Below are 115,343 nucleotides of genomic sequence, written 5' to 3'. Positions count from 1 at the left end.
CCGACACCTAACGCGAAGACCTGTCCCATGACTGAGGCACCTGCGATCAGCCCAATATTGCGCGACAGGTTAAGCAGACCAGAGACCGTACCGCGCTGATTATCAGGAACATCGGCAAGAGTCGCGGTGTTATTTGCAGCCTGAAAGAGCTGATAGCCTGGCGTCAGGATAATAACGGAAAGGATATATCCTGTGACGCCGAGCAGAGGAGGCAAGATCGCCAGCATCAAGGTGCCAGTAACTACGAGGGAGAGTCCGGCGGTGAGCGCGCGTCCAAACCCCCAGGTATCGACCAGTCGGCCTGATGGAATTCCGCAGAAAATCGCAATAGCAGGGCCAATGGCCATAACAACCCCCACCAGCGTTTCTTTCAAGCCCAGACCCGGACCAAGATAGTAAGGGCCGACGATTAACGTCGTCATCATGACGGAGGTGACGGCCGCATTGATAGTGAGATTCGACAAAAGCGTAGGGTTCCGAATGAGTGATACGCTTTCTGCGAGAATCTTTTTCTTAACCGATGCGATTGGCAACAGGGTGAAAGCCAGAAACAGGACGATCGCCACCAGCGGGATCTGCACCCAGAATAGGCTACGCCATCCCGTTGTCGTAAGAAGAAATCCCCCGACAGAAGGGCCGAGTGCAGTACCCAGTGCGGACACCGTTCCCAGTACCCCCATCGCACGCCCGACATGTTTCTCACCGGCAGTTTGCCTCAGCAGCGCCATGCCGAGCGTCATCAGGAAGGCCGCGCCGATCCCCTGAAGTGCTCTTGCCCCGATGAGTTGCCACAGATGGGGCGCAATGGCACACAGCAGTGACGCGACAGCAAAGAGCACAAGGCCTGCAATGAAAACGGGCTTCAGCCCATAACGATCGCCAAGGCGGCCTGCGATGACAACCGAGATCGCCATGGCCGCAAGATAGGCGATGACAACGGCCTGTACCTGTGAGAATGGCGCAGAAAACACGGCCGTCAGTGTCGGAAGGGCAATATTGGCGATACTTGTTCCCAGTGAAGCAGACAGTATCGACAGTGCCAGTGTGATAGTGATCCCTGTGTTGCTCTTCTCCGGCTCGTCCGAACGATTAATTACCATTTTTTATCCTTGTCAGAATGTGGGTTCCAGAGGATGCTACAAAGTAAAGTCGACTTGAGGTCAAGTATGAAATTTCTGGATATTGGCGACGTCTCGGAAAAGAGCGGGATCAAGCCTTCAGCGTTGCGCTATTACGAAGAGATTGGGCTGATTGCTTCGGTATCCCGGCACGGGCTCCGGCGGCAGTTTTCTGAAGATGTACTGCTGCAACTCAGACTGATTACGATGGGAAAATCGGCAGGGTTCTCACTTCAGGAAATCGCTGGCATGTTTAACAAAAATGGGATGCCAGATTTGCCTCGCACCGCGCTTCATCAGAAGGCTGACGAAATCGATCGGCAGATCGATGAACTACGAGTATTGCGTGACACGCTGCGGCATGTTGCCGACTGTTCTGCGCCATCGCATATGGAATGCCCAACTTTCAGGAAACTCGTTGAAGTCACGCACCGAAGGGGCCAGACGCGTGAAAAGACGAGCAGCGCAGTCACTCGAAAAGTGCCGCAGAGTAAGACAAATAAAGTTTGATACTCCGTCTTTGGCATGCCGCACCACTTTTATGCAACCGGTTTCTTATTTCTGTTCACGCTTTCTTTTTTCCTCTAGAATTTCTGCCGTTCGGGTCGCGCTGAATCAAATCAACATCAGGCGAACCCTCGACGATCGTCAATAAAGAATCATCATCGATAAAGGATAAGTGCCATGAGTGAAAGATTTCCGCACGGCTTTATGTGGGGCGGTGCCACCGCAGCTAATCAGGTCGAAGGGGCCTACAATGTTGACGGCAAAGGGCTGTCGATTGTGGATGCCATCCCCGGTGGCAAAGCGCGTTTAAACATTGTGGCTTCCGATGCGTTTGATTTCACTCTGGATGAGCAGCGCTACACCTATCCAAACCATAAAGGCATCGATCACTACCATCGCTTCCGCGAAGACATTGAGCTGTTTGCCGAAATGGGCTTCAAATGCTATCGCTTCTCCATCGCCTGGACGCGCATCTATCCGAATGGTGTTGAGCAACAGCCTAACGAGGCGGGGCTAAATCATTATGAGCAGGTCATTGATACCTGTATTGCCCACGGCATTGAGCCTGTCATTACTCTCTCTCACTATGAGATGCCGCTGCATCTTGCTACCACCTTTGGCGGCTGGAAAAACCGTGAGTTAATCGGCCACTTCGAGCGGTTTGCCCGCACGGTGCTGGAGCGCTTCGGCCACAAAGTGAAGTACTGGATGACCTTTAACGAGATCAATAGCGCTGCCCATTTCCCGATCATGAGTCAGGGGTTGACGGTGCAAACTGGCGCGCTGGAACCGCAGGCCAAATTCCAAGCGTGGCATAACCAGTTTGTCGCCAGCAGTCTGGCGGTGAAAATTGCGCATGAGACGAATCCGCAGATCCAGATCGGTTGTATGATTCTGTTTGCCACGAATTATGCTTATGACTGTAACCCCATCAACCAGTTGGCGGCGCTAAAAGAGACGCAGTCATTTAACTTCTACTGTGCGGACGTGCAAGCGGGCGGTAAATATCCCTACTACGCGAAAAGCCTATGGCAGTCGCTGGGGGTCACGCTGGATATTCAACCGGGCGATTTGGAGTTGATTAAACAGCACACCGTCGATTACATCGGCTTTAGCTACTACATGTCTTCCACCACTTATAAAACTGACCCAGATGCGGCGGCGGCTCACGGCAACCTGCTGGGCGGTGCGCGTAATCCGTTCCTGGAAGCCAGCGAATGGGGATGGGAAATCGACCCGGTGGGGCTGCGAATTGCGCTCAATCAGCTGTACGACCGCTACGAAAAGCCGCTGTTTATCGTCGAAAACGGGCTGGGGGCGGTGGACAAGCCGGATGAACGTCACTATATCGCCGATGATTACCGCATCAACTATTTGCGCCAGCATATCGAGGCAATGGCAGGCGCGATTGCTGACGGCGTTGAACTTATGGGATACACCCCATGGGGCTGTATCGATCTGGTCAGCATGTCTACTGGCGAGATGAGTAAACGCTACGGCTTTATCTATGTCGATCTGGATGACACGATTTCCGGCAGCGGCAACCGCTATAAGAAGAAATCGTTCCACTGGTATCAGAAAGTCATTGCCACTAATGGCAGCGATATCCGCTAAATAAAACGTTCCCGATGCGGAGTGAATAGGCATCGGGAATGTTTTTCACTTGGGTAACTCAAGCCGCATCGTGTTCAGATCTTACAATCTGGTACAGTCTTAAAAATTACAGGTATAATTCCACACATTATTCAATTGGTTTAGATACGAAGATGACAAAACTCACCTTACAAGAGCAGATGCTAAAAGCTGGATTAGTGACCAGCAAAAAAATGGCTAAAGTCCAGAGAACAGCTAAAAAGTCACGCGTTCAGGCTCGTGAGGCAAGAGAGGCTGTGGAAGAAAATAAAAAAGCACAACTTGAGCGTGATAAACAGCTAAGCGAACAACAAAAACAAGCCACTTTATCTAAAGAATATAAAGCTCAGGTGAAGCAGCTCATTGAAATGAATAGAATCATCCTTTCCAAAGGCGATATTGGTTTTAACTTCACCGATCAGAATTTAATTAAAAAAATCCTGGTGGATAAGCTAACTCAAGCTCAACTGATTAGCGGCCGTCTTGCGATTGCTCGCTTGGTTGTTGATAGCACTGGTGAGAGTGAATACGCCATTATTCCCGCGATCGTAGCCGATAAAATCGCGCAGCGAGATGCGAGCAGTATTGTATTAAACAGTGCGCTGAGTCAGGAAGAGCAGGATGAAGAAGATCCGTATGCTGATTTTAAAGTGCCTGATGATTTGATGTGGTAATTAACGTTTTGCATATGCTTACGCATGAAAAGCCCTGAAGGGCTTTTCATTACGATGTTATGTTCAGTCAGTTCTTGAAAAATGCAGTGTTATTCTAGACCGTTGCCAACACTTTTCCTGCCAGCCTGACTGGATTATGTCCTTTCGTTTACCCGTTTTATCGTATCTACACGAGTGCTTTTTTGCTGTTCTGGTTATCTGCCATTCGGCGAAACGTTAACGTTGAGAAGAATGCAGGCGTGTACGATGATTGCCGCTAGCACTCTGATGATGGGTAAATCAAATCAGGAGAACGCAAGATGTCTGATCATCCTAAAATTGCTCTTATTGGGCCGGGTGCTATCGGTACCACCATCTCCGCAGCATTGCATGAAGTTGATCGAACGCCAGTCCTTTGCGGACGCACCGCGCACCCGCAGTTAATTTTGCGTCACGATGATGGTGAAATTGTGGTGCCGGGTCCGGTATTGAACAATCCGGCGACTATTAGCCGTCCGTTCGATCTGGTATTTGTCGCGGTGAAAACCACTCAGGTAGCTGATAGTGCAAACTGGTTGGCCGTGCTGTGCGATGAAAATACCGTAGTATGTGCTCTGCAAAATGGTGTCGAGCAGAAAACCCAGTTGGAACCTTTTGTCAACGGCGCAAAGGTGCTGCCTTCGGTAGTTTGGTTCCCGGCACAGCGCGAGCCGGATGCCTCAGTCTGGTTGCGTGCTAAACCGCGCCTCACTCTGCCGGATGTGCCGCAGGCAAAACGGGTAGCCGATGTGCTCAATGGCACACGCTGTGCGGTTGAACTGTCAACCGATTTTACCTCCATTGCATGGCGTAAACTGCTGCAGAATGCGGTCGCTGGTCTGATGGTCCTTGCTAATCGCCGCGCTGGGATGTTTTCACGTGGGGATATAACTGAATTGTCACTAGCTTATCTGCGTGAGTGTCTGACGGTGGCGCGTGCGGAAGGCGCAGTACTGAACGATGACGTTCCGCAGGAAATCGTTGACGGTTTTCATCATGCCCCTGCGGATTTAGGCACCTCCATTCTCGCCGACCGCCAGGCAAACCGCCCACTGGAGTGGGATATTCGCAACGGCGTGGTACAGCGTTATGGTCACTTACATAATATTTCTACGCCCATCAGTGACGTGTTAGTGCCGCTGCTGGCGGCAGGGAGTGAGGGGCCGGGTTGACGCTGTTAACTGCAAGGGAGGGGGGTAAGACAGAATCGCCGCAGGTTTGAGCGATATACGGTTCCTTCGCAATCCCGCTCCTGCAGCCCGTTCACGACTGACCGCCGTGTTTCACTTCGTGTCACTTATGCGTTCATCTGGCCGACCCTCGCGTACCAGAAATTTATCGTCCAGACTTAAACCAAAGACGTAGTCTGCGCAGGCATTGTGCTTTACACTGCGCGCTGCAAAAACTGAGTAGATAAACGATTAAGTAGGCGGTAATGGCGATGAACGGAACGATCACAACCTGGTTTAAAGATAAAGGTTTTGGCTTTATCAAAGATGAAAACGGTGATAACCGTTATTTTCATGTGATTAAGGTCGCCAACCCTGATCTGATTAAGAAAGATGCGGCGGTCACTTTCGAACCCACCACGAATAACAAGGGGTTGTCAGCGTATGCTGTGAAAGTTGTACCGGAAAGCAAATACATCTATATCGCGGGCGAGCGCCTTAAGCTCACGTCGATCAAGTCTTATCTGGTTTACAGTGAAGAAGTGCCTGCCGATACCCGTATTGACAAAGAAAATACGGTACTGTCTGTGGGGGTACTGATGAGCAGTATCAGGCCGAAATCAGCCGCTAAGCCTGATGAAATGCGCTCGCTGAAAAAATTGGCAATCACCACCTTTCAGGGAACGACGTTAATCTTCTCGGAAGATGAGATAGACGTGGATGCCACGGTGAAACTGCTCAAGGTCTAAAATAATTCGGACTGACTCTATGTCGAAATCCTATGCTGCACATAAGCAGGGTTTCGGCATCGCTAACTGACCTCAGTGCGCCGTGATACACGGCTCTTTCACAAACGCCACCAGCAACTCTGGGAACGACTTATGAATAATGAAGTATCACTTAAATATTATGACATCGCGGATGAGTATTCGACGGAATCAGCAGAGCCGGTGAGCGAGTCAGAACGTGAATCCGTGGCACGCTATTTCCAACTGCTGATCACCCGTTTGATGAATAACGAGGAAATCAGTGAGGATGCTCAGAAAGAGATAGCTAGCGAAGCGGGTATCGACGAGCGACGTATCGATGAGATCGCTACGTTCCTGAATCAATGGGGCAATGAGTAACTTCTTTTAAAGCCATTTGGAACGGATTCACGTTAGCGCTGTTCTGCCTGAGTTCCGCTTTTACCCTACAGCCAGAATCTGCGAAAAAATCCCGCTTAAGTTTCCTCAAGCGGGATTTCTAAATTTGGGTTCCTTGCTGGGATTATGTTTGCCAGCAACCATATTCTATCTATATCGCCGACTGGCTCGTTTGTGGCTGTAACTGATAAATCCATGCCGTCATCTGTTGGCCTTCTGCCGTGGTAACAAGAACCTCAACGCGATCGTAGCCCTCTTCAAATTTATCCAGCATTGGCCAATGTACTTCAAGGTTATCGGATAAAAACAGGTAACCGCTGACATGTGGCCCGTTATCATCCAGTACGATCCCAGGGAAACCCGCAGCAGCGCCCCAGCCACTCTCATGAAATGTGCCTGTCACGTAACCGGGCAACCATTCTCCGCCAATCCTTTCCAGAATATATGCATTAACGTGACCCAGACGCAGTGTACCGTAGACAAATAAGCGTTCCATTTTCCTTCGTCAATAAAGCAATAAATACCCACAGAGTGAAGAATAATGTTCAAGTTAGGATTTAATAAAACGGTTCGCAACAGGTTTTTCATGATTGGAGTATTAAGCGTAAATCACTCCCCAACATAAGTCGTCACCGAGGATGAAGGGCCCATATGCTGACCTGCATGCACCGGTTCACGACAACAGCGTAGTAACCTCTGTATCGTGGCATCAAAGGATAATTAGGTAATGAAGATGGTTTTTTAGATAGGTGTTAAATGAACGAACTTGATGAAACAAAAACAGAATAGCAAAAATCCCGCTTAAGTTCCCTTAAGCGGGATTTTCTAAATTTGGCTCCTCTGACTGGACTCGAACCAGTGACATACGGATTAACAGTCCGCCGTTCTACCGACTGAACTACAGAGGAATCGGTTAAGTGCGGTGGATAATAGCGGGAGCGTTTCGGGTTGTCAAAGACTGTTATGGTTCAGTGCGTTTGATTGCCGAACTAATAACCAACATATTGAAATTATTGCTCAAGTTGAGCGCTGAAAAGCAATGAGATGTGCTGATTGACAGGCAGCTCTGCACCCTAAAATAGCAGGAATTGCTTTAAGATGGTGCAGATTGGTATTGGCGCGAGGGCTGGTTCCCCATATAACATCGGGACGTTGGTTAGCAGAATCATTGCTTTTCCTTATTTTACCTGTGGCTTATCAATGAGGTATCACTTTTTCTTAGGTATAGGGGCATAATATGGCGCGCTTTTTGCTACCTCTTTAGGGTAACTACTCAGGAGGCAGACATGAATCTTAGACGGCTCAAGTATTTTGTGAAAATCGTTGATATCGGTAGCCTGACACAGGCTGCTGAGTTGCTGCATATTGCACAACCGGCGCTGAGCCAGCAGGTCGCGACGCTGGAGAGTGAACTCGAAAAACAGCTGCTGGTACGGAGTCGACGTGGTGTTACGCCTACCGAGGCAGGGAAAATTCTTTATTCTCATGCACAGACGATATTGTCACAGTGCGAACAGGCAAAGGATGCGGTGAGTGGCGCACGGCAATCAATGAGTGCGTAAGCGTTAGTCATAGAGCCAGCCATTTCCCGATGGCTGGCTATCAATCCAGTTTTCTTGCTAGGTATTCTGTGGAATTGCATGTCTTTTTTGTGATTCTTATCACAATACCCATTGTGATATCGAATTTCTTCCAAACAATGACGTTGCTCTTAAAAATAAAATGGTTTTTTAGTTTTTTTACTTATTTGGTTTATTTATCTGCAGTTCCATTTTATTGCCGCAATGTGAATATGATTTCCTTAAAATGGTAATAGACACTAGCGGTCAGGCCATTCACAGTGTTACATTAATCTTCGTTATGTTTTCTCTAATCCTGTGCACCAAAGAACAGGTGTTGCCTTATGGGTGTATGACGGTTATTTTTTTGATTAAGGAGTTCAAATGAATAATATCCTCTCTCATCTTTTAATAAAGCTGGCAGAAAAAGAAGTTGGAGAAAAAGCGCTTAACGCGAAGATTGAATCGTTAGAGATGCTGATTTCCGTTATTGTTTCAACATTTGATGATAGTAAAATCAATGAGTTAAATAAAAAAATTGAAGGTGTGGTTGCTGATGCTTCGCAGAGGAAGGATGATCATAATCACTTAGCTTTCGAACTATTGGCAAAAAACATCAATCGAATCACAACCGTTTCATTACGGGAATAACTTTCTTATATATCAATGGTGACGACATTAATTGATCGCATATTAATTTCCCCACATCAATTGAGAATTGTTTATATCCAATAATAGAGAATACTTGTGCTATGCGTGACTTTGCTGAAAAAAATTGAAGGCGCCGACGTTGTCCGCGCCTTTCTTGCATTTATACGCTTTACTTCACGTCAACAGCCTGCTTTTTTCGACGAATAAACTGATAAGCAATAGCCAGAACAATAAACCACAGCGGCGTAACAATAAGCGCTTGGCGTGTATCTGGCTGTAATGTTAACAGTACAATAACAAAAGCGAAAAAGGCTAGGCATACCCAGCACATAACAATACCCAATGGCATTTTATATGATGACGCTGCATGTAGCTGAGGGCGTTTTTTACGGTATATCAGGTAAGAGCACAGGATGATGCTCCAAATGAACATGAATAAAATCGCGGAGACGGTGGTCACCAGTGTAAAGACGGTCATCACGTTCGGAATCAGGTAGATCAGCACTACGCCCGAGAGTAAACATATACAAGAAAACATCAGCCCGGTCGAAGGAACCGCGCGTTTAGAGAGCATGCCGAAGCTCTTCGGTGCATCACCTTGTTTAGCGAGGCCAAAGAGCATGCGACTGGTTGAGAACACGCCGCTATTGGCTGAGGATGCCGCAGACGTCAATACGACGAAGTTGATCATACTGGCGGCGGCAGGTAAGCCAACAAGGACGAACATTTCTACGAAAGGACTACGATCCGCAGTAATTGCCCCCCACGGAGTCACGGACATAATCATGATTAACGCAAAAACATAAAACATGATAATGCGAATCGGGATGGCGTTAATTGCACGTGGCAGCACGACTTTCGGATTTTTAGTTTCAGCAGCGGTTGTACCAACCAGTTCGATACCGACAAATGCGAATACGGCTATCTGGAACCCAGCAAAGAAACCACTTATCCCTTTAGGGAACATGCCGCCATCATTCCAAAGGTTGTTAAAAGAGGCGACGTTTCCTGATGGGGAGGAGAACTGCATCATGACCAGTGCGACACCAACCACAATTAACGCAACGATAGCGACAATTTTTATCATTGCGAACCAGAATTCCATCTCACCAAACAGTTTTACGGTTGCCAGATTTAGCGTTAGTAATAGCAGAACGCAAAGCAGGGAAGAGACCCACTGCGATAAATCGGGAAACCAGAACTGAGAGTAGGCACTAATCGCTACAACATCGGCAATTCCGGTTACGACCCAGCAGAACCAATAAGTCCAGCCGGTAAAGAATCCCGCCCATGGCCCGAGTAGATCAGCAGCGAAATCGCTGAATGACTTATAGTTGAGATTGGAGAGTAATAATTCTCCCATTGCGCGCATGACAAAAAACAGCATAAAACCAATGATCATATAAACGAAGATGATCGAAGGGCCAGCCATGCTGATTGTTTTGCCCGAGCCCATGAAGAGCCCAGTACCGATTGCTCCGCCAATGGCGATGAGCTGAATATGACGATTAGTCAGATTCCGTTGCAGTCCCTCTCCCTGTTCAGGGGCAAGGTCTGCGGTTTCTTTTGATTGTTCGACCATGTCAGTACACTTTCCTGTTTCTGTCTGTGATGTTTTTTTATGAGCTCTTTGGCGGCTCTCGTTTGCGAAAAATCTAAACGAATAAGATAGCGCAACCGCAGTACTTATTACAGCGGATGTCTGAGATAGCCAGGCATTAAAAAGGGCAGATAATGATGTAAGGTGATGCTGTATGTTTTTCGCCCTAAAATGAAGGAGAGATAAAACGATGAAAGGCATAGATATATAGGCCGAGCAGGTTAACAAAATTGCCAACTGCTAACAATGCTGTTATCGCGTGTAAAAAATTAATATGAAGTATTTGACAGGTGCGCTCTGGAGGAGAATAATCCCCCCGTTGGGTCGTTAGCTCAGTTGGTAGAGCAGTTGACTCTTAATCAATTGGTCGCAGGTTCGAACCCTGCACGACCCACCAACAATTTCAAAGAGTTATAGTTTTATTTTAGACTTGTTGTAATTATGTTTTCTTTAGTGTGTTTTTTATTAAAATATATCCATTCGTTAATATCATTGTATTTTTTTATTAATTCCACATTCCTTTTCTATTTATTTCATTTCATATTTATCTCGATTTCCTCGTTGAATAACTACGATAATCTCTGACGTGTCTTTTATTCATATGGCATCTAACGTTGAGTGAAAATATAACGTGGTTTTTAATATCGCTTAAAGATGCTGCATTGCGTAACGAGAATGTGTCCCATGCATCCCGAAGAGTGGTGAGAAAGTGCTATGCTTAACAAACGGAATAGTCGACAGATCGTATGATGATGTTGCGAGTTGCATGCACAGGGTTGTGTCCACATCCACTAGGGGCGGCGTTTAGAGGTAGCGGAAGTTTCCTGGTTAGCCATAAGCAAGTTTCTGCTTGATTTCGGAGGTTTATGTGGGATTCGAAAAATTACTGGCTGTCATAGAAAAAAGTCACCAGGATCCAAAATCGGTTATCTCATTGTCTGAACTAAGCCAGGCAATCCATGAGATAATTTGTACCGAAAGTTCAAAAGAGTACAAAATAAATGAGTGCTTTACTGAGTTGAGGGAGCTGGTTGATGAAAGAAAAGCACTTTCCAGGAAGCAGTTCCTGGATAAAGCATTGGTGACGGAATTAACGCAATATAAAAAGAAAGAAGAGGCGCTACTTTTGAAACTCATGAGTATTGGAAATAAATAGACGAGAGTCTCTATTTTTTAAATCATAACGATAATGTTAAATATCACTACACCGCCAGATCAAATTACCGAGATGGCGGTGTAGCAATTAGTGCTATTTGCGGTAGCTAGTTTTGATTTGTTTAATCGTGTTATCAAAAACGGCCGCTTGCTCTGTATCTTCCAATTGAGCAATGTATCTTTCCATATTGATGATAACTTTACCGGCGTCTGCCTGGCCGATTGCTTTTAATAACAGCGTAACCATAGCCTTCAGGCAGGTGACCTCATGGGCCAGTGTTTCAGCGGATGCGGCAGTAGAAAAATCTGCGTTGCTCATGTTTTCTCCTCAACAAGAAAAAGATGTTTTCTTTCGCCTGCTGCGGGCGTCACCGCTGGCACGACAGGCAAAACCAGATAGGCGGGAGTATACCATAAAGCATATTATGGATTGATATTATTCGTGGATAACGCCATTTTAGTGACTGTTTTTTATGCATTTAATTTATTAATATAGCGTCTATATTTTGGGCGTCTTTTTGTGGCAAAGGCTATAGATGTGTTTTGTTTAATACATATGATGTTCGCTATGGACGTTTTTCCCTGAATATATTATTTGTATAATACAATTGCAGGCGATGATGAAATTCCTAACAACACTTCGCTTACAATAGTGACTTTTTATTGACATTTAAGATGAGTGTCCAATTGCATGCCATTTGATTGGCGTTGTTTTTCATACATTTTATGCCGTAGAACTGTTTATACCGCGCGGCGTATTTGAAATGTTAAGAGTGTGATCAACATACACCCTCAGGTTAACGATATATTGTTATGATCGGGAAATGCGCTTTATTCCTTCTCGGTATATTTTAAAATACATATTCATATAAATCTGTGTTCATTATTTTTTGAAACCAACGTAGTATCACCTGCAAGCAATTTTTCATGTAAGTGTTACTCCCTTTTTTGGAGAATTATTCTTTGATTAGCGTTTTTCTTGTTGATGACCATGAACTGGTGCGGGCAGGGATACGACGCATTCTTGACGATATCAAAGGTCTAAAAGTGGTTGGTGAGGCATGTTGTGGAGAAGATGCTGTCAAATGGTGCCGAAGCAATGATGTTGATGTTGTTCTGATGGACATGAGTATGCCGGGCATCGGTGGCCTTGAAGCAACGCGTAAAATCTTGCGGTTTACTCCAGATATAAAAGTCATCATGCTTACGATTTATACGGAAAATCCATTACCCGCTAAAGTGATGCAGGCGGGTGCTGCAGGATATGTCAGTAAAGCCGCTGCCCCTCAGGAAGTGATCTCCGCCATTCGAGCAGTACATGCAGGTAAACGGTATATTGCTTCTGATATTGCTCAGCAGATGGCATTAAGCCAGTTGGAACCGCAGACGGATGCGCCGCTTGAGTGTTTGTCTGAACGCGAATTACAGATTATGCTAATGATAACGAAAGGGCAGAAAGTGACTGAAATCTCAGATCAGCTCAATCTTAGTCCTAAAACAGTGAACAGCTATCGTTACCGCATGTTCAGCAAGCTGAATATCAACGGTGATGTAGAACTGACGCATCTGGCTATCAAGCATGGACTTTTTACCGCGGAGACATTGTTAAGTAGTGAGTGAGAGTTTCGATGCTTCGGCATTTTTAAAAACGGTAACGAGCCAGCCTGGGGTCTACCGTATGTACGATGCCGGCAATACGGTCATCTATGTTGGTAAGGCAAAAGACTTAAAAAAACGACTTGCCAGCTATTTCCGCAGTCATGTTGCCAGCCGTAAAACCGAGGCGCTAGTCAAAAGCATCAAGCATATTGATGTCACGATCACGCATACAGAAACTGAAGCCTTACTGCTAGAACACAATTATATTAAGCTGTATCAGCCGCGTTATAACGTCTTGTTACGCGACGATAAATCCTATCCCATGATCTTCCTGAGTGGTGATGCTCATCCACGCTTGACGGTTCACCGTGGCGCTAAGCATGCGAAGGGTGAATACTTTGGCCCATTTCCTAACGGAAATGCCGTGCGCGAAACGCTAATATTGCTGCAAAAACTGTTTCCGATACGCCAGTGTGAAAATAGCGTATATCGCAACCGCTCTCGCCCTTGTTTGCAATATCAAATTGGTCGCTGCCTTGGGCCTTGCGTGAGCGGTTTGGTTAGCGAAGAGGATTATCAGCAGCAGGTTGAGTATGTTCGCCTGTTCTTGTCTGGCAAAGATCAGCAAGTATTGAATCAACTTATCTCGCGGATGGAGTCGGCCAGTCGTGACCTGCGTTTTGAAGATGCCGGACGAATACGCGATCAGATCCAAGCGGTTCGGCGGGTGACGGAAAAACAATTTGTTTCCGGTGACGGAGACGATTTGGACGTCATTAGCGTTGCTTTTGATGCTGGTATGGCCTGTGTGTATGTCCTTTTTATCCGACAGGGAAAAGTGCTTGGCAGCCGGAGCTATTTCCCCAAAGTGCCTGGTGGTACGGAATTGGGCGAGGTCGTGCAAACTTTTGTCGGTCAATTCTATTTACAAGGAAGCTTGGGCCGAACGCTTCCTACAGAAATTCTGCTTGATTTTACCTTACCTGATAAAGACTTGCTGACGGAATCCCTAACGGCGGTGGCGGGGAGAAAAGTACAGATTCAGACGAAACCCCGTGGCGATCGTGCTCGTTATCTCAAATTGGCGCGAACGAATGCTGCCACAGCACTCGTTACGAAATTGTCTCAGCAATCCACCATTCATCAGCGTTTGGCTGCATTAGCCAACGTATTGCAGTTGCCAGAAATCCACCGAATGGAGTGTTTTGACATCAGTCATACTATGGGGGAACAGACTGTGGCATCCTGCGTGGTATTTGATGCTAACGGCCCGTTACGTTCGGAATATCGTCGCTATAATATCAGTGGCATTACGCCTGGTGATGATTATGCTGCTATGGCGCAAGTCCTCCAGCGTCGATATGGTAAAGCGTTAGATGACAGTAAAATACCGGATGTCATTGTGATCGATGGTGGGAAAGGGCAGCTCGGTCAGGCTCAAGCCGTGTTTGACTCCTTGCAAGTATCGTGGGATAAAAATAAGCCTCTGCTGCTTGGTGTTGCGAAAGGCAGCGATCGTAAAGCCGGGCTGGAAACGCTGTTTTTTGAGGCGACCGGTGAGGGCATGGCCTTGCCAGCTGATTCTCCGGCGTTGCACGTTATCCAGCATATTCGCGATGATTCGCATGACCACGCGATTGGCGGGCATCGCAAGAAGAGAGCAAAAGTAAAAAATACCAGTACGCTGGAGCTTATTGAAGGTGTCGGTCCTAAGCGTCGCCAAACCCTGTTAAAATACATGGGAGGGTTACAGCCTTTGATGAATGCCAGCATTGAGGAGATTGCAAATGTTCCAGGAATTTCGCATGCATTGGCAGAAAAAATCTTCCATGCATTGAAACACTAGGGACAATGTAGCAACATACTCCTAGTATCCACTCCAGCCAGATAGTTACCTAAGCGCTATGCAATTTAATATACCGACGTTGCTTACCCTGTTTCGTGTTGCTCTTATTCCGTTTTTCGTGCTGGCGTTTTATCTTCCATTCGTCTGGGCACCGCTGCTTTGCGCGCTGATCTTCGTGTTTGCTGCCGTAACGGATTGGTTTGATGGTTTCCTTGCCCGCCGCTGGAAGCAAACCACGCGTTTTGGTGCCTTCCTCGATCCTGTTGCGGATAAAGTGATGGTGGCTGTCGCTCTGGTGTTAGTTGCGGAATATTATCATTCCTGGTGGATTACGTTGCCCGCAGCAACGATGATCGCACGGGAAATCATTATTTCAGCATTGCGCGAGTGGATGGCTGAAATTGGCAAGAGAAGCAGCGTTGCCGTGTCGTGGATAGGGAAGGTTAAAACCACGGCCCAGATGATGGCGCTTTTTGCTTTGTTATGGCGGCCAGAACGCATTGTTGAAGGTATTGGCGTTGTGGCGTTGTACATCGCGGCTGTGCTGACTTTCTGGTCCATGTTTCAATATTTGAATGCCGCGCGCCACGATTTGCTTGAACCTTGATCGAAGCGCCGTAAAAACCAGCAAACGAATGCAGTTGCTTGATAATTCTGTTGACTCATCGCGTCAGGTCAGTAGAATGCACCGCATCAACAGCAACGCTGGTTTGTAAGAAGTTAGATAAATCAGTAAGTTCTGTGTTGCGGGAATAGCTCAGTTGGTAGAGCACGACCTTGCCAAGGTCGGGGTCGCGAGTTCGAGTCTCGTTTCCCGCTCCAATTTAAAGCATCGGCATTTGCGGATGTTGGTTAGTAAGACCTGAATATTTTGGCGCGTTAACAAAGCGGTTATGTAGCGGATTGCAAATCCGTCTAGTCCGGTTCGACTCCGGAACGCGCCTCCAATATTTATGCCCGGGTGGTGAAATCGGTAGACACAAGGGATTTAAAATCCCTCGGCGTTCGCGCTGTGCGGGTTCAAGTCCCGCCCCGGGCACCATTGATTTAGGCTAATAAAAACAATTAGTTATATAATATTATACGCCACCGCAAGGTGGTTTTTTTGTGCCTGAAAGTCCCTTTCCTAATATTCTTCCTAATATAGTTTTTGTGTCAGTGCTAGATATGCACTATTTTGACTTTTATTCTGACCATCAGCCACTAGAACGAACAGCATTTTACAGTTGTATCTGTCTGTCACTGCCGATGGTCAAATGTCCTGATATTGTCTGTTTCTCTGCGAATAACCCTAAATCTAAAAGATCTTTCGCCATCTTAAGAACGTCTATTTTTGAATTCGTGCCTGCTCGACGGCCAGTCGTTCTACTGCTCTCGCGCGGAGTGTAGCCAGCTGTTTGAGTAGCCCTTCTGCATCCACCATGGGGTGCGGTTGGTTGGGTTGACGTACTTTCAGCTGATTTTGTATTTCAATTTGGCCGTTACTAAAAGGATGGGCGGTGAGATGGACTGTAATCGGGTGCTTAGCGTCTTCCACCATCTCTTTGATACGGTCGATACTTCGGATGTAGGCCTCAACCTGTTGCGGACCGTCGATAGCATTTAACCCTAACCCGCCAATAGTCATCGCGTGATAGGTGTTATTTCCTTCTTTGACATCAAATACATAAGATGTGGTTCCCCAAGTGTGGCCAGGGGTAATGTAGGCGTAAAATGTGGTATCACCCACCGACAAGGCACTGCCGTCTTTGACCAAAATATCAGTGGTGGCTGGGTCAGGCATTGTCCATGCGTTAGGTTTCCCCTGTGTTTTGTTTGCATCCGCTTGCGCTTCCTTCCATCCTTTCTCAGACATGACAAAACGTGCGTTGGTGAACGACTTGAGTTTAGATACGCCGCCTACATGATCAAAATGTCCGTGTGTTAGCAGTACCATTTTGATATCTGCTGGCTCGACGCCGATTTTTTTAATGTTATCGATAAGTTGATCTGTAAATTCCCCATACAGCGTATCTATGAGCACTGGGCCTTCGCTGGTTTTGATGAGCCAGGCCGAGACCCAACAAATGCCGACATAATAAACATTATCAAAGGCCTGGTAAGGTTCGACAGTCTGAGCCTTTGCATCATTCAGCCAACTCCCAAGTTCGGCAGGCATTTTCCCGCTGTTTCCAAATTGGTTGAAAAGTTGGTTGATCGTTGAGGATGGGCCGCACCCTGTCAGTGAGGTGGTAGCGGGACTGTTTGTTTTTGTACCTTTTGTTTCTGTGCCTTGTGAGGGAAATGTGTGAGCCGTAGCAGCCGTGCTGATTAAAAGTAAGAAAGCGGCCAAGGGCGTAAGACGTTGGTTTTTCATTCTTTATCTCTTGTCTGGATAGTAAAACTCGGACTATAGTTGCAAAAATAGGATGAATAAATACGAAGTAATGCAAACTAACGTTGCATATTTCGAACAATATGAGGGCTTATGGATCGCTTTGTTGCCATGCAGGTATTTGTTGATGTGGTTGAGTTAGGGAGTCTCACTGCCGCAGCGAACAAACTGGATATCTCACGGGCCATGGCTACGCGCTATATCGCATCATTGGAGAAATCATTTGGTGTCCGGTTATTGCATCGTTCCAGTCGCAGTTTGGGGCTGACCAGTGCTGGGAGCGAGATTTTGTCGTATTGCCGACAAATTTTAGCTCTGAATGATGATATTAGTGCGGCCCTTGAGAGTAAGAGCCAGGAGCCTAACGGCCTGATTCGGGTTGCAAGCAGTATCTCATTTGGTCAATCCTATCTGGCCGATGCGATGAGGCGCTATGCTTCCCAATATCCCAAAGTTGCTGTCGAAATGGTGTTGAAGGATGCATCAATGAATCTGGTGGAACAGCGGATTGATCTGGCTATTCATGTGGGTGACAAGCTCGATCCGAGTGTGATTTCACGCCAGCTGACCCGATGTGCTTCTGTCGTTTGTGCCACGCCCGATTATTTGGCACGTAATGGAATGCCCCAGCGGCCAGACGATCTCAGGCAGCACAACTGCTTGTACCACACGCGTTTTGGCAATGTCTGGCGTTTTCAGAGTCCATCGGCTAACGGTGAGAATCTGGCGATGGATGAAGTCGATGTCACGGGTAACTTTGCTGCGAATGATAGTATGGTGCTTTTGCATACCGCGCTTGCGGGCGGGGGAATCGTTCATTTACCCGCTTTTACGACAGCTCCTTATCTTCGCACCGGCGCACTGGTTCGCATTTTGGCGGACTATTTATTACCGGAGCTGGGCGTCTATGCGTTATACAGTTCACGTAAATATTTACCGACCAGTACACGAACCTTACTGGATTTTTTGCTTAATGATTTAGCAAACGACAACGTTGATGACGCTAAGAGGCCATCTGTGTCTCGATCACTGACGGCCTGATATATGGCGTTAGAATAGGCACTGATGGGCTACAGGCCTATATTCAAAGCTTTAGTTGAGAGGTTGGAAAACGGGGTTGAAGATGAAATGGCAGATTGGTGTGGTAGAAAACCACTCTTTTAACCGCCGTTAAGAGACGGCGATAAATAGCCAAACGGCTGTTACTGAATTTTTATCTATTTGTTTTTTCGACATAAAAACTTATCTTTTATCACGCCATCAAAGAAACGGCCTTTAGAGACGACAGCGTCAGAAATAAACTTTTTGTAGATGGATTCAGGCACGCCAACATATTGATAGATATCTTTGTTATGAAACGCTATCTCGAGGGTGTGTGTTTGTGGGTCATACCCAATGGAATCAATTCGTGACGATGAAACCTGCAGTCGCTGCAATGCGTGTTCCTCCCTTGTGTAAAATAAGTTCAAAGTATAAAAAATTTACTGCATGACGCCTTGTCGGCGATCATGCTTATTTATGGTTCATCGCGGGTTAGCGTGAAAAAATAGAAAACGGCAGTCAGCATGTTTAGGTGTGTATTCGCCAAAACACATCTTAATCTCCAGACTGCTGCTGCCATGAATGCTAACCTGACTTCACGCTTCTGGAAAGCGTTTGATGTTGAGTCCCACACCAAAATTGCCCCATGTACACGCGTAATCATGCTCCAGCCAGTGAGTCAGTGGCGATGGGCATGAATATCGCGCTCGTTTGGTATACAAATAACGATGTTGCCTCGTGAGCGGCTTCGCGTAATTCTGAGCCAAATGAGACAATTCTGCGGCGAGTGCGATACACTTCGACCATCTTATCAATAGGGTACGTTAGCGAATTATTTGGCGTGAGCATTAAACGAGTAGCAGCCTGCCTAGCCATTTTTTCTATGATGATGCTGTTTATTGCCCCCTTGATTTCAAAATCACTGGTGCAGCTATCGGCCTGTCAGGTATCCGCCCATCACATGCCTGCTGCGTCTCAGCATCACCATGGCGTAGATGATCATGAGACATGTCATCGCGGCAGTACGCCGCATAATCTGATGATGTCCAGCGTCGGTCTTTCGCCGATGGAGGACATTGCCTGCGGATACTGCCAGCTTCTTGTGCATTTACCGTTCATTCTTTCGGTCATATTGCCATTGCTCTGGTTGCTATTATCCGCACACCGGCCGACGTATTCCCCTAATTTTGTTTGCCCAACGTTATTCCGACCCTATTGCCCACAGCGTGCCCGTGCGCCTCCCGCGACGGTTTCTTTGCTTTGAATCCTTTTAATTAACGACATCCGTCGGCGTACTTCCTATGGTCGGGCGATCCCTCCATAGGCGTTCTGCCGCATGTTGTTATGGCATAAGAAACCGTAAGGCAACACAATGAAAAAAATTGAATTTGTATACACGCCCGCCGCTTCTCTGGTGCTGGTGGCGCTATCCTCTTTACCCGTGATGGCCCAAAGCGATCACGATCATTCCGCTTCTCACGCTATGCTGAATGATGATGCCGTGATGGTGGTGACTGCCCCCGATACTTCTCCTCTTACGCTGGTGACCTCGCCGAAAACCCCGCGACAGCCTGTCCCGGCCAGCGATGGCTCGGATTATCTGAAAACCATTCCCGGGTTCTCGCAAATACGCAACGGTGGAACGAATGGCGATCCCGTTTTCCGGGGCATGTTTGGATCGAGGCTGCGTATTCTTTCCAATAATGGTGAGATGTTGGGCGCTTGTCCGTCACGTATGGATGCACCGAGCTCGTACATCTCGCCCGAAAGTTATGACCTGTTAACCTTTACTAAAGGGCCGCAGACCGTACTTTGGGGGGCGGGAAACTCAGCGGGAACCGTGCGATTTGAGCGGACGCCGCCGCGTTTTGATAAGCCGGGAATACAGGGCAATGCCAGTGTGCTGGCGGCGTCAAACGATCGTCATGATGAAAATGCTGATGTCAGCTTCGGGAGTGAAGAGGGCTATGTTCGACTCATTGGTAATAAATCACAGTCGGGCGATTACAAAGAGGGTGATGGAAAACGCGTGGCATCAAAGTGGGATAAATGGAATGCGGATGTGGCGCTCGGCTGGACGCCAGACAGCGACACACTGTTGGAGCTGACCGCAGGCAAAGGGGATGGAGAAGCGCGCTACGCTGGGCGTGGCATGGATGGTTCGCAATTTAAGCGTGAGAGTTTGGGCCTGCGTGCCGAGAAATCCAATATAGGGAACGTATTCGATAAGCTTGAGGCGAGTGTGTATTACAACTATGCCGATCACGTTATGGATAATTACACGCTGCGCTCACCGGGTGGTATGGGGATGATGAGCATGCCAATGGCCAGTCAACTGGATAGAAAAACGGTTGGCGGACGGATGATGGCAACGTGGATATGGTCCGATTATGAGCTGAAAAGCGGGGCGGACATGCAGACGAATACGCATCGCCGTTGGAGAAATGATGGCTGGAAGAAAGATGCGCAATTTAACACCTATGGTGTCTTCAGCGAACTTACCTGGCAGGCCTCAGGGCAGAGTAAGGTCATAGGGGGAACGCGTATTGATAAAACCAAGGTCGAGAATGACACGGGCACTGGCGTGAGCGAACGGCACGATACGTTACCAGCAGGTTTTATCCGCGTGGAGCATACGCTGGCCGATAGCCCAGTAATGCTGTACGCAGGCGTTGGCTACACCGAGCGCTTTCCTGATTATTGGGAGCTTTTCTCACCAACCTATGGGCCGGGCAGAACGCAGAGTGCGTTCGATCATGTTAAAACCGAGAAAACAACCCAGCTTGATATTGGCGCGCAGTACAGCGGCGAACGTCTGAGCAGTTGGGTCTCTGCCTATGTGGGACGGGTTAATGACTTTATCCTGTTCCGCTATGATCCGATGAATGCCAGGATCAGCGAGGCGGATAATGTTAATGCGACCATCGTGGGAGGCGAAACGGGATTCAGCTATAAATTAACGGATAGCTGGAAAACGGACGCCAGCCTGGCGTATTCCTGGGCGAAGAATACAGATGACCATCGGCCGCTGCCGCAAATTCCTCCGCTGGAAGCGCGCTTGGGATTATCGTGGGAAAAAGGTAACTGGAGTAGCACGGGTTTGCTGCGCCTGGTGAGTCAGCAAAATAGGGTGGCGATTAGCGAAGGTAACGTTGTCGGAAAAGACTTTGATAATAGCCCCGGCTTTGCGATTTTCTCGGCTAATGCGGCGTATCGTGTTAACCAATACGTCAAACTGAGTACGGGTGTCGATAACTTGTTTAACACCACTTACAGTGAACATCTCAACCTTGCAGGTAATAGCAGTTTCGGTTATTCAGCCAACACATCCGTAAACGAGCTGGGTAGAACCTACTGGGCGAAGGTGAATGTTACCTTCTAATTTAACGTTGTAACGTATGGATAAACCGCACTGTGGCCATTTTTTGACGGATTACAGTGCGGTTCTGGGAGTGATACGCTGCGTGAAACTCGCACTTTCATTTTATCTGCGAAGATTAGTCTCAATTATTTCGATGAAGGCTGACAAATCCCGAGTGCTGAACTATTTTCATAAGTAATTATCACGTTACGGAGGTTGATATGGGATTTTGGCGCATTGTACTGACTATTCTTCTGCCACCGTTGGGCGTGTTATTGGGAAAAGGGATTGGTGGGGCGTTCATTCTGAATATTATTCTGACGCTGTTGGGTTATTTTCCCGGTTTGGTGCATGCGTTTTGGGTGCAGACAAAAGACGATGGAATTTAATGGCTGAAAAAGCTGAACGACGGTCATGACGAAATAATGGGGAGGCAACATGCCTCCCCATTATATTTTGCGAACGTGCGGGACAGGCAATTAATAATAACCAATCAGTTTCCACCACACTAAGCCGACGATAAAAATCAGGGCGACGTTAAACGTGACGATGCAGAAATTGATTTTATAGAAACGGTGACGTTCAAAATATCCCTGAGCAAAGTAGATAGGGCCAGGGCCTCCGCCGTATTCGGTATTTCCCCACATCAGGTTGCTAAAAATCCCAAAACAGATGGCGACCATCATAGGCGGCGCGCCTGCGGCTATGGCGGTGGCGGCGAAGGGCGCATAAAGCGCAGCGACGTGCCCAGAGGCGGTAGCAAATAGATAATGCACGTAGATATAGAGGATGCCGAGGATAACGAAGGTTTCCATCGCGCCGAAACCCTGGATGGAATTCCCTAGCTTAACGGTCATCCACTTAATAAAACCAAGGTCAGACAACCCTGCTGCGAGGCTGATAATGACGCTGAACCAGATGACTGTATCCCAGGCTGCGCGATCGCTGAGGACGTCTTTCCACTGGACGGCCTGAGTGACGAACAGATAGGCAACTAACGCCAGCCCGACGGACGTGGCAGAGAAACCGGTGATCAGGCTGGTGCCCCAGCCGAGCAGCGCGAGTACAAAGCCAAACGCCACTTTTTTCTCTGCCGATTTCATATTCCCCAATTCCGCCAGTGATCGGCGTCCCATCTCCTTCGCTTCTGGTGTTTTTTTCAATTCCGGGTTCAAAATTTTATAAACCAGCAGCGGCATGAGACAGAAGCAGCACATTGCTGGTACGACAGCCGCAATAAACCAGCCGCCCCAGGTAATATCCACGCCTAATGAGGTTTTTGCCAGACTGCCAACGAGCGGGTTGGCCGCCATGCCAGTGAGGAAAATTGCGCCAGTGATCGGCGTAAACTGAAAGCAGACCATGATCAGAAAATCCCCGATCTTTTTACCGCTAACGCCGGGTGTTGAGCCTAATACTTCATTAATTGAACGTGCGATGGGAAAGATAATTCCGCCCGAACGCGCGGTGACGGATGGCATAGCGGGTGCCATGATTAGGTCGGATACGCCCAGTGAATAAGCGATCCCCAGGCTGCTTCCGCCGAATAGTGACAGCATTTTGTAGGCGATGCGTTTTCCCAACCCAGATGTGACAAAGCCCAGAGAGAGGATATAGGCACAAAAGATGAGCCAGACGGTGCCGCTGGAAAAACCGGCCAGCGCTTTAGCTTCTGTTAATGTTCCCGTGAAAATGGTGATGCAAAGGACAAGCAGCATAATCGCGCCCGACGGCAGAGGCTGCGTCAATATTGCTGCGATAGTGGCGGCAAAAATCGCGAACATATGCCATGCCTGTGGCGTAAGGCCATCAGGAACCGGAGAAAACCAGATAATCAGGCCCAGCAGGAGAGGAATAATAACTGCGACTATTTTTTTCTTGGTGGATGATTCGGATGACATAGCGTCTCCTTAATCGTGCAATCAATGGTTATCCGCTATCGTTCCCGGCAAAAGAGAGCCTGCCCAGACGCGTTATTATCTTGCGTCTGGGGAATATCGATCTCAGTCTGAGAATTAGGGAGATACTGGATAATTACCGGTGATGACTACTTTCTTTCCATTTTATTTACTACCTGGTCAACCATTTCAGGGGCGCTCCCCAAATAATTGACGGGGTTGGTCAGGTCTTCGATTAATTTGGGATCGAGGCGGCTTGCGACGCTTGGCATAGCATTGAGAACATCGGCCAGCGTGCCGCCTTTCTCATTTACGATACGGCAGGCATCGTAGACGATGTCATGCGCTTCCTGACGACCAATATACGGTGCCAGCCCCATCATCACGGCTTCTGCCACAATCAGGCCATTGGTCATATTGAGATTTTTCAGCATCATCTTCTCATCAACAATGAGGCCGTTTAGCATGAACTTGGCTTGATGAAGTGCGCCCGCAGAGAGAATGAAGCTTTCTGGGATGGCGATCCACTCCGCATGCCAGGGGCCTGTGGCGCGTTCCAGATCTTGCACCATCGCATCCAGCATTAACCCAGCCTGTTGGCGAACGCCCTTGGAACAGGCCAGCATCAGTTCGCTGGAAATGGGGTTGCGCTTTTGCGGCATGGTGCTGCTGGCTCCGCGGCCTTTGACAAACGGTTCATACAGTTCGCCGAATTCGTTGGAGGCCATCAGCATGACGTCATAGCCAATTTTCCCTAACGAACCGGTGATGACCGCCAGCAGGTTGACGGCTTCTGCAAACCCATCACGAGCCACATGCCACGTTGAGGTCGGTACGCCCAATCCAAGCTCTGCCATCAGCGCTTTTTGCACCGCGAGTCCTTTGTCACCCAATGAGGCCAATGTCCCTGCGGCCCCCGCGAACTCGCCTACCAGCACGCGAGGGCGCAGTTGTGCAAGGCGCTCGGCATGGCGATCGAACATATCCAACCAGATGGCGGCTTTGTAGCCGAATGTAATCGGTAGTGCCTGTTGTAAATGAGTACGCCCAGCCATTGGCGTATTGCGGTAACGCACGGCCAGTCCAGCCAAAATAGAACGCAGCGCCTCGATATCTGCGTCAATTAACGCGAATGCATCACGGATTTGCAGCACTACAGCGGTATCCATAATGTCTTGGGTCGTTGCGCCCCAGTGGACATAACCGCCAGATTGGCCGGCTTGCTTGGAAATCTGGTGTACCAGCGGCAGGATAGGGTAGCCCACAATTTCTGTTTCGTGGCGCAGTAGCTCAAAATCGAGCGTGTCGGCGTTACAGCTGGCAGTGATTTCTGCGGCAGCCTTTTCTGGAATCACACCACAACGCGCCTGCGCATTGGCCAGTGCGATCTCTACTTCTACATATTTACGGATGAGTTCCCGGTCATCGAAGATCGCCCGCATTTCCGGGGTACCAAATGAATCACGGAATAGAACTGAATCAAGCACATTCGAAGCCATAACGCCTCCTGAAGCGGATGTATTGGTGATAAGATGCAGACCATATCCGCGATAAGATGAAGCGTGTTTACCTTGATGAGCGGCATGGACTGTGAAGTTAAATATCCGTACATGTTTAAATGTCCGGACATGTTGTATTTATAACATCATGTCCGGACAAGTTAGGGAAGCAGTGAAATGTCATTTTGTGATGCAGGGCATCAATATTGATTAAGAGCGTGAGCCGATGAAAGAACCCTTGTATAAGCGCATTGCCCGTGAACTCAGCCAGAATATAACGCTAGGCCAGTACCCAACTGGCTCGTTGATTCCCTCCGAGCTGGAGCTCTGTGAGCTGTATCAGGTTAGCCGCCATACCGTCAGGGAGGCGCTGCGCGATCTAACAGAGGCGGGTTTGCTATCCCGTCGCAAGGGCGTGGGTTCCGTTGTTGTCGATAATGATGAAAAGCGGGAGCGCAACCATCCTCTGGCCAGCCTTGAGGATCTGTTCGTGTTGGCTAAAACCAACCTGCGCGTAGTGAAGAAGATTGATGAAATCGTAGCGGATGTTGAGCTGGCACAGATTATCGGTGGCAAGCCGGGCGATCGCTGGCTGCATATTGCCAGTATTCGTGAAGACAGCCAGAAAAAGGACTCCCCGATATGCTGGACTGATAGCTACGTTAGCCCGGATTATGCCAAGGTCAAAAGTCTGGTACGCAGCGATCCGTTTGCTTTGATTAGCGATTTAATTGAAAAACATTATGGCGTGCAGGGGGAAGAAGTGCGTCAGACGATTTCTGCCGTTGGCGTTCCGGCCAAAATAGCGAAAACGCTGGGCGTTGACGTCGGCTACCCGGCATTAAAAATCGTACGTCATTATCTTGACCGCTCTGGAAACGTCTTTGAAACCACGGTATCGATCCATCCGGCAGACCGATATACCTGCTCCATTACGCTGAAACGCCAAACGGGCAACCGAACGTAATCCGCTTAATACCTTATGCTCGCTTCCTGTCTACATGTGCCTGCATGCGTAATGCAGGCTCCACGCTTGTTGCTACTGCGAGCGCACTACCTGATTGCGTCCCTGCTGTTTGGCTTGATAAAGCGCGATATCGGCGCGGTTTATCAGCATACTGAGCGTTTCTCCGGCCCGATATTCAGCAACGCCGCAGCTGACCGTTACCTGAATAATCCCTTCACGATAGGGAAGGTGCGCTATTTCAATACTCTGGCGTAGCGCTTCGGCGCGCTGTTGTGCGGCGTTGATATCGCAATCGTCGAGCAGAATGACAAATTCTTCACCTCCCCAACGGCAGGATTGATCGCTGGAGCGAGTATTGGTCGACAAGATGGCGGAGACTTCTTGTAAAACCAGATCTCCGACGTTGTGACCATACCTGTCATTGATTTTCTTGAAGTGGTCAATATCAATGAGAAGAATGGAGAGCGACTTGTGCTGTAAGGCATTTCTCGTACCGAGCCGATGGAATAAGTAATCAAATGCCTGTCGGTTCATGAGGCCGGTTAATTTGTCGGTCGTGGCCATTTGTTCCAAACGGCGCTGATATCCACCAATGGTCAACCACAGTAGAAATAAGAAGAGAATGCTGACAAACGTGCTGATACCAAGATTTTTTAGCAGCGTGTCGAATAGCCGCTTTTCACTGGGATGGCTGGTTTGTTCTACCATCAAATACCAACCGAATTCAGGAATTAACCGAGTGTTAAGGAAAACATGATCCTCGTTTGATTGGTATTCATACGCACCGCCGGGAACGGTCAGGATCGTTGTGGCAATAGTGCCCAATCCCTGCTGTTGCTGAATCTTGAGGGGGCGGTTATACGTTTCTCCATGTAAGGTAATATTACCTTCTTTATCAATGAAATAGATTTTTCGGTTATAGCGTTGCTCATATTTCTCAATAAGGAGTTTAACGCGTTCAACTGGAATACCTACGCCGGTAATGCCGATAAAGTTGCCTTCATAGTCCACGACTTTGTGATTGATAAAAATATCAAGACGCGTGTGATTCTCAGGGTCGAACGAGATATCGATGGCATAAGGCATCTCGTCTGATAGCGTGCGGTGTTGGAAATACCACTGATCGTCTTGTGAATCTTCTGAGACGGTTTTCAGGATGCGCTGTGGATCGTAGTAGCGCTTGGTTTTATCCGAAATAAAGAAAGAAAATACGGTATCAAAGCGACGATCGATTTCTCGCAGGTAGCGGAACATAGCTTGCGGATCGTTTTCGTCCTTCAGCACCCAATCGCGTAGAAAGGTGTCGTGCGCCATCAGCGATGAAATAAAGATAGGTTTTAACAAGTCCTGCTGGATTTCAGAATAGACATTATCACTGGTCAGCGGCAGAGTATTTCCTTCGATTTCTTCTTCCAATGATTCTTTAGCCACTTCATAACTGGTCCAACTAATCACCAGAAATGCGGCGAGCAGCATTGCGCCGAGTATTATGATTGCGCGTGTTTTGTCCAGCCAGCGTGAGTTATTGATGAATCCAGTCTGCAAAATAATATCCCCAGAGAATCATTGATGAAGTAGGTGAATAAGTCTCTGTTTTCACCTAAAAATTGTGGTGCAACATTTTACTGGACTGACGGCGTAACACTATTGGGTAAATGAATCGCTGACTCGTAGGATTCAGTATAGTGGTTACATTGTGGAAGTATTAGAGCAGATTGCCGGAACGTAATGTTTTGTATTGTACTGTGGGCTTTTTAAAGCTCCCTTGTCGGTTTGATTATCCGTATGGTTAGATTCAATCAAACAATAATGTTGGGTGGATGACCATGAGCCATTATTCAGCAGCGAAGGAATCGGGCCCAACAGCGCTTTTATTGATTAATAAGCATGCGCGAAATGGTGATTCCTCTGCTCGCGATGTGAAACAGTTATTACAGCAAAGCCAGATTACCCTCGTCGAACCTGATGAAAAAGAGACAGGCTCATACAGTGATATTATACGTGCCTATGCGGGGCGGGTTGACTTCGTCATTGTTGGCGGTGGTGATGGTACATTAAATTCAGCGGCTCCTGGTCTGGTCGATACCGGATTGCCGCTGGGCGTGCTGCCATTAGGCACGGCAAATGACTTTGCCCGTACGGTGGGGATTCCCAGAGATATTCGGCAGGCCATTCAGATTATTATCAGCGGTCAGCGGCGTGCGGTTGATTTGGGGGACGTTAACGGGCATCTGTTCTTTAATGTCTCCAGCATTGGGTTTTCTGCGGCACTGGCGCGCGGGCTGTCCGCTAAGTCCAAAAAGCGCTGGGGCACATTAGGTTATGCACTGGCGGCCTTTAAGCTGCTGAAACAAAGTCGTCCCTTCCGCGTTGAGATCGAACATGACGGCATCAAAGAGCGGGTTAAAACCGTGCAGGTGTCGGTGGGGAATGGGCGTTTCTACGGCGGTGGCATGGCGGTAGCACAGAGTGCCGCGCCTGATGATGGTCAGTTGGATGTGTATAGTCTGGAAGTCTCCCACTGGTGGGAAATGGTGGCGCTGATCCCCTTTATCCGTCGGGGGACGCACGGGCGCTGGCGCAAAGTTCGTGCCTTTTCCGCCAGACAGCTGACGTTGAGTACCTCAAGGCCACACGATATTAATGCGGACGGCGAGTTAATCGGCAAAACGCCCGCGGTGTTCGGGATCAGAGAAAAGGCGATTCAGGTTCTTGCGCCGCCAGCACCCAGTGATAATGGATAGACCGCAAACAAACAGGGACACCGCATGGCGTCCCTGTTTGTTCATAAAGAATGATTCAGTGGATTATTTAAATACGCGGAAACGTTCTTCAAAGGCAATATAGGTTTTCTCACCAGCGGGTTGCTCTACGGAACCGAATGGCATTTGAGCACGCAGTTTCCAACTGGCAGGCAGATTCCACTGTGCTTTGACATCATCGTCGATCAGCGGGTTGTAGTGCTGGAGTGAGGCACCAATTTTTTCCTGCGCCAGCGTCGACCACACGGCGAACTGGGCGATGCCGGTTGAGTGCTCTGACCAAACCGGGAAGTTATCGGCATAAAGTGCGAACTTTTCCTGTAGCGCTTCAATTACGCTAGTGTCTTCAAAGAACAGGACGGTTCCTGCGCCGGCGGCGAACGAAGCGAGTTTGCCTTCTGTTGGGGCAAAGGCGTCCGCAGGCACAATTTTCTTCAGTTGCTGTTTAACAATATCCCACAGCTTGTGGTGCTGCTCGCCGAACAGAATGACAACGCGGGAAGTTTGTGAATTAAAAGAGGAGGGGCTTTCATTAACAGCTTCGGTAATGAGCGCGGTAACCTGATCTTCTGATATCGGTAATTTATTACCGATGGCATAGATTGAACGACGGGCCTTGATTGACTGCAAAAAAGCATTACTCATGGTGTGTTCCTCAGTTTACGTGATGACTTACCTTAATACTGTGTCACTGATTTTTGCCGTATTCAATGACTTATCGTGCCGGATACCAATCTTTCCACTTTCTGCTTTACCCGCCGCAGACGTCGCAGCGGGGGTTTTTCGGCAGCGTAATTTCGCGAAATTGCAGCGTCATCGCATCGAACATCAGCAAACGACCGGTGGTCAGCTTGCCATAGCCCGTTAGCAGCTTAATGGCTTCCATCGCCTGCAAGCTTCCGATAGTCCCCACCAGCGGCGACATCACGCCCGCTTCGATGCAGGTCAGTGCATTGGCTCCGAACAGGCGGCTGAGACAATGGTAGCAAGGTTCATCGGGCTGATAGGTAAAGACGCTGATTTGGCCTTCCATCCGAATCGCTGCTCCGGAGATCAGCGGTTTTTTGAGCTGAAAGCCAATGCGGTTCAGGCGATTACGGATAGCAACGTTGTCGGTACAGTCCAACACTGCATCGTGCTGGCTGAACAGTTCGCTCAATGCGTCATCATCGAGATCGCCATCAACGGTATCAAGCGAAAGATGCGGGTTCATGTCGGATAACGTCAGATGCGCCGATTCGACTTTTGCCATCCCGATACGGTGATCGCGGTGCAGAACCTGACGTTGCAGGTTAGACAGAGAAACGGTATCAAAATCCAGCAGCGTCAAGTGGCCGACGCCTGCCGCAGCAAGATACTGCGCGGCGGCACAGCCCAGACCGCCCAGCCCGACAATCAGCAGGCGTGAAGCCTTGAGCTTTTCCTGCCCGTCGAAATCAAAGCCGCGCAGAACAATCTGTCGATTGTAGCGCAGCATTTCTTCATCGCTCAGTTCCGGCAACATACTCAGTGTCCCAGCAGGGCGTTGAAGGGCTCGATTTCTACCCATTCACCGGCAGCGACGCGTCCACGATCCTGCTCAAGTACGATGAAACAGTTACCGAGGCTAAACGAGCTGAAAACGTGCGAACCCTGATGCCCGGTGGTTCTCACTTCCAGCTCTCCCTGCGCGTTGCGGCTGAAAATGCCACGCTGGAAATCGGTGCGACCCGGCGTCTTTTTCAGTGCGCTGGTGGTTTTGACGCGTACACGCGGTGGCTGGTGCCATTGCGTATAACCAGACAGGCGAGCCAGCAGCGGCTGAACCAGTTGGTAGAATGTCAGCGCAGCGGAAACCGGATTCCCCGGCAGGCCGCAGAACCAGGCGTGTTGTAGCTTGCCGAAGGCGAAGGGTTTACCGGGTTTAATCGCCAGTTTCCAGAAATGGATGTCACCCAGTTCATCCAGCATTTGCTTGGTGTAATCGGCTTCGCCAACGGAAACGCCGCCGCTGCTAATTACCAGATCGGCAAGCTGGTCAGCCTCATGGAATGCGGCACGCAGCGCGTCAGGATCATCTCGGATGATGCCCAGATCGTGCACCTCGCAGCCCAGTTGTTCCAGCATCAAACGCACGGCGAAGCGGTTGGTATCATAAATCTGACCGTCTTCGAGCGGCTCGCCGACGCGTTGCAGCTCATCACCGGTTGAAAACACCGCGACTTTCAGACGGCGTACCACGTCAATCTGCGCAATCCCCAGCGACGCTAGCAGCGGCAGTTCCGCTACGCCTAGCTTGCAACCGGCGGGCAGCACGCTGGCACCCGCCTGAATATCTTCTCCCGCCAGACGAATATTCTGGCCGGGTTTTACCTCATGAGGGAAACGGATGCCGTTCTCGCTGACTTCAGCCTGTTCCTGCATGATCACTGCGTCGGCGCCTGCGGGAATCGGCGCACCGGTCATGATGCGAATGCAGGTTCCGGCAGGCCATTCGCCAGTGAAAGGCGCGCCAGCGAAGGCTTTACCCGCCAGAGGCAGCGGTGCCGCAGCGGACAAATCGGCGCAGCGTACGGCATAGCCATCCATCGCGGAATTGGCAAAAGGCGGGACGTTAATCGGAGAGGCGATAGCATGGGCAGTGATCCGTCCTGCGGCGTCGAACAGGGATACGCGCTCTGTCTCGGTAAGGGAAGGAGCCTGAGAAAACATATTTTCCAGAGCTTGTTCAAGAGTCAGTAAACCTGAGTTAACGCTTTCCATCTTCACTCCACCGTTTTTTATCAATACAAAATACAACGTGTTTCATCAATACGACTGATTACATCAATAAGCATCGTGTTCCGCCGACGTGTTGTGCACGGGCGAAAATCGGTTTCCTATGCCAGTATTAATTATGTCAGAGTTCGTAACGTGGGTGAATGTACGCAGGTCAAGGAATACGGCTTTTATACCCGTCATACTTCAAGTTGCATGTGCGTTGGCTGCGTTCAAATACTCGGCCCGTCGTGGGCCTCGCCCTGAAGGGCCGCTGCAAGCAGCGTTCAAATCTGCTCCCGGCAGATTTGTCACCCGAATCACTTACCGGAGTAAGCTCATCGGGATGCCTTCTCTTGCCGCGTTATTCGGCCTTATGGCTTCACCCCTTCGGGGTCAGCGCAAGCACTGTTCAAAAACGCCTTGCCGTTTTTGTCCTGAAACTCGAATTATTTAGGGTATAGCGCATGACTCGTCAGGCATCAAACGACAAGGATGGGGTGCGAAAGCGTCACTTTTTTCCCACAAGTCGAACTACTTCGGGCAAAGGTGTGTGCATCTGCGTGAGAGTTCACGCCTTACGGCGCGTCTATCTGGCGGTTAACTTAATGTTATAAAAAGAATTTTTCACTGTGTTGATTTCAGTTTCCGCTTTACATCATACCTTGCGCTAAATATAGTCGAAAACCGCTGATAATTTGTCCCTGATCGCGCTGCGCTGATTTTAGCCGCATTTATATGGAGATTCGCCGTTCATGTTGCCCACACAGGATCATTATTCCTCGCTGTCTTCCCCTGTCCCGGGGCTGATCTTGCCTGAAAAACGGGTGGTAGAGGTGCGCAACCTGAGTGTCTATTTCGAGCAGCAGGGGCAGCGGACGGACGCGGTACGTAATTTGACGTTCTCTGTCGATCGGGGGGAAACGCTGGCTATCGTCGGAGAGTCGGGCTCGGGCAAGTCGGTCACGTCGCTGGCGCTGATGCGTTTGGTCGAACATGCAGGTGGGGTGATTCATCAGGGAGACATGCTATTTCGTCGCCGTGATGGGCAGGTACTGGATCTTCGCGGCGCTCGGCAGCGGATGATGCGAACGTTGCGGGGTGCGGATCTGGCGATGATTTTCCAGGAGCCGATGATATCGCTGAATCCGGTTTTCCCTGTTGGTGAACAGATAGCTGAGTCAATTCGTTTGCATCAGAGAATGGACAGGCGTGCCGCGCGTGCAGAGACGTTGCGTATGCTGGATCTGGTCAGAATACCGGAAGCGCGCAACGTGCTGGATCGCTATCCCCATCAGCTTTCTGGCGGAATGCGCCAGCGGGTCATGATTGCGATGGCGCTGTCCTGCAAGCCGTCTCTGCTGATTGCTGATGAACCTACGACCGCCTTGGATGTCACCATTCAAGCGCAAATTCTGCAACTTATCCGTGTACTACAGCGTGAAATGGACATGGCCGTGATTTTCATCACCCATGACATGGGCGTGGTGGCGGAAGTGGCTGAGCGTGTATTGGTGATGCACCGAGGGGAAAGCGTCGAAGCGGCCAGCGTGGGGCAGATCTTTACTGCGCCGCAGCACCCCTATACGCAGGGGCTTTTAGCGGCGGTTCCGGCGTTAGGTTCGATGCGCGGACAACCGTTCCCAGCAAAATTCCCGCTGCTGGATCAAAATACGGCGCGCCTTGCGGACAACGTGCCGCAGGATACCGTTCCCGTGGATGCCGCGCCGATCTTGCAAGTCAGCAATCTGGTGACGCGCTTTCCGATCCGCAGCGGATTACTGAACCGCGTGACCCGGCAGGTGCACGCGGTAGAAAAAGTGAGCTTCGATCTCTGGCCGGGCGAAACACTCTCGCTGGTGGGTGAATCGGGATGCGGCAAATCCACCACTGGCCGTGCGTTGCTCCAACTGGTTGAAAGCCAGAAGGGCGACATTACCTTTAATGGTCAGCGAATCAATCGGTTGAAAGGCGCGGCGTTACAACATCTGCGGCGCGACATTCAGCTAATTTTCCAGGATCCGTATGCCTCATTGGATCCCCGTTTGACGGTTGGATTCTCAATTATGGAACCGCTGTTGGTTCACAATATTTGTCGCCGACAGGAAGCGGAGAAACGCGTGGAATGGCTGTTGTCACGCGTAGGGTTGGAGCCTGAACACGCCCGACGCTATCCGCATGAGTTTTCTGGTGGACAGCGACAGCGCGTTTGCATCGCCAGAGCGCTGGCGCTGAATCCCAAAGTCGTCATTGCGGATGAGGCGGTATCCGCGCTGGACGTGTCGATTCAGGCACAAATCATCAATCTGATGCTAGAACTACAACGTGAGTTCGGCATCGCATTTTTGTTTATTTCACATGATATGGCGGTGGTCGAACGCATCAGTCATCGCGTGGCGGTGATGTACATGGGGCAGATTGTCGAGATCGGCCCGCGTCAAGACGTATTCGAACGACCCCGACACCCCTATACCCGCAAGCTGATGTCGGCTGTCCCAGTTGCCGATCCCTCACGCCGCCAGCGTGAGCAGGTATTGCTGGTTGATGAAATACCCAGCCCGATTCGGGCGATTGGCGATGAACCGACAACGGCACCTCTGGTTCAGGTTGGCGAGCGACACTTTGTGGCACACCATCCGATAGCCGGTGCTTATTGACAGGGATTCATAAGGAGAACGTAGCATGAGCGTAATGACAATACAGCGGCGCTGGTGGATGGCCGCAGGGGTAACCGCAGCAATGGTGGCATCACCTGCCTGGGCTGCCAAAGATGCAGTTATTGCCGTGGGTTCCACGTTTACCAGCTTGGATCCCTATGATGCCAATGACTCGCTATCGCAAACGGTGGCGAAATCATTCTATCAGGGGCTGTTTGGCTTCGATAAAGACATGAAGCTGATTAACGTGCTGGCGGACAGCTATGACGTCAGCCCAGATGGCCTGACGTACACCGTCAAATTACATCCTGGTGTTAAATTTCATGATGGATCGGCGTTTAACGCCGCTGCCGTCAAAGTGAATCTGGATCGCGCCAGTAATCCAGACAATCGCTTGAAGCGGTATAACCTGTTCAAGATGATCGACAAAACCGAGGCCGTGGACGATCTGACGGTGAAAATCACGCTAAAGACGCCGTTTTCGGCGTTTGTTAACAATCTAGCGCACCCAGCAGCAGTGATGATCTCGCCAGCGGCATTAACGCAGTACGGCAAGGAGATTGGCTTTCATCCGGTAGGCACCGGCCCGTATCGTTTTGTAGCCTGGAATCAGACCGATTTTGTCAAAGTTGAGAAATTCAGCGGCTACTGGAAGGCGGGGCTACCTAAACTAGACAGCATTACCTGGCGTCCGGTGGTGGATAACAATACGCGTGCGGCACTGTTGCAAACCGGCGAAGCACAGTTTGCTTATCCGATACCGTTTGAGCAGGCCAAGGTATTGGAGAAGAATGACAAGCTGGCGCTGGTGGCGTCACCGTCGATTCTGCATCGCTACATCAGCATGAATGTCACGCAGAAACCGTTTGATAATCCGAAAGTCCGGCAGGCGCTGAACTACGCGATAAACAAAGAGGCGCTGATTAAAGTGGCGTTCTCCGGCTATGCAACGCCAGCCGAAGGGCCACTGCCGAACAGCATCGATTATTCGGTAAAATATCATCCATGGCCTTACGATCCGGCCAAAGCGCGCGAGCTGCTGAAAGAAGCGGGCTACCCAGATGGTTTTACTACCACGCTTTGGTCGTCACATAACCACAGTACGGCGCAGAAAGTCTTGCAGTTTACGCAGCAACAGCTGGCACAGGTTGGCGTGAAAGTGCAGGTGACGGCGATGGATGCGGGGCAACGCGCGGCGGAAGTGGAAGGTAAAGGCGTTAAAGAAACGGGCGTCCGCCTGTTCTACACCGGTTGGTCGGCATCGACGGGCGAGGCAGATTGGGCGCTGTCGCCGCTGTTTGCTACGGCCTCCTGGCCACCGGCACAGTTCAATACGGCGTTTTACAGCAACTCGCAAGTTGATGCGGATCTGGCTAATGCGCTGAAAACGACGGATCGAGCGGAAAAGCAGAAACTGTATAAGGATGCGCAGGATAAAATCTGGGCCGATGCGCCGTGGATTTTCCTGGCGACAGAGCGTTTAGTATCGGCTAACAGCAAGAAACTGACGGGATTCTACGTCATGCCAGATACGTTGTTCAGTTTTGAGGATGCCGATCTGACGGAATAATTCACGGCAAAAGAATGACCAGGGAGTCGGGTGGCCGTCAGGCTACCCGCTGTGGTCAACACGCGTCTACTTATAGGAGAGCCTGACACATGTATGTGGAAAACCGTTCATGCTGAATTATTTTATTAAACGGTTACTGGGGCTGATCCCCACGCTCCTGATTGTTATGGTGCTGGTGTTTCTGTTCGTTCATCTGCTGCCCGGCGATCCGGCGCGTTTGGCGGCTGGGGGGGAAGCCGATGCTGCCGTGATCGAAATGGTGCGGCAGGATTTGGGCTTGGATAAATCGCTGCCACACCAGTTCTGGCACTTCTTGACCCATATTCTGCAAGGGGATTTGGGGACGTCGATGGTGTCGAAACGGCCGGTCACGGAAGAGATAGCCATGCGTTTTATGCCAACGTTTTGGCTGACGGTTTGCAGCATGGCGTGGGCGGTGATTTTTGGCATGGCGATCGGCATCGTGTCCGCCGTGTGGCGTAACGGCTGGCCGGACAGGATCGGAATGACGTTGGCGGTATCTGGCCTCTCTTTCCCTGCGTTTGCGCTCGGCATGCTGTTAATGCAGATTTTTTCCGTTGAGTTAGGTTGGCTACCGACGGTGGGGGCGGATACCTGGCTGCACTACATCTTGCCTTCGCTGACGTTGGGGGCGGCAGTCGCGGCAGTGATGGCGCGTTTCACCCGTGCGTCGTTTGTTGATGTCTTGCAGGAAGATTATATGCGTACGGCGCGGGCAAAAGGCGTGCGCGAATCGCTGGTTGTGGTGAAGCATGGGCTGCGCAATGCACTGATTCCGGTGGTCACCATGATGGGGCTGCAATTTGGCTTTTTGCTCGGTGGATCCATCGTTGTGGAGAAGGTTTTCAACTGGCCGGGGCTCGGGCGGTTGCTGGTTGATGCGGTGGAGATGCGTGACTATCCGGTAATTCAGGCGGAAGTGTTGCTGTTTTCGCTGGAGTTTATTCTGATTAATTTGCTGGTCGACATGCTGTATGCCGCGATTAATCCAGCCATTCGTTATAAATAAGGAAAGGGAATGAGACACTGGCGACGTAAAGCTATGCTGGCGACGCTCCCTGTCATTAGGGATAAACCGGTTCGTACGCCGTGGCGTGAATTCTGGCGGCGTTTTCTTCAGCAGCACGTGGCGGTGGCTGCTGGCCTGTTTGTGCTGCTGCTGGTTGCCATCGCTTTTTGGGCACCGTATCTGATGCCCTATGATGCCGAAAATTATTTTGATTATGATCGACTGAATGAAGGCCCTTCGTCGGCACACTGGCTGGGCGTGGATTCATTAGGGCGTGATATTTTCAGTCGGATCCTGATGGGGACGCGTATCTCGCTGGCGGCAGGCATTTTCTCGGTGCTGGTGGGGATGATGATTGGCACAACGCTGGGTCTGCTGGCGGGCTACTACGAAGGATGGGCAGACCGAATCATCATGCGCATATGCGATGTGCTGTTTGCCTTTCCCGGCATTTTGCTGGCGATTGCCGTTGTGGCGATTATGGGCAGCGGTATGGCAAATGTGGTTGTTGCCGTCGCGATTTTCAGTATCCCGGCTTTCGCCCGTCTGGTGCGAGGAAATACGCTGGTGCTGAAGCAGCTTACCTATATCGAATCTGCCCGCAGTATTGGTGCCAGCGACAGTATGATCCTCTTTCGGCATATTCTGCCCGGCTCAGTGTCTTCCATCGTGGTGTTTTTCTCAATGCGGATTGGAATGTCGATCATCACCGCCGCTAGCCTGTCATTTTTAGGTCTGGGCGCGCAGCCACCGATGCCCGAGTGGGGTGCGATGCTGAACGAAGCGCGATCGGACATGGTGATTGCTCCACATGTCGCGATCTTCCCGAGTCTGGCGATCTTTCTGACGGTATTGGCGTTTAATTTATTGGGCGACGGCCTGCGCGATGCGCTCGACCCGAAATTGAAAAGCTGAATAAAAAAAGCGCGACACCGAGTGCCGCGCTTTTCAGCAGTAAAACCGTCAGCAATTAAAACGAGGTACGTTTATAGCTGCGGTACTGTGGTTGCCAGAAGTTATGGTCAATCGCCTTCTGCAATGCATCGGCAGAGGTAACGACGGCCACACCTTGCAGCTGTGCGGCTTTACCCACTTCCAGTGCGATACGCTTGGACACCTGCTGGATATCGGACAGATCCGGCAACAGAGCGCCTTCACCGTTATTCGCCAGCGGCGAGCAGTCAGCCAGAGCACGGCTGGCAGCCATCAACATACCGTCAGTGATACGGTTGGCTCCCGACGCCAGTACACCTAGCCCGATACCAGGGAAGATATAGGAGTTGTTGCACTGCGCGATAGGGAAGACTTTATCTTGATAGTGAACCGGAGAGAACGGACTACCAGTCGCGACCAGCGCTGAGCCTTCTGTCCAGCGAATGATATCTTCTGGACGCGCTTCCACGCGAGATGTCGGGTTAGACAGTGGCATCACGATAGGACGAGCGCAGTGTTTGTACATTTCACGGATGATTTCTTCCGTGAACAGACCTGGCTGGCCGGATACACCGATCATGATGGTTGGCTTGGCATTGCGTACCACTTCCAGCAGTGAAATCGCGTCGCTGTTACAATCCCAATCAGCCAGCAACTCACTTTTCTGCACCAGTTTGCTCTGGAAATCGAGCAGGTTCGGCAGTTTGTCTGTCAGCAGACCGAAACGGTCAACCATGAAGACGCGTGCGCGTGCTTCCTCTTCGCTCAGCCCTTCCGACTTCATCTGCGCGATGATTTGCTCAGCGATACCACAGCCTGCGGAGCCTGCACCCAGGAAGGCAACGGTCTGATCGCGTAACTGTGTACCTGCTGCGCGGCTGGCGGCAATCAGGCTACCGATAGCGACGGCCGCGGTGCCCTGAATGTCATCGTTAAAGCTACAGATTTCATCACGATAGCGATTCAGCAGCGGTGTGGCGTTTTTCTGTGCGAAGTCTTCAAACTGCAACAGCACGTTCGGCCAACGGCGCTTCACGGCCTGAATGAATTCGTCAACGAATGCATAGTATTCGTCGTCGGTGATACGCGGATGGCGCCAACCCATATACAGCGGATCGTTCAGACGCTGCGGGTTGTTGGTACCCACATCCAGAACGACTGGCAGTGTGTAGGCTGGGCTGATGCCGCCACAGGCGGTGTACAGTGCCAGCTTACCGATCGGAATCCCCATACCGCCGATACCCTGGTCGCCCAGACCCAGAATACGCTCACCGTCGGTCACCACGATGACTTTCACGTTTTGTTTGGTGGCGTTTTGCAGCATATCGTCGATATGTGCGCGGTTAGGGTAGGAGATAAACAGGCCACGGGCGCGACGATAGATATCGGAGAAGTGTTCACAGGCTTCGCCAACGGTCGGGGTGTAGATGATTGGCATCATCTCACTGAGGTGACCATCCAGCAGGCGGTAGAACAGCGTCTCGTTGGTATCCTGAATGTTGCGCAGGTATACGTGTTTTTCAATATCGTGTTTGAATTCCTGATACTGGCGCCAGGCGCGTTCTGCCTGTTCTTCGATAGTTTCAACGGCTTCTGGCAGCAGGCCTGCAAGGTTAAAATCAGCGCGTTCTTCTTCAGTAAATGCGCTGCCTTTATTCAGCAGGGGAAATTCGAGCAAGATCGGACCAGCATAGGGGATGTAGAGAGGACGTTTGCTTTCGTATTCTAATTCCATGACTTTTTACTCTTCGGGTAACAGAAAAGACACTCAGGTGTTGTCGATGAAAAACTGCTGAGGATCTTAAATTACCCAGAGAATATGTACAGAAAATGTTAATTTAAATAGTTACAGATGGCTTGCATCTTGGCTGAAATACAGGCTTTATCGATTCACCTCTCTTTTTTCATCCTCATGCCGCTTAAATTTTGCGCCTCTCTCTTCTGTTATTCCTCAATAAAGTGGTGTTCAACGTCGGTGCAGCCCAGCTCGGCCAACATAATTTGTGAGATCGCCCAGTGGCTGACAACCGCATTACGGCGTTCAACGACAGCAGCGTGCTTAATGGTGCTCGAATCTTCGCCAGCAAGGTTCATCAAATTCAACGCGGATTGTAAAGGCGGCAGGCTAGGGTTGAACGCGGCATTTTCTGCGTAGCGTCCGGTATAGATGTTGCCGCTTGTAGTTTCCAGCGCAATGCCGCTGATAGCATTGCTGTAGGGGGCGTGGCTACGGTTGGCAGCATCCAACGCTTGACGCGTGAGCGCATTCACATTCTGCAAGGTCGCGCCGTGGTTGACGTCATCCATCAGCAGCGTATCGATTTGCAAATCGACGGGGCCAAAGGCATCCGGTAGATAGTGACTGAGTACGGCTGGTTGACGACCCGGCAACTGAATACGCAGCGATGCTGCATTACGCAATTCATTCATAAATTGGCGACAATGGCCGCATGGCGTGTAGTTCACGGTCACGGCCCGCAATCCACGCTCATTACGCAGCCAGGCATGGCTGACGGCGCTTTGTTCTGCATGCACCGTTTGCTGAAGCTGAACGGCGGTAAACTCCATATTGGCACCAAAGTAGAAATTGCCGCTGAGTCCTTGCGCAATGGCACCAACCTGAAAATTCGAGATAGAGGCTTGTGCGCAGGCGGCAGCCAGAGGCAATAGTGCAAAGGCCAACGCATCGGCGTCTAGCTGGGTGGCCTCGCAGACTGCACTCACCTCGTCAGCGGTTAGCATGGCGGCGAAATCTGGTTTATCGATCAATGGGCCGAGCGCGTTTTGCAAACTGGCAGATAATTGCTGGAAGGCGTTTTCAAATCGTGGATGCATGTCGGCTTACTCTCTAATTACCCGTCAATGACGTCATGTTAGGGAGCAGAGTAGCAATAAATTGTGATAAAAATCTCTTTATTGAATGAAATGACTGCAAATTAACTACTAAATGCGAGATGTATCTCAATTTTATAGCGTGAACGATGCGGGTACACATCGTTCACATCAGGCTTCAGCCAGCAAAGTGCAAGAGCACGGGAAATACCAGCGGAGCGATCAGCGATGTGATGATCCCACATATGACCAGCGCCAGTGAACTGAATGCGCCTTCCTGATAATCGACCTCTGCGCTGCGCGCCGTGCCAAGTGCATGCGAGGCGGTGCCCATCGATAGCCCACGTGCGGCTTTGGTTTTGATACCTACACGGTTGAACAGGCTGTGGCCTAATACGGCACCAAGAATACCGACAAAAATCACGCAAACGGCGCTGATCGCTGGAATACCACCAATCGCGCCAGCGACAGCCATCGCAATGGGGGTAGTGACAGATTTTGGCAGTATTGAGGCGGCGATTTCTGGCGATGCGCCCATCCACAGTGCCACCAGCGTGCCGGAAATAATCGCCGTCAGGCTACCGATGAAGCACACGCTAAGGATCGACTTCCAGCGCGCGCGAATTTGGTGTAGCTGTTCATAAAGCGGGAACGCCAACGCGACTACCGCAGGTTGCAGCAGATCGTTAAGCACTTTGCTACCTTGAAAATAGTGCTCGTAGGGAATCTTCAACACTAGCAGCAGTGGAATAATAATCGCCATCGATACCAGCAGCGGGTTCAACAGGGAGATCTTGGTCAATACGGCCAGCTTACGTGCGGCGAAAAAGACGATCAGAGTAAGAGGCAGCGACCACCACAAATAGCTGAACATTATTCGTTATCCTTCGGCGGCGTGCGATCGCCAGCCATGACTCGTTCACGCTGCATAATCTGGGTACTGAAACCCACAACCAACATGACAATAAAGGTGCTGATCAGACAGGAAACCACGATGGGGCCAAACTGCTGGCTGACCAGATCGTAATAATTCATAACGCCAACGCCAATGGGGACGAACAGCAGCGCCATATGACGAATAAGGAGGTGGCAGCCCGGCTTTACCCACTGCGCGGGCAGGATCTGCGAGGCGAGTAGAGTGAACAAGACCAGCATGCCAATGATACTACCGGGGATAGTGAACGGAAGTAACGCGGATACCGCATTGCCTGCCAGCAGGCAGAGATAAATCAATGCGAAAGCGCGTAAATACTGCCAGCAAACGGTGAACGTATTACGCATGGGAAATTCCTGATTAGCAGAGGGGATTATCATAACGCTAATGGAATTTACGTGCCACAGCTCACGAATCTTGTTACGGGGGAGAAGGCTTTTCAGCCTAAAGAACGAGCAACGCCCGTCTTAACTGAGAATAAAAAGAGAAAGTCGGTGAGAGCAATCCGGTTCAGCCCTGCGTTAACGTGCTCATTGGCAGCTTACCAAGGAGGCGTTGAAACGCAAGATGCGTTATTTTACGTCTACGCTCCATTCGGTGATAGCGATTTGTCCCTCTCCGCCAAAGATCTCGGTGCCAAACTCAACGCTGCTGATATATTTTGTATCGCTCATCCATTTCTTTGTTTCCACTAAATAGTGGGTGAAATGACGAATATTGAGTGATGCACTGTTAGTGTTGGAAGTATGGACAAAAGAAAAGACATTCCAGCCCCCACCATTATCCGCATTGATCCAGCCTTTGAATACATTCCAACTGCTACCATCGAGGAAAACTGTTTCAATATAATCACCTGCAGGACCTGCATTGGTATCATTTAGCCAGATCATCAATTCGTCGGTAGGGGATGAGTCCCAGCTAGCTTTATCGGTGGTATGAAACCAAATGTCATAAGCCGCGTTGTAAGTGCCTGTTGCATTGATAGAATAAGTGACGTTACTGGTGATACTCTTATTACTGGATAATTGTATCGGCAATCCGCTATTTGACGTATAGCCAGCAGTCCAGTGCCAACCGCTCACCAGTGAGGGATAGGCTTTGACACTGTGGGTGCTGCTCGGCCAGTGCCAGTTCCACCCCATGCTGATTGGGCTATTATAGAAAATCGTCTGTTGCCATCCTTCTATTTCATCTTTTCCCCATACGTTATTGAATAGATAATATTTATTATTCTCAAAGTGGAGTTTATCAGCCTCTTTTGAGGAACTGGCGGCAGAGAATGCTAATGATGAGAGTAACAAGGAAGAGAATATTGCGGTTAATAAAACGCGGAAAATACGGTATGGGTGGGTATCCACAGTAAGCAGAATTAATCTATCTATAAATATGTTATTGATATATTTCAATCTGAAATTTAACACGCATTCATCCAGTGTATATTGTTGATTAAATATAATGTGTAGCTTAGCAGCTTATGTTATTTCGCGCTATGCTAGAGTGGTTTAGTGCATGATTTATGAATGAAATAGAAATTTTATTCATAGGGGGAATAATAAAGGCTGTAATAAATATAGATAATATAAAATAAAGCCATGGCGTTATGTTAAGGCGCCCGGAAGTGTGCGCCTTGTGCTGGCGATTATTCAAATAACTGTGCGTTATGGATGGCCGCACAGACGGCGTCGGTCAGCTTACGCAGTTCATCAGGTTGAATGATAAACGGCGGCATCAGATAAATGAGCCGACCAAACGGTCGAATCCAGACGCCACGCTCGACGAAGAAGCGCTGTAGTCGCGCCATATTAACCGGGCGCTGTGTTTCCACTACGCCGATAGCGCCTAACACGCGAACGTTCGCCACCAGTGGGGAATCTGCACTGGGTTGCAGCGCTGCTCGCAACTGCTGCTCAATATGTTGCACTTGCTGCTGCCAGCGGTTATCCGCCAGCAAGGACAGGCTGGCATTGGCTGCTGCACAGGCTAGCGGGTTACCCATAAATGTAGGGCCGTGCATAAAACAGCCTGCTGCACCGTTGCTGATGGTTTCAGCCACTGTACGGGTGGTCAGCGTGGCTGAGAGTGTCATATAGCCGCCAGTAAGCGCTTTTCCCAGGCACATAATATCCGGCGAAATTCCCGCATGCTCGCACGCAAACAGCTTGCCAGTGCGACCAAATCCGGTCGCAATCTCATCGGCAATCAGCAAGATACCCCATTGATCGCACAGTTCCCGTACTCGGCGCAGGTAGGCTGGATGGTAAAAACGCATCCCACCCGCACCCTGTACGATCGGCTCCAGAATCACGGCTGCGACCTCGTGAGCGTGCGCCGACAGCATCGCCTGTAATGGCGCGATATCGGCTTCTTGCCACTCGTCGACAAAACCGCCTTCGTTGATAGAAGCACAGGGCGGCGCATCGACAAATAAATGAGTCGGTAAATAACCTTGATACAGGCTATGCATCGAATTCTGTGGGTCGCATACGGACATTGCACCGAAGGTGTCACCGTGATAACCGTGACGCAGGGTAACAAAGCGCTGGCGAGTTTCGCCGCGCGCCTGCCAATATTGCAGCGCCATTTTCATCGCCACTTCGACTGCCACCGATCCTGAATCCGCTAGAAAAACGCATTCCAGCGCATCCGGCGTGATGTCCACGAGCTTACGACACAGCGCCACCGCTGCCGGATGCGTTATTCCGCCGAACATCACATGCGACATCTGGCTGAGCTGGGTCTGTACCGCCTGATTGATCACCGGATGGTTGTAACCGTGAATCGCTGCCCACCACGATGACATTCCATCAATCAGGCGACGTCCGTCATCCAGATGCAGCTCGACGCCGCTGGCCGAGGTGACCGGATAGCAGGGGAGCGGTTCTGTCATCGAGGTGTAGGGATGCCAAATATGGCGCTGGTCAAAAATGATGTCTTCCGGGCTCATGATGATCTTTCGTCAACCAAAATGGATTCTATTTGGTTGACAGTATATCGGGTTAATTTACACTGGCGAAACGATTTTAGTTTGGAGATGCCGAGATGGCTGACCGCATTTACTGGACGCTTGAGCAAGCGCAAGACTTATTTAATAAACCCTTTCTGGAACTGATGTTTGAAGCACAGCAGATCCACCGTCAGCATTTTGATCCCCGTCAGGTGCAGGTGAGCACGTTACTGTCGATTAAAACCGGCTCCTGCCCTGAAGACTGTAAATATTGCCCACAAAGCTCCCGCTATCGGACGGGAATTGATACTGAACGCTTGATGCAGGTCGAACAAGTGCTGGATTCCGCCCGTCAGGCGAAAGCCGCTGGGTCGACGCGCTTTTGTATGGGCGCAGCGTGGAAAAACCCGCACGAGCGTGACATGCCATATCTGGAACAGATGGTGCAAGGCGTCAAAGCGATGGGGATGGAAACCTGTATGACGCTGGGAACGCTGCACCACGATCAGGCAGAGCGTCTGGCGTCGGCCGGGCTGGATTTCTATAACCATAACCTCGACACCTCGCCAGAGTTTTACGGCAGCATCATTACCACCCGCACATATCAGGAGCGTCTGGATACGCTGGATAAAGTGCGCGGCGCGGGCATTAAAGTCTGTTCTGGTGGCATTGTTGGATTGGGGGAAACCGTGCGTGACCGCGCGGGGCTGTTGGTGCAATTGGCTAACCTGCCAACGCCGCCGGAAAGCGTACCGATCAACATGCTGGTTAAGGTGAAAGGAACGCCGCTGGCGGATAACGATGACGTCGATCCGTTTGACTTTATTCGTACTATTGCCGTGGCGCGAATCATGATGCCGGCCTCTTATGTGCGCCTGTCCGCCGGACGCGAGCAGATGAGTGAACAAACGCAGGCAATGTGTTTTATGGCTGGCGCGAACTCCATTTTCTACGGTTGCAAACTCTTAACGACGCCAAATCCGAAAGAAGACAAAGATCTAGCACTGTTCCTCAAATTAGGTCTGAACCCACAGCAAACAGGGACCAAATTTGGGGACAACCAACAGCAGCAGCGCTTGGCAGAGCAACTGATTAATGCTGATAGCGAGCAATTTTATAATGCTGCGGTATAGCGCCTTGTACGCAAACTGCTGGGTGAGGCGTGCGCAATCATGAGCTGGCAGCAACGTATTGAAGCCGCGTTGGTACAGCGTCAGCATGATGATGCTTACCGTGTGAGATTGGCTAATCAAGGCGGTAGCGGACGCTGGCTGATGCAGGGCGATCGCTGCTACCTGAATTTTTCCAGCAACGATTATCTGGGGCTGAGCCATCATCCCGAGATTGTGCGTGCCTGGCAGCAGGGGGCTGAGAAATATGGCATAGGCAGCGGGGGTTCCGGGCATGTGACGGGATATACCGATGCCCATGCCTCACTGGAAAACCAGCTTGCCGATTGGCTGGGTTACCCGCGTGCGTTGCTGTTTATTTCCGGCTATGCCGCAAATCAGGCCGTGGTGGCTGCGCTGGCACAGGCGGAAGATCGGATTTTTGCCGATAAACTCAGCCATGCTTCATTGCTGGAAGCTGCCGCACAGTCACCGGCGACGCTGCGGCGCTTTAAACACAATCAGGCGGATAGTCTACAAGCGCTGCTGGAGAAACCGACGGATGGCCAGACGCTGGTGGTGACCGAAGGCGTTTTCAGCATGGATGGCGATACTGCACCGTTGTCTGCGTTGCAGGCACAGTGCAGGGCGCACGATGGCTGGTTGATGGTGGACGATGCGCATGGGATTGGCGTGCTGGGCGATGAAGGGCGCGGGAGTTGCTGGCAGCAGGGCGTCAAGCCGGAACTGCTGATTGTCACGTTCGGCAAGGCGTTTGGCGTCAGCGGCGCGGCGGTGTTATGCGCCGAACCGCTGGCCGAATACTTCCTGCAATTCGCCCGTCATTTGATTTACAGCACCTCAATGCCTGCGGCACAAGCCTGTGCACTGAGTGCGGCAGTTAACTGTGTTCGGCAGGGTGATGCGCGGCGTGATGCGCTACGACGCAATATCGCGCTGTTTCGTGCGGGCTTTTCGAACTCGTCATATCAACTGATGAATTCACAGAGCGCGATTCAGCCGCTGATTGTTGGCGAGAACGCGCGAGCGCTGGCGCTGATGAACCATCTGCGTGAGCAGGGCGTGTGGGTTAGTGCGATGCGACCACCGACGGTGCCACCTGGCAGTGCGCGTTTGCGCATTACGCTGACGGCGGAACATCAACCGGAAGATATCAATCGCTTGCTTACGGTATTGCACCATGCTGACAGAAAACTATAACAAGCAGGCGATTGCGCAGGCGTTTGGGCGTGCGGCGGGGTGCTACGACCGCTTTGCCGAACTGCAACGCACCAGCGGAGAACGTTTGTTGACGCTGATGCCTGCGCATAGTGGGTTACAGGTGTTGGATGCGGGTTGTGGGACAGGACACTTTAGCCGTTACTGGCGTCAGGCTGGTAAACATGTGACTGCGCTGGATTTGTCCGCAGATATGCTGGCATATGCCCGTGAGCAGCATGTTGCAGATCGTTATCTGGAAGGGGATATCGAAAATCTGCCGTTGACGGATCGCAGTGTGGATATCAGCTACAGCAATCTGGCAGTGCAGTGGTGTGATTCACTGCCACGCGCGCTGGCAGAACTGTATCGGGTCACGCGGCTGGGTGGCGTTATTGTGTTTGCGACGTTGGCAGACGGCTCCTTAAGCGAACTGTCGCAGGCGTGGCAACGGCTGGATGGGACGCAGCGGACGAATCGCTTTCTGCCGCTCTCCGCTATCGAGTCGGCCTGCCAGCCTTATCGTCATCATCTGGTACAGGAACGTGAAGTGTGTCTTTTTCCCGATGTGCTGGCGCTGATGAAATCGCTGAAGGGGATCGGCGCGACGTGGCTGCATGAAGGGCGTTCGCCGGGGCTATTGAGCCGAGCACGTCTGGCGGCGTTGTCTGGCTGCTATCCGCAAGAACAGGGCGGCTGCCCGCTCAGCTATCAACTGGTTTATGGAGTGATTTATCGTGATTGAACGCTGGTTTGTGACGGGCACGGATACCGAAGTCGGGAAAACGGTCGCCAGCACGGCGTTGCTCCAGGCCGCTAATCAGGCAGGACACCGTACCGCAGGTTATAAGCCCGTAGCGTCCGGCTGTGAAATGACGGCAGAGGGGCTTCGTAACAGCGATGCACTGACGCTTCAGGCCAATAGCAGCGTCCATCTGGATTATCAGACGGTTAACCCACTGGCGTTTATGGAACCGACGTCACCACATATTATTAGTGCGGCGGAGCAGCGTCCTATCCATATCTCTACTCTGTCAGCAGGGCTACGGGTAGTAGAAACACAGGCTGATTGGGTGCTGGTGGAAGGCGCAGGCGGGTGGTTTACGCCGCTGTCGGAGCAGGACACGTTTGCTGATTGGGTGATACAGGAACAGCTTCCCGTGATTTTGGTGGTCGGTATCAAACTGGGGTGTATCAGCCACGCGATGCTCACCGTTCATGCTATCCAGCACGCTGGTCTGCGCCTTGGCGGGTGGATCGCTAATGACGTTATTCCGCCCGGAAAATGGCATCAGCCGTATCTGCAAACGCTGCAACAGCGCTTGCCTGCGCCGATGCTGGGTGAAATTCCTTATTTATCGGATCTTCTGCAACATAATCTGGGGCAGTATATTGATATTGGGTTATTAGCGGAGTAATTGACGTCATTAAGGCTTTTCAAGTCAGGGAAGAGTGGCTGAACAGGTATAAAACCAAGCGAGTCGTGCCGTCTGTGGACCCGAATGAAATGATGGTCGGTCTACAGCGGTATTCCTGCCGCTATTATGGCGATGAGGATTTTTGGTAAGCCATCGCTTGTGTTTACTCATCGTAAGATTGTTGTTGTTTTTTACCCGCATCCCTTTCATGTAGATAAAATCTACATTTTTATCCAAATTAATAGATAAAACCTTCTTGAGTTTTTCTCTAACCCCCTGCTACGACTGAATTGTGGCATTTTAGCCCTCCGCTGTTTTTAGTCTTTTTCCGTCTAATACTTATGCGATAAATCACAGAAAGAGTGTGAAGAAAATCCATATCAGGGAGAATCACGAATGAAGCAGGTATTTCTCTAACTCAGTGCTGATGCGGGGTTGTGGGAGTTATCCACCATTTCTGTGGATAACTATGTGAATTATGGATAGACAACACGTTCTAACCGAGAGCTGGCGCGGGTTGTCGCTAGGTTGGCGCTATTCTCCACGGTTTTTCTAATCTATTTATTATCATATGGTTAAGTAAAATCAAGCGCCTTGAACAGTAACGATGCGTAGTTGCATAAATTAACGTCACGGGTCATCCCTACATGTTACATTTTTATCAAAGCTGGGGATAAAGCATCATGATTTTATCTGGTAGATTGAATATGAATGTGCTAGCAAATTCATTTGTCGATTAATCATCCAACCCAGCGATAATTTTCTTGATGCTGTTTTTATATCCAGTATCATGATAGTGGCAAATTTCGCTATTGGCACTCAGAATAAAGCATCGCGTGTTTAACGTTGTAGGGCGATGTTTGTTTGTGCGGTGAGTTGTGTCTCTGACGTCACAGCCTGTGCCGGATATCGTCAGTCTATGCCCTTTACCTGCCTCCGTGCGTCCACCCACGAACATCGTATTTAGCGATGAGTAATAACGATAAGTAGCGTGTTTAACGATGAGCAAAGCATTTACACTGAATTCCGATTTTAAACCAGCAGGCGATCAGCCTGAGGCCATTCGTCGTTTAAAGGAAGGTCTGGAAGACGGGTTGGCGCACCAAACGCTGCTCGGGGTAACAGGCTCAGGTAAGACGTTCACGATAGCCAACGTGATTGCCGATCTCAATCGACCGACGATGATGCTGGCGCCTAATAAAACGCTGGCAGCCCAACTGTACGGCGAAATGAAAGAATTCTTCCCCGATAATGCCGTCGAGTACTTCGTCTCGTACTACGACTATTATCAGCCGGAGGCCTATGTTCCAAGCTCGGACACCTTTATCGAAAAAGATGCGTCGGTTAACGAACATATCGAACAGATGCGTCTTTCTGCGACAAAAGCGCTGCTGGAGCGGCGCGATGTGATCGTCGTGGCCTCGGTATCCGCTATCTATGGTCTGGGCGATCCCGATCTCTATCTGAAAATGATGCTGCACCTGACGCAGGGGATGCTGATTGACCAGCGTGCCATTTTACGGCGCTTGGCTGAATTGCAATATGCCCGCAACGATCAGGCGTTTCAGCGCGGTACCTTCCGCGTGCGTGGCGAAGTGATCGATATATTCCCGGCGGAATCTGACGAAATCGCGCTGCGCGTTGAATTGTTCGATGAAGAAGTGGAACGGCTGTCGCTGTTTGACCCGCTGACGGGTCATATCCTCCAAACGGTGCCGCGCTATACCATCTATCCGAAAACGCACTACGTTACGCCACGTGAGCGTATTTTGCAGGCGATGGAAGACATCAAGGTTGAACTAGCCGATCGCAAGAAGGTACTGCTGGCGAACAATAAGCTGGTGGAAGAACAGCGGCTGAGCCAGCGCACACAGTTTGATCTGGAGATGATGAACGAGCTGGGTTACTGCTCCGGCATCGAAAACTACTCACGCTATCTTTCTGGACGCGGCCCCGGCGAACCGCCACCGACGCTGTTTGACTATCTACCAGCCGACGGGCTGCTGGTGATTGATGAATCCCACGTTACGGTGCCCCAGATCGGCGGTATGTATCGTGGCGACCGTGCGCGTAAAGAGACGCTGGTCGAATACGGTTTCAGGCTGCCTTCCGCGCTGGATAACCGGCCGATGAAATTTGAAGAGTTTGAAGCGCTGGCCCCGCAGACGATCTATGTGTCTGCGACGCCAAGCAACTATGAACTGGAAAAATCGGGCGGTGACGTCATCGATCAGGTGGTTCGTCCCACCGGGTTGCTCGATCCGATCATTGAAGTACGACCTGTCGCGACACAGGTGGATGACCTGCTTTCCGAGATTCGCCTGCGTGCTGCGATTAACGAACGAGTGCTGGTGACGACGCTGACCAAGCGGATGGCGGAAGACCTGACGGAATATCTGGAAGAACACGGCGAACGGGTACGTTATCTGCACTCGGATATTGATACCGTCGAGCGTGTGGAAATTATCCGTGATTTGCGCCTGGGTGAATTCGACGTGCTGGTTGGCATCAACTTGCTGCGTGAAGGACTGGATATGCCTGAAGTGTCGCTGGTGGCGATTCTGGATGCCGACAAAGAGGGCTTCTTGCGCTCCGAACGCTCCTTGATCCAGACGATTGGCCGCGCGGCGCGTAATTTACGCGGCAAAGCTATTCTTTACGGCGACAGAATTACGGCATCGATGGCGAAAGCGATTAGCGAAACGGAACGCCGTCGCGAGAAGCAGGAAGCCTACAATACGGAACACGGGATTGTACCGCAGGGGATCAATAAGAAGATTTCCGATATTCTGCAATTGGGACAGTCTGCGAACAAAGGCAAAGGGCGAGGCAATCGTAAAGCGGCAGAACCAGCAGCGCGTTATGAACTGATGACGCCGAAGGCGCTGGAACTGAAAATTCGCGAGCTGGAAAGCAAGATGTTGACGCATGCACAGAACCTTGAATTTGAAGAAGCTGCGGCCCTGCGCGATGAAGTGCAGGCGTTACGCGCACAATTTATCGCTGCATCCTAGCGGTGCACGCGTTCACTGAGGATCGATGATGGATCATGCTATACCGGGTGTAGATGTGTTGTTTGTGGCAGGTTTCGGGCCAATCGTGAAATCACTTTCTGCCAGCCATGCGCTTTATGTCGATACGCTGAAGTTGCCGCTGAAACCTGTTGCTGAAGGGAGCGATTATCTGGTGACTGATGTGATGGATGGCGTGAAGCATTTCGCGCTGTGGCCACTGTCACAGGCCAGTGAATCCTGTTTCGGATTGGATAATTGGCCTGCGTCGCACCCTGAACCGCAAAGTTGGCTGGAGTTTGAAGTGGCTGACATGACGGAAGCGACAGAGGCGCTTAAAGTGCAGGGCTATACACTGCTGGTAGAAAATCGTCTTGAACCTTGGGGCCAGCAGGTAACTCGTTTCCTGAGCCCCGAAGGGATTCTGATTGGCGTGACTTATACGCCGTGGCTGCGGGATTGAAGGGGCTGCCATTAATGATCTCTTTTTGATGCGATGCTTCATTGTCAGGAGGACCTAGAGAAAATACGGCGGTCACTAACGACATCTGAGAACGGCTAGCTTCTGAGGCAACACGAGGTTTTAAGGGATGATTGATAGGGAATTAATCAAAAATAACGCCAAAACATTTCTTATTGTTGTTGCGGCGCTGTCTGGCTGGACGATATACAACTACCAGCAAAAAATGCAGTTTGAGGATTATCGCAATGAGCAGCTCAATCAAATTCGCGAAAGGGAACTGGCGTTGGTAAAGCAGACGTCAGTTGTGGATTTTCGTGAACAGCAATTGGCAACGCGCGAAGAGACTCTTGATAGCCAGATTCGGCAAATCGCTGAGCGTGAAGGGCGGCTTGATCTGCGTGAGCAGAATGTCGCGCTTTCGGTTAAGTCGCTGGAACCTGAATTAAGAATCAACAAAGTACGTGATGACCTTTCTGCTTTGATGAGCAAGTTCTCCGATTTAGGCGTAAACCTCGCTCATCTCCCACCGTGTAATGACGCCGATATGCTGAAACGCTATTTTCAGGCTGAGGCAATTCTGCATGAGATTGGCAGCCGTGCTCAGGCTGCGAAAATATACGAGGAATACCGCCCGTTCATCAGCATGAATACTCCCTCGTTGGTGAACATGGAGCGCTGTGAAAGCCCGAAAATCCCACGGTAGTGTCAGTCTATCCCAGCTTTTGCAGCACGACGTCGATGGCTTGGCGCAGTAATTGACGGTCGTGATGATGGGGCACATCCTCCGCAGCCAACGCCTGCTGCACGACCAGACGGTCACCTATCTGGCTGACATCAACTTTTGGGCCGACGATTGCTGCATCAATAACCGGTTTCCCCACTTTGCGTTCAATCCAGAACAATTTTTCCGCCAGCGTCAGGCGAGCAGCGGGATTGCTTTGTTCATTGCCTAGGTTGCCAATGTACACCATGGGTGCGGGCGTGCGGCGGAGCGCCTGCGTTAGATCCTCGAGCAGCAGCAACGGCATTAGGCTAGTAAGGAAACTGCCGGGGCCAATCAAAATCAGATCGGCTTTGGCGATGGCATCAATGGCCTCACGCGTTGCTGGTACGGTTGGATACAGCATCAAATCTTGCGGTAAGGCCGCCAACTGATCGATCTCGACTTCGCCATAAACGGGGTTACCTTGCTCATCAATCGCCATTAAATCGACAGGATGCTCGGACATCGGAATTAAAAAGGCGTCCACTTTGAGCAAATTGCGAATCAGATTGATAGCTTCCAGCGGACGCACGCTCAGGTGATCGAGCGCTTTTAGCATCAGGTTACCCAGATTGTGCCCAGCAAGCTCGCCGTTACCGTTAAACCGGTATTCAAACATCGCAGAGGCTACGCTGGGTGTGGTGATCAGTTGGTTCAGACAGTTGCGCGTATCGCCCCAGGCAAGCCCGCCTTCGGCGCGACGGATGCGGCCGGTAGAACCGCCGTTATCTGTGGTCGTGACAATGCCGGTTAGCCGTGAACCTAGGGAAGAGAGCGAAGACATTACACGACCTAAACCGTGTCCGCCTCCTAACGCGACAACCCTGTCGAGGTCGGCCAACGTGCGATTGCGCATAGAGAACCTTATGAATAAGCCAGAGGAATATGAATAACGTGTATACCCGTCATACTTCAAGTTGCATGTGCGTTGGCTGCGTTCAAATACTCGGCCCGTCGTGGGACTCGCCCTGAAGGGCCGCTGCAAGCAGCGTTCAAATCTGCTCCCGGCAGATTTGTCACCCGAATCACTTACTTGAGTAAGCCCATCGGGGGTCCTTCCCTTGCCGGTTACGATGCTCATTGCCGAGCATCGCCCTAGCGGGCCAACGCTTCGCGTTGTTCAAAACGAGTACGTTTTGTCCTGAAACTCGAATTATTTAGGGTATAACAATTGCCGCTAAGGTAGCTGATTTCACCTTAAAAGGCGAAAAATCCTCACACTGGCATGACCTGAGACAATTTCTACCACACATTTTCCCGTATGCTGTGCAACATAAGATATTGAAAATACGTTATATATTATTTTACATATCGATTTTGAGAGTGGTTAGCAGGGCTTTTTCGCAGTAAACTGCTCAATGAAATCACGGTTCTTTACTGGTAATCCTACCGTTGTCTGACGGATAACCGATGAGAATCAAACTCCTAGCCTTGGTGCCTAAGTTATGCGCTTATTGCGCGTGATACGGTGTCTTGGCCGTGGCCTTCGCGGTCACCAGGGTGCGAGGTAGAAATGCCTGCATCTCCCGTATTTGGAAAGGTGTTTATGGTGAGTCAACTGACTGATGCGTTTGCGCGCAAGTTTTACTATTTGCGTCTGTCTATCACAGACGTCTGCAATTTTCGTTGTACCTACTGTCTGCCGGATGGTTATCAGGCCAATGGCACCAATCCACATCGCTTTTTGTCACTCGATGAGATTCGTCGCGTCAGCCGCGCCTTTGCTGAATTGGGGACGGAAAAAGTTCGTCTCACCGGCGGTGAGCCGTCTCTGCGTCGTGACTTCGTCGATATCATTGCTGCTATTCGAGAAAATCCAGCCATTCGTACGCTGGCGGTGACCACCAACGGTTACCGTCTGGCTCGCGACGTGGCGCAATGGCGTAATGCCGGACTAACGGCACTGAATGTCAGCGTTGACAGCCTGGATGCGCGCCAGTTTCATGCGATTACTGGGCAGGATAAATTCCGCCAGGTGATGGATGGCATCGATGCGGCGTTTGACTGCGGTTTTGCCAAAGTTAAGGTTAACACCGTGCTGATGCGTGATGTGAACGCGGGCAGCCTACAAACCTTTCTCGACTGGATTAAACACCGCCCGATTCAACTCCGCTTTATTGAACTGATGGAAACGGGAGAAGGGGGCGAGCTGTTCCGCCGTCACCACGTTTCCGGCGAGGTAATTCGCCAGCAGCTATTGCAGCAAGGGTGGCAACAGCAGCAACGTGCACGCAGCGACGGTCCTGCTCAGGTGTTCTGCCATCCAGACTATCAGGGTGAAATCGGGCTAATCATGCCGTATGAGAAAGATTTTTGCCTGAGCTGCAACCGTCTTCGCGTGTCTGCTATCGGTAACCTGCATCTGTGCCTTTTTGGTGAGCAGGGCATCCCCCTGCGTGATTTGCTGGCTGACGATCGTCATCTCGATGATTTGAAAATGCGTATCTCGGGTGGATTGTCGACGAAGAAGCAGACGCACTTCCTGCATGAAGGCAATAGCGGCATGACGCAAAATCTGTCATTTATCGGCGGTTAATCCGCGACATCACTGATTCTTAAAGGAGCCTGACATGAGCAAAGTCAGCAGCGAATTTGTTTCTCTCAATCTGGCGGTACTGACCGTTTCCGAACGCCGTACGGCGGAAGACGATACCTCCGGCGACTATCTGCGCGAAGCAGCACAGTCCGCAGGGCATCGTATTGTCGACAGCGCTATCGTGAAAGAAAATTTGTACCAGATTCGCGCACAGATCTCGGCGTGGATTGCCAGCGAGGAAGTACAGGGTATTTTGATTAACGGTGGCACGGGCTTTACGGCAGGCGATGTAGTGCCGGAAGCCATTGGTGTTTTGTTCGATCGCGAAATTGAAGGTTTCGGTGAACTGTTTCGCATGGTGTCGTATGAAGATATTGGCACCGCGACACTGCAATCCCGCGCGCTTGCCGGTCTGGCTAATCAGACGGTGATTTTTGCCATGCCGGGTTCGACTCGCGCTTGTCGAACGGCGTGGGAACGTATCATTCAGGAACAGCTGGATGCGCGTCAGAAACCGTGCAATTTTTACCCGCACTTAAAAAAATCCTCTTAACGATAAGCCTTACTCACTATGTCATCATCTAAGCCACAATTGACCCACATAAACGCCGCTGGCGAAGCCGCAATGGTAGATGTTTCCGCCAAAGCGGAGACCGTGCGTGAAGCCCGTGCGGAAGCCTTCGTTGAAATGGCACCGCAGACGCTGGCGATGATTATTGCCGGTAGCCACCATAAAGGCGATGTGTTTGCCACCGCGCGTATTGCTGGGATTCAGGCCGCAAAACGTACCTGGGAGCTGATTCCGCTTTGTCACCCGCTACTGCTGAGTAAAGTGGCTGTCGAGCTGGAAGCACAGCCGGAGCACAATCGAGTTCGCATCGAGTCCGTGTGTCGCCTGACGGGGAAAACCGGCGTGGAGATGGAAGCGCTGACTGCTGCTTCTGTTGCCGCGCTGACCATCTATGACATGTGCAAAGCCGTGCAGAAAGATATGGTGATTGGCCCAGTGCGCTTATTGGCGAAGAGTGGCGGAAAATCCGGTGATTTTACAGCGGAGGGGTCATGATTAAGGTTCTGTTTTTTGCACAGGTGCGTGAACTGATCGACACAGACAGCCTGTCGCTGCCTGCTGATTATGCCACCGTAGAGGATGTTCGACAGGCGTTGTGCCAGCGTGGGGCTCGTTGGGAATTAGCATTGGAATCCGGCAAGTTGTTGGCAGCGGTAAATCAGTCGCTGGTTGAGTTGACGCACCCGCTACAGGATGGCGATGAAGTGGCATTTTTCCCACCGGTAACGGGAGGTTGATCGTGGCAGAAACGCGCATTCAGGTCGGCGAAGAGAACTTCAACGTAGGTGATGAATACCAGTGGCTGTCGCAGTGTGATGAAGATGGCGCGGTGGTGACGTTTACGGGGAAGGTGCGTAATCACAATCTGGCGAAAAATGTCAGCGTGTTGACGCTGGAACACTATCCCGGCATGACGGAAAAGGCGCTGGCGGAGATTGTCGAGCTGGCACGCGAACGTTGGGAACTGCCGCGTGTGAGCGTGATTCATCGAGTCGGCGCACTCTATCCGGGCGATGAAATTGTGTTTGTTGGTGTCAGTGCTGCCCATCGCAGCGCGGCATTTGATGCCGCCCAATTCATCATGGATTACCTGAAAACCCGTGCGCCATTCTGGAAGCGGGAAGCCACGCCGGAAGGCGAGCATTGGGTGGAATCACGCGACAGTGATAAACAGGCCGCGCAGCGCTGGTAGTCGATTTCTGTGTTAGGATAAAAGGATGGCGGGGAGAGAATATTCAGTCTCGATCCCCCAATCAGGCGGTTCGCGCCGCGTTAATCAGATAACTTTATGCAAAGGTAACATCATGGACAGATATCCACGCTCTGGTTCAATCGTTGAGCGCTCGCAGTCTGGTCTCCAAGCCTATATGGCACAGGTTTATGGTTGGATGACCTGTGGCCTGCTGCTGACGGCGTTCGTCTCCTGGTATGCGGCGAATACGCCCGCCGTACTGAATTTTGTTTTCTCCAGCCAGATCACTTTCTTCGGACTGATCATTGCCCAACTGGGGCTGGTATTTGTCATTTCCGGCATGGTACAGCGCCTGAGCGGCACCGTTGCCACGTCGCTGTTTATGCTCTATTCCGCGCTGACGGGGCTGACGCTTTCCAGCATTTTTATCATGTACTCCGGTGAATCCATTGCCAGCACCTTTGTCATTACGGCGGGGATGTTCGGGGCGATGAGCCTGTACGGCTACACCACGAAGCGTGATTTAAGCGGCTTTGGCAGCATGTTGTTTATGGCGCTGATCGGGATTGTTCTGGCTTCGCTGGTGAACCTGTGGCTGAAAAGCGAAGCGCTGATGTGGGCTGTAACCTATATCGGTGTGGTGGTGTTTGTCGGTCTGACCGCGTATGACACCCAGAAGCTGAAAAACATCGGCGAGCAGTTGTCTGTTGATGACAAAGATAGCTTCCGCAAATACTCCATCGTCGGCGCGTTGACGCTGTATCTCGACTTCATCAACCTGTTCCTGATGCTGCTGCGTATTTTCGGTAATCGTCGTTAAGGACAAGGCTGTAACCTAAATCCTTCACTGCTTTATGTTAATGAGTGCAAAGATTTCGGGCGTGTCAAACACAGTGTTTTCTGTGCCTCATCACACGCCCGACAAGGAGCACTTAGTCGCCGCAGCTCCTTGACCTATGGCTCTTTGGCGTTAATTGTGTCGCTACGCGGTGCCTTTGGCGCTCGTGTCCGCTATTCGTGCCGCCCAGTGACGCGTTCCCGACGCGACACTGGCTTTCGCGGCGTCCTGCCGCTCACACGGCGACCACGCCACCTCAGCACAATTTTTTACGCCTCTAGTTATCTGTTTCCCTTACCTACCTGATATTAAGCAATATTCCGTCGAAAAATGGCGTAGGCTGCCGAACCGGTGGTTAGCGTGATGATCAGCAGCGGCCATAAGCTGCCCCAGATAATGCTGAAGTCCGCGTCCTTGAGGTAAATCTGCTTCGTTATATCGGTGAAGTGACGGATGGGGTTAATCCAGGTGATGTGCTGTAACCAAATCGGCATGTTCTCAACCGGTGATACATAGCCGGAAAGCAGGATGGCGGGCATCAGGAAAACGAATACGCCGATAAACGCCTGCTGTTGCGTGGAACAGAGCGAGGAAATCAGCAGGCCGAAGCCGACCAATGACAGACCATAGATCAGCATCGTGCTGTAAAACAGCAGCAGCGATCCGGCGAAGGGGATATGGTAAATCAGTATGCCCGCTAGCAGCACTATCGTGGCCTGAAATGTGGCGACTATCAGCGCAGGCACGGCTTTGCCAATGAATATCTGGCTAGTCGATAGTGGCGAAACCAGTAATTGTTCCAACGTACCTTGTTCCCGCTCGCGCGCGACGGAGAGCGCCGTAACAATCAGCACGCCGATAGTGGCAATCATGGCAATCAGCGACGGCACCACAAACCATTTATAGTCCAGATTTGGGTTATACCAGTGGCGTACCACCAGCTCGCTGTTGTTATGAATAGCGCTGCTTTGAGCTGGTTTGGCCGCCAGCAATTCCAACTGATAATCCCGCACGATGTGCTGCACATCGTTGGCGGCGATCTGCGCGCTGTTGGAGCGTCTGCCGTCCAGAATAAGCTGAAGTGAGGCGCTGTTCCCGCTGGCAATATCACGCGAGAACTGCGGCGGGAAACGCAAAATCAGCAGTGCTCGCTGGTTATCCAGCGTCGGTGCCACGTCCTGCGAGCTATGTAGCATCAACACGTGAGAAAAGGACTTTGCCTTGGCAAAGCGCTGCGTCAATTCTATGGCGTGGGGGCCGTTATCTTCGCTGTAAATCGCAATGGTTGCGTTGGTCACGTCGAGTGTTGCGGCGAAAGGAAACAGGGAAACCTGAAGGATAACGGGCAGCACTAGAATGGAGCGCGTTTGCGGATCGCGCAGCAGCGATTGCAGTTCCTTAATAATCAACGTCCACAGACGATGCAGCATAATCGCTCCCTAATCCAGCCTGCGCCGGGTTTGCCAGGCCGTCAGGCCAATAAAGACAATCGCCGAGAGAATCAGAAACAGCAGGTTTGTCATCAGCACGGTACCGATATTTCCTGCGAGAAACAGCGTTTGCAGCGTGCTGACGAAATAGCGCGCCGGGATGATGTATGACACGCCTCGAACAAATTCCGGCATGCTGTCAATTTCAAAAATAAAGCCAGACAGCATGATGGCGGGTAGAAATGCTGCATTCAGCGCAACCATGGCAGCGTTGAACTGGTTGCGGGTGAGGGTGGAAATCAACAACCCCATACCCAGCGTGCTGGCAAGAAACAGGCTGCTGATAATAAACAGTAAAATCAGTGAGCCGCGATAGGGCACCTGCATGATGAAGGTGGAGACCAGAATACACAGTGTCATGGCGATCATCCCAAGGACGTAATACGGGATGAGTTTGGACAGCAGCAGTTCTGCACGGGTGACCTGCGTAGAGAGTAGCGCTTCCATCGTCCCGCGTTCCCACTCGCGGGCAATCACCAGTGAAGTGAGGATGGCGCCAATCACCGTCATGATGATGGTAATCGCGCCGGGAATAATGAAATGTTGGCTGATGGCGGCTGGATTAAACCAGTAGCGCGATTGCACCTCAATAAGTTGCTCGAACGTGTGGCCGCGATCTTCTGCTCGCTGCTGTTGCCAAAGCAGCCAGATTCCTTCCGCATATCCCTGAACAAAATTTGCCGTATTGGGTTCGCTGCCGTCGGTGATGACCTGAATTGGCGCGCTATCGCTTGGTCGTGCCAGCCGTTCGGCAAAATCAGAGGGAATCACGATCAGGCCACGAATGCTGCCAGCCTGCATTTGCTGAATCAACTGCTGGCGGTTATTGCTGATGGTCGGCGCAATAAACGGCGAGGCCGCAAACGTATTAGCCAGATCGCGTGCGTCTTCACTCTGTTGTTCCAGCAGAATACCGACGTGTAGGCGGCTGGAATCCAGATTGATGCCGTAGCCAAAGATAAAGAGCAACAGCAATGGAATCACGAAGGCAATTAACCCGCTGCTGGGGTCGCGCAAGATTTGGCGCGTCTCTTTCAGGCACAGCGCCCGAAGACGACGCCCCGAAAAGTGCGTGCTGCCGTGCTGGCTCGCGTTGTCTTGTTCAGCGCTATTTTGTTCAACCACGTTCTGCCTCCCCGTCGTAAGTCTGAATCAGCGTAATAAACGCCTCTTCCATCGTCGGTGATGGCGTCTGTGTACTGGCGGCTTGATGCTTCAACTCGTCCGGCGTACCGCTGGCGATTAGTTTGCCGCGATACACCAGCCCGATGCGGTCGCAGTATTCGGCTTCGTCCATGAAGTGGGTGGTGACCATGACGGTGACGCCGCGGTTGACCATGCCGTTGATATGTATCCAGAACTCGCGCCGAGTTAGCGGATCGACACCGGAGGTCGGTTCGTCGAGAAACAGAATATCGGGTTCGTGCATGAGTGCACAGGCCAGCGCCAGCCGCTGTTTGAAGCCCAGCGGCAGGGCATCTGGCGTTTGGCGGTAAATCGGTTGGAAGTTGAAGGCCTCGGTCATTCCGGCCATTTTATCGCGCTGTGCTTTGCCCGTTAGCCCATAAACGCCGGAGAAAAATCGCAGATTCTGCTCGACGGTCAGATTGCCGTAGAGCGAGAATTTTTGCGCCATGTAGCCCAAATGCTGGCGTGCTTTGCCGGAGCTGGTTTTCAGATCCATATCAAGCACCAGCGCCTTGCCCTCGGTTGGCACCAGCAGACCGCACATCATCTTGAAGGTGGTTGATTTGCCTGCACCGTTCGGGCCGAGCAGGCCGAAGATTTCACCGCGTTTCACCTGAAAGCTGACGTGATCAGTCGCGGCGAAATCGCCAAATTTTTTCGTCAGCGCCTGTGCTTCAATCACCGTTTCGCCGCCGCTGATATCAATCTGCGGCATGATGCTCGCCAGCGATGAATCACTGGTTGGGCCGCCGCCCAGCAGATCGATAAACGCATCTTCAAAGCGCGGATCGGTATCGTGCAGGCTGCCGCTTTCCAGATGCAACGCTGAGAGCAGCGATGCCCGATCTGCCTCCGGTTTGAGCATCAGTCTGACGTATTGCCCTTGAATCACGCCGTCGCTCACCTGCGGCAGACGCAATGCTTCTTGCAGCACATCCCTGTGTCGGCGAGTTCCGGTATCAACCAGTATGCAGCGTCCCGCCATGCGTGCGGTCAGATCGCGTGGCGCACCGCGATACAGTAGCTCGCCTTCATTCAGCAGCAGCACATCCCGACACTGTTCCGCTTCATCGAGATAAGACGTGCTCCATAGGATTAACATGCCATCGTCAGCCAATTCGTGCACCATCAGCCACAGCTCACGGCGGGATATCGGGTCGACGCCCACGCCCGGTTCATCCAGCAGAAGCACCTTAGGTTGCCCCAGGAGCGTACAGGCCAACCCCAGTTTCTGTTTCATGCCGCCGGAGAGTTTGCCTGCCAGTCTGTCGGTAAAGCGAGTCAGGTCAGTAAACGACAGTAAGCGGTCAAAGGTTTTTTTGCGCACATCGCCGGTGATGCCGCTCAGGTCGGCATACAGCGTCAGGTTTTCCATCACCGTTAGATCTTCATACAGACCGAATTTCTGCGGCATGTAGCCCAGAATGGCATGGAGCTGACGATCTTCTTTGATGGGATCCAGATTCGCCACACGCAGCGTACCGTTGCTGGGCGTTAATAACCCCGCCAGCATGCGTAGCAGGGTGGTTTTCCCCGCGCCGTCGGGGCCGACTAGTCCGGTCACTGCGCCGCTGCGTATCTCGGCGGTGAGGCTGGCAAGCGCCGGTTTCTCCTGTCCGACAAAGCGCTTCTCCAGCCCGTCCAACGCAATCTGCGTGGGGGAATCAGTCATGACGAACGGGCTCACTGGCGCGATGGGTATCTGCAGTGCGCGGCTCTTCAAAACGCAGCGTGACCGGCATCCCTTGTCGTAGCCCATCATCGGGATCGGTAACTACAATGCGTAGGCGGTAAACCAGATCGGTACGTAAATCTTCCGTTTCGACGCTTTTCGGTGTGAATTCGGCACTTGGTGACACAAAACCTATCTTGCCGCGATAAGGCTGATTGGGGCGGCCATCGGTGTAAATCAGCATTTGGCTACCGGGCACAACGCGGCCGAGATCTTTCTCGCTCGCGTAGGCGCGTACCCAAATGGGGCGAGTCAGTGAGAGGGTGAAAACGGTACTGCCTGCTGCCAGCATGCTGCCTTTCTCGGCGGCGCGAGTGAGGATCACGCCGGGAGAGGGGGCAAGCAGTTCGGCGTCCTGTTTATCTAATTCCGCCTGTGCCAGCCCAGCTTCGGCCTGTGCCACTGCCGCCTGCGCGGCGGCAATTTCCTGTGGTCGGTTACCGCTTTCGAACTGGCTTAGTTTATCTTTCGCTGCTTGTAGTGCCGCAAGCGCCTGATTACGCGCCGTTCTGGCATCGTCTAGCATGTTGGCGGAAATGGCGCGTTTATTCCACAACCCTTGCTGACGCTGGTAGAAGCTATTGACGTAATCATAGGCAGCCTGACTCTGAACAGCCTGAGAGCGTACCTGCGCGATCTCTTCCTGCCTGTAGCCTTCCTGCGCCAGTTGAAGCTGTGCCTGTGCGCTGGCGAGGTTTGCCTGTGCTTGGTGCTGGGCATTCAGATAAGGCGCAGCGTCGAGCGTTGCCAGCGGTTGGCCTGCCTGCACGGCATCGCCCTCATCAACGTGTAATTCGGCCACTCTACCGCCGACGCGGAAGGCCAGATTGACGGTGCGGATATCCACATTGCCGTAAAGCGTTAATGGTTTTTCCCGCTGCTGATAGTGGTGATAAAAGCCGTAACCCGTACCGAGCAGGATAAGGACGATGGCAGCGAACGCCAATTTTCTCTTGTTCATCACACATAGTTCCTTGTTTGTCTGCGGTGTGCTTGTCGGCGGTAGCGATCCCGCAGGCCGTTAAAAGGGCACGTCGTTTCTTATTTCTGGAGGCTCTTAATCATATGACGGGTTACAGGGGGGGATGGTGATTTGTAGTGATCGAGTTCACAAAAATACATGTCTCTAACCATGATTCACCCGCATCGCTGGCTATATCCGACATAACATCTTCTTTTTGTTAAAAAAGTGAAAATAAGCTGTAGCTATTGTAATTAATTTCATTGAATGATAATAATTGCCATTAGCAATTGCATTTTCATTGGTACTGACATAGTGGCCTGCCAGCATTGACGTTGTGCCATAGGGTGTAAACCCTGTGTTCAATGCCAGAGCCGATAGTGATCCGCCAAAGTGTTTCGCGTAAGACGAAGCATTTTGGCATTTTTTTGTCTGTGCTGCGGCGAGTGGTCTGCCACAGGCGATGATTTTTATTCACGGTTGGATATATAACCAAAGGGGAAGGACAGTGAACCAGATGCGCACTTTACTTGCATTGATGCCATGCGTGCTGATTGCTCCGGCGTATGCACAGGATGACACGACCAAAAAGGGTGATTCGAGCGGTGATGAGATGGTGATTACCGCCTCTCGCTCGAATATCCAGCAGCAGAAAGCGCCGCAGGTGGTCACGGTGATTACCAAAGAGCAAATCGAGCAGCAGATGCAGGTCACCTCCGACTCATCGCAAATTCTGAGCAATCTGCTTCCTTCGTTCTCCCCCAGCCGTCAGAAAATGAGCGGCAGCGGTGAAACCTTCCGCGGTCGTGCACCGTTGGTTCTGATCGACGGTATCCCACAATCCAACCCGCTGCGTCCGACTTACCGCGAGATGCACACCATAGACTACTCGATGGTTGAACGCATCGAAGTCATTCACGGTGCCAACGCCACCAACGGAATGGGCGCGACGGGAGGGGTGATTAACATCATCACCCGCCGCCCGGAAAACGGTTCGTTTAATCAACATGTCAACGTACAGACCACGCTCCCGACTGAGAAGGTTCGCGGTGAAACCGCCAGCTATAAAACCACCTATCGGGTCGATGGGCGTGAAGACTATCTCGACTACCTGTTCTCCATTGGTTATGAGAATCAGGGACTGTATCTGGACGGCAACAATCGTCCCGTCGGTGTGGATAATACCCAGGGCGATACCATGGACTCCCGCTCTTACGACCTGTTAGCGAAAGTCGGGTACTGGCTGGATGACTATCAGCGTGTTCAATTGAGCGTGAACCGCTATAACATCAGGGGTGAAAATAACTACCTTAGCGTAGACGGCGTGCGCAGGCTCGGTATTCCGACAACGTCGGTACGCGGCACGCCGCCGGGTGAAGCGCCGCATAACAGTGTATGGACCACGGGGCTGACTTATGAACACCACGATCTGGCGGGGATGAAACTGTCTGCGCTGGTGTTTAATCAACGCTATGAGGCGCTGTTTGGTGCAACCCTGTCGGATACTTTTCAGGATACGTCCATTGCTCCTATTAATACACTTTACGATCAGTCGCGCGCGATTTCCAATAAGTACGGTACCAAGCTGGCGCTGACGAAAGATGACCTGCTGGATGACACGCTGAAAGTCACGGTCGGTTTCGATACGCTGTACGATAAGGGGAAGCAGGATCTCTACCTGACCAAGCGTACCTATGTGCCGGAGATGGAATACACAAACTATTCACCGTTTATTCAAGGCGAATATCAACTGCTGGATAACGTCACGCTGCACGCGGGCGTACGCCATGAAATCGCTAAGCTTCAGGTCAACGATTATCAAACGCTGGCGTCTAACAATGGCGTGACGGTACAAGGTGGCAGTCCGAAATTTAATGAGACGCTGTATAACGCCGGTATCGTCTATGCGGCAACAGATTCCCTCAGTCTGTTTGCCAACTACTCGGAAGGATTTGGGATGCCGGATGTGGGGCGTGCGCTACGTTCCATCAACAGTACGGGTATTAGCCTGAAAAATTTTGACGGCTTTAAGCCGATAGTCACGGATAACGTAGAGACGGGATTCCGGTTCAAGAAAGATCGTTTCGATCTCGAAGCCAGCTACTATCAATCCAACGCCAAATTGGGTGAGCGAGTGGTGCAGAGTGGGGATGTCTTTACTTCCCAACGTCAGCGAACGCGTATTCAAGGCGTAGAGGTCACTGCGGGCTATCAGATCAATGAGCAGCATAAAGTCAACGCGTCTTACGCCCATATGGAAGGAAAATATGACAGCAATAGCGACGGTAAGCTGGATAAGAAGCTTAACGGTTTGAATAATGTTGCGCCGGATCGGGTCATCGCCAGCTGGTCTGCGAACTGGAACGATCAATGGAGTTCGTTTGTGCAGGCGAATTATGCTTTCAGCCGCAGCTTTGACGATGCGGGATTGGCGTTTGACGGTTACCTGCTGGTGGATGCTGCCGTGGGGTACAAGCTACCGTATGGTCGCCTCAATGTGGCAGTGGCGAACCTGTTGGACAAGCAGTACATCACCTACTATTCGCAGGCGGCACAGGCCAATGACACGCGCTATTTCTCCGGGCGTGGTCGCACGATGACGCTGGGTTATTCGATTGATTTCTAAGATTACCCTATTTAGCTATGCCTCAAAATCAGCAACACGGTCGCGTTTTTCGCTGGCCGTGTTGTTGTCTTTTCTGCTGGTGACGCTAGCGCAGGCGGCTGAATCGCCGCGTCAGGTTCGGCATGCGTTGGGTGTGACCACCGTGACGGGGACGCCGCTGCGTATAGTGACGCTATTTCAGGGCGCGACCGACTCCGCTGTCGCGCTGGGAATCAAGCCGATTGGCGTGGTGGAATCATGGACGGAGAAGCCGATTTACCGCTATTTACGCCCCGCGTTGCAGGGCGTGACGCTAGTCGGGCTGGAAACGCAGCCCAGTCTGGAGACCATCGCGTTACTCAAGCCCGATCTCATCGTAGCCTCTACTTTTCGACATGAGAAAATCTACGGTCTGCTGTCGCAGATCGCGCCAACCATCGCACTGGACAGGGTGTCTGAATTCAAGGAAACGGTACAGATGATGGGCGTAGCGCTGAACAGGGAAGATAAGGCACACGAGATTTTATCCCACTGGGATCGACGCGTGAATTCGCTGCGTGACAGGCTAAAGGCGCGATTTGGCGATCGCTGGCCGCTCAGTGTTTCCATTCTCGAATTCCGTGAAGATCACATGCGTACTTATCTGCCCGCCAGCTTTGCCGGATCGGTGCTGTCGGAAATCGGCTTTGTCTGGTCGCGGCCGGAAAGCTACACGTCAGGTGTAATGCAAAAGCTTACCAGCAAAGAGAGTATTCCCGTGGTGGATGCCGATCTATTCTTTGTGCTGCTGCGTTCAGACAAACCTGCGGTGGCGCAGAATTATCGAGATTGGCAGGCTCACCCGCTTTGGCAGCGGCTACGTGCACCTCGGCAACAGCAGGTGTATCCAGTCGATAACGTGGCCTGGAGCCTGTCTGGCGGTATTTTGGGCGCGAATAATATGTTGGACGATATCGAGCGACAGTTTGCTGGTAAAACGGAACCCGCTAGCAAAAAAAACGATATTGCAGAGGAGAGTCAGACGCGATGAGACAGTGCATCGTGATGGCAGCGGGTATCACACTGCTGCTGTTGAGTATCGTCGCTAGCCTGATGCTGGGACAAACCACGATTTCATTTGGTGCCGTGTTCAGGGCGCTATTCTATTACGATCCGCAGCAGATCGATCACATTCTGGTGCTGACGACACGCCTATCGCGGACGGTGATTGCCATCGTTGTCGGTGCCAGCCTCGCCGTTGCTGGGGCGCTAATGCAGGCATTGACGCGTAACCCGCTAGCCTCGCCGGGGATATTTGGCATTAATGCCGGAGCCATGTTTGCCGTCGTACTGCTGTCTTCGCTGTTGACCTTTTCCTCGCAGGTTGCGTTGGCATGGACGGCCTATCTGGGGGCCGCTGTGGCTGGCGTCATGGTGTATGTGTTGGGAACGTTGGGCAATGCGCGTTCCAGTCACTTACGCATCGTGCTGGCCGGTGCCGCGATCAGCGCGCTGTTTATTTCGTTTACGCAGGCGCTCCTAGTGATCAATCAGGATGGGCTGGACAGCATGCTGTTCTGGCTGGCCGGTTCGGTATCCGGGCGCAACCTGTCGATGCTGTTACCGCTGCTGCCGTACTTTGTTATCGCGCTATGCCTCACGCTACTGCTGTCGCGTCATCTGAATATTCTGGTGGCGGGCGACGAGATCGCCAAAGGACTGGGGCAGCGAACCGCACTGGTGCGCGCGTTGTCTGGGCTGTGCGTGATCGGGTTAGCGGGTGGTGCAGTGGCGATAGCCGGAAATATCGGTTTTATCGGGCTGATTGTGCCGCATATTGTGCGGCGCGTGCTGTCAGCCGATCACCGCTGGCTGTTGCCCGGCTGTGCAATTTTCGGTGCCACGCTGCTGCTGCTGGCCGATGTTGCCGCCCGTTTGCTGATTGTGCCGCAGGAAGTGCCGGTCGGGGCAATGACCGCGCTATTAGGAGCGCCATTCTTCATTTATCTGGCGAGAAGGGGACTGCGACATGGGTAATGTGTGTACCGTGCGCGTAGGGAGCGTTTCGCGCCAGATTGATTTACGTACCTCAGCGGTGGCGCTCTCGCTCCTGCTGGCGCTATTAGCTGTCGTGTTTCTCTCGCTGTCACTGGGACAGGTTGTGCTGTCGCCCACGCAGGTGCTGTCGGCGCTGTTGGGAAAGGCAGACAGCGGCATACACTTTATCGTCAACGATCTGCGTTTGCCGCGTGCACTGCTGGCACTATTAGTCGGCGGCGCGCTGGCGATATCTGGTTTGATTCTGCAAAGCATCGTGCGCAATCCGCTGGCCTCGCCGGATATTCTGGGGATTACCAGCGGCTCATCGGCGGCGGCGGTATTCTTTCTCTCGTTTCTGGCGACAACGATAAGCCAGCGTTGGCTCCCACTGGCGGCAATGAGCGGGGCGTGGATTACGGCGATCGCTATTTATCTACTGGCCTGGAAACAAGGTGCATCACCGCTGCGCTTGGTGCTGGTCGGTGTTGGACTGTCTGCCATCATGGGCGCGGCGGTTACGATGATGCTGGTGTTTAGCCCGATCGGCACGACATTGACGGCCTATGTGTGGCTGACGGGCAGCATCTACGGCGCACAGTGGCAGCATGTGTCAGCGCTGGCGGGCTGGCTGCTACTTGGTGCACCGTTTCTGGTGGGGCTGGCGCGGCATGTCAACGTGCATGAACTGGATGACGCGCTGGCCTGTGGTGTCGGACAGTCTGTCGGACGCATCCGGCTCGCGCTGTTGACGCTGAGCGTCGCGCTGGCTGGGGCGGCAATTGCCTACGCCGGTGCGATGGCGTTTGTCGGCTTGCTGGCACCACATATTGCGAAAAAGCTGGCGAGCCGTTCATTTCCCGGACTGGCGCTGGTGTCGGCGCTGACGGGCGGCTTATTGGTGATGGTGGCCGATTTAATGGGTCGTACGGCGTTCCTGCCGCTGGATTTACCTGCTGGCATTTTTATCTCTGTGCTCGGAACGCCCTTTTTTATCTATTTATTGCTTCGGCAACGCTATTGAGATCGCAAGGTTATGCTGTCAAAGAATGTGCCTCCAACAAATAGCGGTTCCCGTGATGCGATTGTCAGTCAGTCGCTGACGCTAAGTTACGATAAACAGATCGTCATTGACGCGCTGGATATCTCGCTGCCAGCCCAGAAAATTTCGGTGCTGGTGGGCAGTAACGGCTGCGGTAAGAGCACGTTATTAAAGTCATTCGCCCGTCTGCTGAAACCAACGAGCGGAACGATTATTGTCAACGGGGCGGATATCCATCGGCAATCTACCGTCGAGGTGGCGAAATCTCTGGCAATTTTGCCGCAAACGCCGACTGCGCCGGAAGGTCTGACGGTCTATCAACTGGTGAAGATGGGGCGTTATCCGCACCAGTCGTGGCTGAAGCAGTGGTCGGCAACGGACGAGGAAAAAGTCCTTGAGGCGCTGCGCAGCACTGGCGTGCTGGCATTAAAGGATCGCGCGGTTGATTCTCTGTCCGGCGGCCAGCGTCAGCGCGTATGGATCGCCATGACGTTGGCGCAGGATACCGACATCGTCCTGCTGGATGAACCGACGACCTACCTCGATCTGGCGCATCAGATGGAGGTGTTGGATTTGCTACGAGAGTTGAATCTCCAGCAGCAGAAAACCATTGTCATGGTGTTGCACGATTTGAATTTGGCATGTCGCTACGCGCATCACATGGTGGCGGTGCATGACCGGATGGTGTTTGCGCAGGGCAATCCGCGCGATATCCTTACTGAGGCCACGGTAAAAACGGTGTTCAACCTGAATTGCCGCATCATTGACGATCCATTCTTTGGCACGCCGCTGTGCATTCCGTTTGGGCGTGAAGCAGCGGAAACGGTGGACAATGTCGGCTAATCGTCTGACGCCAGCGCAGTGGGCAATGCTTTCCGGCACATTGCAATTAACGGATGCCTCACAGCGGGCAGGCCATGACGGCTGTCCGAGTCGGAGAGTGTTGGATCCAGACTATTGCCGTTGGCTGCTGGAAACCCTGACACCACCGTTGCTGTCGCCGTCGATCAAGATTACCGCTTCTCTGCTGGCGAAGCGGATAGGGTTCTTAACCACGGCCGCCAGCCTGTACGCCATGTCGGTGTATAACAAAGGGCTGAACATGGCGCTGGATAACAGCGTGCTGGAATTCGGACACAGCCGTCTGTGGACATCGACGATGCCGCTTTACGATCTGACAGTGTCTCAACCAGAAACAGGACTGCGAGAGGCGTGGCGCGATAGTCTGTTCGACATGCTGTTTGCTCAACACCTGTCGCCGATTCTACAGACACTGTCGTCGGTGTCGGGTGTGCCGCTGCGTATTCTGTGGGAGAACGTCACCGTGCGGGTATTTTCGTTATACGAGCAGCGCATTGAGTGGGACGATCCGGCGGCAGTGTGTTCGCAGGGAATGACGCTGGCACAGCAGGTACAGCAAGATTTCGACGCTTTGCTGGCTGCGCCCGGCGAACGCTTTGGCTGTGATGATAATCCGCTAAGGCCGTTCTTTCGTGCGAAAACGCGAGTTCCTGCTGCGGGGCGTGCGGTGAACTTTCGTGAGGTGCGCTTTCGTCGCACCTGCTGTTTTTATTACAAGGCATCGCAGCCGCAGGAATATTGCAATAACTGCCCGTTATTGCGTCCCGCCAGAAAAACAGGCTGACACAGATAAAAATCCTTCAGCCGTTATGCCCTAAATAATTCGAGTTGCAGGCAGCGGCCTTTTAGGGCGAGTATTTAAGAGAAGCCAACGCACATGCAGCTTGCAGTATGACGGGGATAGAATCTCTGCTACAATCGTCTACAGTCATGCACCGTAGTTGTGCTCGTTCACCGTGGTTGTTGCGTATGTTGTTGTTACGTGAGTTGTTACGTTAATAGTGGCCCGCCAAACCCGTCTTACTGACCCTCTGAAAACTACACCGGCTGCTGTCCGGTCAGAGCGGATCTGGAGTTGTTCTTTTTATGTCATTTGATTCTCTCGGCCTGAGTGCCGATATTCTGCGCGCGATTGACGAGCAGGGTTATCGCGATCCTACTCCTGTTCAACGCCAGGCGATTCCTGTCGTGCTGGAAGGGCGCGATTTAATGGCCAGCGCCCAAACGGGTACGGGTAAAACCGCAGGTTTTACGTTGCCACTATTGCAACTGTTGACCAGCCGTGAAGCGCAGCATAAAGGGAAAGGTCGCCGTCCGGTACGCGCGCTGATCCTGACGCCAACCCGTGAACTGGCCGCGCAGATTGATGAAAATGTGAAGGCGTATAGCAAGTATCTGAGCTTGCGTTCACTGGTCGTATTCGGTGGGGTGAGCATTAACCCACAGATGATGAAACTGCGTGGCGGCGTGGACATTCTGGTGGCGACGCCAGGGCGTCTGCTCGATCTGGAGCATCAGCGTGCCGTTGACCTGTCTCAGATCGAAATTCTGGTGCTGGATGAAGCGGACCGTATGCTGGATATGGGCTTCATTCACGATATTCGCCGTGTACTGGCGAAGCTGCCTGCTAAGCGTCAAAACCTGCTGTTCTCCGCCACTTTCTCGGATGAGATTAAAGCGCTGGCGAACAAGCTGCTGACCAATCCAGCTTCGGTTGAAGTCGTGCGTCGTAATACGCCGTCTGAACTGGTCACACAGAACGTACATTTCGTTGATAAGCGCCGCAAGCGTGAACTGCTGTCGCAGCTGATTGGTGAGAATAATTGGCAGCAGGTGCTGGTCTTTACCCGTACCAAGCACGGTGCTAACCATCTGGCTGAGCTGCTGGAAAAAGACGGCATTACCGCTGCCGCTATCCACGGTAATAAAAGTCAGGGTGCGCGTACGCGTGCGCTGGCGAACTTCAAAGACGGTAGCATTCGCGTGCTGGTCGCCACGGATATCGCCGCGCGGGGTCTGGATATCGACCAGTTGCCGCACGTGGTGAACTATGAGCTGCCGAACGTGCCGGAAGATTACGTTCACCGTATCGGCCGTACCGGTCGTGCGGAAGCAACGGGTGAAGCGCTGTCGCTGGTATGTGTGGATGAACACAAACTGTTGCGTGACATCGAACGTCTGCTGAAACGTGAGATTCCGCGTATCGCTATTGAAGGTTACGAGCCGGATCCGTCCATCAAGGCAGAGCCGATTGTGAATGGTCGTCAGGGCAGCCGTGGCGGCGGTGGTGGCGGTGCGCGTAACTCGGCACCTCGTGCGCAGTCTGGCGCGCCACGCGGTCAGTCCGAGCGCAGCGATCGTAGTCAAGGTCAAGGCGAACGTCGTTCAGCCGATGGCAATCGCCAGCCGCGTAAAGCAGGTGGTAATAGCGATAGCCCGTGGGGTACTGGCGGTAAAGGGAATGGTGGCAAGAGCAGTGGCGAAGGTCAGCGCCGCGCACCGCGTCCACAAAACCGCAGCAAGCCAGCGGACAAGTAAAATCGAAAGGGAGCCAGTGGCTCCCTTTTTTATCGCGCTATTTTTGCCATAGCAGGTGTGCAGTTGGACTGCGTGGGCGATAGAGCATCACCGCGGTAGGTCACTGCCAGGAGATGTCTACTATTTGCGCGACAATTACCATTTGGGTATAATAAAAACTCCAAATGGAGGTTTGTTATGAAAACATTTAGCTTATCCACGACTCAGAGCAGGCCGCCCCGTTTATGGCAGGTGGCAGGATTAAACCATTCTGATGGTGTGGCGCTTTTGGGACAGATTAACCAAGGCCTTGAGGGTAAGGTTGCTAACCTTATCGCTGACTGGGCGAAGATAACGCAAAACGACCTGCGTAAAATGTCCGGCATTCCGTCAACGACATTTAGCCGCAGCGTCAAAGCGCGATTTAGCGCCGATCAAAGTGAACGGTTGGTGCGTATCATCCGTGTTATTGATCGCGCCGTAGAACTGTTTGAAGGTGATAAGGACGAGGCTCAAAAATGGTTGAATGAGCCAAACAGGGCGCTTGGCGGAAAAGTACCAGCAGAACTGATGGTATCCGAAACCGGGGCTTACGAAGTCATGAAATTGCTCACGCGCCTGGAACACGGTGTGTACTCTTGATTCTCTATCGGCTTACAAAGACAAAGCATCTTTCTACAGCCTGGACGGGATACGGAGCAAAAGAGGCTGGAGGCCGTTGGAACAGTGTTGGCACCTCGATGGTTTATGTCTCAGAAACCGCATCGCTTACCATGCTGGAGACGCTGGTACACCTGCATGCAGCGCAAATCCTGGATTATTACACGCTAATGCGTATCGATGTGCCTGAAGATCAGATTCAGAGTGCCGATATGGACGAATTGCCAGACAACTGGGCTGCTGAAGAAGCGCCGCCGGATCTGGCGGTATACGGTGATGCGTGGATCTTTACCAAAAGTTCGATAGCGTTGCGAGTCCCCAGCACCCTCTCGCCCGTGGAGTATAACTACCTGTTAAACCCTGAACACCCGGATTTCTACGGGATCATTCAGCGGGCAGAGACTATACCGTTCCAGTTTGATAGTCGGCTAAAGCCCGATCGTAAATAATGCATCCCGGGTATCAATTTATTTAATCGTTATCAAACTCTCTTTTCTCAACGCGATTATTTCGCTGCTAGCAGGCATAAATTCAATGCCACTTCATACGATTTCACAAACGACGGGACAGGGAGAAACTCAAAGCGTGAGTGGAAATTGTGCGCGCCGGTGAAGAAGTTTGGCGTTAGCAACCCGTTAGCGGATAGCGCTGCACCATCCGTGCCGCCACGCATTGGCGTCACCTTAGGTTCAATACCCAGCGTGTCCAGTGCAGCAAACAGCAGGTCTATTGCCCGACGATCGTCGGTAATCGCGTTGCTGATATTGCTGTAGATATCGGTGAGCGTATAGGTCACGGTGCCAGTAGGATACTGCGCGGCAATCTTCTCTGCGATCACAGCAATCTGCTGTTTGCGCTGTTCAAACGTGGCTAAATCGAAATCGCGAATAGAGGCTTTGAGCTTTGCTTCATTGGCATTCGCCGTCAGATCGTTAAACCAGACATAGCCCTCGCGTTCTGCCGTGTGTTCCGGCGTCTGCTGGCGATCGAACTGGCTGATAAAGTCATGTGCCATGAGCAGAGGATTAACCAGCACGCCTTTCGCCGACATCGGGTGCGCAGGCACGCCGGTAAAGCGAATTTCGGCTGAGGCCGCATTGAAGTTCTCATACACCACTTCACCCAGCTCGCAGCAGTCGATGGTGTAGGCGAAATCAACATCGAAGCGTTTGAGATCGAGCGCTTTCGCACCGCGTAGCCCAATTTCCTCATCCGGCACGAAGGCCACCACGATATCGCCGTGTGGTGTTGCATCGGTCAAATTCTCCATGAGCGTCATGACCACGGTGACGGCGGCTTTATTGTCCGCACCCAGTACGCTGGTTCCATCGCTGAAAATGATGTCCTGCCCGACATACGGCAGAATTTCCGGGTGTTCCGCGGTACGCAGCCAGATGTCCTGTTCGGCATTCAGGCACAGGTCTTCACCAGTAAAGCGCAGTGTTTGCGGGTGAATATGCGGCGACAGGCCGACGTCAACCGTATCGATATGGGTAATAAAGCCAATGCGCGGTGCGGATGGACAGTTGCCCGGCTTTACGGCTGTTACCGTGGCGTGCTCATCGATGACTACATTCTGTAGGCCGAGCGTACGCAGCTCGTCCGCCAGCAGACGTGCCATCTCATGCTGTTCCGGCGTGCTGGGCAATGTTACGGAACTCGCATCGCTTTGGCTGGTGACGGCGAGATAACGGTAAAAACGCGTGCTGAGTTGATGAGCCAGACTGTCTGTCATAACGAATCCTTTTTATTCAGTAATAGCCATGATTGTTATCCTAACGTAGAAATTATTTCATTTGAGGGTTTTATTTGTCATTTTATCGTCATGATTTTTATAGCGGTGTGGTGAAACACCAATAACAAGCGAGGTCTGGGATGAAAAAAGCAGGAATACGATTCACATTGGCTGCGTTGACGCTGGCGGTTGCCTCCGCCGCATCGGCGAACACTTTGGTGTATTGCTCTGAAGGATCGCCGGAAAACTTTAACCCGCAGCTTTATACCTCCGGCACCAGCGTGGATGCCAGTGCAGTGCCAATTTATAATCGTCTAGTGGATTTCAAAGTCGGCACCACGGAGCTAGTGTCGAGTCTGGCGGAACGCTGGGACATTAGTGCCGATGGGCGCGTGTATACCTTCCACTTGCGCAAAGGGGTGAAGTTTCAGAGCAACAAATATTTTAAACCCTCGCGTGATTTTACCGCCGATGACGTGATTTTCTCTTTCATGCGGCAAAAAGACCCGCAGCACCCTTACCACAGTGTCTCGAAAGGCACTTATGCCAATTTTGAGAGCTTGTCGTTTGGCTCACTGATCCAGAATATCGAGAAGGTGGATGACCACACGGTGCGTTTTACGCTCTCCCATGCGGAAGCGCCGTTTTTGGCTGATTTAGCCTGGTACTTCGCTTCTATCCTCTCTGCGGAATATGCCGATGCGATGCTCAAAGCTGGCACGCCGGAACGCGTGGATATGGATCCGATTGGTACCGGACCTTTTGAGTTAGCGCAGTACCAGAAAGATTCGCGCATTCTGTTTAAAGCGTTTCCAGATTATTGGGAAGGCAAGGCCAAGTTGGATCGGTTGATCTTCAGCATCACGCCAGATGCTTCCGTACGTTATGCCAAGCTGGAGAAGAATGAGTGTCAGGTGATGCCGTTCCCTAATCCTGCCGACCTGCCGCGTATGAAAGAGAATAAAGATATCGTACTGATGCAAAAGGCCGGGTTGAATACCGGCTTCCTGTCGTTCAACACCCAAAAAGCACCGACGGATAATGTGAAAGTGCGTCAGGCGCTGACGATGGCGATTAACAAATCGGCGATTATTGAAGCCGTTTTCCAGGGCACTGGCACTGCGGCGAAAAACCTTCTGCCGCCAGGCGTCTGGAGTGCTGACAGCGAGCTGAAGGATTATGACTACGATCCCGAGAAGGCGAAGGCGTTGCTGAAAGAAGCCGGTTTGGCGGAGGGAACGGCTATCGAACTGTGGGCGATGCCGGTTCAACGCCCGTATAACCCGAACGCTCGTCGTATGTCAGAGATGATTCAGGCCGACTGGGCGAAGGTCGGTGTGCAAGCCAAGATTGTCACCTTCGAGTGGGGCGAATACCTGAAGAGGGTGAAGGGGGGTGAACATCAGGCGGCGTTAATGGGCTGGACAACGGCGACAGGCGACCCTGATAACTTCTTCGGGCCGTTGTTTACCTGTACGGCGGCCAACGGTGGCTCCAACTCAGCAAAATGGTGTTACGCCCCGTTTGATAAAATTATTACCGACGCGCGTGCCTCACAGGATCATGAACAGCGAATTGCCCTATACAAACAGGCGCAGCAGATGATGCACGATCAGGCTCCGGCCGTCATGATTGCGCATTCCACCCTCTTTGAACCGGTGCGCAAAGAAGTGACCGGGTATGAAGTTGACCCGTTCGGTAAGCATATTTTCTATCAGGTCGATGTGAAGAAGTAAGAAGCAGAAAGTCCGGCACGCTGTGCCGGACTCTGGTGTTATGCGGTTATTCGGCTTCATCGCCGTAATACAGTTTACCGATGCGAATAATATCGCGCCCCTGTGATTTGCGATGTTTATTGGAATCGCGCAGGGAGTATATGCAGCCGCAATATTCTTGTTGATAGAAATGTTCTCGCTTGCTGATTTCGATCATGCGAGCCGAACCGCCGCCTTTACGCCAGTTGTAATCCCAATAGGTGACGCCAGGATATTTCTGCGCCGCGTTCTGGCCGCATTCGGTAATCTGCTGCATGTTTTTCCAGCGGGAAATCCCCAGCGAGCTGGAAATGACGCTAAAACCGTTTTCTGCGGCATACAGCGCTGTACGCTCGAAACGCATGTCAAAACACATGGTGCAGCGAATGCCGCGTTCGGGTTCCCACTCCATGCCTTTGGCTCGCTCGAACCAGTTATCCGAATCGTAATCTGCATCGATGAAAGGTACGTTATGCTGTTCGGCGAAACGGATGTTTTCCTCTTTGCGGATCATATATTCGCGCTGCGGGTGGATGTTGGGGTTATAGAAGAAAATGGTGTAGTCGATGCCAGAAGCAGTGATGGCTTCCATGACTTCACCAGAGCAGGGCGCACAGCAGGAGTGCAGCAGCAGTTTGTTTGCGCTATTTGGCAATGAAAGCTGCGGGCGTTTAAATTCTGCGGTTTTGACATTCGACATAAATAAACAGTCACTTCGTTGTGGTCCGTAAGGACGGTAGCATCACAAATTCGTAACGAATTATTGATGATATGCCCACGTGAGGCAACCTCTGGGCGTATCTGGCGTTATCTTTCCCGTCGTATTATCCGTACAATACCCCCTAAAAACGGGCTTAAGTGACGGGCATTACCCTGGTATTGCCCGTTTTTTGGCCGTGGTATTCACGATTATGTTATTAACCAGTGTCATCAACGATCGAAGAGTTATTGAGTAGCGTTATGCGTGTTCTGCTTGCCCCGATGGAAGGGGTTCTCGACTCATTAGTGCGAGAACTACTGACCGAAGTAAACGATTATGATCTGTGTATCACCGAGTTTTTACGCGTGGTGGATCAGTGCCTGCCGGTTAAATCTTTTTATCGCCTTTGCCCGGAGCTACAGCATGCCAGCCGCACGCCGTCCGGCACACTGGTGCGCGTGCAGCTACTGGGACAATATCCGCAATGGCTGGCGGAGAACGCAGCGCGTGCGGTGGAGCTGGGTTCGTATGGCGTCGATCTGAACTGCGGCTGTCCGTCGAAGCTAGTAAACGGCAGCGGGGGCGGCGCGACGTTGTTAAAAGATCCCGAGCTGATTTATCAGGGCGCAAAAGCCATGCGTGAGGCGGTGCCCGCGCATTTGCCGGTGACGGTGAAAATCCGTCTCGGGTGGGATTCCGGCGCTCGTCAGTTCGAAATTGCCGATGCGGTGCAGCAGGCGGGTGCAAGCGAGCTGGCCGTGCATGGCCGCACGAAAGAAGACGGTTATAAAGCCGAGTGCATTAACTGGCAGGCGATTGGTGAAATTCGCCAGCGGCTGCGGATTCCGGTGATTGCCAACGGTGAAATCTGGGACTGGCAGAGCGCACAGGATTGTATGGCGACAACGGGCTGTGACGCGATCATGCTGGGGCGTGGTGCGCTGAATGTACCGAACCTGAGCCGCGTGATTAAATATAACGAACCGCGTATGCCGTGGCCTGAGGTTATGTTACTGCTACAAAAATATGTGCGGCTGGAAAAGCAGGGTGATACGGGACTGTACCACGTCGCGCGTATCAAACAGTGGCTCGGCTATTTACGTAAAGAGTACGACGACGCCACCGAGTTATTCAGCGAGATCCGCACGTTGAAGACCTCAACGGATATCACACGTGTGATTGGTGAGCTGTAGGTGCTCACCGCATTCTTTTGCTTCTGTTCAATTTTAACCCACCTCATCGCTCTCCAGCGGCCTGCGCTTTACTTTACGAATCGGTTGACGGTATAACACTCCATCTATCTGGAAGTCTAAACGTCTACTCCCGCTTAGGGGCTATTACTGTCCTGCGACATCAAGCAGTACGAGTTTATTGATAAAGAAAGGTCATCATGGAACAACACGCATCTGGCTCGGAAGGGCAGTTTAAGCGCACGATGAAAGCTCGCCATTTGGTGATGCTTTCGCTCGGCGGCGTCATCGGTACCGGCCTGTTTTTCAATACGGGCTACATTATTTCCACGACGGGCGCGGCCGGTACGCTATTGGCGTATTTGATCGGTGCGTTAGTGGTGTACTTGGTGATGCTTAGCCTGGGCGAGCTGTCTGTCGCGATGCCGGAAACTGGGGCGTTCCATGTGTACGCATCCCGTTATCTTAGCCCGGCAACGGGCTATACCGTGGCGTGGCTGTATTGGCTGACGTGGACGGTCGCGCTGGGTTCGAGCCTGACTGCCGCTGGCTTTTGCATGCAGTATTGGTTCCCACAGGTGCCAGTCTGGACCTGGTGTCTGTTGTTTTGTGTGCTGATCTATCTGCTGAATGTCGTCTCGTCCCGCTTCTTCGCCGAAGGGGAATTCTGGTTCTCGATTGTTAAAGTGGTTACGATTCTTGCCTTTATTGTGCTCGGTGCGGGCGCGATGTTTGGTTTTATTCCGATGCAGGACGGTTCTCCCGCGCCGTTCTTCCAGAACATTACCGCGTCCGGCTGGTTCCCACACGGCGGCCTGCCAATATTGATGACGATGGTGGCGGTGAATTTCGCCTTTTCTGGCACGGAACTGATCGGCATCGCGGCAGGGGAAACTGAGAATCCGCAGAAGGTTGTGCCAATGGCGATTCGCACGACCGTTGCGCGACTGGTGATTTTCTTTCTGGGTACGGTGCTGGTGCTGGCAGCGATTATTCCGATGGAAGAGGCGGGTATTGCCAAAAGCCCGTTTGTGCTGGTGTTTGAAAAAATTGGTATTCCTTACGCCGCCGACATTTTTAATTTCGTGATTTTGACGGCGATTCTGTCTGCCGCGAACTCAGGGCTGTATGCCTCGGGACGTATGTTATGGTCGCTGTCTAACGAAGGCACGTTGCCGCGCCGGTTTTCTCGTCTGACGCGTCGTGGTATTCCGCTCTTCGCCATCTCTGTGAGTATGTTGGGTGGGCTGTTGGCGCTGTTTTCCAGCGTGGTCGCGCCCGATACCGTCTACGTAGCGCTGTCCGCGATTTCCGGCTTTGCTGTGGTGGCGGTGTGGTTGAGTATCTGCGCCTCGCATTATATGTTCCGCCGTCATCATATTCGCTCTGGAAAATCACTTTCCGAGCTGCAATATCGCGCACCTTGGTTCCCGATAACGCCGATTCTTGGCTTCCTGCTGTGTTTGCTCGCTTGCGTCGGATTAGTGTTTGATCCAAGCCAGCGGATTGCACTGTGGTGTGGAATTCCGTTTGTTGCATTGTGCTACGGTGCTTATTATTTCACGCAATCAGTGAAGAAACGTGGATTAACGGGAGTGGAAGACATTGCGTAAAAATACGGTGATCGACATGCTGGCAACGGCATCAACGATTGTGCTGGACGGTGCGTTGGCGACTGAACTGGAAGCGCGCGGCTGTGATTTAACGGATCCCCTGTGGTCGGCGAAAGTGCTGGTTGAGAATCCGGCGCTGATTTATCAGGTGCACCTCGACTATTTCAAGGCTGGGGCGCAGTGTGCGATTACCGCCAGCTATCAGGCAACGCCGCAGGGGTTTGAGGCTCGCGGGTATAGCGAAGCGGAGTCGCTGGCGCTGATTGCCAAAAGCGTACAGTTGGCGGCGCAGGCTCGGGATGATTATCGGCGTGATAACCCACAGGCTGGGACGCTGCTGGTGGCGGGATCGGTAGGGCCGTACGGTGCCTATTTGGCAGATGGTTCGGAGTATCGTGGTGATTACCATCTGCCGCAGGCTGAGATGATGGCATTTCATCGGCCGCGTATTACGGCACTGCATGAGGCGGGTGCGGATCTTCTGGCCTGCGAGACGCTGCCGTCTTTTGCGGAAATAGAGGCGCTGATTGCGTTACTGGCCGAATTCCCTCAAGCGCAGGCTTGGTTCTCCTTCACGCTGCGTGACAGTGAACACCTCAGCGACGGTACGCCATTGCGCACGGTGCTGGAACGGGTTAACGCTTGTTCGCAGGTGGTTGCTGTGGGCATTAACTGCATTGCGTTGGAAAAGGTAACCCCCGCGCTGACGCACCTGTCTTCGCTAACGGATTTACCGTTGGTGGTTTATCCCAATTCCGGCGAGCAGTATGATGCCGTAACCAAAACCTGGAGCAGCGCTCACGATGCGGCATGCCAGCTGACAGCGTATCTGCCCGAGTGGCAGGCCGCAGGGGCATGTCTGATTGGCGGTTGTTGCCGAACGACGCCAGCCGACATTGCCGGTATTGCACGCTGCTGCAAGCACGGGGATTAGTACTCATAAGGGGATGCCGTGATGGAAAATGATGTGGATCTGCAACATGCGTACTCGCTTGCCAGACAGCGCGTAGCGCCCGATGTGCCGGTAACGGTGCTGTATATTGGCGAACAGCAGACGACGGTCATCTGCGGTACGGCATCACAGCCGTCGGCAACTCTGCAATTGACCATTGGTTTTGACAAAACAGCGGCGACGTTTTTCAAACATCTTCCCCCGACGCCGGACGAGATGGAGCTGGCGATCATGGCGGTAGAAGATGAGGTGACGCGTATTCGCCACGACATCCCTGCGGATTCCACTCTGTTCGCTTTCGACTCTGCATTGGTGACAATCGCACAGATTTCGGGAGCAGAAGAAGAGGAAGCGGGATGGTGGTTGCCGCAGGATGATATGGAGCGAACGTTTAAACGCCTGGAACGCGTCATGATGGGGAGCCCAGCGACCTGGGAGGGGATTCCGCTAGAGAACGCCTTCTCCGCACGGTTACTGATTTTGCGTGAGTTTATGCACCATCACGGCTTTGATTCTGCACTGATTCTGCTATTACCGACGGTTGCTGCGTGAAGAACTAGCGGTTTCTTCCTTCTCAGCTACTATTAACGGCGGTCAGCGTCCAGTGCGGCTCTGACCGCATTTTTTTGATGATAAATCGCGGATGGCATTTGTTAGCGGTTAATTGTTGCCAGAAAATTGCGCACGGATATCTGACGTTGTAAGGTAATAACGCGGCATGATTATCGAGACAATGCTATCGAGGCAATGCTATCGAGGCAATGCTATCAAGGTCATGCTATCGCGGTGTTAGGATGTGACAGGACGTAGGGTGTTAATCAAGGAGGATGAGAGGACGGCCATTGGGCCATATTATGTTACCTGTATGATCTATTTTTGCGGATGACTGAACCATTATTATCTTGAATTTCCGTATTACAGCGTAATAAAACGCTGTTCTATATTACGGGGAATCATTTTATTTCAGGGAATCCAGTGAGGGGAAAGAACATGGTTGAACATTTCACAGGGAAATATGAAGTTGAACTTAAATTCCGCATCGACGATATAGCTGTTTTCAGGAATACGCTTTTTAGTCTCCACCCAGAGGCTTTCGTCTTTGAAAATAAAGAACATGATATTTATTACGATGATGCTGAGAAGCGACTGCAGCAGCAAAATATCAAAATGCTGGTGCGCCGCATGGAGCCATCGGGGATAAAACTCTGGATTGTTAAAGGACCGGGTGCCGATCGCTGCGAAGCGGTTAACGTCGAAGCCTTTGAAAAAACCGACAGCATGCTACAGACGTTAGGGTATAAGCCTCTTTTTGAAATTCATAAAATCCGCAGTATCTACTTTTTAAATGCCTTCCATATCACGCTTGATTATATTGAATCTCTTGGTTATTTCGTGGAAATATCGGTGATGACTGATGATGAAACCCAGTTGAAAGCACTCAGAGATCGGTGTATAGAGTGTGCGCTACGGCTTCAATTATCATTGGATAATATTGAAACGAAATCTTATTACCAATTATTAGGTTTTAACTGATTGTTCTTCTCTGGTTATTGAATTGTTGCTTTTGTTGTTTTATTTACACATGGGAAAATGATGAAGAAATCTATTCCGGCGGTGCTAGCCACGTTAGTGATGGCTTTTTCTCTGTCCGTTCATGGCAGTAATGTGGCGCAATATAAAGATGGCACCTATATCGGTAAAGCGCAGGGGAAGGCAGCAGAAGTTGAAGTCACGGTCAGCATTAAAGAAGGGAAGATCGCCAACGCTGAGGTGTTGAAGCATGGCGATACTGAAGCGATGATGCTGAGCGCAACGGATCAAATCGTGCCTGAGCTTATTGAGAAGCAGGATATTAGCAAGGTGGATGCGGTAACGGGGGCAACGTTATCGAGTCAGGGCGTGATTAATGCGGTGAAACAGGCGCTGGAACAGGCAAAAGTTACACCGTAATTGAACAGGAACGTGGCTACCATTTTTGATAAGGCACCGCCGATAAAGGAATCGCACTAACGTGGACAACCTGCTGATCATTTTGCGTCATACGCCTTATTGGGTGTGGGCCGTTTTGGGTTACCTGATTTATGCTGGCGTAAAAGCCAGCCAGCCGAGGCGACAATCGCTGGCGCGGATGCTAGTCGTACCAGCGATTTTCATGGTGTGGGGCATTAGCTCGATTTTTCACACACTGATGCTCCCGCTTGTGGCGGCGGGTGGGTTTCTACTGATGTTGATGATTGGGCTAGGTATCGGGTGGACGTGGGGGGCGACATCAGGAACCTATCTGCCGGAACCGAGCTGTTTTCAACGTACTGGGTCGTGGTGGCCGCTGGTTCTGATGCTGCTGACTTTTTGTTCTCGCTTTTACTTTTCCGTCCAGTTGGCTCGGTTTCCCACGTTGGCACATGACCCTGTGTTCTGCCTGTTATCCGGCGCTGCAAGTGGGATTACTGCGGGGATATTCAGCGGCGTCAGCCTGCGTTTACTCAACCAGATGCGCAAAATAAGACCATATTTGACGTAATGCTAGCAAAAACAGTGGGTTGCTAAAACCGTCTGTCAACATTTGTCACAAAGCTTTTCTGCTGCATGAGTGCGTGGGGAAGGGCGGTAAATTATAATGCCGATGCCTATCCCTTTCATTTAACAGAATTCTGTTTAAGTTATTGAAGAATGACTAAAAATTTTAAGCTTTCTCTTTGTGGCCTGTTGATGTTGTCAACCCATGTTGTGATGTTGCCCCAGGCTGTGGCGAAAGCGCCGACGTATTCCGCGGGTACTGCGCATCAGGAAATTGCTTCCGGTAGCGCCATGGTGGTGGATCTGCGCGATAACCATATTCTTTATTCCAGCAATCCTGACGTCGTCGTGCCGATTGCTTCGGTGACGAAATTGATGACAGCACTGGTCGTGCTGGATGCCAATCTGCCGCTGGATGAAATCATTTCTGTGGATATCAGCCAGACGAAAGAAATGAAAGGAGTGTACTCACGTGTTCGCCTGAACAGTGAGATCAGCCGTCGTGACATGCTGCTATTGGCATTGATGTCATCCGAAAACCGCGCGGCTGCCAGTCTGGCGCACCACTATCCGGGCGGCTATCAGGCGTTTATCCACGCGATGAATGCCAAAGCTCGTGCGTTAGGTATGACACACACGCGCTATGTGGAACCCACCGGGCTGTCCATCGATAATGTCTCGACCGCCCGCGACCTCACTAAGCTCCTGATTGCCAGCAAGCAATATCCGCTGCTGAGCCAGCTTAGTACCACGCAGGAGAAAACGGCGACATTCACCCATCCGGCGTACAGCTTGCCGTTCAGAAACACCAATCATCTGGTCTATAAATCGGATTGGAGCATTCAGCTCACCAAAACGGGCTTTACGAATCAGGCAGGACACTGTCTGGTGATGCGTACGGTCATTAATCAGCAACCTGTTGCGCTGGTGGTATTGGACGCATTCGGTAAGTACACACATTTTGCGGACGCTAACCGCCTGCGCAAGTGGATTGAAACCGGTAAGGTCAGCGAAGTGCCCGCTGCTGCGTTGAGCTATAAGAAACAAAAATCGTTGGCTTCCCGCCAACCGCAGAGCATGGCGAATATCGAAACGGAATAACAGATCCCCTTCCCACTGCTTTGGGTGGGGGATATTTTAACGGTGGCCGAACAGGCCACCGCCTGCATCGGTATTACGCGTGAGCGCGAAAATCCTCTATCACTTCACCTGCATTTGTCACATCTTCCTCGTGCGCCGCTTCACGCCAGGTTTCTGCTAATGCATCTTGTAGCCATTGCTGCATCGCGGGTAATGCCAGCAAGCGTTCGCAGTAAGCGGCAGCTTCCGGTGAGACGGAAAGCTGATAGGTTTTGATACGGAAGACGACGGGTGCAAAAAACGCGTCTACCGCCGAAAACTGTGTCCCCGCCAAAAATGGCCCGCCAAATCGTGTTAATCCTTCCTGCCACAACTCACTAATACGGGCAATGTCGCTGCTGAGAGCCGGAGACATCTCGTTCAACTTGACGCGCACGCCGCAACTCATGGCGCAGGTATTGCGCAGTGCGGTAAAGCTTGAGTGCATTTCGGCGGCGGCACAGCGTGCCCAGGCGCGGGTTTTGGCATCGGCAGGCCAGATGCCGGGATGCTGCTCAGCCAGATATTCGGTAATCGCCAGTGAATCCCAAACGGTGGTTTCGCCGTCGATCAGACAGGGAACCTTTGCCGTTGGCGAAAAGGCCTTGAATGCGGGTTGTGCCATGCCCGGCGAAAAAATAACCTGCTTTTCTTCAAAAGGAATTGACAGTGTTTTCAACAGCACCCACGGGCGCAGTGACCAGGACGAATAATTTTTATTGGCGATGTACAACTGATACATGTCTGAGGCTCCGTGTGTTAACGACGCTTTAGCATTAGCACGAAAGGCGATAGAAATCATCCTGCTTGCCGAGCGGTTCAGCAGTTTATTGCTCTGTTACTAGGATTATTATGCAAACGGAGAGCGGGGAATGTGAATTATGCGTATCGTCTAGCATTATTCTTGCAGTTTTTATTAAATGAAATCTCAACAAATGCACTATATTACGCGCTGTGCATTTGAGTGCGTCGGTGCGGCAACCACTATCGGGAAGCCTTATTCGCTTAAGGCAGGAAAGGTGTTTTTTACCTTGTCAGAGAAGGGATGTGACCGTCGGAATCTTCAACCTGTCTTGTGCTTCAGCGCCTCGTTCTGCTCTGATGCCTGGATTGACTGGGTCTTTATAACGAATGAAATGGCTTACTTCACTGACTATAGCAATTGGACTTGCCTGTAATCCGGCGTTTGCGCAGGAATTGACGTCTGTGCCGGCATCAATATCGCCTTCACATCAGCAGCGTGATGCATTTGTCACGGATCTGCTGAAGAAAATGACGCTGGAAGAAAAGATTGGCCAGCTCAGATTAATCAGCGTCGGGACGGATAACCCGAAAGAAGCCATTCGGGAAATGATTAAAAACGGCCAGGTTGGTGCGATTTTTAATACGGTGACCCGCCCGGATATTCGTGCGATGCAGGATCAGGTGATGCAGCTCAGCCGCCTGAAGATTCCTCTGTTTTTCGCCTACGATGTGGTGCACGGTCAACGTACTATTTTCCCTATTGCGCTGGGACTGGCCTCCAGTTGGGATATGGGTGCGATTGCGAAAAGCGCGCGCGTGGCGGCTTATGAAGCGACGGAAGACGGTCTGAATATGACCTGGGCGCCGATGGTGGATATTACCCGCGATCCACGCTGGGGCCGCGTTTCGGAAGGCTTCGGTGAAGACACCTGGCTGACCAGTAAAATTGCCGGTGTGGTCGTAAAATCCTTCCAGGGCGATGACGTAACCGGACGCCACTCGCTGATGACCAGCGTAAAACACTACGCACTCTACGGCGCGGTGGAAGGCGGGCGTGACTATAACACGGTGGACATGAGCCCTCAGCGCATGTTCCAGGACTATATGCCGCCTTACAAAGCAGCGATTGATGCTGGCAGCAGCGGCGTGATGGTCGCGCTGAACTCCATCAATGGTACGCCAGCCACCGCTAACAGTTGGTTGCTGAAAGACGTTCTGCGCGATGAGTGGAATTTCAAAGGCATCACTATTACCGATCACGGCGCGATTAAAGAGCTGATTAAGCACGGCGTTGCCAGCGACCCGCGTGATGCATCACGTCTGGCGCTTAAATCCGGTATCGGGATGAGCATGAGCGACGAGTATTTCGTGCGCTATCTGCCAGAGCTGGTGAAAAGTGGTGCGGTGAGCGTGCAGGAAATCGATGATGCCTGCCGTCAGGTGCTGAACGTGAAATATGATATGGGACTGTTTGAAGATCCGTATCGTCATCTGGGCGTCGCGAGTTCCGATCCGGTGGATACCAATGCGGAAAGCCGCTTACACCGTTTAGATGCGCGTGATGTTGCGCGTAAAAGTCTGGTGCTGTTGAAAAACCGCCTACAAACGCTGCCGCTGAAAAAGCAGGGCACGATTGCCGTCGTGGGACCATTGGCTGATAGCCAGCGCGATACCATGGGCAGTTGGTCTGCAGCGGGAGTCACGAAACAGACGATTACCGTTTATCAGGGCCTGAAGAATGCGGTCGGCGATAAAGCCACTATTCTCTATGCCAAAGGTGCCAACGTCAGTAATCACAAAGGCATTATCGATTTCCTGAACCAGTATGAAGATGCCGTGCAGGTGGACAAACGCCCACCTCAGGTGATGATCGATGAAGCCGTAGAAGCCGCGAAGAAAGCGGATGTGGTGGTCGCGGTTGTCGGTGAAGCCGCGGGGATGGCGCATGAAGCGTCCAGCCGTTCGAATATCGACCTGCCGCAAGGCCAGCGTGACCTGATCGCGGCGCTGAAAGCCACGGGTAAACCGCTGGTTCTGGTGCTGATGAACGGCCGTCCTCTGGCGCTGGTGCGTGAAGATCAGCAGGCTGATGCGTTACTGGAAACCTGGTTCAGCGGCACGGAAGGTGGTAATGCAATCGCCGATGTACTGTTTGGTGACTATAACCCGTCTGGCAAGCTGCCGATGTCCTTCCCGCGTTCTGTCGGTCAGATCCCGATTTATTACAATCACCTGCCGTCAGGCCGTCCTTACACGCCGGAAAACCCGGGTAAATATACGTCCCACTACTACGATGAAGCCAACGGGCCACTCTATCCGTTCGGTTATGGTCTGAGCTACACCACGTTCAGCGTGTCCGATGTGCGTTTGTCAAGCCAGACGATGAAGCGTAACGGGACGATCAATGCCAGCGTAACGGTGAAAAATACGGGTAGTCGTGCTGGGGAAACGGTAGTTCAGCTGTATCTGCACGATGTAGTGGCTTCCATCAGTCGCCCGCTGAAAGAGTTGCGTGGTTTTGAGAAAGTGATGCTACAACCGGGAGAATCTCGCACAGTCACCTTCACGCTCGATCAGGATGCACTCAAGTTCTACAATGCCCAGATGCAGCAGGTGGTAGAACCTGGTAAGTTCGATGTCATGATCGGTCTGGATTCACAGCGCGTGAAAAGCGACAGCTTCACCCTGTTATAATGATGTTTGTTTCGCCGCTGGGAACCACCAGCGGCGAATTAACACGAATGGTGATTGCTGGAGAACAGGGTATTGCAGGAGGAAGGTATGCCGTTGACTGAAGTCGTGTTGGTTGATGAAAATGACAAGCCAACGGGCGTAATGGAAAAGCAGGAAGCGCACGTAAAAGGAGAGTTGCACCGTGCGATTACCGTCTATGTTTTTAACTCTCGCCAGCAGTTGTTATTACAGCAGCGGGCAGAAGAGAAATATCATAGCGGCGGTTTATGGAGCAACACCTGTTGCAGCCATCCCGCGCCCGGTGAAGAGACGCTACAAGCGGCACACCGCCGTTTGTATGAAGAGATGGGGTTACGCTGTGCGCTGATGCCGATGTTTACGCTGACCTATCGTTTGCCGCTGGATAACGGGTTGATTGAGCATGAATTGGGGCATGTGTATTTTGGCGTGACGGATGACGTTCCGCAGGTCAATCCCGATGAAGTGTCGAGCTATCAATACCAGTCGATAGACGATATTGCGCAGCGGATGAGGACGACGCCCGAGCAGTTTACCGCGTGGTTCCAACTGACTTTTTCCCGTATTCCAGAGTATTGGCAGGCGTTCAAGTCTGAGCAATCGCGTTAGCCTTGACGATCGCATTTATTGCCGCGTTTCAGTGCGGCACTGTTCATGCAGCATGCAGTAGGAGGGAAAGGTAGGTAGAAAGCCTCAGCCTGCGTGCTCGATAATAATGTAACCCACCAACATCATGCCGGACATGCCACCTAAGGCGAGCAGGGCAAAAAGACTGATAATGCCGATTTTTTGAAGAGTCATCAGGTTATCCTTTTGTTAATTGCCCCGAATTATAAAGCCTTCCGCCCATGAAACAAGGCCGAAACGCTCCTCACTTTTTAAATACACCTCATTACCGAAATAAAAGCAGCAGACCGAAAAAGAGCAAAATGACGCCAGCACCGCGCTCAATCGGGTTAAGCCAGCGCGTTAAACGCTGTTGAATCAACGGGCGAGCGATCAGTGCAGCGATGAGCAGATCCCACACCAATACGATAAAAAACATCCATCCACCGCTGACAAATTGCTGTGTAGGTGTTACCTGTGACCCAAGAATACTGGTCATCAGGCTGATATAGAACAGCATGTTTTTAGGATTCAACAGCGACGAACCAAGCCCTAGCAGGATTTGTTTACGCAGCGTTGGGCAACTGTCGGAGTGCTGTTCTGCCTGAAACGATGGGATAGCGCGGCTTGTCAGTAACTGATAGCCAATCCAGATCAGATAAGCCGCACCGGCCAACTCGATGGCGGTAAAAAGCGTCGGCGAGTGCTGAATGCCTGCCCAGCCGATTGCTGCCAACAGGATGTATATGCCGTTACCCAACGCGATGCCCAGACAGATTCCCATGCTGCCGCGCAGTCGGTAGCGAATGGCGTAGGCTGTCAGCAGAAAGAAATCCGGACCTGGGCTCAATAGCGCCACAAAATGCGCCAGTGCCAGAGCAGGAAAATGGGCAGGAAAGAGCGAGTCGGTGGAGAAAAGGGGATTGATAAACATCATATTTCTGGCCTCGATAAGTAATCGAAGCCAGTCTAGACAAGGTGTTCGGCTATTTATTGTCAAATATTGATCGTGCGTACTGACCCGGTGTTGCGGAGGTGTATTGCACAAACGTTTTGTGGAAATGGCTTTGATCGCAGAAACCGCTTTGGTAGCTGGTATCAACCAGCGGCGTGCCTTGCTTCATGAGTAATTTGGCATACTCAATACGGGCGTTATTAAGAAATGCCATCGGCGTAATACCGATATCGTGACGAAATTGTCGCACGATGGTTTCACGTCGTAGGTTCAATTCATCCGCCAGCGTTTCCAGCGAGGGCGATTCTTGCAGATTATTCAGCAAACGCTCGCGTACGTGACGCGTCGTGGTTTGTAACGCCTGATGGGGTAATGCTGGCTCAGGCAGGCAATACTGCTGCCAAATGGGTGCCAGCATCGCTTTGAGCAGGTTGTCTGCCGACGTGATTTCTCCCCGATGCAGCAGGGCAATAAGATGCTGATAACGCATAAAAAGAGTGGGGTCGCGTAAGACGACACGGTTGCAACGCACGCTATCCGTCTGATAATTGCAGTGGGTAGCGATCTGATCGAGACACCATGCGGTATCCAGATAAAGCATGTGATAACTGCGCGTTTTTCCTGGGAGTGGGTTACAGCTGTGCGGCTGTTGGGGATCGATAAAGATGAGATCGCCAACCTGTAAGTGATGCGTTTCGTTGCGGTAATGGCAAAGCGTCTCGCCGTGTTCGATCGCCCCAATTGAGAATTGCGCATGGCTGTGTGTTTTATAGGCGTGGCTGCTGTTGCGCGTGGTGCGGCTTTCAACGTGCGGCAATCGTGGCGAAAACCAGTACGATTGGTTAATGGCATGGACCGAAGACATAATTTCCCGAAGGTATAGGTTACCGCTCGCGACAAAAACAGGGCTTTACCCTAATCGCTGAGTGGAAGATTGTCGAGCGTGGAATCATCGTGCAGTGATATCGGCTGACGTCGTTGGGCGTCTGTGGGACAATGGCGGCCAGATTACACAGATACAGAGTATGCATGACGCTGTCCCCCGCAATAAAATTGCAGATTGGTCAATGGTATAAGGCCCTGCAAGAGCAAATCCCGGATTTTATTTCCCGCGTTCCCCAGCGACAGATGATTGCCGAAGTGGCGAAAACGCTTGCGGGTGATTACCCGCGCCATCTGGCTATCGAAGCACCAACCGGCGTCGGGAAAACGCTTTCTTACCTTATTCCGGGTATTGCAGTGGGGCGTGCGGAGGATAAAACGTTAGTGGTGAGCACTGCGAATGTGGCGTTGCAGGATCAGATTTACAGCAAGGACCTGCCTCTGTTGCAGAAATTTATTCCCGAACTGAAATTTACCGCTGCATTTGGTCGTCGTCGTTATATTTGCCCACGTAATTTGGCGATGCTGGCAACCGATCCCGACGCACAGGGGGATTTGCCGCTCTTTCTGGATGATGAACGGCTGTCTGCTAGTAAGGAAGAAGAACGCGTTTGTGTAAAACTCGAAAAAGCTCTGCAAGGTCACGCCTGGGACGGGCTGCGCGACCATTATCAGGATTCGATAGCCGATAGCCTGTGGCAAAAACTGAGTACGGACAAAGCAAACTGCCTTGCGCACAACTGCCATTATTACCGCGAGTGTCCGTTCTTCCTCGCGCGGCGTGAGATCGAGCAGGCCGACGTTGTCGTCACTAACCATGCGTTGGTGATGGCGGCGATGGAAAGTGAGTCGGTACTTCCTCCCCCCAAGAATTTACTGCTGGTGCTCGATGAAGGGCACCACATTCCCGACGTTGCCCGCGATACGCTGGAGATGTCTGGTGATATTCATCCGGCCTATATGATGTCGCAACTGGAGCAGCTGGTGCAGCTCATCGGGCAGTGTATGGCGCAGTTTGCCCCTAAATCACCGCCGCGACTGGCCAACAGCGAACGGTTAACCAGCCATTGTGAGGAGATCCGCGAGTGCGCGCTGTCTTTCTCGCAAATGTGTGGGCTGTTTCTTCCGCATGACGGACAGGAAACCGAGTACCGTTTTGCGATGGGGAAAATGCCGGATGAAATGCGCGAACTCTGCGTGCGATTGTTCAAACTGACCGACACGCTGCGGGCGCTGGTGGAGTACATGCTTAACGATCTCAGCGAGAAAACGGGGAAGCATGATGTGGTGCGGGTTTATCACGCATTGCTGAAAATGAGCCGCCAGCAGAGCTACCTGGAATCTATGAGCAAGCTGTGGCGGCTGGCGGCGATGGAAAAATCCTCGAACGCGCCAGTTTCCAAATGGATCACACGGGAAATGCGTGATAACCAGCCGCATCTCCACCTGCACTGCGCGGGAATTCGCGTCTGCGATCAGCTTGAAAGGTTACTGTGGGGTAAGGTATCGCACGTTGTGGTGACCTCGGCAACGTTGCGCTCGCTGAACAGTTTTGCACGCATACAGGAGCTTTCCGGTCTGAGTGAGCAGGAAGGGGACACGTTTATCGCACTGGATTCACCGTTCAATCATCGTGAACAAGGGCGTCTGGTTATTCCTAAAATGCGTCATGAACCTCTGATGGAGTCTGAGGCGCAGCATATTGCCGAGATGGCGCAATTTTTCCGTGCAGAATTACAGCAGGATAAGCACAAAGGTATGTTGATGCTGTTTGCCAGCCAGCGTGCCATGCAACTCTTTCTGACGCAGGTGACTGATTTACGCCTGATGCTGCTGGTTCAGGGAGATAAACCACGCTACAGGCTGGTCGAATTACATCGTCAGCGGGTACAAGAAGGCCAGACCAGCGTACTGATTGGCTTACAGTCCTTTGCGGAAGGGCTGGATCTGAAAGGTGAGCTGCTTTCTCAGGTGCATATTCACAAAATAGCGTTTCCGCCCATCGACAGCCCGGTGATTTTGACGGAAGGCGAGTGGTTAAAAAGCCTCAAACGGCATCCATTTATCGTACAAAGTTTGCCTAGCGCCTCGTTTAACCTTATCCAACAGGTTGGACGCCTTATTCGTAGCCATGGCTGTTTTGGTGAAATTGTCATTTACGACAGGCGGCTGCTAACCAAAGGCTATGGCGCACAACTGCTGGCGGCGCTACCCGTCTTCCCGATTGAACAACGGGATATGCCATAACAAATTCCTCTATATCTGTTCGTCGAATAAGAGGGTAATTAGTCCCTATTTAGCGCTATATTTTTTTATTCTTATTTGTTAGATTTGTCTCGGAACAGCAAGGATGCCGTTAATACGTGTGACAAACTATGTCATTATGCGGCTGGATTTTATCAATCAAGGACAGGTAGCATGATGAGAATTAATACAATTAATAAAAATTCCTTCCTTTTCAAAAATGAATGCTGTTTGGCATTCGCACCTTTTACTGTCCATATCAATAATAAAAATTAGTCATCGAACTTTATTATTTATCATTTGATAATAACGAAAATAATTGGCGTTTTTTCTTAATTATTTCCTTATAGAGATAATTTTTATTTATATGCGTTTTTTGGATATAAATATTTTTGGGTAAATTGTATCTCGCCAGGAGACGATTAGTTCGCGGCGTATGCAATATATATTGCATGAAGGGATTTAGGATTCTGATCATCCCGATCAGACTTATGGAGAAGAAAAGATGGCTTTACGAGATGACGATACCTCAGCATCTGCATTGAATGCAGCGGGTACGGGGTATAGCGATGTGTACGATCTGTATAATTATCATTCCCGTGGCGATGGACAGCTTAATGGCAAACCCTCGTACACCAGCGATCTTGCCGCGAAGGAAATTGTTCGTGACGGCTTGACGTGGAATGGAACGAATGTATTCGGTAAATCCGCTAATTTGACCTATTCGTTCTTACAGAATGTGAAGTCTATCCCTTCTGGCGATCAGGGCTTTGTGAAATTCAGCGCAGCCCAAGAGCAACAAGCCAAACTGTCTCTACAATCGTGGTCAGATGTTGCCAATCTCACGTTTACTCAGGTTAGCCCTACCCAAAAAGCCACCATCACGTTTGGTAACTATACCCGTGATTCAAGTGGTCGGATGGACTACGATACTCAGGCTTACGCTTATATGCCGGGTAACCACTCAGCGGCGGGCAGCGCTTGGTTTAACTACAACGCCGACACGGTGCGTAACCCAGCAACGGAATATGGCAAGCAGACGCTGACGCATGAAATCGGTCATGCGCTGGGCCTGAATCACCCGGGTTCTTACAATGCGGGCGAAGGCAACCCGACCTACCGCGATGTGACCTATGCGGAAGATACGCGCCAGTTCAGCCTGATGAGCTACTGGAGTGAGCAAAACACTGGGGGCGATTTCCAGGGGCACTATGCTGCGGGTCCGCTGATTGATGACATCACGGCAATTCAGTATCTGTACGGCGCAAACATGAACACGCGTACGGGTGATACGGTATACGGCTTCAACTCCAATACGGGGCGTGATTTCTATACCACCACCAGCAATAGCCAAAAACTGATTTTCTCCGTTTGGGATGCAGGTGGTAACGATACGTTTGATTTCTCTGGTTACAGAAACGATCAGCGTATCAACCTGAATGAAGGCGGGTTCTCTGATGTTGGCGGCCTGAAAGGTAACGTCTCTATCGCCCACGGTGTCACCATCGAAAACGCCATTGGCGGCTCCGGCAACGATATTATTATCGGCAACGACGCAAATAATATTCTGAACGGTGGTGCAGGCGATGACGTTATTTACGGCGGCGGCGGTGCAGATACGCTGACGGGCGGCGCGGGCAAAGATATTTTTGTCTATGCCAGCGCGAGCGATTCTTCCTATAAGAACGGCTATGACACCATCACGGATTTCCAACGTGGCATCGACAAAATCGATCTGTCAGCGTTGAATCAAAAAGGTGATTTGCAGTTCGTCAACAATTTCACCGGACTCGGTAATGAAGCGCTGCTTAACTGGAATGCAGAGAGCAATACCACCGATCTGTGGCTGAATTTTGCGGGTCAGACCACGCCAGACTTTGTTGTACATATTGTTGGTCAGCCTTCTGCGGCAACCGATTTTATCGTGTGATGTAGCAAGGACGGGGGGAAGCCCCGTCCTTTTCTGTTATCGACTTGGGGCCACTATGAAAAAATTAATCATCGCGGCGCTGTTAAGTGCAATAAGCGGAGGATGTATGGCGAGTAGTTTGAAGTTGCCTTCAGCAAGTGAGCTAAGCGGCGTATGGCAATTGCGTGGTGGGGAACAACACTGTGAGATTGTTCTGCACAACACGCCGTTAGTGGATAACACCTGGCGTCTTGACGGTGATGCGCAGTGTTTAAAAGCGCTGCTATCCGATGCCCCCGCGGGCTGGCGGCCGACGCCGGACGGTATCACTCTAACGAAAGAACAGGGCCAGTCTGTGGCGTTTTTTAGCAAGGAAAAAGAGGGCTATACGCTGATATTGCCTGATGGCAGTACACGTACGTTGCATAAGCAGCCCTGACAGGAGAGGCAAACGCAGTGAGTCAACTATCAAATAAGGAACGTTCGTTGTTGAGTATACTGCGTCCTTTCCGGCGCAGCTTCTGGAGCATTGGGATTTTCAGCGCCATCGTTAATCTACTGATGTTGTCGCCTTCTATTTACATGCTTCAGGTTTACGATCGCGTACTGGCTTCGGGCAATGGCACGACATTGCTAATGCTCACCTTGCTGATTGCCGGGTTGGGGATATTCATGGCGGCGCTTGAATGGGTGCGGAGTCTGGTTGTCGTTCGGCTCGGTACGCGAATCGATCTACAGCTGAATCAACAGGTCTTCAATGCCGCGTTTGAACGCAATCTGGAAGCAGGTGAGGCAAAAGCGGGTCAGGCACTGAACGATCTCACGCAACTGCGGCAGTTTATTACGGGCAACTCACTGTTTGCCTTCTTCGATATCCCCTGGTTCCCCTTCTTTTTATTAGTGTTGTTCCTGATCCATCCGGTTCTCGGTTTACTGGCATTGGGGGGAACGGTGGTGCTGGTGCTGTTGGCCTGGCTGAATCAGTATCTCACCACGTCGACCTTAGAAAAGGCGAGCCACGAGGCGTTACAGGCGACCCATCTTGCGGATACGCAACTGCGTAATGCTGAGGTGATTGAATCGATGGGAATGTTGACTCATTTACGTCGCCGTTGGCTAGGGCAACACTATCGCTTCATTACTCTGCAAAATCTGGCCAGCGAACGGGCTGCGGTTGTCGGGGCCGCGTCAAAACATTCCCGCATTTTTCTGCAATCACTAATGCTCGGTGTGGGAGCGATGCTTGCGATTAAGGGCGAAATTACGCCGGGAATGATGATTGCGGGGTCAATTCTTGTTGGACGCGTGCTGAGCCCTATCGATCAGCTTATTGGTATTTGGAAACCGTTGAGCAGTGCACGGCAAGCCTGGTATCGACTGAATCGAATTATGACGGCTTATCCGCCTAGAACCGAGACGATGACGTTACCTGCGCCAGTGGGGCAGCTCAGCGTCGAGAATGTGTTATTACAGACTCCGCAAGGGGCGTCACGATTGCAGGATATCCATTTCTCGCTTCAGGCGGGGGAAACGCTGGCAATTCTGGGCGCATCGGGTTCAGGCAAATCGACATTGGCACGTTTACTGGTTGCGACGCAAACACCGACGCGTGGCAAAGTTCGATTGGATGGTGCCGATCTCAACCAGGTAGATAAAACAGCATTTGGCCCAGCAATGGGTTACCTGCCGCAGGATGTTCAGCTCTTTAAAGGCACGCTGGCGGAAAATATTTCCCGTTTTGGCGATCATGACGCGGAAAAGATCGTCGCGGCAGCGAAGCTGGCTGGCGTCCACGAGATGATTCTTAGCCAACCACAGGGATATGACACTCCTCTCGGTGCTGACGGCAACGGGCTATCGGGCGGGCAACGGCAGCGTATCGGACTGGCGCGTGCAGTGTATGGCGATCCCTGCCTGCTAGTACTCGATGAGCCAAATTCCAGCCTCGACAACGAAGGCGAAATTGCGCTGGCGCAGGCGATCTCACACCTTCAAAAGCGGGGGGCGACGGTGGTGCTGATTACGCATCGCCCTGCATTAACCACGCTGGCGCATAAAATTCTGGTTCTCAATCAGGGTAAGCAACAGCGTTTTGGGCCTGCACGCGACATTCTGAACGAATTGCAGCCGCGTCGTGCTGCGAACCAAGCACAAATGACACCTTCTGCCGCTGTCCAGCAGTAACAGGGAATGAGAGAAAACAGGGAAAGACATGTCCGCATCTGAATTGAGCGAAGAGAATATGAACCAGACGGCGCGACGTGATGAGAAACGTGCCGTGCGTCTGGGGTGGTTGCTGGTGCTTGCCGGGTTCGGCGGCTTTCTTTTATGGGCACTGTTTGCACCGTTGGATAAAGGCGTCATGGTGAATGGTAGCGTCGTGATTTCCGGTAATCGCAAGGTTGTGCAGCACAATCAGGGCGGCATCGTTGATAAAATTCAGGTGAAAGACGGCGATAAGGTCGAGGCTGGTCAGATTCTGCTAACACTGAATGAGGTTGATGCGCGTTCGGCAAGCGAAGGACTGGATGGGCAGTATTTACAACTGGTGGCGCGAGAAGGTCGTTTGCTTGCTGAGCAGCAGCGACTGAATGACATTGCCATGACGGCTCGTCTGCAACCGCTAGCGGAAAAGCCGGAGATGAATCTGATTACGGCATTGCAGCGCGATTTACTGCGCAGCCGTCAGCAGTCTCTCAAGCTAGAAGCAGAAGCGATGCGCACGAGTATTGCAGGCATGGAGGCATCGCTTAGCGCCCAACGTCAGGTGATGTCCAGCAAGCAGAAACAGCGAGAGACGCTGGAACAGCAGCTGCAAGGGCTGCGTTCATTGGCGGCGGAAAACTATGTACCGCGCAATAAAATGCTGGAGAACGAACGTCTGCTGGCGCAGCTCAACGGCGATATCGCACAGCTGGCGGGTGACATTAATCGCACCCGTCGTGATATTGAGCAACAAACGCTGCTAATTGCACAACGCCAGCAAGAATACGACAAAGAAGTGAACAGCGAGCTATCGGAAGTACGTGCGCTGTTGAGCGATGTGGGCAGCAAGAAGGAAAAGGCCGATTTCAATCTGGCGAATATCCAAATACGTGCGCCCGTTTCCGGTACGGTAGTTGGGTTGAAAGTGTTTACGGAAGGCGGAGTGATTGCGCCGGGACAGACGCTTCTGGAGATCGTGCCGGACGATCAGCCTTTGCGGGTGGATGCGCGTCTTCCTGTTGAACTGGTCGATAAAGTCTGGGCGGGATTACCCGTAGAGCTTCAATTTGTGGCGTTTAATCAAAGCACCACGCCGCGTGTGGCGGGAACCGTCGAACTGTTATCGGCAGACCGTCTATTGGACGACAGAGATGGATCGCCTTATTACAGTCTGCGCGTTCAGGTGGATGATGAAGGTAAACGCGCGCTGGAAGGATTGGAGATTAAACCCGGTATGCCGGTACAAGGATTCGTCCGTACCGGAGAGCGGTCATTCGTCAATTATCTATTTAAGCCTTTAATGGATCGCCTGCATCTGGCATTAACGGAAGAGTAACTATGCAAAGGATCGCGATAATCGTGCTGTTTGGGCTGCTTTCTTCGGGCGCAAACGCATTAGGGCTGCTTGATGCCTGGGAACTGGCGCTGCGTAATGATGCGCAATTTCGTGCTGCGGGTTTTGAGCGCGCGGCGGGTCAGGAAGAGGAGACCATCGGGCGAGCCAATCTGCTCCCCAATCTCCAGTACGGCTATGGCGCCAATCGCAGCCATTCCAAAGTCACCCAAACGGATAGCCTCAGCAATAGCACGCTAAAACGCGATTACAACAGCTACACGTCGACGTTATCGTTGCGCCAGCCGCTGCTGGACTATGCGGCCTGGGCTCGCTATCAGCAGGGTGTGGCTCGCACACTGATGGCCGATCAGCGTTTTCGCGACCGCAGTCAGGATCTGATGGTCCGGCTATATAAAGCCTGGAGCAGTGCACTGCTGGCGCAGGAAAAACTGCAATTGCTGGACGCGCAGCAGCGAGCCTATCAGGAGCAGTTGGCGATGAATAAACGTCTCTTACTGGCAGGCGAAGGGACACTAACGGATGTTCGGGAAACGGAGGCGCGGTTTACGCTGATTGAGGCGCAGCGCATTGAGCAGCAGGATAATCTGGATTCTGCGATTACCGATTTAGAGAATATGACGGGCACGGTGCTCGATATCGCCGCGTTACATCCTCTGATGCTTACACAACTTCCGTCTACAGAATCCGCCAAGCAGACGCTGGCGCAGTGGCGTGATCTTGCGGTGCAGCACAACGCTAAACTGGCTACGCAGCGCGAGGGATTAGCGGTCAGCCGCTATGAAATCGAACGCAGTCGCGCCGGGCATTTACCCACGCTGTCGCTGGTGGCATCGTCGCGTAATAGCCGTTCCGAAAGCGAATATAACTACAACCAAAAATACGATACACAAAGTGTCGGTTTACAGCTGAATGTCCCGCTTTATTCCGGTGGTTCCGTTTCTGCATCGATGCGGCAGGCAGCGGCGGAATTCCAGCAAAGTCAGGCTGAACTGGACGATCAAACCAAGCAAACGCTGGCCGAATTGAAAAAATACTACAATTTGTACAACAACGGATCGGCGAAAATCAAAGCCTGGCAAATGACGGCCTCGTCGGCGCAAGAAGCCGTCAAGGCTACGCGGTTGAGCGTCGCGGGCGGCGAACGTATTAATCTGGATATTTTGCTGGCCGAACAGGATTGGTACAACGCCCGACGAGAGCTGGCGGAAGCGAAGTACAGCTGGCTTCAGGCGTGGTTACTATTGCGCTATACGGCTGGTACGTTGAACGAGAAAGATATTTTAGAGTTAGCAGCCTGGTTTCAGCCTGCCAGCAAGCCCTCATTTTAAATGGTTCAATTCTGTGGGATATTACGCTTCAGTCATACTTAAACTCCTTTAAAATCATCGAACCTCCCCGTTTTGCATAATGGCCTCCATTCTTATCAGGAGGCTTTATCGTGAAAAAAATCAAAAAACCGCGTCTTACCGGCTGGATTGTGACATCGGCTTTTCTCTTTGCTGTTATCGGGCTGATTTCACCACAACAGCTTCCCGTCACCGTCTATAAGCTCTCGCTTATCTCACTCGCTGCGGTATTAGGCTATTGGCTGGATCGTTCGCTGTTTCCTAAAGCTCGCCCTGGTTTATTCCTCGAACAAGGTGATGAACCTGTACCGCGTGGACGTTTTCCGGTTCGGGACGGTCACCACACGGTATTTGCCGCTGCGATGTTACGACGAGCGCTGATTGTGTCAGCCGTTTGCATCGGCGTGGCAATGGGGCTGTGATATGCGACATCCTCTTATTTCATTGTTTTTAAATTTAATATTTTTTAGCGCTGTGGCCTGTGCTGACACGATCCCTCGTGCTGCGCAGGCGTACCGCAGTGATGTGATTCGTAGCGCGCGGCTGGATTGGGGCATGAATGCTCCGGTTGCTGATTTTGCAGCACAGCTGCATCAGGAAAGCGGTTGGAATCCACGGGCAGTCTCGCCCGTGGGAGCACAGGGGTTGGCGCAGTTTATGCCGACAACAGCCGACTGGTTCAGCGGTATTGTTCCTGAGCTTCGGACAAATCAACCGTTTAACCCCGCGTGGGCTATCCGTGCGCTGACGGGCTACGATCGCTGGCTGTGGACGCGAATCAGCGCCAGTAACGACTGTGAACGCATGGCAATGACCTTATCGTCCTACAACGGCGGACTTGGCTGGTTACAACGCGATAAGCAACGCGCGAAGATCGCCGACAAGGACATACTTCGCTGGTTCGATCATGTGGAAACCGTCAATGCTGGACGCAGCGCCGCCAACTGGCGTGAAAACCGCCATTATCCCGACCGCATCTTGCATCAGCTGGCGCCACGTTATTTAGGCTGGGGGAGGGCGAGCTGTGTGGAATAGTCTGTTTATTACTAGCCTGAAATCCTTCCTTTCGCCGCGCGTGGTCGCCGTCCTGCTTGCCGTTATTCTGCTACTCGCGGTCTATCTGACTGGCCGTAATCAGGGCTACCAGTTGGCGCAAGCGCTGGGGGACGCCACGTTGGCGAAGCAACTAGCGGCATTCAATTTACTCCAGCAGCAGCAGGCCGAGACCCAAAATCAGCTATTACGCGCGGCGGCGGAACAATACCAGCAGCAGGTAGTACGTGGGAATCAACTCGAACAGCGCTATGTGGCAGCGCGTCAAAAACTGGCGGCGGATAACGCCGCTCTGCAAAGGAAAATCGACCATGTTACTCAGCAATACATTGACGAAAAAGGCAAGGTTCAGCCTGTGCAGTGCGTGTTTACTCGTGGCTTCGTGCAGTACTACAACGCCGCTTTCGGTCTGTCCGCCGACGGTTCCCCAGACGTTACCGCCGCTGCCCGCCGCACTGGCGCAGCGTCCGATTTCGGCACAACCGCTGACGCCGAATTACAACCTTCAGGCGTCTCCCAGCGCGATATTCTCGCCAACATCAGCGACAACGGAGAGCGCTACCAGGCGCTGAGTGCGCAGGTTAATGCGCTGCTGGATTACATCGAAGCATTACAACAGGCAAGGGGGGTTACACGTGAAGATTGAAGTGGAGTTTTGGTCGCTGGTCGGCCTGCTGCTGTCGTTTATGAGCTTCCTGTTTGCCGCTGGGCGAATTCTGCTTACCCAGATTGAAAAACGGCTGAATGAGCGTTTTGCCGCTCTGGAAAATGCACGACAAAAGAGCGAACAGGGTTGGACGCGGCTGGAGCGTGAGTTTCTGGAGTTTCGTGCCGATTTACCCCTAATTTACGTGCGACGTGAGGATTACATCCGTGGTCAGACGGTAATCGAAGCCAAACTTGATGCGCTTTACAACAAATTGGAGTTAGTACAACAGCGGTATTCGGGAGGAAATCATGGCTGATACGCAGTGTATCCGACAGGAATCGATGCGCTGGCATTTGCTCATCGCATTAAATAAAACACGTCCTTATACCGCGAATGAAATGTTTTTATTGGCCGTGATGCAGCGGCTGTATACCGATGCTTCTGAACCGGAGCTGCGTCAGGCGCTGGATTATCTGGCCGATCGTAAGATGGCGGTATTGACCAAAGAGATGGGCGGTGTCTGGCTGGCGAATCTCACCCGCCTGGGTGTGGATGTCGTGGAATATGCGGTTGACAGTATGGTTGGCATCGCTCGACCGGAAAAATACTGGGATCGGTAATCCTATAGCGTTTGATTTCTCTTCTGCATTTTATCTTTATCTATGTCGTCATATTTCTTTGCGCCAGCACGGTTGTGCTGGCGTTTTTTTATCAAAATAATTTTTATTTTTCATGTGATTAAACGTTTCTTTATCAATAAACCCTATCGCTGTTTTTTTCTAAAACAGATTAAAAGCCGCAGCCAGTCGTTATCCGGATACTAGCGCCATCAACACGATGTGCCACTAAAACAGTACGCCATCACAACAGCAGGTGAACGGATATGAATACCAGACCAATTATCGATGCGGTGATAGCACGCCTCCAGCAGCACTTACCGGCACTGCGGATCGCGTCTTGCCCAGAAAACATTCTGAGCGAGCCCGATCTTCTGCCACCTGGCGATGTGCTGGTGGGGTATCGCGGTTCTGAGTTTTCCGCACCGGAAGATGTGAATTCTCCGGTTCAGACGCAGCGACCTCAGTTGATGGTTGCCGTGTTGCTGCCGGAACTGGATGGCGAAGACGGCGTGCTGGCCACGCTCGATACCGTCCGTCAGGTACTGGGAGGATATCGACTGCCTGACTGCCACCGCGGTATCCGGTTAGTCCGCGACCGCTACGTGGGTTACACCGAAGGACGCTGGCATTACGCCATCGATTGCACCACCGAAACCCTTTTTATCGAAGACCGCGAGCAGACGGATGGTCCGCTGCTTACCACGGTTAATTATGAGGAGAAAGACGCATGAAGTATCGCTACACCGGCCCCGCCAGCGGCGTCACGCTGGCAGATGGTCAGGAAATTCTGCTTTGGCCCGCTCAGGTGACTGAACTGCCAGCAGATCATGAGTACGTGAAAACGCTGATCGCGCTGGGCTATTTGCTGCCTGTCGCAGGTCAGAATCTGGCTGATAGCGCAACGGAGGTGACCCTTGGCCGCTAATTATTTACACGGTGTAGAAACGATTGAAGTTGAAACCGGTGCTCGTCCGGTTAAGACCGTCAAATCTGCGGTAATTGGGTTAATTGGTACGGCACCTCAGGGTGCGGTAAATGACGTCACTTTGTGCCTGTCCGAAAAAGACGCGGCGCAGTTTGGTAGCCAGTTCGGCGGTTATACCATTCCGCAGGCGCTGGATGCGATTTACGATCATGGTGCGGGTACGGTTCTGGTGATCAACGTGCTGGACCCGGCGAAACACAAATCGTCGGTGAGCGCAGAAAAAGTCATGTTTGACAAAGCGACCAGTTCGGCGCAACTGGCGCACCGTGTGGTTGCCAAACTGGTTCTGACGGCGGCAGAAGGCGGTGAGCCGTTTGTGGAAGGTCAGGACTATACGCTGGATGCGCAAACCGGCGTTCTGAAAAATCTGGGCAAAAATATCGATGTTGCCGCTGTGGTCAATGCATCTTATGACTTTGCTGATGTCACGAAGGTGACTGCCGCTGACATCATTGGCAGCATTAACGCCGCAGGCAAACGTACCGGTATGAAGCTGCTGAACGATACCTACAACCTGTATGGCTTCTTCGCCAAAATTTTGATTTCTCCGGTGTTCTGTACGCAAAACAGCGTAACGACCGAGCTGATTTCGCTGGCGGACAAATTGGGCGCGATTGCCTACATCGATGCGCCAATCGGTACCACTTTTTCCCAGGCACTGAGCGGCCGTGGCCCAGAAGGTACGATCAATTTCAACACCAGCTCTGAACGCGCTCGTCTGTGCTACCCGCACGTAAAAGTGTACGACGCGGAAACTAACAGTGAACGCCTGGAGCCGCTGTCGGCGCGTGCCGCTGGCCTGCGCGCCAAAGTCGATCTGGAGAAAGGTTTCTGGTGGTCGTCGTCCAATCAGGAAATCAAAGGGATCACCGGCGTAGAGCGCCAACTGTCCGCGATGATTGACGATCCGCAGAGTGAAGTGAACCTGCTGAACGAGCAGGGCATCAGCACCATCTTCAACAGCTACGGTTCTGGCCTGCGCCTGTGGGGCAATCGCACCGCTGCCTGGCCAACCGTGACACACATGAAGAACTTCGAAAACGTGCGCCGTACTGGCGATGTGATCAACGAATCCATCCGCTATTTCAGCCAGCAGTATATCGACATGCCGATCAATCAGGCGCTGATCGATGCGCTGGTGGAGTCCGTCAACGCCTACGGTCGCAAGCTGATCGGTGACGGCGCACTGCTGGGCTTCAAATGCTGGTTCGATGCTGCACGTAACGAGCAAACCGAGCTGGCGGCAGGGCACCTGTTGCTTAACTACAAATTCACTCCGCCGCCGCCGCTTGAGCGTCTGACCTTTGAGACGGAGATCACCTCGGAATACCTGGTAACGCTGGAGGGCACTAACTGATGGCCGGGAAAATTGAAGTAAACCGTATTACCAACGCCAACATCTACATCAACGGTACCAACCTGCTCGGGCGTGCGCAGGAAATCAAACTGCCGGACGTCTCGATGATCATGCAGGAGCACAAGGCTCTGGGCATGGTCGGCAAGATCGAACTGCCCGCGGGCTTCGACAAGCTGGAAGGCGAGATCAAATGGAACTCCTTCTACCGCGAAGCGATGCTGGCGGCGGCGAACCCGTACCAGTCGCTGGCGCTGCAGTGCCGCTCCAGCGTGGAACGTTACGGTTCTCAGGGCCGTATCGAAGAAGTGCCGCTGGTGACGCACATGACCATCATGTTCAAAAAGAATCCGCTGGGAACGTTCAAGCAGCACGAAAACCCGGATTTTAGCAGCGCGTTCAACTGCACCTACATCAAGCAGGTGATGAACGGTGAAGACCTGCTGGAGCTGGATTATATGTCCAACATCTTCATGGTGGGCGGCGTGGATCAACTGAACAGCTATCGCGCCAATATCGGCGGTTAATTTATCTTTCAAGCCCGCCAGTGGGGCGGGCGTTTCTATCAATAAGTGAGGTTGCTATGTCCGCAAAAATCTTTGATATTATCGACCTTGAACATGATATTCATTTTCAGTGTCGCGAAGATGTTTATATTTTGGATGCCGCAGAGGAAGCCGGATTTTCTCTTCCGTATGCTGGTCGGGCTGGTTCAGATGGTTCCTCTGTGGCACGTTTGATTTCTGGTCAAGTAGATCAGACGGATGGATCATTTTTAAGCGATGAACAGAAAGCGGCTGGATTCTTTCTGACCGACACGTCTTACCCCCTAAGCAACTGCGCTGTTCGCTTTTTTGCAGAAGAAGATCTGCGTTAGTTCTTACTCAGTGAACAAGGGGCTTCGGCCCCTTTTTTATGTCCGCCAGTTTCGTTTCTAATTCACTTTAAAATCGTTATTCCTCGCTGCACGCGATACTGCTCCCGACATTTACTAAGGAGCTGTTATGCACACTGAAACCTATTCTCTGCAATTCCCTTACACCACCTCTGCCGGTCAACGCGTGGAGTCCATTTCGCTCAAGCGTCTGAAAGTCAAAGACATCAAAGCGGTGAAAAAAATCAGCGATGACCCAAGCAACTGGGACGACGCACTGCTGTCGCGCATGACTGGCCTTGTGCCAGAAGACATCGATGAGATGGACGCGCAGGACTACATGGCGCTGCAAAAACGATTTCAGCAACTACTTGGGTTGGATAACGCAGCCAGCGTTGTTGTGGAAAGCGCAAGCCCTGCTGGCGAGGTGGTTTCGCTTTCAGCCGAGTGAAATTGATGCGCTGGAACTGGACGACTTTGAACGCTGGCTGGATGAAGCCAGCGAACAGATAAAACGTGAGAACGGTGAGAAAGAGTGATTACTGACAGGATTAACTAGGCCACCATCCACCCTAACCCGGCCAGCGATAGGACGCTGGCCGTTTTGCTCCCTCACTACCTGTCTTCTTCTCTCACTTATCTTCCGTCCTCTTCCTCGTCTTATCCCCGTTTTTTGATGGGGAAACCAAACTGGAGCGGCGCAAGCCGCCGTCTCCGATCCGCCCCACAAGGGGTTTTTCTGAATGAGAGTGAACCGTGGATATGCTTTTAAACGGTGTCATGCTGGGCAGAGCGTTTGGTGCCACGCTGGATGACACAAAAAAATCGCTGCAATTACTGAGCGATAGCCTCAAACAGGCGCAGGAGCGGCAGCGTCTGTTTAATCAGTCGCTAGAGCGCTTTGGCGCTGTCAGTTCGCAAGCGATATCTCGCATTGCACAGGCGACGTCCCGGCTGAGCCAGTCGCTACGTGAATTGGAAACCAATCAGGAACGGCTGACGCGTAACCAGCCGAGCAAGGAAACGCCCCGTAAGAGTCGAGATGAACTCGCCGGTGATTTTGAGACTAAGCGTGCGCAGTTTGGTTCTGTCATGAAGCCGATTGTGGCGTCGGTCACACACTATGCGTCATTTGAGGCGCAGTTGCGTGACATCAGCGTTGCTCGTGGGATATCGAGCGAGCAAGAAAAGTTGATGGGGCAGAAGCTACGTCAATCTTCTCAACGCGTGAACCAAACGCCGGATGCATTGCTCGGTAGTGCCGGACAACTGCTTGCTTACGGCATGTCACCGGATCAGGCAACGGATGTTGCGGTAGTGTTGGGTAAAACGTCAACGGCCTCTGGCGCTGCGATGTCCGATCTTACTGCACTTTCGGCCACGTTGGATGACGTGTTTAACCTTAAAGGGGCGAAGACGCTGGAGGAATCATTCTCCCGTATGTTGGCAGGCTCGAAACAAGGTTTCTCCATGGCGTCGATGACGCAATACGCGACTGCGCTGGCTCCAGGGTTTACGGCAATGGGGGCGACGGGTAATCAGGCGTTGAGCCAGTTGGTTTCCAGCCTGAGCGCGACAAAAGGTGCGGATACGGAGGCGAACACGGCTGCCCGGTTGGGTAGTTTCATGAATGCCGTGGGACGAACCGACATTGCCGATAGTTACTATAACGCGGGCGTAGATTATAACGCGTCACTAAAAAGCTACATGAAAGGTGGGTATTCACAGTACGACGCTGCGGTCCAGATTAGTAACCGATTTATCGACAGTAAAGGCAGCCAATTCCAGAAACAGTGGGATATGGCTAGTAAATCGGGCAACGTGGAGGCGCAGCAAAGTTTAATGCAGCGCTACGGGTTGCAGGAGGTGTTCCGTACGCCAGAAGCTGTCAATCATGCGCTGTCGATGAAGCAGAACTGGCAGCGCTATCAAGCGAACCAACAGCGGATGAATAGCCCGGCAGCAACGCAAACGCTGGATCTCGACTTCGCTCGGCAGAATGACACATTGACCGGGCGCTGGAATCAAATGACAACGTCAGTGATGAATATTGCACTCAATGTAGGTGAAGCGCTGACACCGGTATTAGTTTCTCTGAGCGATGCGCTGATCCCTATTCTAGATCAACTCGTGACCTGGACGGCAGCGAACCCTGAACTGGTTCGCGGGATCGTGATGGCCGTGGCCGGTTTCTTCGCGTTCAGAATGGCGTTGAGCGGTGCGAAGTTGGGAATGGACATACTGTTACCCTCCTTGCAGAGCGTTTGGAAAGGCATTCTACAGGGTTGGCAGTGGCTTAAAGCAGGGCTAAAAACGACTGGATTATGGCAGGGCATTCTAAAGGGTTGGCAGTGGCTTAAAGCAGGGCTAAATTCGAAGGGTTTATGGCAGGGCGTTCGAGCGGCGCTGAGCGGGCTGGGTAGTAGCGCGGGGACATTCTTAGGACGCATATTTAGCGTCGTGTTGCGTCGTGTTGCGATGATGGCAATCGGGGCAGTAATGATGATGCTGGCGACCCCAGTGGGTTGGATAGTTGCCGCGGTTGTTGGGGTCGTTGCCGCAATAGTTGGAATAGGTGCTTTGATTTACAAATATTCCGACCAGATTGCCGAAATTTGGAACCAATGCGTATCAAAAATCAGCAATTTTTTCAATTCTCCGATGGAAACCGTCAGTAACGCTATTCCTGATGGTGTCAAAGATTTCTTTAGGTCTGGCCCCAGCGAAGAATTAATCGCTAATAGTAATCAGGCGGCGGCCGTTTTGACCCCAACCCCTCTATCTGCATTGTCACTACAGTCAACACAACATGTTGAATTACCTAAGACTGAGGACACAATGCCAACGCCGCAACAGCGTGTCGCAATGACATCACCTGTCGGTGGAGCGAAGGACAAGTCAGTCACCGCAGCCCCTTTCGAGCGTGTTCAGGTTGCTTTCTCACCCACCATTTATCTCAACGGCCAGAAGGCAGCGCCAACGCCTGAAATGACGAAGACGCTGACGCTTAGCATGAATGAATTGGAAAATATGTTGAACAAGCTGCTCGTCCAGCGCGAGCGCAGGGGGTATGCCTGATGTTTGCAGTATTAGGAAATATTGAATTTAAGGTGACTGCCTACTGGGACGGTTTTAATGCGACATTCGGTGCGGATTATGCAGAACATAGCCGCATTGAAGGTAAACCCGGTCTGCAGTTTATCGGCGCGAAGCTGGACGAAATTACTATTAGTCTGGTGTTTCACAAGCAGTACTGCACGCCGGATGTGGAGTTGAAGCGGTTGACTGAGGCGATGCGGGCGCATCAGGCGATGGCGTTAGTCTTCGGCAATGGAGATTATCGCGGCTGGTTTGTGATTACGGCACTGACTTCGACCAGCCAACATACCGACGCGAAGGGCAACGTATTGGCCATGAATGCCTCGCTAACGCTGCGAGAATACATTGGCGATCCGAAAAATCCGCTCAAGCCGCCTGCGATAGAGACGCCTGTTCCTAATGTTAGCGCCATCACCAAAGCGGTCGATAAAGTGAGCAATTTTGCAGCTTCACTACGCACGGCTGTCACGTATGCCAAGAAGGCTCAATCAGCCGTTAAGGCGGTGAAAACCACCGTTCAGATTGTAAAACGGATGAAGAACAATCCCGAAACCGCGCTGTTGCAAATTCCTGGGCTGCTAACGCAAGTCGGGAATGTATTGACGCCGTTAAGTGAGGTGGAACCGGCGTTTAAAAAAGCGGCAGAGGCTATTTCTGATGCGGCGGTTCAGGCAGAGAAGATGATGCCTGAAATTACAGCGGTTAATAAAGCGGCGAATGAAATGCTGAAGCAGGTCAAGCAAGTTGCCACCTTGTTGCAGGGCGTCGACAGCAAAAACGTTATCGAGAAGCTGGAAGCCATCAGTAAGCATGTGGATGCCGCGAGCGACACATTTAAAGGCGCTGAACCTGCGCTGAGCAAACTGACGGCGGAAATCGTGAAGAGGGTTGAAGCATATGCACCTTGAACATATCACTACACAGGGCGAACGCTGGGATACCTTGTCCTATCTGTATTACGGCGATCCGCTTGGCTATCCGCGGATTATTGCGGCTAACCCGCATGTCCCCATCGTGCCGCTGTTGCCATCGGGCTTGGTGGTACTGATTCCGATTATTGAACAGGCAGAGGCCAGTAAAGCGGAGGATACCCCACCATGGCTGCGTTAACGGAAGAACTAACCCTGCTCTCTCCTGCGGTGTCGGAAGTCCTGCAACCGGCGTTCACACTGTGGTATCAGCAAAAAGACATCACCAATGATATCGCGCCGTATGTCACCAGCGTGACGTATACCGACAGCATCAAGAATGAATCGGATTCGATTGAGGTCAGGCTCGATGATACCGATGGCCGCTGGATGGATAAGTGGTATCCCGGTACGGGCGATACGTTATCGCTCAAGCTAGGCTATCTCGGTGAAATACTGTTTGACTGCGGCACTTTCTCGATTGATGAAATTGAGGTGAGTTCACCGCCTAGCGAAGTGGTGATTCGCGGCGTCGCGACGTCGGTCAATCGTGCATTGAGAACCAAATCAAACCGCGGTTTTGAAGATACGACGTTAGCCGCCATTGCGACGCGCATCGCGAAAAAACATCAGTTGATGCTCGTGGGGATGATTCAGATCATCAAGATCGATCGCGTTACGCAATATGCGGAAACTGATGTCGCTTTTCTAAAGCGGCTCGCCAGTGAATATGGCTATGTCGTGAAAGTGGTCAGCGACCAACTGATTTTTTCCCATCTGGCAACGCTACGCAATCAGGCGTCTGTTCGACAAATTAAGCCAACGGACGTCGCGCGTTTTTCACTGAGCGACACGATCAGCCACGTCTATAAAAATGCCAAGACGAAATATCAGAAAGGGAGTGAAAAGAAACTGGTGGTTTGTGAAGCCGACGGTAGCGCGAACGACGGGATGAAGTCTGCTGGTGCTGAGACCAGTGCGAATACGTTGAAAGTTAACGTTCGCGCGGCGGATGCCTCTGGAGCGAGGATGAAAACGGATGCCGCATTGGATGCGCACAACGAAAAGCAACAAAAGGGGTCGATGACGCTGATGGGCAGCCCGCAGTTGGCGGCGGGAAATAAAGTGGAACTGGTGTCGTTCGGCCAACTTTCTGGTCATTGGTTGATCGAATCGGCTCGCCATATTCTGGAACGTGGCAGTGGCTACACCACGGCGATTGGGTTGATTCGCGGGCCGATTACGGCGGGCAAGAGAAAGTCGGATAGCGGAAAAACGCTGGTGACTTACCACCCGGATGGCAGCCAGACAACACGGACGGTCAAGAGTAAAAAGGAGGTGTTGCCATGAGTTTATCTCGTCGTATTGGCACGATCAGTGCGGTGGATGAGGCTCGCGTTATGGTTCGAGTCCGTCTACCAGAGTGTGACAATCTGCGTACGGCCTGGCTGCCAGTCTTACAGCGTAATACGCAGAATAATAAGGATTACTGGTTGCCGGATATTGGCGAACAAGTTGAAATTCTGCTGGATGGTAACGGCGAGGATGGGTTGGTACTGGGAGCGATTTATTCTGCCGCCGATGTGCCAACGCTGGCGGATAAGGACAAAAGGGCGGTGACGTTCGCTGATGGCGCGCATATTGAATACGATCGCCGAACGCATACGTTAACGATCAACGGCGGCGTCCAGCATATTGCGATTAGCAGTGGTAGTGATGTGGTGGTCAACGCCCAGCGGGTCACTATTAATGCGCCAGAAACGACGGTGACTGGCAAGCTACTGGTGCAAGGGCAACTGACCTACGAGAACGGGATGTCCGGTTCCGGTGGTGCCAGTTTCAGTGGTGATGTCAGCGTGTCCGGCAATGTTAGCGCCAGCGGTAGTGTCATGGACGCTGGCGGCAATTCCAATCACCACTCGCACTAACGCGTTCTCTAAACCGCTTTACTATTCCTTCCTCTCACCGGGGGCGACAATAGCCCCCTATGAAAACTCAATCTGTTTTTTGGCAACCGGCTCTGCAACGTTCTGGCGACATCGTCGAAGGAACGGCAGATATCATGCAGGCGATTCACATCATCCTGCGGACACCCTGCGGCAGTGACCCACATCGGCCTGACTTTGGTAGCAATCTACATCTGTATCTTGATTATCCGATCGATCGTGCGATCCCGCATGTCGTCAGAGAATCGGTAGAGGCTATTAAACGATGGGAACCTCGCTGCCAGCTACTGGCGGTTAAACCTTCTGTGAATGGGGCTCACCTCACACTGCTCGTTAGCTGGAAAACCGCTAACGGCGCGACACAGACCACGGAGTTGTTATGGCGCTGACAGAACCCAATTTTATTGAGCGCGATGCGGCGAAAATTACCGCTGAAATGATCGCGAAATATGAAGCTGATTCAGGGAAAACGCTCTATCCAGCGCAGGCCGAGCGCCTGTTGATTAACCTCTTTGCCTACCGGGAAACCTTAGTGCGTAGTGCGGTTCAGGAAGCCGCCAAGCAGAACCTGGTCGCTTTTGCTCGCGCACCGATGCTGGATTATCTGGCAGAGCTAGTTGGTGTTTACCGTTTGGCGGCACAGCCAGCGCGAGCAGAGCTTCGCTTTACACCCGAAACACCGCTGGTCAGCGATCTGTTGATTCCGGCAGGCACTCGCGTGAGTGCGTCGGACAGCGTGATTTTCACTACCGACAGCGATGCGCTTCTGAAAGTGAGCGGCAACGGTGTCACTGTGCTGGCGACCTGTACCGAACGTGGCGATGTTGGTAATGATTGGCTGCCAGCCCAGATCAGTACGCTACTGGATGAGATTGGCGACAGCGATTTAAGCGTCATCAATATTACCAAAAGCAGCGGCGGTTCTGCCGAAGAGGATGACGATCGCCTACGTGAACGTGTTCAGTTGGCGCCGGAATCCTTTAGTACGGCGGGCTCGAAACTGGCGTATCGCTTCCATGCGATGCGTGCACACCAAAATATTGTCGATGTCGCGGTGATGTCGCCTGAACCGGGCGAGGTGGTGCTTTACCCGTTACTTAGCACAGGTCTACCAGACAGCAGTTTGCTCTCGCTAGTAGAAAGTTTTTGCTCCGACGAGCAGGTCCGTCCACTGACGGATTTTGTCTCCGCCAAAGCACCCACACAGGTGGATTACGCCATCAGCGCCAAATTGACGCTGTTTAACGGCGAACAGGCTGGCGTTGTTCAGGCTGCGGCAGAGAAGGCGGTACAGGCTTGGGTTGAAACCCGTACGGCAACGTTGGGGCGTGACATTGTTCCAAGCCAGATTATCGCCACGTTATCTATCCCCGGCGTATATCAGGTGGAACTCGTTTCGCCGTCATTGATGGTGCTTGATGACAGTGAATGGGCGAACTGTACGGGTATCAATGTCAGCATCGTCGGGGTATCGAATGGCTGATTCATTGCAACTGTTGCAACCGCCGCTGGCTGCTGATCCCAGCTTTCGTTCGCTGGCAGAATTGGCTGACCGCTTCGATGACGTCGATCTGAATGCGTTACTGGTTTATCTGGTCGATATTGTCGATAGCAGTGCGCTGCCTTGTCTGGCGGAACAGTTCTCATTGTTTGGTGATGGTTGGGAACTGGCTGAGTCAGATGACTCCAAACGTGCGCTGATCAAGGCCGCTATCGATCTGCATCGCAACAAAGGTACCCCTTGGAGCATTAAAGAGATCATTCGCCGTTTCGGCTTCGGCGAGAGCACGCTGATCGAGAACATCGGCCGCCTGAGTTATGACGGCGAAACCACCTATAACAACCTTTATGTACACGGTGATAAAGCAGCGTGGGCTGTCTATCGCGTGCTGCTAAAACAACCGATTACCAACGATCAGGCCAGAATGTTGCGCAATGCCATTGGGATGTTTGCCCCGGTACGGTGTCATCTGGCCAGCATCGAATATTGGGAAGTGCCTATCCGCTACAACCGGACGGCGATATACGACAGTAACTACAATCATGGGAGCGCTTGAACATGGCGAATTTGTCAGAGAACCCACAATGGGTTGACGGCATTTACCAAATCGAAACGTCAGATCCGGTCGTAGGTGGACCGGATGGTGTTTCAAACCGACAGGCTAAAGAACTGGCTAGTCGTACACGCTATTTGAAAAAAGAGCAGGAAAAAACAGGTAGCGATCTGGCGACACATGCCGCCGCCGCCGATCCGCATACGCAATATGCACCGAAGGCGGATCCAACTTTCACCGGCACGCCGAAAGCGCCAACGCCCGCAATTGACAGCAATAGCCAGCAGGTTGCGACGACGGCATTTGTGAAATCGGTTGGCGCGACGAAATTGGCTAAAGACCAAAACGGGGCGGATATTCCGGATAGAGAGCTGTTCAACCGCAATCTCGGTTCATCGCGTGCCTACAGTTCTTCGATCCCAATTGGAGGAAGTGCCGGTTTATGGACAACGGCAGAGTTTATTGGCTGGTTAGAAAGTCAGGGGGCTTTTGTCCATGCCTATTGGGTTTGTCGTGGTTCGTGGTCGTATGCCCACAATAAAATCATCTCTGATACAGAGTGTGGTCAGATACCACTGGCTGGCTCTGTTGTCGAGGTGATGGGACAGCATGATGCCACGACAATCAGGGTGACAACGCCTTCAACAGCGGCAAGTGGGCTTAGCGATTCAGCTAATGCACAATTTACTTATGTCTATAACGGTGGTGATTATTCTCCGGGTTGGCGACGTGATTATAATACGAAGAATAAACCTACAGCGGCTGATGTTGGTGCGCTACCTGAGAAAGCGACGGCTTTAGCTGCAGCAAAACTGGCGACGCCTCGTACCATCAACGGCGTACCGTTTGATGGTACTGCCAATATTGCGCTGACTCCCGTAAACCTCGGTTTAACTGAAACTGTAGATCTCGCTGCTGGGGCATTGGCAAAAGCCAAGAACGGCGCGGATATTTCTGATAAAACCGCATTTTACAACAACGTGACGTTACGTGGCACGTTAGGTGATGGTATGACCTTCGCCAACTGTGATAAAGCGGGTGACTATGTTGTAGCAATAAACGATCCTAATACAGTTTCTGACATGCCTCTTTATAAAGGACAGAAATTATACGGATATGGTGTGCTCCATATTTCTCAGAGCGGTAATTTTGTCGGGCAGGAATATATTAATCATAGTGGAGATTATGCCTGGCGGCAGAAGTGGGATGATGATGTTTATGCACCTTGGGTTATTGCACTCAGTTCATCACGCGTACCGACAGCCGCTGATGTGGGAGCTGTAACAAAAACAGATGCTGATAATAATTATGTGCGACAGGGATCCTCTGGTGTTATCTACCAAGAAGATGAACTGCCGTGGAATAGCCCTACCGGTGCCTATTTAAAAGATAATGGCCCTCACTCCTCCCTTATTTGGCATATGGGATTAAATACCGGTTCGGCATCATCGGCACAATTTTATTTTGATTTCGCTAACGGCGGAATAAAATATCGCAGCTCCCGTGATGACCACGGTTTTGAAAAACCATGGGCACGTATTTATAGCGATCAGGATAAGCCAACTGCTGATGATATTGGGGCATTATCACTTAATGAGATCGTTGGTATGCCAATGCCTTGGCCACAAACTACAGCGCCATCTGGTTGGTTAAAATGTAATGGGCAGGCATTTGATAAAAATATTTACCCTAAACTAGCACAAATCTATTCAGCAGGATTATTACCAGATCTTCGTGGTGAATTTATTCGTGGCTGGGATGATAGCAGAGGTGTTGATACCGGACGAGCTTTGCTCAGTATCCAGGGTGATGCTATCAGAAATATCGTGGGTGAAATTTGGACAACGGCAGTGAATTACCAATTCCTCGGCGAGAATTTGCTATCAAACGGTGCATTTGAATTGTTTAAAGAATTTACTGTCGGCGCTATACCTGACGCAGCAGGTAGTTCGTGCCCGTCCCGTATGAAGTTTGACGCATCACGTATTGTACCGACCGCATCAGAGAATCGTCCTCGTAATATCGCATTTAACTACATCGTGAGAGCAGCATAATGAAAAATTATTCTATTGAAGTTAACTTAGCAAAAATGAATGAATCAGGTTTTAGCGTTCAAGCAGGGTGGATTACTATTTATCAGGTTCACCCAGTAAGTCGAGAATATATTGGTGCTAATTATGAATATTTGCCTATCGGCGTAGGTGTTCCTGCAGGTAGTTACATTGACACTCCTGAACTGCCTCTGGCAGATTTGGCTCTAAGGCGCAGTGTGGATGGGAAGCTGTGGGAGCATGTGTCTGACTACCGTGGGCAAACTGTTTATAATACGGAGAACCGTCACCCCCAGAAGGTCACGAATATCGGAGAGTTGCAAGTTAATCAGACTTTATTGGTGCCAACCTCTGAATTTGATAAATGGGAAGATGGAAAATGGGTAACCGATCTGGAAGCTCAGCGCCAGGTATTAACCGCAAATAAAAAATTGGAACTGAACACTAGGTTATCTCAAGCAAGTGAGCGTATTCAGGTGCTCAGTGACGCCGTTGAGCTAAACTTAGCGACTGAAGAAGAGAAGAATGAGCTGAAAGCGTGGAAAACGTATCGCTTACAGCTCAGTCGGGTTGATATTTCTTCACCAGAAAATATTTGGCCTGATACGCCATTAGCAAAATGAACTAAAAAAATATCCTCCGGCATAGCCGGAGGTTTTTCATATGCGCCTATAAGGCTCTCTTACCTGCCGCGCCCTAACAGGCGCATCGCGATCTGACATTTGCATCTATGGATTACTTACCGCCCGTAAACGGGCTGCCGGGATACGGGATCGAGAGTTGCTCACCCATTTTATCCTCTGCCAGT

Annotated in this window: 111 protein-coding genes, 5 tRNA genes, 2 pseudogenes and 1 riboswitch (1 of these 119 running past the window's edge); of the genes and pseudogenes, 87 read left to right on the top strand and 31 right to left on the bottom strand. The window is 51.5% G+C overall.

Features of this window, described 5'->3' with window-relative positions; genetic code table 11:
• Window positions 1–1,100 carry the 5' portion of an MFS transporter gene (locus tag A0G03_RS03890; protein WP_048261019.1) on the bottom strand. 133 nt of this gene lie to the left of the window's left edge, so the window shows 1,100 of its 1,233 coding nt (coding positions 1–1,100); its start codon is at window positions 1,098–1,100; its stop codon lies off the left edge, out of view.
• Window positions 1,101–1,166: 66 nt separating this feature from the next.
• On the opposite strand from A0G03_RS03890, the gene A0G03_RS03885 reads away from it, so the two are divergent.
• From A0G03_RS03885 to A0G03_RS03860, 6 genes are all read left to right on the top strand, one after another.
• Window positions 1,167–1,628, top strand: a complete 462-nt coding sequence (locus A0G03_RS03885; protein WP_048261017.1) for a helix-turn-helix domain-containing protein — start codon at window positions 1,167–1,169, stop codon at window positions 1,626–1,628.
• Between the two features lie 174 nt (window positions 1,629–1,802).
• A complete protein-coding gene (locus A0G03_RS03880; protein WP_048261015.1) occupies window positions 1,803–3,239 on the top strand; it encodes a glycoside hydrolase family 1 protein in 1,437 nt (478 codons plus the stop codon).
• Window positions 3,240–3,391: 152 nt separating this feature from the next.
• Window positions 3,392–3,931 (top strand): DUF2058 domain-containing protein, encoded by a 540-nt coding sequence (locus A0G03_RS03875; protein ID WP_048261014.1) that lies wholly within the window; start codon window positions 3,392–3,394, stop codon window positions 3,929–3,931.
• A gap of 299 nt (window positions 3,932–4,230) precedes the next feature.
• On the top strand, window positions 4,231–5,121 hold the full coding sequence (locus A0G03_RS03870) for an oxidoreductase (RefSeq protein WP_048261012.1): 891 nt from the start codon (window positions 4,231–4,233) through the stop codon (window positions 5,119–5,121).
• A 263-nt stretch (window positions 5,122–5,384) separates the two neighbouring features.
• Window positions 5,385–5,867 carry a cold-shock protein gene (locus A0G03_RS03865; protein WP_048261010.1) on the top strand — a complete coding sequence of 161 codons (483 nt, stop codon included), beginning with the start codon at window positions 5,385–5,387 and terminating at the stop codon, window positions 5,865–5,867.
• Between the two features lie 132 nt (window positions 5,868–5,999).
• Window positions 6,000–6,245, top strand: coding sequence for a DUF2543 family protein (locus tag A0G03_RS03860; protein ID WP_048261008.1), 246 nt, complete (start codon window positions 6,000–6,002; stop codon window positions 6,243–6,245).
• A 169-nt stretch (window positions 6,246–6,414) separates the two neighbouring features.
• On the opposite strand, the gene A0G03_RS03855 is transcribed toward A0G03_RS03860, so the two are convergent.
• Both A0G03_RS03855 and A0G03_RS03850 read right to left on the bottom strand, forming a co-directional pair.
• Window positions 6,415–6,759, bottom strand: a complete 345-nt coding sequence (locus A0G03_RS03855) for a gamma-glutamylcyclotransferase family protein (RefSeq protein ID WP_048261002.1) — start codon at window positions 6,757–6,759, stop codon at window positions 6,415–6,417.
• A gap of 336 nt (window positions 6,760–7,095) precedes the next feature.
• A tRNA-Asn gene (locus A0G03_RS03850) sits at window positions 7,096–7,171 on the bottom strand.
• Window positions 7,172–7,549: 378 nt separating this feature from the next.
• On the opposite strand from A0G03_RS03850, the pseudogene A0G03_RS03845 reads away from it, so the two are divergent.
• Window positions 7,550–7,819, top strand: a pseudogene (locus tag A0G03_RS03845) (LysR family transcriptional regulator); the annotation flags it as partial.
• Window positions 7,820–8,206: 387 nt separating this feature from the next.
• Window positions 8,207–8,473: an anti-adapter protein IraP gene (gene iraP / locus A0G03_RS03840; RefSeq protein WP_048261001.1), complete on the top strand. Its 267-nt coding sequence runs from the start codon at window positions 8,207–8,209 to the stop codon at window positions 8,471–8,473.
• Window positions 8,474–8,642: 169 nt separating this feature from the next.
• On the opposite strand, the gene cycA is transcribed toward iraP, so the two are convergent.
• Window positions 8,643–10,055, bottom strand: coding sequence for a D-serine/D-alanine/glycine transporter (gene cycA / locus A0G03_RS03835; protein WP_048261000.1), 1,413 nt, complete (start codon window positions 10,053–10,055; stop codon window positions 8,643–8,645).
• Window positions 10,056–10,394: 339 nt separating this feature from the next.
• On the opposite strand from cycA, the gene A0G03_RS03830 reads away from it, so the two are divergent.
• Both A0G03_RS03830 and A0G03_RS03825 read left to right on the top strand, forming a co-directional pair.
• Window positions 10,395–10,470, top strand: a tRNA-Lys gene (locus A0G03_RS03830).
• Window positions 10,471–10,941: 471 nt separating this feature from the next.
• Window positions 10,942–11,229, top strand: a complete 288-nt coding sequence (locus A0G03_RS03825; protein WP_048260998.1) for a basic helix-loop-helix domain-containing protein — start codon at window positions 10,942–10,944, stop codon at window positions 11,227–11,229.
• A 93-nt stretch (window positions 11,230–11,322) separates the two neighbouring features.
• Here the strand turns inward: A0G03_RS03825 and A0G03_RS03820 are convergent, their stop codons facing one another.
• Window positions 11,323–11,547, bottom strand: a complete 225-nt coding sequence (locus tag A0G03_RS03820) for a DUF2594 family protein (RefSeq protein WP_048260996.1) — start codon at window positions 11,545–11,547, stop codon at window positions 11,323–11,325.
• A gap of 644 nt (window positions 11,548–12,191) precedes the next feature.
• Between A0G03_RS03820 and uvrY the strand changes: the two genes are divergently transcribed.
• From uvrY to A0G03_RS03790, 6 genes are all read left to right on the top strand, one after another.
• On the top strand, window positions 12,192–12,848 hold the full coding sequence (gene uvrY, locus A0G03_RS03815; RefSeq protein WP_010279369.1) for a UvrY/SirA/GacA family response regulator transcription factor: 657 nt from the start codon (window positions 12,192–12,194) through the stop codon (window positions 12,846–12,848).
• Window positions 12,841–14,673, top strand: coding sequence for an excinuclease ABC subunit UvrC (gene uvrC / locus A0G03_RS03810; protein WP_048260995.1), 1,833 nt, complete (start codon window positions 12,841–12,843; stop codon window positions 14,671–14,673). Before uvrY ends, uvrC begins: the two co-directional genes overlap by 8 nt.
• A 58-nt stretch (window positions 14,674–14,731) precedes the next feature.
• Window positions 14,732–15,280, top strand: coding sequence for a CDP-diacylglycerol--glycerol-3-phosphate 3-phosphatidyltransferase (pgsA, locus tag A0G03_RS03805; RefSeq protein ID WP_014699215.1), 549 nt, complete (start codon window positions 14,732–14,734; stop codon window positions 15,278–15,280).
• A gap of 139 nt (window positions 15,281–15,419) precedes the next feature.
• Window positions 15,420–15,495, top strand: a tRNA-Gly gene (locus A0G03_RS03800).
• A 51-nt stretch (window positions 15,496–15,546) separates the two neighbouring features.
• Window positions 15,547–15,620, top strand: a tRNA-Cys gene (locus A0G03_RS03795).
• Window positions 15,621–15,628: 8 nt separating this feature from the next.
• Window positions 15,629–15,715, top strand: a tRNA-Leu gene (locus A0G03_RS03790).
• 285 nt (window positions 15,716–16,000) lie between these two features.
• On the opposite strand, the gene blaCAR is transcribed toward A0G03_RS03790, so the two are convergent.
• Window positions 16,001–17,029 (bottom strand): CAR family subclass B3 metallo-beta-lactamase, encoded by a 1,029-nt coding sequence (blaCAR, locus tag A0G03_RS03785; RefSeq protein ID WP_048260993.1) that lies wholly within the window; start codon window positions 17,027–17,029, stop codon window positions 16,001–16,003.
• Between the two features lie 111 nt (window positions 17,030–17,140).
• Between blaCAR and A0G03_RS03780 the strand changes: the two genes are divergently transcribed.
• Complete coding sequence (locus A0G03_RS03780) at window positions 17,141–18,088, top strand: LysR family transcriptional regulator (protein ID WP_048260992.1); 948 nt, start codon at window positions 17,141–17,143, stop codon at window positions 18,086–18,088.
• A gap of 176 nt (window positions 18,089–18,264) precedes the next feature.
• Here the strand turns inward: A0G03_RS03780 and A0G03_RS03775 are convergent, their stop codons facing one another.
• Entirely contained in the window at window positions 18,265–18,483 is a 219-nt protein-coding gene (locus A0G03_RS03775) for a KTSC domain-containing protein (RefSeq protein WP_048260990.1), read from the bottom strand.
• Between the two features lie 446 nt (window positions 18,484–18,929).
• On the opposite strand from A0G03_RS03775, the gene A0G03_RS03770 reads away from it, so the two are divergent.
• The 3 genes from A0G03_RS03770 (at window position 18,930) to A0G03_RS03760 (ending at window position 21,838) form a co-directional block, all read left to right on the top strand.
• Window positions 18,930–19,352, top strand: a complete 423-nt coding sequence (locus A0G03_RS03770) for a DUF2946 domain-containing protein (protein ID WP_223254569.1) — start codon at window positions 18,930–18,932, stop codon at window positions 19,350–19,352.
• A 108-nt stretch (window positions 19,353–19,460) separates the two neighbouring features.
• Window positions 19,461–21,470, top strand: a complete 2,010-nt coding sequence (locus A0G03_RS03765; RefSeq protein WP_048260988.1) for a TonB-dependent copper receptor — start codon at window positions 19,461–19,463, stop codon at window positions 21,468–21,470.
• Between the two features lie 200 nt (window positions 21,471–21,670).
• Window positions 21,671–21,838, top strand: coding sequence for a YqaE/Pmp3 family membrane protein (locus A0G03_RS03760; protein ID WP_010280855.1), 168 nt, complete (start codon window positions 21,671–21,673; stop codon window positions 21,836–21,838).
• A gap of 90 nt (window positions 21,839–21,928) precedes the next feature.
• Here A0G03_RS03760 and A0G03_RS03755 read toward each other — a convergent pair whose 3' ends face one another.
• Window positions 21,929–23,350: a DASS family sodium-coupled anion symporter gene (locus A0G03_RS03755; RefSeq protein ID WP_048260987.1), complete on the bottom strand. Its 1,422-nt coding sequence runs from the start codon at window positions 23,348–23,350 to the stop codon at window positions 21,929–21,931.
• 146 nt (window positions 23,351–23,496) lie between these two features.
• On the bottom strand, window positions 23,497–24,846 hold the full coding sequence (locus A0G03_RS03750) for a class-II fumarase/aspartase family protein (protein ID WP_048260985.1): 1,350 nt from the start codon (window positions 24,844–24,846) through the stop codon (window positions 23,497–23,499).
• Window positions 24,847–25,072: 226 nt separating this feature from the next.
• Between A0G03_RS03750 and A0G03_RS03745 the strand changes: the two genes are divergently transcribed.
• Window positions 25,073–25,813, top strand: a complete 741-nt coding sequence (locus tag A0G03_RS03745; RefSeq protein ID WP_048260983.1) for a GntR family transcriptional regulator — start codon at window positions 25,073–25,075, stop codon at window positions 25,811–25,813.
• 72 nt (window positions 25,814–25,885) lie between these two features.
• Here A0G03_RS03745 and A0G03_RS03740 read toward each other — a convergent pair whose 3' ends face one another.
• The gene (locus tag A0G03_RS03740; protein WP_048260982.1) at window positions 25,886–27,358 is read right to left on the bottom strand and encodes a sensor domain-containing diguanylate cyclase; all 1,473 of its coding nucleotides are present in this window, start codon (window positions 27,356–27,358) and stop codon (window positions 25,886–25,888) included.
• A 275-nt stretch (window positions 27,359–27,633) separates the two neighbouring features.
• Between A0G03_RS03740 and A0G03_RS03735 the strand changes: the two genes are divergently transcribed.
• Window positions 27,634–28,557 carry a lipid kinase gene (locus A0G03_RS03735; protein WP_048260980.1) on the top strand — a complete coding sequence of 308 codons (924 nt, stop codon included), beginning with the start codon at window positions 27,634–27,636 and terminating at the stop codon, window positions 28,555–28,557.
• A gap of 63 nt (window positions 28,558–28,620) precedes the next feature.
• Here the strand turns inward: A0G03_RS03735 and A0G03_RS03730 are convergent, their stop codons facing one another.
• The 3 genes from A0G03_RS03730 to moeA all read right to left on the bottom strand — a co-directional run bounded on the left by A0G03_RS03730 (window position 28,621) and on the right by moeA (window position 31,317).
• Window positions 28,621–29,220 (bottom strand): nitroreductase family protein, encoded by a 600-nt coding sequence (locus tag A0G03_RS03730; RefSeq protein WP_048260978.1) that lies wholly within the window; start codon window positions 29,218–29,220, stop codon window positions 28,621–28,623.
• Between the two features lie 106 nt (window positions 29,221–29,326).
• Complete coding sequence (gene moeB / locus A0G03_RS03725; protein ID WP_048260976.1) at window positions 29,327–30,079, bottom strand: molybdopterin-synthase adenylyltransferase MoeB; 753 nt, start codon at window positions 30,077–30,079, stop codon at window positions 29,327–29,329.
• Between the two features lie 2 nt (window positions 30,080–30,081).
• Window positions 30,082–31,317, bottom strand: coding sequence for a molybdopterin molybdotransferase MoeA (moeA, locus tag A0G03_RS03720; protein ID WP_048260974.1), 1,236 nt, complete (start codon window positions 31,315–31,317; stop codon window positions 30,082–30,084).
• A 749-nt stretch (window positions 31,318–32,066) separates the two neighbouring features.
• Here moeA and A0G03_RS03710 point away from each other — a divergent pair.
• From A0G03_RS03710 to gsiD, 4 genes are all read left to right on the top strand, one after another.
• Window positions 32,067–33,968 (top strand): dipeptide ABC transporter ATP-binding protein, encoded by a 1,902-nt coding sequence (locus A0G03_RS03710; RefSeq protein WP_048260972.1) that lies wholly within the window; start codon window positions 32,067–32,069, stop codon window positions 33,966–33,968.
• 25 nt (window positions 33,969–33,993) lie between these two features.
• The gene (gene gsiB, locus A0G03_RS03705) at window positions 33,994–35,538 is read left to right on the top strand and encodes a glutathione ABC transporter substrate-binding protein GsiB (protein WP_198528819.1); all 1,545 of its coding nucleotides are present in this window, start codon (window positions 33,994–33,996) and stop codon (window positions 35,536–35,538) included.
• A gap of 109 nt (window positions 35,539–35,647) precedes the next feature.
• Window positions 35,648–36,568, top strand: coding sequence for a glutathione ABC transporter permease GsiC (gene gsiC, locus A0G03_RS03700; protein ID WP_048260969.1), 921 nt, complete (start codon window positions 35,648–35,650; stop codon window positions 36,566–36,568).
• Window positions 36,569–36,577: 9 nt separating this feature from the next.
• Complete coding sequence (gsiD, locus tag A0G03_RS03695; RefSeq protein ID WP_048260968.1) at window positions 36,578–37,483, top strand: glutathione ABC transporter permease GsiD; 906 nt, start codon at window positions 36,578–36,580, stop codon at window positions 37,481–37,483.
• 55 nt (window positions 37,484–37,538) lie between these two features.
• Here gsiD and A0G03_RS03690 read toward each other — a convergent pair whose 3' ends face one another.
• From A0G03_RS03690 to bioA, 6 genes are all read right to left on the bottom strand, one after another.
• Window positions 37,539–39,236, bottom strand: a complete 1,698-nt coding sequence (locus tag A0G03_RS03690; RefSeq protein ID WP_048260966.1) for an NAD-dependent malic enzyme — start codon at window positions 39,234–39,236, stop codon at window positions 37,539–37,541.
• Window positions 39,237–39,445: 209 nt separating this feature from the next.
• Entirely contained in the window at window positions 39,446–40,336 is an 891-nt protein-coding gene (gene cdd / locus A0G03_RS03685) for a cytidine deaminase (protein ID WP_048260961.1), read from the bottom strand.
• 175 nt (window positions 40,337–40,511) lie between these two features.
• The gene (locus A0G03_RS03680; RefSeq protein ID WP_048260956.1) at window positions 40,512–41,207 is read right to left on the bottom strand and encodes a CidB/LrgB family autolysis modulator; all 696 of its coding nucleotides are present in this window, start codon (window positions 41,205–41,207) and stop codon (window positions 40,512–40,514) included.
• Complete coding sequence (locus tag A0G03_RS03675) at window positions 41,207–41,614, bottom strand: CidA/LrgA family protein (protein ID WP_048260950.1); 408 nt, start codon at window positions 41,612–41,614, stop codon at window positions 41,207–41,209. Before A0G03_RS03675 ends, A0G03_RS03680 begins: the two co-directional genes overlap by 1 nt.
• 225 nt (window positions 41,615–41,839) lie before the next feature.
• Window positions 41,840–42,634, bottom strand: a complete 795-nt coding sequence (locus A0G03_RS03670; protein WP_048261149.1) for a GH12 family glycosyl hydrolase domain-containing protein — start codon at window positions 42,632–42,634, stop codon at window positions 41,840–41,842.
• 272 nt (window positions 42,635–42,906) lie between these two features.
• The gene (gene bioA, locus A0G03_RS03665; protein WP_048260945.1) at window positions 42,907–44,211 is read right to left on the bottom strand and encodes an adenosylmethionine--8-amino-7-oxononanoate transaminase; all 1,305 of its coding nucleotides are present in this window, start codon (window positions 44,209–44,211) and stop codon (window positions 42,907–42,909) included.
• 95 nt (window positions 44,212–44,306) lie between these two features.
• Between bioA and bioB the strand changes: the two genes are divergently transcribed.
• From bioB to A0G03_RS03630, 7 genes are all read left to right on the top strand, one after another.
• Entirely contained in the window at window positions 44,307–45,344 is a 1,038-nt protein-coding gene (gene bioB, locus A0G03_RS03660) for a biotin synthase BioB (protein WP_048260939.1), read from the top strand.
• A 39-nt stretch (window positions 45,345–45,383) separates the two neighbouring features.
• Window positions 45,384–46,541 carry an 8-amino-7-oxononanoate synthase gene (gene bioF / locus A0G03_RS03655; RefSeq protein WP_048260932.1) on the top strand — a complete coding sequence of 386 codons (1,158 nt, stop codon included), beginning with the start codon at window positions 45,384–45,386 and terminating at the stop codon, window positions 46,539–46,541.
• Complete coding sequence (gene bioC / locus A0G03_RS03650; RefSeq protein WP_048260925.1) at window positions 46,522–47,283, top strand: malonyl-ACP O-methyltransferase BioC; 762 nt, start codon at window positions 46,522–46,524, stop codon at window positions 47,281–47,283. Before bioF ends, bioC begins: the two co-directional genes overlap by 20 nt.
• The gene (bioD, locus tag A0G03_RS03645; protein ID WP_048260917.1) at window positions 47,276–47,956 is read left to right on the top strand and encodes a dethiobiotin synthase; all 681 of its coding nucleotides are present in this window, start codon (window positions 47,276–47,278) and stop codon (window positions 47,954–47,956) included. The genes bioC and bioD overlap by 8 nt, the downstream gene beginning before the upstream one ends.
• Window positions 47,957–48,957: 1,001 nt before the next feature.
• A complete protein-coding gene (gene uvrB / locus A0G03_RS03640) occupies window positions 48,958–50,970 on the top strand; it encodes an excinuclease ABC subunit UvrB (RefSeq protein ID WP_048260909.1) in 2,013 nt (670 codons plus the stop codon).
• A 28-nt stretch (window positions 50,971–50,998) separates the two neighbouring features.
• The gene (locus tag A0G03_RS03635; RefSeq protein ID WP_048260901.1) at window positions 50,999–51,430 is read left to right on the top strand and encodes a VOC family protein; all 432 of its coding nucleotides are present in this window, start codon (window positions 50,999–51,001) and stop codon (window positions 51,428–51,430) included.
• Window positions 51,431–51,557: 127 nt separating this feature from the next.
• Window positions 51,558–52,133 (top strand): hypothetical protein, encoded by a 576-nt coding sequence (locus A0G03_RS03630; protein WP_048260896.1) that lies wholly within the window; start codon window positions 51,558–51,560, stop codon window positions 52,131–52,133.
• A 7-nt stretch (window positions 52,134–52,140) separates the two neighbouring features.
• Here A0G03_RS03630 and yvcK read toward each other — a convergent pair whose 3' ends face one another.
• Window positions 52,141–53,049 carry a uridine diphosphate-N-acetylglucosamine-binding protein YvcK gene (gene yvcK / locus A0G03_RS03625; protein ID WP_048260895.1) on the bottom strand — a complete coding sequence of 303 codons (909 nt, stop codon included), beginning with the start codon at window positions 53,047–53,049 and terminating at the stop codon, window positions 52,141–52,143.
• Between the two features lie 554 nt (window positions 53,050–53,603).
• Window positions 53,604–53,752: riboswitch (molybdenum cofactor riboswitch) on the top strand.
• On the opposite strand from yvcK, the gene moaA reads away from it, so the two are divergent.
• From moaA to A0G03_RS03595, 6 genes are all read left to right on the top strand, one after another.
• Entirely contained in the window at window positions 53,740–54,729 is a 990-nt protein-coding gene (gene moaA / locus A0G03_RS03620) for a GTP 3',8-cyclase MoaA (RefSeq protein ID WP_072062042.1), read from the top strand. It overlaps the preceding riboswitch by 13 nt.
• Before the next feature lie 34 nt (window positions 54,730–54,763).
• On the top strand, window positions 54,764–55,282 hold the full coding sequence (gene moaB, locus A0G03_RS03615; protein ID WP_048260891.1) for a molybdenum cofactor biosynthesis protein B: 519 nt from the start codon (window positions 54,764–54,766) through the stop codon (window positions 55,280–55,282).
• Window positions 55,283–55,300: 18 nt separating this feature from the next.
• On the top strand, window positions 55,301–55,795 hold the full coding sequence (gene moaC, locus A0G03_RS03610; protein WP_011094349.1) for a cyclic pyranopterin monophosphate synthase MoaC: 495 nt from the start codon (window positions 55,301–55,303) through the stop codon (window positions 55,793–55,795).
• Window positions 55,792–56,037 carry a molybdopterin synthase sulfur carrier subunit gene (gene moaD / locus A0G03_RS03605; RefSeq protein ID WP_048260888.1) on the top strand — a complete coding sequence of 82 codons (246 nt, stop codon included), beginning with the start codon at window positions 55,792–55,794 and terminating at the stop codon, window positions 56,035–56,037. Before moaC ends, moaD begins: the two co-directional genes overlap by 4 nt.
• A gap of 2 nt (window positions 56,038–56,039) precedes the next feature.
• Window positions 56,040–56,492 carry a molybdopterin synthase catalytic subunit MoaE gene (gene moaE, locus A0G03_RS03600; protein WP_048260885.1) on the top strand — a complete coding sequence of 151 codons (453 nt, stop codon included), beginning with the start codon at window positions 56,040–56,042 and terminating at the stop codon, window positions 56,490–56,492.
• A 112-nt stretch (window positions 56,493–56,604) separates the two neighbouring features.
• Window positions 56,605–57,312 (top strand): Bax inhibitor-1/YccA family protein, encoded by a 708-nt coding sequence (locus A0G03_RS03595; protein WP_010297658.1) that lies wholly within the window; start codon window positions 56,605–56,607, stop codon window positions 57,310–57,312.
• A gap of 326 nt (window positions 57,313–57,638) precedes the next feature.
• Here A0G03_RS03595 and A0G03_RS03590 read toward each other — a convergent pair whose 3' ends face one another.
• Genes A0G03_RS03590 through hlyD form a run of 4 tightly spaced genes read right to left on the bottom strand, consistent with a single transcriptional unit; the run spans window position 57,639 to window position 62,701 of the window.
• Complete coding sequence (locus tag A0G03_RS03590; protein ID WP_048260882.1) at window positions 57,639–58,760, bottom strand: ABC transporter permease; 1,122 nt, start codon at window positions 58,758–58,760, stop codon at window positions 57,639–57,641.
• A 9-nt stretch (window positions 58,761–58,769) separates the two neighbouring features.
• The gene (locus tag A0G03_RS03585; RefSeq protein ID WP_048260878.1) at window positions 58,770–59,945 is read right to left on the bottom strand and encodes an ABC transporter permease; all 1,176 of its coding nucleotides are present in this window, start codon (window positions 59,943–59,945) and stop codon (window positions 58,770–58,772) included.
• Entirely contained in the window at window positions 59,938–61,680 is a 1,743-nt protein-coding gene (locus A0G03_RS03580) for an ATP-binding cassette domain-containing protein (RefSeq protein ID WP_048260875.1), read from the bottom strand. Before A0G03_RS03580 ends, A0G03_RS03585 begins: the two co-directional genes overlap by 8 nt.
• Window positions 61,673–62,701, bottom strand: coding sequence for a secretion protein HlyD (hlyD, locus tag A0G03_RS03575; protein WP_048260871.1), 1,029 nt, complete (start codon window positions 62,699–62,701; stop codon window positions 61,673–61,675). Before hlyD ends, A0G03_RS03580 begins: the two co-directional genes overlap by 8 nt.
• 517 nt (window positions 62,702–63,218) lie before the next feature.
• Here hlyD and A0G03_RS03570 point away from each other — a divergent pair.
• The 9 genes from A0G03_RS03570 to A0G03_RS03530 all read left to right on the top strand — a co-directional run bounded on the left by A0G03_RS03570 (window position 63,219) and on the right by A0G03_RS03530 (window position 72,851).
• Window positions 63,219–65,327, top strand: coding sequence for a TonB-dependent receptor (locus A0G03_RS03570; protein ID WP_048261147.1), 2,109 nt, complete (start codon window positions 63,219–63,221; stop codon window positions 65,325–65,327).
• Complete coding sequence (locus A0G03_RS03565; RefSeq protein WP_048260868.1) at window positions 65,317–66,336, top strand: ABC transporter substrate-binding protein; 1,020 nt, start codon at window positions 65,317–65,319, stop codon at window positions 66,334–66,336. The genes A0G03_RS03570 and A0G03_RS03565 overlap by 11 nt, the downstream gene beginning before the upstream one ends.
• The gene (locus tag A0G03_RS03560; RefSeq protein ID WP_048260867.1) at window positions 66,333–67,322 is read left to right on the top strand and encodes a FecCD family ABC transporter permease; all 990 of its coding nucleotides are present in this window, start codon (window positions 66,333–66,335) and stop codon (window positions 67,320–67,322) included. The genes A0G03_RS03565 and A0G03_RS03560 overlap by 4 nt, the downstream gene beginning before the upstream one ends.
• A complete protein-coding gene (locus A0G03_RS03555; RefSeq protein WP_048260865.1) occupies window positions 67,315–68,346 on the top strand; it encodes a FecCD family ABC transporter permease in 1,032 nt (343 codons plus the stop codon). The genes A0G03_RS03560 and A0G03_RS03555 overlap by 8 nt, the downstream gene beginning before the upstream one ends.
• A 12-nt stretch (window positions 68,347–68,358) precedes the next feature.
• The gene (locus tag A0G03_RS03550) at window positions 68,359–69,207 is read left to right on the top strand and encodes an ABC transporter ATP-binding protein (protein WP_048260863.1); all 849 of its coding nucleotides are present in this window, start codon (window positions 68,359–68,361) and stop codon (window positions 69,205–69,207) included.
• Complete coding sequence (locus A0G03_RS03545; protein ID WP_048260862.1) at window positions 69,197–70,009, top strand: IucA/IucC family C-terminal-domain containing protein; 813 nt, start codon at window positions 69,197–69,199, stop codon at window positions 70,007–70,009. The genes A0G03_RS03550 and A0G03_RS03545 overlap by 11 nt, the downstream gene beginning before the upstream one ends.
• Window positions 70,010–70,311: 302 nt before the next feature.
• A complete protein-coding gene (rhlE, locus tag A0G03_RS03540; RefSeq protein WP_048260859.1) occupies window positions 70,312–71,763 on the top strand; it encodes an ATP-dependent RNA helicase RhlE in 1,452 nt (483 codons plus the stop codon).
• Between the two features lie 177 nt (window positions 71,764–71,940).
• Window positions 71,941–72,384, top strand: a complete 444-nt coding sequence (gene parS / locus A0G03_RS03535) for a type II RES/Xre toxin-antitoxin system antitoxin (RefSeq protein ID WP_048260857.1) — start codon at window positions 71,941–71,943, stop codon at window positions 72,382–72,384.
• Window positions 72,381–72,851, top strand: a complete 471-nt coding sequence (locus tag A0G03_RS03530; RefSeq protein ID WP_048260855.1) for an RES family NAD+ phosphorylase — start codon at window positions 72,381–72,383, stop codon at window positions 72,849–72,851. Before parS ends, A0G03_RS03530 begins: the two co-directional genes overlap by 4 nt.
• Window positions 72,852–72,907: 56 nt before the next feature.
• On the opposite strand, the gene pepT is transcribed toward A0G03_RS03530, so the two are convergent.
• Entirely contained in the window at window positions 72,908–74,137 is a 1,230-nt protein-coding gene (gene pepT / locus A0G03_RS03525; RefSeq protein WP_048260854.1) for a peptidase T, read from the bottom strand.
• 140 nt (window positions 74,138–74,277) lie between these two features.
• Here pepT and A0G03_RS03520 point away from each other — a divergent pair, with 140 nt between their 5' ends.
• On the top strand, window positions 74,278–75,873 hold the full coding sequence (locus A0G03_RS03520; RefSeq protein WP_048260852.1) for an ABC transporter substrate-binding protein: 1,596 nt from the start codon (window positions 74,278–74,280) through the stop codon (window positions 75,871–75,873).
• 46 nt (window positions 75,874–75,919) lie between these two features.
• On the opposite strand, the gene A0G03_RS03515 is transcribed toward A0G03_RS03520, so the two are convergent.
• Window positions 75,920–76,591 (bottom strand): epoxyqueuosine reductase QueH, encoded by a 672-nt coding sequence (locus A0G03_RS03515; RefSeq protein WP_048260849.1) that lies wholly within the window; start codon window positions 76,589–76,591, stop codon window positions 75,920–75,922.
• Between the two features lie 260 nt (window positions 76,592–76,851).
• On the opposite strand from A0G03_RS03515, the gene dusC reads away from it, so the two are divergent.
• From dusC to pbpG, 8 genes are all read left to right on the top strand, one after another.
• Complete coding sequence (dusC, locus tag A0G03_RS03510) at window positions 76,852–77,784, top strand: tRNA dihydrouridine(16) synthase DusC (protein WP_048260847.1); 933 nt, start codon at window positions 76,852–76,854, stop codon at window positions 77,782–77,784.
• 197 nt (window positions 77,785–77,981) lie between these two features.
• The gene (gene mmuP / locus A0G03_RS03505) at window positions 77,982–79,394 is read left to right on the top strand and encodes an S-methylmethionine permease (protein WP_048260844.1); all 1,413 of its coding nucleotides are present in this window, start codon (window positions 77,982–77,984) and stop codon (window positions 79,392–79,394) included.
• Window positions 79,387–80,328: a homocysteine S-methyltransferase gene (gene mmuM / locus A0G03_RS03500; RefSeq protein WP_080965246.1), complete on the top strand. Its 942-nt coding sequence runs from the start codon at window positions 79,387–79,389 to the stop codon at window positions 80,326–80,328. The genes mmuP and mmuM overlap by 8 nt, the downstream gene beginning before the upstream one ends.
• Before the next feature lie 21 nt (window positions 80,329–80,349).
• A complete protein-coding gene (locus A0G03_RS03495; protein ID WP_048260842.1) occupies window positions 80,350–80,898 on the top strand; it encodes a hypothetical protein in 549 nt (182 codons plus the stop codon).
• A 438-nt stretch (window positions 80,899–81,336) separates the two neighbouring features.
• Complete coding sequence (cyaB, locus tag A0G03_RS03490; RefSeq protein ID WP_048260840.1) at window positions 81,337–81,879, top strand: class IV adenylate cyclase; 543 nt, start codon at window positions 81,337–81,339, stop codon at window positions 81,877–81,879.
• A 60-nt stretch (window positions 81,880–81,939) separates the two neighbouring features.
• On the top strand, window positions 81,940–82,296 hold the full coding sequence (locus A0G03_RS03485; RefSeq protein WP_048260838.1) for an FMN-binding protein: 357 nt from the start codon (window positions 81,940–81,942) through the stop codon (window positions 82,294–82,296).
• A 61-nt stretch (window positions 82,297–82,357) separates the two neighbouring features.
• On the top strand, window positions 82,358–82,867 hold the full coding sequence (locus A0G03_RS03480) for a DUF6622 family protein (RefSeq protein WP_048260836.1): 510 nt from the start codon (window positions 82,358–82,360) through the stop codon (window positions 82,865–82,867).
• Between the two features lie 149 nt (window positions 82,868–83,016).
• Window positions 83,017–83,964: a D-alanyl-D-alanine endopeptidase gene (pbpG, locus tag A0G03_RS03475; RefSeq protein WP_048260834.1), complete on the top strand. Its 948-nt coding sequence runs from the start codon at window positions 83,017–83,019 to the stop codon at window positions 83,962–83,964.
• Window positions 83,965–84,037: 73 nt separating this feature from the next.
• Here the strand turns inward: pbpG and A0G03_RS03470 are convergent, their stop codons facing one another.
• Window positions 84,038–84,724, bottom strand: a complete 687-nt coding sequence (locus A0G03_RS03470) for a glutathione S-transferase family protein (RefSeq protein ID WP_048260832.1) — start codon at window positions 84,722–84,724, stop codon at window positions 84,038–84,040.
• 389 nt (window positions 84,725–85,113) lie between these two features.
• Here A0G03_RS03470 and bglX point away from each other — a divergent pair, with 389 nt between their 5' ends.
• Both bglX and idi read left to right on the top strand, forming a co-directional pair.
• Window positions 85,114–87,420, top strand: a complete 2,307-nt coding sequence (gene bglX / locus A0G03_RS03465) for a beta-glucosidase BglX (RefSeq protein ID WP_048260830.1) — start codon at window positions 85,114–85,116, stop codon at window positions 87,418–87,420.
• A gap of 87 nt (window positions 87,421–87,507) precedes the next feature.
• Window positions 87,508–88,047 (top strand): isopentenyl-diphosphate Delta-isomerase, encoded by a 540-nt coding sequence (gene idi, locus A0G03_RS03460; protein ID WP_048260828.1) that lies wholly within the window; start codon window positions 87,508–87,510, stop codon window positions 88,045–88,047.
• 84 nt (window positions 88,048–88,131) lie between these two features.
• On the opposite strand, the gene A0G03_RS21935 is transcribed toward idi, so the two are convergent.
• The 3 genes from A0G03_RS21935 to A0G03_RS03450 all read right to left on the bottom strand — a co-directional run bounded on the left by A0G03_RS21935 (window position 88,132) and on the right by A0G03_RS03450 (window position 89,864).
• Window positions 88,132–88,239 carry a membrane protein gene (locus tag A0G03_RS21935; protein WP_039291214.1) on the bottom strand — a complete coding sequence of 36 codons (108 nt, stop codon included), beginning with the start codon at window positions 88,237–88,239 and terminating at the stop codon, window positions 88,132–88,134.
• Between the two features lie 91 nt (window positions 88,240–88,330).
• Window positions 88,331–88,978, bottom strand: a complete 648-nt coding sequence (locus tag A0G03_RS03455; protein ID WP_048260825.1) for a LysE family translocator — start codon at window positions 88,976–88,978, stop codon at window positions 88,331–88,333.
• A gap of 52 nt (window positions 88,979–89,030) precedes the next feature.
• Window positions 89,031–89,864, bottom strand: a complete 834-nt coding sequence (locus A0G03_RS03450) for an AraC family transcriptional regulator (protein ID WP_048260822.1) — start codon at window positions 89,862–89,864, stop codon at window positions 89,031–89,033.
• A gap of 164 nt (window positions 89,865–90,028) precedes the next feature.
• Between A0G03_RS03450 and dinG the strand changes: the two genes are divergently transcribed.
• From dinG to A0G03_RS03310, 28 genes are all read left to right on the top strand, one after another.
• Window positions 90,029–92,128, top strand: coding sequence for an ATP-dependent DNA helicase DinG (dinG, locus tag A0G03_RS03445; protein ID WP_048260820.1), 2,100 nt, complete (start codon window positions 90,029–90,031; stop codon window positions 92,126–92,128).
• A gap of 502 nt (window positions 92,129–92,630) precedes the next feature.
• A complete protein-coding gene (locus A0G03_RS03440; RefSeq protein WP_048260818.1) occupies window positions 92,631–94,055 on the top strand; it encodes a serralysin family metalloprotease in 1,425 nt (474 codons plus the stop codon).
• A 106-nt stretch (window positions 94,056–94,161) separates the two neighbouring features.
• Entirely contained in the window at window positions 94,162–94,473 is a 312-nt protein-coding gene (locus A0G03_RS03435; RefSeq protein ID WP_048260816.1) for a protease inhibitor Inh/omp19 family protein, read from the top strand.
• A 17-nt stretch (window positions 94,474–94,490) separates the two neighbouring features.
• Entirely contained in the window at window positions 94,491–96,218 is a 1,728-nt protein-coding gene (locus tag A0G03_RS03430) for a type I secretion system permease/ATPase (RefSeq protein ID WP_048260815.1), read from the top strand.
• Between the two features lie 28 nt (window positions 96,219–96,246).
• The gene (locus A0G03_RS03425) at window positions 96,247–97,575 is read left to right on the top strand and encodes an HlyD family type I secretion periplasmic adaptor subunit (RefSeq protein ID WP_048260812.1); all 1,329 of its coding nucleotides are present in this window, start codon (window positions 96,247–96,249) and stop codon (window positions 97,573–97,575) included.
• A 2-nt stretch (window positions 97,576–97,577) separates the two neighbouring features.
• Entirely contained in the window at window positions 97,578–98,924 is a 1,347-nt protein-coding gene (locus tag A0G03_RS03420; protein WP_048260810.1) for a TolC family outer membrane protein, read from the top strand.
• Window positions 98,925–99,034: 110 nt separating this feature from the next.
• A complete protein-coding gene (locus tag A0G03_RS03415; RefSeq protein ID WP_010281025.1) occupies window positions 99,035–99,364 on the top strand; it encodes a putative holin in 330 nt (109 codons plus the stop codon).
• A 1-nt stretch (window position 99,365) separates the two neighbouring features.
• Window positions 99,366–99,977 carry a transglycosylase SLT domain-containing protein gene (locus tag A0G03_RS03410; protein WP_048260807.1) on the top strand — a complete coding sequence of 204 codons (612 nt, stop codon included), beginning with the start codon at window positions 99,366–99,368 and terminating at the stop codon, window positions 99,975–99,977.
• Window positions 99,967–100,641, top strand: a complete 675-nt coding sequence (locus tag A0G03_RS03405; protein ID WP_048260805.1) for a hypothetical protein — start codon at window positions 99,967–99,969, stop codon at window positions 100,639–100,641. The genes A0G03_RS03410 and A0G03_RS03405 overlap by 11 nt, the downstream gene beginning before the upstream one ends.
• On the top strand, window positions 100,631–100,960 hold the full coding sequence (locus A0G03_RS03400; RefSeq protein ID WP_010281034.1) for a hypothetical protein: 330 nt from the start codon (window positions 100,631–100,633) through the stop codon (window positions 100,958–100,960). Before A0G03_RS03405 ends, A0G03_RS03400 begins: the two co-directional genes overlap by 11 nt.
• Window positions 100,953–101,264 carry a hypothetical protein gene (locus A0G03_RS03395; RefSeq protein WP_048260803.1) on the top strand — a complete coding sequence of 104 codons (312 nt, stop codon included), beginning with the start codon at window positions 100,953–100,955 and terminating at the stop codon, window positions 101,262–101,264. The genes A0G03_RS03400 and A0G03_RS03395 overlap by 8 nt, the downstream gene beginning before the upstream one ends.
• A 263-nt stretch (window positions 101,265–101,527) precedes the next feature.
• Complete coding sequence (locus A0G03_RS03390) at window positions 101,528–101,995, top strand: Gp37 family protein (protein ID WP_048260802.1); 468 nt, start codon at window positions 101,528–101,530, stop codon at window positions 101,993–101,995.
• Window positions 101,992–102,189 carry a hypothetical protein gene (locus A0G03_RS03385; RefSeq protein WP_048260799.1) on the top strand — a complete coding sequence of 66 codons (198 nt, stop codon included), beginning with the start codon at window positions 101,992–101,994 and terminating at the stop codon, window positions 102,187–102,189. Before A0G03_RS03390 ends, A0G03_RS03385 begins: the two co-directional genes overlap by 4 nt.
• Entirely contained in the window at window positions 102,179–103,606 is a 1,428-nt protein-coding gene (locus A0G03_RS03380) for a phage tail sheath subtilisin-like domain-containing protein (RefSeq protein ID WP_048260798.1), read from the top strand. Before A0G03_RS03385 ends, A0G03_RS03380 begins: the two co-directional genes overlap by 11 nt.
• Entirely contained in the window at window positions 103,606–104,130 is a 525-nt protein-coding gene (locus tag A0G03_RS03375; protein WP_048260796.1) for a phage major tail tube protein, read from the top strand. Before A0G03_RS03380 ends, A0G03_RS03375 begins: the two co-directional genes overlap by 1 nt.
• Before the next feature lie 56 nt (window positions 104,131–104,186).
• Window positions 104,187–104,480, top strand: a complete 294-nt coding sequence (locus tag A0G03_RS03370; protein WP_048260793.1) for a 2Fe-2S iron-sulfur cluster-binding protein — start codon at window positions 104,187–104,189, stop codon at window positions 104,478–104,480.
• Window positions 104,481–104,607: 127 nt separating this feature from the next.
• Window positions 104,608–104,928, top strand: coding sequence for a phage tail assembly protein (locus tag A0G03_RS03365; protein ID WP_048260791.1), 321 nt, complete (start codon window positions 104,608–104,610; stop codon window positions 104,926–104,928).
• Window positions 104,873–105,016: a GpE family phage tail protein gene (locus A0G03_RS03360; protein ID WP_101749483.1), complete on the top strand. Its 144-nt coding sequence runs from the start codon at window positions 104,873–104,875 to the stop codon at window positions 105,014–105,016. The genes A0G03_RS03365 and A0G03_RS03360 overlap by 56 nt, the downstream gene beginning before the upstream one ends.
• A gap of 223 nt (window positions 105,017–105,239) precedes the next feature.
• On the top strand, window positions 105,240–107,555 hold the full coding sequence (locus A0G03_RS03355) for a phage tail tape measure protein (protein ID WP_048261144.1): 2,316 nt from the start codon (window positions 105,240–105,242) through the stop codon (window positions 107,553–107,555).
• Window positions 107,555–108,484: a phage tail protein gene (locus A0G03_RS03350; protein ID WP_048260788.1), complete on the top strand. Its 930-nt coding sequence runs from the start codon at window positions 107,555–107,557 to the stop codon at window positions 108,482–108,484. Before A0G03_RS03355 ends, A0G03_RS03350 begins: the two co-directional genes overlap by 1 nt.
• Complete coding sequence (locus A0G03_RS03345; protein WP_015839836.1) at window positions 108,474–108,686, top strand: tail protein X; 213 nt, start codon at window positions 108,474–108,476, stop codon at window positions 108,684–108,686. Before A0G03_RS03350 ends, A0G03_RS03345 begins: the two co-directional genes overlap by 11 nt.
• Window positions 108,674–109,834 (top strand): phage late control D family protein, encoded by a 1,161-nt coding sequence (locus A0G03_RS03340; protein ID WP_048260786.1) that lies wholly within the window; start codon window positions 108,674–108,676, stop codon window positions 109,832–109,834. Before A0G03_RS03345 ends, A0G03_RS03340 begins: the two co-directional genes overlap by 13 nt.
• Window positions 109,831–110,412 carry a phage baseplate assembly protein V gene (locus A0G03_RS03335; protein ID WP_048260783.1) on the top strand — a complete coding sequence of 194 codons (582 nt, stop codon included), beginning with the start codon at window positions 109,831–109,833 and terminating at the stop codon, window positions 110,410–110,412. The genes A0G03_RS03340 and A0G03_RS03335 overlap by 4 nt, the downstream gene beginning before the upstream one ends.
• Window positions 110,413–110,471: 59 nt before the next feature.
• Window positions 110,472–110,819 (top strand): GPW/gp25 family protein, encoded by a 348-nt coding sequence (locus tag A0G03_RS03330; RefSeq protein ID WP_025918624.1) that lies wholly within the window; start codon window positions 110,472–110,474, stop codon window positions 110,817–110,819.
• Window positions 110,810–111,913 carry a baseplate assembly protein gene (locus A0G03_RS03325; RefSeq protein WP_048260781.1) on the top strand — a complete coding sequence of 368 codons (1,104 nt, stop codon included), beginning with the start codon at window positions 110,810–110,812 and terminating at the stop codon, window positions 111,911–111,913. The genes A0G03_RS03330 and A0G03_RS03325 overlap by 10 nt, the downstream gene beginning before the upstream one ends.
• Window positions 111,906–112,487 carry a phage tail protein I gene (locus A0G03_RS03320; RefSeq protein WP_048260779.1) on the top strand — a complete coding sequence of 194 codons (582 nt, stop codon included), beginning with the start codon at window positions 111,906–111,908 and terminating at the stop codon, window positions 112,485–112,487. The genes A0G03_RS03325 and A0G03_RS03320 overlap by 8 nt, the downstream gene beginning before the upstream one ends.
• A gap of 2 nt (window positions 112,488–112,489) precedes the next feature.
• Window positions 112,490–114,538, top strand: coding sequence for a phage tail protein (locus A0G03_RS03315; protein ID WP_048260777.1), 2,049 nt, complete (start codon window positions 112,490–112,492; stop codon window positions 114,536–114,538).
• Window positions 114,538–115,158, top strand: coding sequence for a tail fiber assembly protein (locus A0G03_RS03310; RefSeq protein WP_048260775.1), 621 nt, complete (start codon window positions 114,538–114,540; stop codon window positions 115,156–115,158). The genes A0G03_RS03315 and A0G03_RS03310 overlap by 1 nt, the downstream gene beginning before the upstream one ends.
• Before the next feature lie 112 nt (window positions 115,159–115,270).
• On the opposite strand, the pseudogene A0G03_RS03305 reads toward A0G03_RS03310, so the two are convergent.
• A pseudogene (locus A0G03_RS03305) lies at window positions 115,271–115,343 on the bottom strand (IS200/IS605 family transposase); the annotation flags it as partial.

It is taken from the genome of Pectobacterium peruviense (assembly GCF_002847345.1).
Lineage (GTDB): Bacteria > Pseudomonadota > Gammaproteobacteria > Enterobacterales > Enterobacteriaceae > Pectobacterium > Pectobacterium peruviense.
The sequence above is the reverse complement of the archived record's forward strand: the minus strand, read 5'-3'. Positions and strand labels throughout refer to the sequence as shown.

Excerpts from the sequence above, each read along its gene's own strand:
- A0G03_RS03885 (WP_048261017.1), top strand. The coding sequence starts at position 1,167 with ATGAAATTTCTGGATATTGGCGACGTCTCGGAAAAGAGCGGGATCAAG.
- A0G03_RS03880 (WP_048261015.1), top strand. The coding sequence starts at position 1,803 with ATGAGTGAAAGATTTCCGCACGGCTTTATGTGGGGCGGTGCCACCGCA.
- A0G03_RS03875 (WP_048261014.1), top strand. The coding sequence starts at position 3,392 with ATGACAAAACTCACCTTACAAGAGCAGATGCTAAAAGCTGGATTAGTG.
- A0G03_RS03870 (WP_048261012.1), top strand. The coding sequence starts at position 4,231 with ATGTCTGATCATCCTAAAATTGCTCTTATTGGGCCGGGTGCTATCGGT.
- A0G03_RS03865 (WP_048261010.1), top strand. The coding sequence starts at position 5,385 with ATGGCGATGAACGGAACGATCACAACCTGGTTTAAAGATAAAGGTTTT.
- A0G03_RS03860 (WP_048261008.1), top strand. The coding sequence starts at position 6,000 with ATGAATAATGAAGTATCACTTAAATATTATGACATCGCGGATGAGTAT.
- A0G03_RS03855 (WP_048261002.1), bottom strand. The coding sequence starts at position 6,759 with ATGGAACGCTTATTTGTCTACGGTACACTGCGTCTGGGTCACGTTAAT.
- iraP (WP_048261001.1), top strand. The coding sequence starts at position 8,207 with ATGAATAATATCCTCTCTCATCTTTTAATAAAGCTGGCAGAAAAAGAA.
- cycA (WP_048261000.1), bottom strand. The coding sequence starts at position 10,055 with ATGGTCGAACAATCAAAAGAAACCGCAGACCTTGCCCCTGAACAGGGA.
- A0G03_RS03820 (WP_048260996.1), bottom strand. The coding sequence starts at position 11,547 with ATGAGCAACGCAGATTTTTCTACTGCCGCATCCGCTGAAACACTGGCC.
- pgsA (WP_014699215.1), top strand. The coding sequence starts at position 14,732 with ATGCAATTTAATATACCGACGTTGCTTACCCTGTTTCGTGTTGCTCTT.
- blaCAR (WP_048260993.1), bottom strand. The coding sequence starts at position 17,029 with ATGAAAAACCAACGTCTTACGCCCTTGGCCGCTTTCTTACTTTTAATC.
- A0G03_RS03780 (WP_048260992.1), top strand. The coding sequence starts at position 17,141 with ATGGATCGCTTTGTTGCCATGCAGGTATTTGTTGATGTGGTTGAGTTA.
- A0G03_RS03765 (WP_048260988.1), top strand. The coding sequence starts at position 19,461 with ATGAAAAAAATTGAATTTGTATACACGCCCGCCGCTTCTCTGGTGCTG.
- A0G03_RS03760 (WP_010280855.1), top strand. The coding sequence starts at position 21,671 with ATGGGATTTTGGCGCATTGTACTGACTATTCTTCTGCCACCGTTGGGC.
- A0G03_RS03755 (WP_048260987.1), bottom strand. The coding sequence starts at position 23,350 with ATGTCATCCGAATCATCCACCAAGAAAAAAATAGTCGCAGTTATTATT.
- A0G03_RS03750 (WP_048260985.1), bottom strand. The coding sequence starts at position 24,846 with ATGGCTTCGAATGTGCTTGATTCAGTTCTATTCCGTGATTCATTTGGT.
- A0G03_RS03745 (WP_048260983.1), top strand. The coding sequence starts at position 25,073 with ATGAAAGAACCCTTGTATAAGCGCATTGCCCGTGAACTCAGCCAGAAT.
- A0G03_RS03735 (WP_048260980.1), top strand. The coding sequence starts at position 27,634 with ATGACCATGAGCCATTATTCAGCAGCGAAGGAATCGGGCCCAACAGCG.
- A0G03_RS03730 (WP_048260978.1), bottom strand. The coding sequence starts at position 29,220 with ATGAGTAATGCTTTTTTGCAGTCAATCAAGGCCCGTCGTTCAATCTAT.
- moeB (WP_048260976.1), bottom strand. The coding sequence starts at position 30,079 with ATGTTGCCGGAACTGAGCGATGAAGAAATGCTGCGCTACAATCGACAG.
- moeA (WP_048260974.1), bottom strand. The coding sequence starts at position 31,317 with ATGGAAAGCGTTAACTCAGGTTTACTGACTCTTGAACAAGCTCTGGAA.
- A0G03_RS03710 (WP_048260972.1), top strand. The coding sequence starts at position 32,067 with ATGTTGCCCACACAGGATCATTATTCCTCGCTGTCTTCCCCTGTCCCG.
- gsiB (WP_198528819.1), top strand. The coding sequence starts at position 33,994 with ATGAGCGTAATGACAATACAGCGGCGCTGGTGGATGGCCGCAGGGGTA.
- gsiC (WP_048260969.1), top strand. The coding sequence starts at position 35,648 with ATGCTGAATTATTTTATTAAACGGTTACTGGGGCTGATCCCCACGCTC.
- gsiD (WP_048260968.1), top strand. The coding sequence starts at position 36,578 with ATGAGACACTGGCGACGTAAAGCTATGCTGGCGACGCTCCCTGTCATT.
- A0G03_RS03690 (WP_048260966.1), bottom strand. The coding sequence starts at position 39,236 with ATGGAATTAGAATACGAAAGCAAACGTCCTCTCTACATCCCCTATGCT.
- cdd (WP_048260961.1), bottom strand. The coding sequence starts at position 40,336 with ATGCATCCACGATTTGAAAACGCCTTCCAGCAATTATCTGCCAGTTTG.
- A0G03_RS03680 (WP_048260956.1), bottom strand. The coding sequence starts at position 41,207 with ATGTTCAGCTATTTGTGGTGGTCGCTGCCTCTTACTCTGATCGTCTTT.
- A0G03_RS03675 (WP_048260950.1), bottom strand. The coding sequence starts at position 41,614 with ATGCGTAATACGTTCACCGTTTGCTGGCAGTATTTACGCGCTTTCGCA.
- bioA (WP_048260945.1), bottom strand. The coding sequence starts at position 44,211 with ATGAGCCCGGAAGACATCATTTTTGACCAGCGCCATATTTGGCATCCC.
- bioB (WP_048260939.1), top strand. The coding sequence starts at position 44,307 with ATGGCTGACCGCATTTACTGGACGCTTGAGCAAGCGCAAGACTTATTT.
- bioF (WP_048260932.1), top strand. The coding sequence starts at position 45,384 with ATGAGCTGGCAGCAACGTATTGAAGCCGCGTTGGTACAGCGTCAGCAT.
- bioC (WP_048260925.1), top strand. The coding sequence starts at position 46,522 with ATGCTGACAGAAAACTATAACAAGCAGGCGATTGCGCAGGCGTTTGGG.
- uvrB (WP_048260909.1), top strand. The coding sequence starts at position 48,958 with ATGAGCAAAGCATTTACACTGAATTCCGATTTTAAACCAGCAGGCGAT.
- A0G03_RS03635 (WP_048260901.1), top strand. The coding sequence starts at position 50,999 with ATGGATCATGCTATACCGGGTGTAGATGTGTTGTTTGTGGCAGGTTTC.
- A0G03_RS03630 (WP_048260896.1), top strand. The coding sequence starts at position 51,558 with ATGATTGATAGGGAATTAATCAAAAATAACGCCAAAACATTTCTTATT.
- yvcK (WP_048260895.1), bottom strand. The coding sequence starts at position 53,049 with ATGCGCAATCGCACGTTGGCCGACCTCGACAGGGTTGTCGCGTTAGGA.
- moaA (WP_072062042.1), top strand. The coding sequence starts at position 53,740 with ATGGTGAGTCAACTGACTGATGCGTTTGCGCGCAAGTTTTACTATTTG.
- moaB (WP_048260891.1), top strand. The coding sequence starts at position 54,764 with ATGAGCAAAGTCAGCAGCGAATTTGTTTCTCTCAATCTGGCGGTACTG.
- moaC (WP_011094349.1), top strand. The coding sequence starts at position 55,301 with ATGTCATCATCTAAGCCACAATTGACCCACATAAACGCCGCTGGCGAA.
- moaD (WP_048260888.1), top strand. The coding sequence starts at position 55,792 with ATGATTAAGGTTCTGTTTTTTGCACAGGTGCGTGAACTGATCGACACA.
- A0G03_RS03595 (WP_010297658.1), top strand. The coding sequence starts at position 56,605 with ATGGACAGATATCCACGCTCTGGTTCAATCGTTGAGCGCTCGCAGTCT.
- A0G03_RS03590 (WP_048260882.1), bottom strand. The coding sequence starts at position 58,760 with ATGCTGCATCGTCTGTGGACGTTGATTATTAAGGAACTGCAATCGCTG.
- A0G03_RS03580 (WP_048260875.1), bottom strand. The coding sequence starts at position 61,680 with ATGACTGATTCCCCCACGCAGATTGCGTTGGACGGGCTGGAGAAGCGC.
- hlyD (WP_048260871.1), bottom strand. The coding sequence starts at position 62,701 with ATGAACAAGAGAAAATTGGCGTTCGCTGCCATCGTCCTTATCCTGCTC.
- A0G03_RS03570 (WP_048261147.1), top strand. The coding sequence starts at position 63,219 with ATGCGCACTTTACTTGCATTGATGCCATGCGTGCTGATTGCTCCGGCG.
- A0G03_RS03560 (WP_048260867.1), top strand. The coding sequence starts at position 66,333 with ATGAGACAGTGCATCGTGATGGCAGCGGGTATCACACTGCTGCTGTTG.
- A0G03_RS03555 (WP_048260865.1), top strand. The coding sequence starts at position 67,315 with ATGGGTAATGTGTGTACCGTGCGCGTAGGGAGCGTTTCGCGCCAGATT.
- A0G03_RS03550 (WP_048260863.1), top strand. The coding sequence starts at position 68,359 with ATGCTGTCAAAGAATGTGCCTCCAACAAATAGCGGTTCCCGTGATGCG.
- A0G03_RS03545 (WP_048260862.1), top strand. The coding sequence starts at position 69,197 with ATGTCGGCTAATCGTCTGACGCCAGCGCAGTGGGCAATGCTTTCCGGC.
- rhlE (WP_048260859.1), top strand. The coding sequence starts at position 70,312 with ATGTCATTTGATTCTCTCGGCCTGAGTGCCGATATTCTGCGCGCGATT.
- parS (WP_048260857.1), top strand. The coding sequence starts at position 71,941 with ATGAAAACATTTAGCTTATCCACGACTCAGAGCAGGCCGCCCCGTTTA.
- pepT (WP_048260854.1), bottom strand. The coding sequence starts at position 74,137 with ATGACAGACAGTCTGGCTCATCAACTCAGCACGCGTTTTTACCGTTAT.
- A0G03_RS03520 (WP_048260852.1), top strand. The coding sequence starts at position 74,278 with ATGAAAAAAGCAGGAATACGATTCACATTGGCTGCGTTGACGCTGGCG.
- A0G03_RS03515 (WP_048260849.1), bottom strand. The coding sequence starts at position 76,591 with ATGTCGAATGTCAAAACCGCAGAATTTAAACGCCCGCAGCTTTCATTG.
- dusC (WP_048260847.1), top strand. The coding sequence starts at position 76,852 with ATGCGTGTTCTGCTTGCCCCGATGGAAGGGGTTCTCGACTCATTAGTG.
- mmuP (WP_048260844.1), top strand. The coding sequence starts at position 77,982 with ATGGAACAACACGCATCTGGCTCGGAAGGGCAGTTTAAGCGCACGATG.
- A0G03_RS03495 (WP_048260842.1), top strand. The coding sequence starts at position 80,350 with ATGGAAAATGATGTGGATCTGCAACATGCGTACTCGCTTGCCAGACAG.
- cyaB (WP_048260840.1), top strand. The coding sequence starts at position 81,337 with ATGGTTGAACATTTCACAGGGAAATATGAAGTTGAACTTAAATTCCGC.
- A0G03_RS03485 (WP_048260838.1), top strand. The coding sequence starts at position 81,940 with ATGAAGAAATCTATTCCGGCGGTGCTAGCCACGTTAGTGATGGCTTTT.
- pbpG (WP_048260834.1), top strand. The coding sequence starts at position 83,017 with ATGACTAAAAATTTTAAGCTTTCTCTTTGTGGCCTGTTGATGTTGTCA.
- A0G03_RS03470 (WP_048260832.1), bottom strand. The coding sequence starts at position 84,724 with ATGTATCAGTTGTACATCGCCAATAAAAATTATTCGTCCTGGTCACTG.
- bglX (WP_048260830.1), top strand. The coding sequence starts at position 85,114 with ATGAAATGGCTTACTTCACTGACTATAGCAATTGGACTTGCCTGTAAT.
- idi (WP_048260828.1), top strand. The coding sequence starts at position 87,508 with ATGCCGTTGACTGAAGTCGTGTTGGTTGATGAAAATGACAAGCCAACG.
- A0G03_RS21935 (WP_039291214.1), bottom strand. The coding sequence starts at position 88,239 with ATGACTCTTCAAAAAATCGGCATTATCAGTCTTTTTGCCCTGCTCGCC.
- A0G03_RS03455 (WP_048260825.1), bottom strand. The coding sequence starts at position 88,978 with ATGTTTATCAATCCCCTTTTCTCCACCGACTCGCTCTTTCCTGCCCAT.
- A0G03_RS03450 (WP_048260822.1), bottom strand. The coding sequence starts at position 89,864 with ATGTCTTCGGTCCATGCCATTAACCAATCGTACTGGTTTTCGCCACGA.
- dinG (WP_048260820.1), top strand. The coding sequence starts at position 90,029 with ATGACGCTGTCCCCCGCAATAAAATTGCAGATTGGTCAATGGTATAAG.
- A0G03_RS03440 (WP_048260818.1), top strand. The coding sequence starts at position 92,631 with ATGGCTTTACGAGATGACGATACCTCAGCATCTGCATTGAATGCAGCG.
- A0G03_RS03435 (WP_048260816.1), top strand. The coding sequence starts at position 94,162 with ATGGCGAGTAGTTTGAAGTTGCCTTCAGCAAGTGAGCTAAGCGGCGTA.
- A0G03_RS03425 (WP_048260812.1), top strand. The coding sequence starts at position 96,247 with ATGTCCGCATCTGAATTGAGCGAAGAGAATATGAACCAGACGGCGCGA.
- A0G03_RS03420 (WP_048260810.1), top strand. The coding sequence starts at position 97,578 with ATGCAAAGGATCGCGATAATCGTGCTGTTTGGGCTGCTTTCTTCGGGC.
- A0G03_RS03410 (WP_048260807.1), top strand. The coding sequence starts at position 99,366 with ATGCGACATCCTCTTATTTCATTGTTTTTAAATTTAATATTTTTTAGC.
- A0G03_RS03395 (WP_048260803.1), top strand. The coding sequence starts at position 100,953 with ATGGCTGATACGCAGTGTATCCGACAGGAATCGATGCGCTGGCATTTG.
- A0G03_RS03390 (WP_048260802.1), top strand. The coding sequence starts at position 101,528 with ATGAATACCAGACCAATTATCGATGCGGTGATAGCACGCCTCCAGCAG.
- A0G03_RS03385 (WP_048260799.1), top strand. The coding sequence starts at position 101,992 with ATGAAGTATCGCTACACCGGCCCCGCCAGCGGCGTCACGCTGGCAGAT.
- A0G03_RS03375 (WP_048260796.1), top strand. The coding sequence starts at position 103,606 with ATGGCCGGGAAAATTGAAGTAAACCGTATTACCAACGCCAACATCTAC.
- A0G03_RS03370 (WP_048260793.1), top strand. The coding sequence starts at position 104,187 with ATGTCCGCAAAAATCTTTGATATTATCGACCTTGAACATGATATTCAT.
- A0G03_RS03365 (WP_048260791.1), top strand. The coding sequence starts at position 104,608 with ATGCACACTGAAACCTATTCTCTGCAATTCCCTTACACCACCTCTGCC.
- A0G03_RS03355 (WP_048261144.1), top strand. The coding sequence starts at position 105,240 with ATGCTTTTAAACGGTGTCATGCTGGGCAGAGCGTTTGGTGCCACGCTG.
- A0G03_RS03350 (WP_048260788.1), top strand. The coding sequence starts at position 107,555 with ATGTTTGCAGTATTAGGAAATATTGAATTTAAGGTGACTGCCTACTGG.
- A0G03_RS03345 (WP_015839836.1), top strand. The coding sequence starts at position 108,474 with ATGCACCTTGAACATATCACTACACAGGGCGAACGCTGGGATACCTTG.
- A0G03_RS03340 (WP_048260786.1), top strand. The coding sequence starts at position 108,674 with ATGGCTGCGTTAACGGAAGAACTAACCCTGCTCTCTCCTGCGGTGTCG.
- A0G03_RS03335 (WP_048260783.1), top strand. The coding sequence starts at position 109,831 with ATGAGTTTATCTCGTCGTATTGGCACGATCAGTGCGGTGGATGAGGCT.
- A0G03_RS03330 (WP_025918624.1), top strand. The coding sequence starts at position 110,472 with ATGAAAACTCAATCTGTTTTTTGGCAACCGGCTCTGCAACGTTCTGGC.
- A0G03_RS03325 (WP_048260781.1), top strand. The coding sequence starts at position 110,810 with ATGGCGCTGACAGAACCCAATTTTATTGAGCGCGATGCGGCGAAAATT.
- A0G03_RS03320 (WP_048260779.1), top strand. The coding sequence starts at position 111,906 with ATGGCTGATTCATTGCAACTGTTGCAACCGCCGCTGGCTGCTGATCCC.
- A0G03_RS03315 (WP_048260777.1), top strand. The coding sequence starts at position 112,490 with ATGGCGAATTTGTCAGAGAACCCACAATGGGTTGACGGCATTTACCAA.
- A0G03_RS03310 (WP_048260775.1), top strand. The coding sequence starts at position 114,538 with ATGAAAAATTATTCTATTGAAGTTAACTTAGCAAAAATGAATGAATCA.